This window comes from Paludibacillus litoralis, assembly GCF_037646705.1.
GTDB classification, from domain to species: Bacteria; Pseudomonadota; Alphaproteobacteria; order Rhodobacterales; family Rhodobacteraceae; genus Pikeienuella; species Pikeienuella litoralis.
In genome coordinates this window covers 1-114,713 of the sequence record NZ_JBBHER010000010.1, presented here as the reverse complement: position 1 = coordinate 114,713, position 114,713 = coordinate 1, and the positions used below count along the sequence as shown (strand labels likewise).

General features: G+C 66.8%; 101 protein-coding genes and 1 CRISPR repeat array (1 of these 102 running past the window's edge). Of the genes, 44 read left to right on the top strand and 57 right to left on the bottom strand.

The window, feature by feature from the left end; all coding sequences use genetic code 11:
* A protein-coding gene (locus tag WG921_RS16550) for an acyl-CoA synthetase (protein ID WP_340110369.1) crosses the window boundary here: on the top strand, positions 1-343 show its 3' portion. 1,532 nt of this gene lie to the left of the window's left edge; the window shows 343 of its 1,875 coding nt (coding positions 1,533-1,875); its start codon lies beyond the left edge, outside the window; it ends in the stop codon at positions 341-343.
* Positions 344-349: 6 nt separating this feature from the next.
* Here the strand turns inward: WG921_RS16550 and WG921_RS16545 are convergent, their stop codons facing one another.
* The 3 genes from WG921_RS16545 to WG921_RS16535 are packed head-to-tail and all read right to left on the bottom strand — an operon-like array spanning position 350 to position 2,644.
* The gene (locus tag WG921_RS16545) at positions 350-1,072 is read right to left on the bottom strand and encodes a lysophospholipid acyltransferase family protein (RefSeq protein ID WP_340110368.1); all 723 of its coding nucleotides are present in this window, start codon (positions 1,070-1,072) and stop codon (positions 350-352) included.
* Positions 1,073-1,076: 4 nt separating this feature from the next.
* A complete protein-coding gene (locus WG921_RS16540; RefSeq protein WP_340110367.1) occupies positions 1,077-1,976 on the bottom strand; it encodes a cell division protein FtsX in 900 nt (299 codons plus the stop codon).
* The gene (locus WG921_RS16535; RefSeq protein WP_340110366.1) at positions 1,973-2,644 is read right to left on the bottom strand and encodes a cell division ATP-binding protein FtsE; all 672 of its coding nucleotides are present in this window, start codon (positions 2,642-2,644) and stop codon (positions 1,973-1,975) included. Before WG921_RS16535 ends, WG921_RS16540 begins: the two co-directional genes overlap by 4 nt.
* Before the next feature lie 175 nt (positions 2,645-2,819).
* Here WG921_RS16535 and WG921_RS16530 point away from each other — a divergent pair, with 175 nt between their 5' ends.
* Together WG921_RS16530 and WG921_RS16525 are read left to right on the top strand one after the other, a co-directional pair.
* Positions 2,820-3,389, top strand: coding sequence for a zinc-ribbon domain-containing protein (locus WG921_RS16530; RefSeq protein ID WP_340110365.1), 570 nt, complete (start codon positions 2,820-2,822; stop codon positions 3,387-3,389).
* A 241-nt stretch (positions 3,390-3,630) separates the two neighbouring features.
* Positions 3,631-4,956: a DEAD/DEAH box helicase gene (locus tag WG921_RS16525; protein ID WP_340110364.1), complete on the top strand. Its 1,326-nt coding sequence runs from the start codon at positions 3,631-3,633 to the stop codon at positions 4,954-4,956.
* A gap of 25 nt (positions 4,957-4,981) precedes the next feature.
* Here the strand turns inward: WG921_RS16525 and WG921_RS16520 are convergent, their stop codons facing one another.
* Both WG921_RS16520 and WG921_RS16515 read right to left on the bottom strand, forming a co-directional pair.
* On the bottom strand, positions 4,982-5,893 hold the full coding sequence (locus WG921_RS16520; RefSeq protein ID WP_340110363.1) for a cation diffusion facilitator family transporter: 912 nt from the start codon (positions 5,891-5,893) through the stop codon (positions 4,982-4,984).
* A 31-nt stretch (positions 5,894-5,924) separates the two neighbouring features.
* Positions 5,925-7,076 carry an iron-containing alcohol dehydrogenase gene (locus WG921_RS16515; RefSeq protein WP_340110362.1) on the bottom strand — a complete coding sequence of 384 codons (1,152 nt, stop codon included), beginning with the start codon at positions 7,074-7,076 and terminating at the stop codon, positions 5,925-5,927.
* 228 nt (positions 7,077-7,304) lie between these two features.
* Here WG921_RS16515 and WG921_RS16510 point away from each other — a divergent pair, with 228 nt between their 5' ends.
* Positions 7,305-8,474, top strand: coding sequence for an acyl-CoA dehydrogenase (locus tag WG921_RS16510; RefSeq protein WP_340110390.1), 1,170 nt, complete (start codon positions 7,305-7,307; stop codon positions 8,472-8,474).
* A 154-nt stretch (positions 8,475-8,628) separates the two neighbouring features.
* Here WG921_RS16510 and WG921_RS16505 read toward each other — a convergent pair whose 3' ends face one another.
* The 9 genes from WG921_RS16505 to WG921_RS16465 all read right to left on the bottom strand — a co-directional run bounded on the left by WG921_RS16505 (position 8,629) and on the right by WG921_RS16465 (position 16,295).
* Positions 8,629-9,501, bottom strand: coding sequence for a DUF2189 domain-containing protein (locus WG921_RS16505; protein ID WP_340110361.1), 873 nt, complete (start codon positions 9,499-9,501; stop codon positions 8,629-8,631).
* Positions 9,495-9,719 (bottom strand): hypothetical protein, encoded by a 225-nt coding sequence (locus WG921_RS16500; RefSeq protein ID WP_340110360.1) that lies wholly within the window; start codon positions 9,717-9,719, stop codon positions 9,495-9,497. Before WG921_RS16500 ends, WG921_RS16505 begins: the two co-directional genes overlap by 7 nt.
* Positions 9,716-10,588, bottom strand: a complete 873-nt coding sequence (gene ccoP, locus WG921_RS16495; protein WP_340110359.1) for a cytochrome-c oxidase, cbb3-type subunit III — start codon at positions 10,586-10,588, stop codon at positions 9,716-9,718. The genes WG921_RS16500 and ccoP overlap by 4 nt, the downstream gene beginning before the upstream one ends.
* Positions 10,579-10,749 (bottom strand): cbb3-type cytochrome c oxidase subunit 3, encoded by a 171-nt coding sequence (locus WG921_RS16490; protein WP_340110358.1) that lies wholly within the window; start codon positions 10,747-10,749, stop codon positions 10,579-10,581. The genes ccoP and WG921_RS16490 overlap by 10 nt, the downstream gene beginning before the upstream one ends.
* Positions 10,750-10,752: 3 nt before the next feature.
* Positions 10,753-11,508 carry a cytochrome-c oxidase, cbb3-type subunit II gene (ccoO, locus tag WG921_RS16485; RefSeq protein WP_340110357.1) on the bottom strand — a complete coding sequence of 252 codons (756 nt, stop codon included), beginning with the start codon at positions 11,506-11,508 and terminating at the stop codon, positions 10,753-10,755.
* A gap of 4 nt (positions 11,509-11,512) precedes the next feature.
* Positions 11,513-13,174, bottom strand: coding sequence for a cytochrome-c oxidase, cbb3-type subunit I (gene ccoN, locus WG921_RS16480; RefSeq protein ID WP_340110356.1), 1,662 nt, complete (start codon positions 13,172-13,174; stop codon positions 11,513-11,515).
* Positions 13,171-13,389 carry a cbb3-type cytochrome oxidase assembly protein CcoS gene (ccoS, locus tag WG921_RS16475; RefSeq protein ID WP_340110355.1) on the bottom strand — a complete coding sequence of 73 codons (219 nt, stop codon included), beginning with the start codon at positions 13,387-13,389 and terminating at the stop codon, positions 13,171-13,173. The genes ccoN and ccoS overlap by 4 nt, the downstream gene beginning before the upstream one ends.
* Entirely contained in the window at positions 13,386-15,662 is a 2,277-nt protein-coding gene (locus tag WG921_RS16470; RefSeq protein WP_340110354.1) for a heavy metal translocating P-type ATPase, read from the bottom strand. Before WG921_RS16470 ends, ccoS begins: the two co-directional genes overlap by 4 nt.
* Before the next feature lie 183 nt (positions 15,663-15,845).
* The gene (locus tag WG921_RS16465; RefSeq protein ID WP_340110353.1) at positions 15,846-16,295 is read right to left on the bottom strand and encodes a group III truncated hemoglobin; all 450 of its coding nucleotides are present in this window, start codon (positions 16,293-16,295) and stop codon (positions 15,846-15,848) included.
* Between the two features lie 321 nt (positions 16,296-16,616).
* Between WG921_RS16465 and WG921_RS16460 the strand changes: the two genes are divergently transcribed.
* Entirely contained in the window at positions 16,617-16,811 is a 195-nt protein-coding gene (locus WG921_RS16460) for a hypothetical protein (RefSeq protein ID WP_340110352.1), read from the top strand.
* Positions 16,812-16,818: 7 nt separating this feature from the next.
* Here WG921_RS16460 and WG921_RS16455 read toward each other — a convergent pair whose 3' ends face one another.
* Both WG921_RS16455 and WG921_RS16450 read right to left on the bottom strand, forming a co-directional pair.
* Entirely contained in the window at positions 16,819-17,013 is a 195-nt protein-coding gene (locus tag WG921_RS16455) for a hypothetical protein (protein WP_340110351.1), read from the bottom strand.
* Between the two features lie 60 nt (positions 17,014-17,073).
* Entirely contained in the window at positions 17,074-18,612 is a 1,539-nt protein-coding gene (locus WG921_RS16450) for a hypothetical protein (RefSeq protein ID WP_340110350.1), read from the bottom strand.
* Positions 18,613-18,953: 341 nt separating this feature from the next.
* Between WG921_RS16450 and WG921_RS16445 the strand changes: the two genes are divergently transcribed.
* The 4 genes from WG921_RS16445 to WG921_RS16430 all read left to right on the top strand — a co-directional run bounded on the left by WG921_RS16445 (position 18,954) and on the right by WG921_RS16430 (position 22,641).
* The gene (locus WG921_RS16445) at positions 18,954-19,991 is read left to right on the top strand and encodes a TRAP transporter substrate-binding protein (RefSeq protein ID WP_340110349.1); all 1,038 of its coding nucleotides are present in this window, start codon (positions 18,954-18,956) and stop codon (positions 19,989-19,991) included.
* The gene (locus WG921_RS16440; protein ID WP_340110348.1) at positions 19,988-20,503 is read left to right on the top strand and encodes a TRAP transporter small permease subunit; all 516 of its coding nucleotides are present in this window, start codon (positions 19,988-19,990) and stop codon (positions 20,501-20,503) included. Before WG921_RS16445 ends, WG921_RS16440 begins: the two co-directional genes overlap by 4 nt.
* Positions 20,500-21,855 carry a TRAP transporter large permease gene (locus WG921_RS16435; protein ID WP_340110347.1) on the top strand — a complete coding sequence of 452 codons (1,356 nt, stop codon included), beginning with the start codon at positions 20,500-20,502 and terminating at the stop codon, positions 21,853-21,855. The genes WG921_RS16440 and WG921_RS16435 overlap by 4 nt, the downstream gene beginning before the upstream one ends.
* Positions 21,856-21,951: 96 nt before the next feature.
* Complete coding sequence (locus WG921_RS16430) at positions 21,952-22,641, top strand: retropepsin-like aspartic protease family protein (protein WP_340110346.1); 690 nt, start codon at positions 21,952-21,954, stop codon at positions 22,639-22,641.
* 12 nt (positions 22,642-22,653) lie between these two features.
* On the opposite strand, the gene WG921_RS16425 is transcribed toward WG921_RS16430, so the two are convergent.
* Positions 22,654-23,481, bottom strand: a complete 828-nt coding sequence (locus WG921_RS16425; RefSeq protein WP_340110345.1) for a sulfite exporter TauE/SafE family protein — start codon at positions 23,479-23,481, stop codon at positions 22,654-22,656.
* A gap of 10 nt (positions 23,482-23,491) precedes the next feature.
* Positions 23,492-24,478 (bottom strand): tRNA dihydrouridine(20/20a) synthase DusA, encoded by a 987-nt coding sequence (dusA, locus tag WG921_RS16420; RefSeq protein ID WP_340110389.1) that lies wholly within the window; start codon positions 24,476-24,478, stop codon positions 23,492-23,494.
* 261 nt (positions 24,479-24,739) lie between these two features.
* Here dusA and WG921_RS16415 point away from each other — a divergent pair, with 261 nt between their 5' ends.
* Positions 24,740-26,017, top strand: coding sequence for a tyrosine-type recombinase/integrase (locus tag WG921_RS16415; protein WP_340110344.1), 1,278 nt, complete (start codon positions 24,740-24,742; stop codon positions 26,015-26,017).
* 144 nt (positions 26,018-26,161) lie between these two features.
* Positions 26,162-26,407: a pyocin activator PrtN family protein gene (locus WG921_RS16410; protein WP_340110388.1), complete on the top strand. Its 246-nt coding sequence runs from the start codon at positions 26,162-26,164 to the stop codon at positions 26,405-26,407.
* A 559-nt stretch (positions 26,408-26,966) separates the two neighbouring features.
* On the opposite strand, the gene WG921_RS16405 is transcribed toward WG921_RS16410, so the two are convergent.
* From WG921_RS16405 to WG921_RS16390, 4 genes are all read right to left on the bottom strand, one after another.
* Positions 26,967-28,304 (bottom strand): hypothetical protein, encoded by a 1,338-nt coding sequence (locus tag WG921_RS16405; protein WP_340110343.1) that lies wholly within the window; start codon positions 28,302-28,304, stop codon positions 26,967-26,969.
* Positions 28,301-30,238: a site-specific integrase gene (locus WG921_RS16400; protein ID WP_340110342.1), complete on the bottom strand. Its 1,938-nt coding sequence runs from the start codon at positions 30,236-30,238 to the stop codon at positions 28,301-28,303. Before WG921_RS16400 ends, WG921_RS16405 begins: the two co-directional genes overlap by 4 nt.
* Before the next feature lie 538 nt (positions 30,239-30,776).
* Positions 30,777-31,007 (bottom strand): hypothetical protein, encoded by a 231-nt coding sequence (locus tag WG921_RS16395; RefSeq protein WP_340110341.1) that lies wholly within the window; start codon positions 31,005-31,007, stop codon positions 30,777-30,779.
* Positions 31,008-31,183: 176 nt separating this feature from the next.
* Positions 31,184-31,555: a helix-turn-helix domain-containing protein gene (locus WG921_RS16390; protein WP_340110340.1), complete on the bottom strand. Its 372-nt coding sequence runs from the start codon at positions 31,553-31,555 to the stop codon at positions 31,184-31,186.
* Between the two features lie 205 nt (positions 31,556-31,760).
* Between WG921_RS16390 and WG921_RS16385 the strand changes: the two genes are divergently transcribed.
* Positions 31,761-33,998, top strand: a complete 2,238-nt coding sequence (locus WG921_RS16385; RefSeq protein ID WP_340110339.1) for a hypothetical protein — start codon at positions 31,761-31,763, stop codon at positions 33,996-33,998.
* A gap of 76 nt (positions 33,999-34,074) precedes the next feature.
* Positions 34,075-34,704, top strand: coding sequence for a hypothetical protein (locus WG921_RS16380; protein WP_340110338.1), 630 nt, complete (start codon positions 34,075-34,077; stop codon positions 34,702-34,704).
* A gap of 484 nt (positions 34,705-35,188) precedes the next feature.
* Here the strand turns inward: WG921_RS16380 and WG921_RS16375 are convergent, their stop codons facing one another.
* Complete coding sequence (locus WG921_RS16375; RefSeq protein ID WP_340110337.1) at positions 35,189-35,626, bottom strand: hypothetical protein; 438 nt, start codon at positions 35,624-35,626, stop codon at positions 35,189-35,191.
* Positions 35,627-35,725: 99 nt separating this feature from the next.
* Positions 35,726-36,271 carry a hypothetical protein gene (locus tag WG921_RS16370; protein ID WP_340110336.1) on the bottom strand — a complete coding sequence of 182 codons (546 nt, stop codon included), beginning with the start codon at positions 36,269-36,271 and terminating at the stop codon, positions 35,726-35,728.
* Between the two features lie 899 nt (positions 36,272-37,170).
* Here WG921_RS16370 and WG921_RS16365 point away from each other — a divergent pair.
* The 9 genes from WG921_RS16365 (at position 37,171) to cas2e (ending at position 46,042) form a co-directional block, all read left to right on the top strand.
* On the top strand, positions 37,171-37,446 hold the full coding sequence (locus WG921_RS16365; RefSeq protein ID WP_340110335.1) for a hypothetical protein: 276 nt from the start codon (positions 37,171-37,173) through the stop codon (positions 37,444-37,446).
* A 129-nt stretch (positions 37,447-37,575) separates the two neighbouring features.
* Positions 37,576-40,083, top strand: a complete 2,508-nt coding sequence (gene cas3 / locus WG921_RS16360) for a CRISPR-associated helicase Cas3' (protein WP_340110334.1) — start codon at positions 37,576-37,578, stop codon at positions 40,081-40,083.
* A gap of 223 nt (positions 40,084-40,306) precedes the next feature.
* Positions 40,307-41,809, top strand: coding sequence for a type I-E CRISPR-associated protein Cse1/CasA (gene casA / locus WG921_RS16355; RefSeq protein WP_340110333.1), 1,503 nt, complete (start codon positions 40,307-40,309; stop codon positions 41,807-41,809).
* Positions 41,806-42,351, top strand: a complete 546-nt coding sequence (casB, locus tag WG921_RS16350; protein ID WP_340110332.1) for a type I-E CRISPR-associated protein Cse2/CasB — start codon at positions 41,806-41,808, stop codon at positions 42,349-42,351. The genes casA and casB overlap by 4 nt, the downstream gene beginning before the upstream one ends.
* Positions 42,348-43,430 (top strand): type I-E CRISPR-associated protein Cas7/Cse4/CasC, encoded by a 1,083-nt coding sequence (gene cas7e / locus WG921_RS16345; RefSeq protein WP_340110331.1) that lies wholly within the window; start codon positions 42,348-42,350, stop codon positions 43,428-43,430. The genes casB and cas7e overlap by 4 nt, the downstream gene beginning before the upstream one ends.
* Complete coding sequence (cas5e, locus tag WG921_RS16340) at positions 43,423-44,136, top strand: type I-E CRISPR-associated protein Cas5/CasD (protein ID WP_340110330.1); 714 nt, start codon at positions 43,423-43,425, stop codon at positions 44,134-44,136. Before cas7e ends, cas5e begins: the two co-directional genes overlap by 8 nt.
* A complete protein-coding gene (cas6e, locus tag WG921_RS16335; protein WP_340110329.1) occupies positions 44,133-44,816 on the top strand; it encodes a type I-E CRISPR-associated protein Cas6/Cse3/CasE in 684 nt (227 codons plus the stop codon). The genes cas5e and cas6e overlap by 4 nt, the downstream gene beginning before the upstream one ends.
* A 10-nt stretch (positions 44,817-44,826) precedes the next feature.
* Positions 44,827-45,762: a type I-E CRISPR-associated endonuclease Cas1e gene (gene cas1e / locus WG921_RS16330; RefSeq protein ID WP_340110328.1), complete on the top strand. Its 936-nt coding sequence runs from the start codon at positions 44,827-44,829 to the stop codon at positions 45,760-45,762.
* Entirely contained in the window at positions 45,743-46,042 is a 300-nt protein-coding gene (gene cas2e, locus WG921_RS16325; protein WP_340110327.1) for a type I-E CRISPR-associated endoribonuclease Cas2e, read from the top strand. Before cas1e ends, cas2e begins: the two co-directional genes overlap by 20 nt.
* An 81-nt stretch (positions 46,043-46,123) precedes the next feature.
* A CRISPR array of direct repeats spans positions 46,124-48,958; the repeat unit is 29 nt; unit sequence CTGTTCCCCGCACACGCGGGGATGAACCG.
* A 611-nt stretch (positions 48,959-49,569) separates the two neighbouring features.
* Here cas2e and WG921_RS16320 read toward each other — a convergent pair.
* The 12 genes from WG921_RS16320 to WG921_RS16265 all read right to left on the bottom strand — a co-directional run bounded on the left by WG921_RS16320 (position 49,570) and on the right by WG921_RS16265 (position 68,564).
* Positions 49,570-50,973, bottom strand: coding sequence for an amidase (locus tag WG921_RS16320; protein ID WP_340110326.1), 1,404 nt, complete (start codon positions 50,971-50,973; stop codon positions 49,570-49,572).
* 11 nt (positions 50,974-50,984) lie between these two features.
* Positions 50,985-51,164, bottom strand: coding sequence for a hypothetical protein (locus tag WG921_RS16315; protein WP_340110325.1), 180 nt, complete (start codon positions 51,162-51,164; stop codon positions 50,985-50,987).
* 16 nt (positions 51,165-51,180) lie between these two features.
* Complete coding sequence (locus tag WG921_RS16310; RefSeq protein WP_340110324.1) at positions 51,181-51,891, bottom strand: ABC transporter ATP-binding protein; 711 nt, start codon at positions 51,889-51,891, stop codon at positions 51,181-51,183.
* Positions 51,888-53,702 carry a branched-chain amino acid ABC transporter ATP-binding protein/permease gene (locus WG921_RS16305; RefSeq protein ID WP_340110323.1) on the bottom strand — a complete coding sequence of 605 codons (1,815 nt, stop codon included), beginning with the start codon at positions 53,700-53,702 and terminating at the stop codon, positions 51,888-51,890. The genes WG921_RS16310 and WG921_RS16305 overlap by 4 nt, the downstream gene beginning before the upstream one ends.
* A complete protein-coding gene (locus tag WG921_RS16300; protein ID WP_340110322.1) occupies positions 53,695-54,531 on the bottom strand; it encodes a branched-chain amino acid ABC transporter permease in 837 nt (278 codons plus the stop codon). The genes WG921_RS16305 and WG921_RS16300 overlap by 8 nt, the downstream gene beginning before the upstream one ends.
* Positions 54,532-54,607: 76 nt before the next feature.
* Complete coding sequence (locus WG921_RS16295; protein WP_340110321.1) at positions 54,608-55,768, bottom strand: substrate-binding protein; 1,161 nt, start codon at positions 55,766-55,768, stop codon at positions 54,608-54,610.
* Positions 55,769-57,080: 1,312 nt separating this feature from the next.
* Positions 57,081-62,789, bottom strand: a complete 5,709-nt coding sequence (locus WG921_RS16290) for a DUF3320 domain-containing protein (protein WP_340110320.1) — start codon at positions 62,787-62,789, stop codon at positions 57,081-57,083.
* Between the two features lie 732 nt (positions 62,790-63,521).
* Positions 63,522-64,709: a CaiB/BaiF CoA transferase family protein gene (locus WG921_RS16285; protein WP_340110319.1), complete on the bottom strand. Its 1,188-nt coding sequence runs from the start codon at positions 64,707-64,709 to the stop codon at positions 63,522-63,524.
* A gap of 16 nt (positions 64,710-64,725) precedes the next feature.
* Positions 64,726-66,003 (bottom strand): TRAP transporter large permease, encoded by a 1,278-nt coding sequence (locus tag WG921_RS16280; protein WP_340110318.1) that lies wholly within the window; start codon positions 66,001-66,003, stop codon positions 64,726-64,728.
* Positions 65,997-66,497 carry a TRAP transporter small permease gene (locus WG921_RS16275; protein WP_340110317.1) on the bottom strand — a complete coding sequence of 167 codons (501 nt, stop codon included), beginning with the start codon at positions 66,495-66,497 and terminating at the stop codon, positions 65,997-65,999. Before WG921_RS16275 ends, WG921_RS16280 begins: the two co-directional genes overlap by 7 nt.
* Positions 66,498-66,504: 7 nt before the next feature.
* Complete coding sequence (locus WG921_RS16270; protein ID WP_340110316.1) at positions 66,505-67,506, bottom strand: TRAP transporter substrate-binding protein; 1,002 nt, start codon at positions 67,504-67,506, stop codon at positions 66,505-66,507.
* 98 nt (positions 67,507-67,604) lie between these two features.
* A complete protein-coding gene (locus WG921_RS16265) occupies positions 67,605-68,564 on the bottom strand; it encodes an SMP-30/gluconolactonase/LRE family protein (protein ID WP_340110315.1) in 960 nt (319 codons plus the stop codon).
* A gap of 186 nt (positions 68,565-68,750) precedes the next feature.
* Here WG921_RS16265 and WG921_RS16260 point away from each other — a divergent pair, with 186 nt between their 5' ends.
* Both WG921_RS16260 and WG921_RS16255 read left to right on the top strand, forming a co-directional pair.
* Entirely contained in the window at positions 68,751-69,680 is a 930-nt protein-coding gene (locus WG921_RS16260; RefSeq protein WP_340110314.1) for a LysR family transcriptional regulator, read from the top strand.
* Positions 69,681-69,745: 65 nt separating this feature from the next.
* Positions 69,746-70,696 (top strand): hydroxymethylglutaryl-CoA lyase, encoded by a 951-nt coding sequence (locus WG921_RS16255; protein WP_340110313.1) that lies wholly within the window; start codon positions 69,746-69,748, stop codon positions 70,694-70,696.
* Between the two features lie 307 nt (positions 70,697-71,003).
* Here WG921_RS16255 and WG921_RS16250 read toward each other — a convergent pair whose 3' ends face one another.
* A complete protein-coding gene (locus tag WG921_RS16250) occupies positions 71,004-72,353 on the bottom strand; it encodes an amidase (RefSeq protein WP_340110312.1) in 1,350 nt (449 codons plus the stop codon).
* A 194-nt stretch (positions 72,354-72,547) separates the two neighbouring features.
* Between WG921_RS16250 and WG921_RS16245 the strand changes: the two genes are divergently transcribed.
* The 7 genes from WG921_RS16245 to WG921_RS16215 are packed head-to-tail and all read left to right on the top strand — an operon-like array spanning position 72,548 to position 78,790.
* Complete coding sequence (locus WG921_RS16245) at positions 72,548-73,333, top strand: LamB/YcsF family protein (RefSeq protein ID WP_340110311.1); 786 nt, start codon at positions 72,548-72,550, stop codon at positions 73,331-73,333.
* 4 nt (positions 73,334-73,337) lie between these two features.
* Positions 73,338-74,072: a 5-oxoprolinase subunit PxpB gene (gene pxpB / locus WG921_RS16240; RefSeq protein WP_340110310.1), complete on the top strand. Its 735-nt coding sequence runs from the start codon at positions 73,338-73,340 to the stop codon at positions 74,070-74,072.
* Positions 74,069-75,112, top strand: a complete 1,044-nt coding sequence (locus tag WG921_RS16235) for a 5-oxoprolinase subunit C family protein (protein ID WP_340110309.1) — start codon at positions 74,069-74,071, stop codon at positions 75,110-75,112. The genes pxpB and WG921_RS16235 overlap by 4 nt, the downstream gene beginning before the upstream one ends.
* A gap of 60 nt (positions 75,113-75,172) precedes the next feature.
* Positions 75,173-75,910, top strand: a complete 738-nt coding sequence (locus tag WG921_RS16230) for a hypothetical protein (protein WP_340110308.1) — start codon at positions 75,173-75,175, stop codon at positions 75,908-75,910.
* Positions 75,911-75,939: 29 nt separating this feature from the next.
* Positions 75,940-76,932, top strand: coding sequence for a TRAP transporter substrate-binding protein (locus WG921_RS16225; protein ID WP_340110307.1), 993 nt, complete (start codon positions 75,940-75,942; stop codon positions 76,930-76,932).
* Positions 76,933-76,955: 23 nt separating this feature from the next.
* A complete protein-coding gene (locus WG921_RS16220) occupies positions 76,956-77,489 on the top strand; it encodes a TRAP transporter small permease (RefSeq protein ID WP_340110306.1) in 534 nt (177 codons plus the stop codon).
* 2 nt (positions 77,490-77,491) lie between these two features.
* Positions 77,492-78,790 carry a TRAP transporter large permease gene (locus WG921_RS16215; protein WP_340110305.1) on the top strand — a complete coding sequence of 433 codons (1,299 nt, stop codon included), beginning with the start codon at positions 77,492-77,494 and terminating at the stop codon, positions 78,788-78,790.
* A 15-nt stretch (positions 78,791-78,805) separates the two neighbouring features.
* Here the strand turns inward: WG921_RS16215 and WG921_RS16210 are convergent, their stop codons facing one another.
* The 9 genes from WG921_RS16210 to WG921_RS16170 form a co-directional block, all read right to left on the bottom strand.
* A complete protein-coding gene (locus tag WG921_RS16210; protein WP_340110304.1) occupies positions 78,806-79,504 on the bottom strand; it encodes a DUF2848 domain-containing protein in 699 nt (232 codons plus the stop codon).
* Between the two features lie 51 nt (positions 79,505-79,555).
* Positions 79,556-80,473, bottom strand: coding sequence for a dihydrodipicolinate synthase family protein (locus WG921_RS16205; RefSeq protein ID WP_340110303.1), 918 nt, complete (start codon positions 80,471-80,473; stop codon positions 79,556-79,558).
* Positions 80,474-80,548: 75 nt separating this feature from the next.
* The gene (locus tag WG921_RS16200) at positions 80,549-81,835 is read right to left on the bottom strand and encodes a TRAP transporter large permease (RefSeq protein WP_340110302.1); all 1,287 of its coding nucleotides are present in this window, start codon (positions 81,833-81,835) and stop codon (positions 80,549-80,551) included.
* Positions 81,835-82,464 carry a TRAP transporter small permease subunit gene (locus WG921_RS16195; protein WP_340110301.1) on the bottom strand — a complete coding sequence of 210 codons (630 nt, stop codon included), beginning with the start codon at positions 82,462-82,464 and terminating at the stop codon, positions 81,835-81,837. Before WG921_RS16195 ends, WG921_RS16200 begins: the two co-directional genes overlap by 1 nt.
* A 36-nt stretch (positions 82,465-82,500) precedes the next feature.
* Entirely contained in the window at positions 82,501-83,556 is a 1,056-nt protein-coding gene (locus tag WG921_RS16190; RefSeq protein ID WP_340110300.1) for a TRAP transporter substrate-binding protein, read from the bottom strand.
* 39 nt (positions 83,557-83,595) lie between these two features.
* Entirely contained in the window at positions 83,596-84,402 is an 807-nt protein-coding gene (locus tag WG921_RS16185) for a putative hydro-lyase (protein WP_340110299.1), read from the bottom strand.
* A gap of 300 nt (positions 84,403-84,702) precedes the next feature.
* The gene (locus WG921_RS16180) at positions 84,703-85,980 is read right to left on the bottom strand and encodes a TRAP transporter large permease (RefSeq protein WP_340110298.1); all 1,278 of its coding nucleotides are present in this window, start codon (positions 85,978-85,980) and stop codon (positions 84,703-84,705) included.
* Positions 85,977-86,495 (bottom strand): TRAP transporter small permease, encoded by a 519-nt coding sequence (locus WG921_RS16175; protein WP_340110297.1) that lies wholly within the window; start codon positions 86,493-86,495, stop codon positions 85,977-85,979. The genes WG921_RS16180 and WG921_RS16175 overlap by 4 nt, the downstream gene beginning before the upstream one ends.
* Before the next feature lie 28 nt (positions 86,496-86,523).
* A complete protein-coding gene (locus WG921_RS16170; protein WP_340110296.1) occupies positions 86,524-87,528 on the bottom strand; it encodes a TRAP transporter substrate-binding protein in 1,005 nt (334 codons plus the stop codon).
* Positions 87,529-87,884: 356 nt separating this feature from the next.
* On the opposite strand from WG921_RS16170, the gene WG921_RS16165 reads away from it, so the two are divergent.
* From WG921_RS16165 to WG921_RS16145, 5 genes are read left to right on the top strand one after another with little or no spacing between them, the layout of a single operon-like run.
* Complete coding sequence (locus WG921_RS16165) at positions 87,885-89,804, top strand: TRAP transporter permease (RefSeq protein ID WP_340110295.1); 1,920 nt, start codon at positions 87,885-87,887, stop codon at positions 89,802-89,804.
* Positions 89,805-89,806: 2 nt separating this feature from the next.
* Complete coding sequence (locus WG921_RS16160) at positions 89,807-90,793, top strand: TAXI family TRAP transporter solute-binding subunit (protein ID WP_340110294.1); 987 nt, start codon at positions 89,807-89,809, stop codon at positions 90,791-90,793.
* A 34-nt stretch (positions 90,794-90,827) separates the two neighbouring features.
* Positions 90,828-91,934, top strand: coding sequence for a CoA transferase (locus WG921_RS16155; protein ID WP_340110293.1), 1,107 nt, complete (start codon positions 90,828-90,830; stop codon positions 91,932-91,934).
* Positions 91,931-93,094 carry a CaiB/BaiF CoA transferase family protein gene (locus WG921_RS16150; protein WP_340110292.1) on the top strand — a complete coding sequence of 388 codons (1,164 nt, stop codon included), beginning with the start codon at positions 91,931-91,933 and terminating at the stop codon, positions 93,092-93,094. Before WG921_RS16155 ends, WG921_RS16150 begins: the two co-directional genes overlap by 4 nt.
* A 24-nt stretch (positions 93,095-93,118) precedes the next feature.
* Complete coding sequence (locus tag WG921_RS16145) at positions 93,119-94,096, top strand: NADPH:quinone oxidoreductase family protein (protein ID WP_340110291.1); 978 nt, start codon at positions 93,119-93,121, stop codon at positions 94,094-94,096.
* A gap of 114 nt (positions 94,097-94,210) precedes the next feature.
* Here the strand turns inward: WG921_RS16145 and WG921_RS16140 are convergent, their stop codons facing one another.
* From WG921_RS16140 to WG921_RS16095, 10 genes are all read right to left on the bottom strand, one after another.
* The gene (locus tag WG921_RS16140; protein WP_340110387.1) at positions 94,211-95,401 is read right to left on the bottom strand and encodes an acyl-CoA dehydrogenase family protein; all 1,191 of its coding nucleotides are present in this window, start codon (positions 95,399-95,401) and stop codon (positions 94,211-94,213) included.
* Between the two features lie 56 nt (positions 95,402-95,457).
* The gene (locus WG921_RS16135) at positions 95,458-96,738 is read right to left on the bottom strand and encodes an acetyl-CoA hydrolase/transferase family protein (RefSeq protein ID WP_340110290.1); all 1,281 of its coding nucleotides are present in this window, start codon (positions 96,736-96,738) and stop codon (positions 95,458-95,460) included.
* Positions 96,735-97,406 carry a GntR family transcriptional regulator gene (locus WG921_RS16130; RefSeq protein WP_340110289.1) on the bottom strand — a complete coding sequence of 224 codons (672 nt, stop codon included), beginning with the start codon at positions 97,404-97,406 and terminating at the stop codon, positions 96,735-96,737. The genes WG921_RS16135 and WG921_RS16130 overlap by 4 nt, the downstream gene beginning before the upstream one ends.
* Before the next feature lie 144 nt (positions 97,407-97,550).
* Complete coding sequence (locus WG921_RS16125; protein WP_340110288.1) at positions 97,551-98,477, bottom strand: hydroxymethylglutaryl-CoA lyase; 927 nt, start codon at positions 98,475-98,477, stop codon at positions 97,551-97,553.
* A 1-nt stretch (position 98,478) separates the two neighbouring features.
* Positions 98,479-99,303: an enoyl-CoA hydratase/isomerase family protein gene (locus WG921_RS16120; protein WP_340110287.1), complete on the bottom strand. Its 825-nt coding sequence runs from the start codon at positions 99,301-99,303 to the stop codon at positions 98,479-98,481.
* Positions 99,304-99,689: 386 nt separating this feature from the next.
* Positions 99,690-100,832 carry a glycosyltransferase family 4 protein gene (locus tag WG921_RS16115; protein WP_340110286.1) on the bottom strand — a complete coding sequence of 381 codons (1,143 nt, stop codon included), beginning with the start codon at positions 100,830-100,832 and terminating at the stop codon, positions 99,690-99,692.
* Positions 100,833-100,835: 3 nt separating this feature from the next.
* Positions 100,836-102,347 carry a phosphomannomutase gene (locus tag WG921_RS16110; RefSeq protein WP_340110285.1) on the bottom strand — a complete coding sequence of 504 codons (1,512 nt, stop codon included), beginning with the start codon at positions 102,345-102,347 and terminating at the stop codon, positions 100,836-100,838.
* Between the two features lie 17 nt (positions 102,348-102,364).
* Positions 102,365-103,639, bottom strand: a complete 1,275-nt coding sequence (locus tag WG921_RS16105; protein ID WP_340110284.1) for a glycoside hydrolase family 130 protein — start codon at positions 103,637-103,639, stop codon at positions 102,365-102,367.
* Between the two features lies 1 nt (position 103,640).
* Positions 103,641-105,920 (bottom strand): glycosyltransferase family 4 protein, encoded by a 2,280-nt coding sequence (locus WG921_RS16100; RefSeq protein WP_340110283.1) that lies wholly within the window; start codon positions 105,918-105,920, stop codon positions 103,641-103,643.
* Entirely contained in the window at positions 105,917-106,759 is an 843-nt protein-coding gene (locus tag WG921_RS16095) for a class I mannose-6-phosphate isomerase (RefSeq protein ID WP_340110282.1), read from the bottom strand. Before WG921_RS16095 ends, WG921_RS16100 begins: the two co-directional genes overlap by 4 nt.
* A 319-nt stretch (positions 106,760-107,078) precedes the next feature.
* Between WG921_RS16095 and WG921_RS16090 the strand changes: the two genes are divergently transcribed.
* From WG921_RS16090 to WG921_RS16055, 8 genes are all read left to right on the top strand, one after another.
* Positions 107,079-107,648 carry an Hsp20/alpha crystallin family protein gene (locus WG921_RS16090; protein ID WP_340110281.1) on the top strand — a complete coding sequence of 190 codons (570 nt, stop codon included), beginning with the start codon at positions 107,079-107,081 and terminating at the stop codon, positions 107,646-107,648.
* A 21-nt stretch (positions 107,649-107,669) separates the two neighbouring features.
* A complete protein-coding gene (locus WG921_RS16085) occupies positions 107,670-108,020 on the top strand; it encodes an NADH dehydrogenase ubiquinone Fe-S protein 4 (protein WP_340110280.1) in 351 nt (116 codons plus the stop codon).
* A 273-nt stretch (positions 108,021-108,293) separates the two neighbouring features.
* Entirely contained in the window at positions 108,294-109,235 is a 942-nt protein-coding gene (locus WG921_RS16080) for an ABC transporter ATP-binding protein (RefSeq protein ID WP_340110279.1), read from the top strand.
* Positions 109,236-109,257: 22 nt separating this feature from the next.
* A complete protein-coding gene (locus tag WG921_RS16075) occupies positions 109,258-110,004 on the top strand; it encodes an ABC transporter permease (RefSeq protein ID WP_340110278.1) in 747 nt (248 codons plus the stop codon).
* Positions 110,001-111,893, top strand: a complete 1,893-nt coding sequence (locus tag WG921_RS16070) for a GldG family protein (protein WP_340110277.1) — start codon at positions 110,001-110,003, stop codon at positions 111,891-111,893. Before WG921_RS16075 ends, WG921_RS16070 begins: the two co-directional genes overlap by 4 nt.
* 22 nt (positions 111,894-111,915) lie before the next feature.
* Complete coding sequence (locus WG921_RS16065) at positions 111,916-112,917, top strand: DUF4340 domain-containing protein (protein WP_340110276.1); 1,002 nt, start codon at positions 111,916-111,918, stop codon at positions 112,915-112,917.
* A gap of 230 nt (positions 112,918-113,147) precedes the next feature.
* Positions 113,148-113,282 (top strand): hypothetical protein, encoded by a 135-nt coding sequence (locus WG921_RS16060; protein WP_340110275.1) that lies wholly within the window; start codon positions 113,148-113,150, stop codon positions 113,280-113,282.
* A 162-nt stretch (positions 113,283-113,444) separates the two neighbouring features.
* The gene (locus WG921_RS16055; RefSeq protein ID WP_340110274.1) at positions 113,445-113,582 is read left to right on the top strand and encodes a hypothetical protein; all 138 of its coding nucleotides are present in this window, start codon (positions 113,445-113,447) and stop codon (positions 113,580-113,582) included.
* A 93-nt stretch (positions 113,583-113,675) separates the two neighbouring features.
* Here the strand turns inward: WG921_RS16055 and WG921_RS16050 are convergent, their stop codons facing one another.
* A complete protein-coding gene (locus WG921_RS16050) occupies positions 113,676-114,599 on the bottom strand; it encodes a TonB family protein (RefSeq protein WP_340110273.1) in 924 nt (307 codons plus the stop codon).
* Positions 114,600-114,713: the final 114 nt, after the last annotated feature.

Sequence of the window (114,713 nt, the reverse complement as noted above, 5' to 3'; positions counted from 1 at the left end):
CGCCTATGTGGAGCTGGTCTCGGGCGCCGGCGTGACGAGCGAAGAGCTGGCGGCTTACGCGGCGGAGCATATCCCCGAGAGGGCCGCGATCCCGAAATATATCGAGGTGATGCTGGAACTGCCGAAGACCGCGGTCGGCAAGGTGTTCAAGCCCGATCTTCGGCGCGCCGCGATCAGGCGGGTCTACACCGCCGCGTTGGAGGAAGCCGGGGTGGGGGCGGAGATCATCGAGGTGATCGACAGCAAGGAGACCGGCCTGACGGCGATCGTCGTCGGCGGGGATGACGCGGCGGTCATCGAGGCGCTCGGCGGGTTTCCAAGGCCCTGGGCGCGCGCCGCCTGAGGCGGGTCAGGCGCCGGGCCGCGCCTCGGCCTCGGCGGCCAGGCGCTCGCTCGCCGGCTCGATCCGGTCGGCGAGCGCCTTCGTGAAGGCGCGCGCGCCCAGATCCGAAGGAAGCGGCTCCAGAAACTCGATCACGGCGACGCCCGGTTTGCGTATGATCCCGCCCCGCGGCCAGAAACACCCTGTATTCGTCGCGGCGGGCACGCAGGGCAGATTGTGGGTCCGGCAAATGAGATACGCGCCGGGCCTGTATGGCGCGGCCTCGCCAGGCGCGGTGCGGGTCCCCTGCGGAAAGATCACCAATTGCCCGCCGAGAGCGCGCCTGCGTCCGACCTCCCGCATCAATTCCTTGATCGAAGCGAACCCCCGGTTCCGGGTGATCGGGCTCGCGCCGATGCGAAGCGCGTAAAGCCCGACCACCGGCGCCCAGACCAGACTGCGCTTCATGACGAATTTCGCCGCCGGCAGATCGCGCAGAAGAATCAGGATGTCGAGAAAGCTCTGGTGTTTCGACGCGATCACCACATCGCCCTTGGGAACCGTTCCGCGGGTCTCCGCCGTCAACCCGCAGAAGACCCTGAGCCCCCAGAACGCGGGGCGAAGGAAGACCCGGACGCCCAGATACGCGCCCCGGCGCGACCAGACCGCCAGCGGGGTGAAAAGGAGCCCGATCAGAACCATGAGCCCGTAGAACCAGATGAAAAAGATCAGCGAGCGGAGAAGGCGCACCGTCTCAACTCCGATGTAGCACGAGATAAGTCGCCGCCCTCGTCGCGCCGAGGGCGGTCAGGCTGGCGATCAGCGCCGCGATGAGCGGCGCGAGGACGGCGAGCCGCCAGTCGACCCCGACGCCGCCGGCGACGAAGACGTCGATAGCCTCCACCCGGGGCATGTTCAGCGCGATCAACGCGGCGGCGAGCGCGCCGATTCCGGCGCCGAGCGCCGCGCGGACGGCGAAAGGCCGCTCGAACGCGCGGGCGATGAAGCGGTCCCCCGCGCCGATCAGCGTCAAGGTGCGGACCACGCCGGCGCCGGACCAGAGCGCCGCCGTCGCCGCGACCGCGACCATCGCGGCCAGCGCGGCGATGGAGACCAGAACGCCGATGGCCGCCGTCCGCCGCAGGCCGCGCGCCGCGATGACGAGCGGCGCCCGCCACTCGCGGTGATCGTCCCAGACCGCCCCTGGCGCGTCGAGCGCGAAGCGGCGGCGGATCTCGTCGATATCCGGCCCGGCGCCTTCGAGCGTCACGTCGATCAGGGCCGGAGTCGGCAGCGCCTCGATATCGGCGTCCGGTCCGAGCCAGGGCGCGAGAAGGGCGCGCGATTCGGCGTCCGAGAGCGCGTGCGCCGACGCGACCCCCGGCGCCGCGCGCAGGATCGCGAGCGCGGCCGCCACATCGTCCTTCATGCGGTCTTCGGGGGATGAGACCCGGACGGTGGCGACGGTTTCGAGCGCGGCGGTCCAGCGGCCGGCCACGCGGTCGGCGGCGAAGCCGGTCAGCGCGCCGGCCGTCGCGAGAAAGCCCATCGCCGCCGCGACCAGCGCGATCAGCCCGCCGATCACGCCGGCGCGCGGCGCGATGGAGGGCGCGCCGGACGACAACCGGGCGCCGGGCCGGGTCAAGGCCTTCATATCGGCGCTCCGGAGCGAAAGATGCGCCCGTCCTTGATCTTCAGGACATGCGCGCTGACGCCCTGCGCGGCGCGCATCAGGTTCAGGTCGTGCGTGGCGATCAGGACGGTTTTGCCCAGCCGGTTCAATTCGATGAAGAGGGACATGATCCGCTCCGCCGTGTCGGCGTCGACATTCCCGGTCGGCTCGTCGGCGATGATGAGTTCGGGCGAGGCGACGACGGCGCGGGCGATGGCGGCGCGCTGGCGTTCGCCCGAGGAAAGCTCCGCCGGGCGCGCGTCCAGCCGCCGCGAAAGCCCGACCCACGCGCCAAGCTCCCTCAATTCGGCCCGCGGCCGGGCGTCCCTCCCGGCGATCCTGAGCGGGAGGGCGATGTTCTCCAGCACCGTGATATGATCGATCAGGTCGCAATCCTGAAGCACGACGCCCATTCGCCGCCGGATCGCCGGCGCCTCGCGCCGCGGAATGGTGGCGGTGTCGCGCCCGAACACGCGGACTTCGCCCGCGCCGGGGCGGAGCGCGAGATAAATGAGCCGCAGCACGGTCGTCTTGCCGGCCCCGGATCGCCCGGTAAGGAAATGCATGGAGCCGGGTTCGAGCGTGAGCGTGACGTCGCGGAGCACATCATGGTCGCCATAGCTGAACCCCGCAGCCTTGAATTCGATCATCTGACGCGGCTTCCCTTGCGCTTCATCCGGCGCGACAATCGCAAAGCCGCCGCCGCGTGACAACGCCTCACGCGTTCCCGGCCCGTCCTTGGCGCAGGGCCCGGTCCGCGGTATAAGCCGCGTCATTGAAAGCGAGCCCCGCGCCCTGCGGAAATCTGAGAGGCCGGAGAAGCACATGCGTCTGATCTGCCCGACCTGCGCCATCGAATATGAAATCGACGCGGATGCGATCGGCGCCGGCGGCCGGAAGGTCCGTTGCGCGGATTGCGGGACGGAATGGTTCCAGCGGCCGCGCTCGGCCAGCCTCGCGGAGGCCGTGGCCGCGGTGGAGAAGGCGGCGCGCAACCGGCAGCGCCCTGACGGCGCCCGCGAGACGGTGATCGCGCCCGAGACGCCCGCCGCGCCGGAGCCGCCGGAAGCGCCAGCGATCGACGGCGAAGCGTCGGAGGAGACCTCGCCCGAAAGCGGGCCCGCCGCGGAGCCGCGCCGCGCCAATGAAGGCGCGCCGGATGACGCGTTCTTCGCGGCGCGAAGCGGGGGTGCGGAACCGCGTTCGGGCGCCGGCGCCGCGTTCCTCGCGGGCTTCATGACGGTGGCGCTGCTCGCGCTGATTCTGGCGGCGCTCTATGTCGAGCGGGATGAGATCGCGGGGCTCGCGCCGGCGCTGGAGCCGCATCTTGCGGCTTACGCCGATCTCGTCGATCGCGCGCGCGGCGCGCTGGCGGAATTGATCGGGCGGCTGTGAGCGGCGAGGCCCATGGGGCGGCGCGAAATTCGTCAGTGCTATTGACTTAACCCGACTGAGGGCGCATCTGCCGCCTACACGCCTGTTCCCGCGATGGCGCATCGTCCGGTTCCCGCACTCGCGGAGCCGAGACCGGTCGCGGAAGGGGCCTTCGAAATATAGCCTCTTCCGGCTGCGCCCGGAACAGGCCGCCCGCCGGACGATGACACGACGTCACGTCCGAGGCGGTAAGGGAATTTAAGTGACAGATCTGACTTTTAGGGAGCTTGGCTTCGCCGAGCCCATTCTTCGTGCTCTTGAATCGCGCGATTACGAAACGCCGACGCCGATCCAGGCGCAGGCGATCCCCGCGCTGATGGCCGGCCGCGACATGATCGGCATCGCCCAGACCGGCACCGGCAAGACGGCGGCGTTCTCTCTGCCGATCCTGCATGCGTTGTCGACGAAGGCGCCTCAGCGCGGCGCCCGCGGCCCGCGCGCGCTGATCCTGGCGCCGACGCGCGAACTCGCGATCCAGATCGGCGAGGAGATGCGAAGCTACGCGCAGCATCTCCGGCTGTTTCAGACGGTGATCTTCGGCGGCGTCGGCCACGGCAACCAGATCAAGGCGTTGAGCCGGGGCGTGGACATCGTCGTCGCGACGCCGGGGCGGCTTCTGGACCACATCGCGTCGCGTCATGTCTCTCTCGACGCGATCGAGCATCTCGTGCTCGACGAGGCGGACCGGATGCTGGACATGGGATTCGTTCACGACGTGCGCCGCATCGTCGGCGGCACGCCGAAAGCGCGCCAGACCCTGATGTTCTCCGCCACCATGGAGGGCGACGTCGCGAAGCTCGCCGCGGAGTTCCTGCGTGATCCGGCCCGCGTCGAGGTGACGCCGCAGGCGACGCCGGTGGAGCGGATCGGCCAGACCGTCCGCCATGTGGACGGCAAGGCGAAGACCTCGCTTCTTCTGGATCTTCTCTCGGATCGCGACCTGGAGAAGGTAATCCTCTTCACCCGCACGAAGCACCGCGCCAACAAGGTCGCGGAAGATCTCGAGCGAGCGGGCGTCGTCGCCGACGCGATCCATGGCGGCAAGAGCCAGAACGCCCGCCAGCGGGCGATCAAGCGCTTCGGATCCGGCTCGGTCCGGGTGCTGGTGGCGACGGATATCGCGGCGCGCGGCATCGACATCGGCGGCGTGACCCATATTCTGAACTACGACCTGCCGAATGAGCCGGAAAGCTACGTTCATCGGATCGGCCGCACCGCGCGGGCCGGGGCCGAAGGGCAGGCGATCAGCTTCTGCGACGCGTCCGAGCGCGGCTATCTCCGTTCGATCGAGCGGCTGATCGGCACGCACCTGGAAATGGTCGGAGACGGGCCGAAAGGCCCGGACGAGGCGCCGCCCTCGCGCGGCGGCGGCAATCGGAACCGGGGCGGCGGCGGCGGCCGGCCGCAGGGCCAGCAACCCCGTAAATCGCAGAGCGCGCCGCGCCAGCGCCGGGCCGAGAACGCGCCGGGCGGCAAGCCGCGCGGCAACCGCAACTGGCGGTCCGGGAAAGCGTCGGCCAAGGCCTGACCTTCCTGGACGGCGGGCGTCGACTTCAGCTGTGACCGAAGACTTGAGTCTCCGCGCAGGCGTCGTCGCCCGCCTCCATCTCCAGCGTGCTGTGGCCGATGCCGAATTCGCCGCGAAGGCGCGCCTTGATCGCGGTCCTGACCTCGGTCGCGCGCCCTGCGGCCTCATCGGTGAGAACGATGTGCGCTTCGAGCGCGGATTCGTGCTCGTCCATCTGCCAGAGGTGGATGTGGTGCGCGCTCCGGACGCCCTCCACGGCGCGGATGCGCGCGGCCACCTCGCTTGAATCCAGCTTCGGCGGGCTTCCGAGCATCAGGATGCGGATGACGGCGCCGATCTCCCTCGCGGCCTGCCACAGAATGTAGCCGGCGATCAGCAATGTCACGATCGGGTCGACCAGACGCCAATCGTAGAGCAGGATCAGCGCGCCCGCGACGATCACCGCGACGGAGCCGAGCGCATCCGCGACATTGTGCAGAAACGCCGCGCGTATGTTGATGCTGGTTTTTGACAAGCGGTAGGTGAGCAGCGCCGTGATGAGATCGACCGCGAGCGCCACCCCCGCGATGACGACGACGAGCCATCCGTCCACGCCCTGAGGGGTGATGAACCGCGTCATCGCCTCATAGACGAGGTAGACGCCGACGATGATCAGCGTGACATAATTGACCAGCGCCGCGATCGCCTCGGCCCGGCCGTAACCGAACGTCATGTCAGGGTCGGCGGGGCGGCGCGCGATCTTCCGCGCGCCGAAAGCGATGATGAGCGCGACCGCGTCGGAAAAATTGTGGAGCGCGTCGGCGATCAACGCGAGGCTGCCGGCGAGGACGCCGCCGATGACCTGCGCCGCCGTCAGGCCGAGATTGACCAGAATGGCGAAGGCGACGCGCCGGTCGCCGGCCTCCGGGTCGATATGGTGATGGCCGTGATGGCTCATGCGTCCTTTCTTGCCGGCGGCGCCGCGGGGCTCAAAGCGCCGCCGCGTAGATCTCCCGCGCCGCCTCGAGCGTCATCTCCCGCGGGTTGTTGACCAGAAGCCGGGTCTGCTTCATCGCGTCCTCCGCCATCATCGGCAGATGGTTGTGGCTGACGCCGACCTCCGAGAGCTTCGACTTCATGCCGAGCTCCGGCCCGAGGCGGGCGAAGGCGTCGGGCAGGCCGGCGGCCGGATCCGGGTCGTTCGCCAGCTCAGGAAAGATCAACGGCGCGATCTCCGCGTATAGGGGCGCCGCCGCCGGCATGTTGAACGCGAGGACATGCGGCAGAACCAGCGCGTTGGAAAGCCCGTGCGGCACATGAAAATGCCCGCCGATCGGATAGGCCAGCGCATGGACCGCCGCCACCGGCGCGTTGGCGAAAGCCATCCCCGCCAGCATGGAGCCGAGCAGCATCGCGCCCCGCGCGTCGCGGTCGCCGGGCTCGACGCATGCGCGGCGGATATTCGCGCCGAGAAGGCCGAGCGCCTGCCGCGCCAGCGCGTCGGACATGACGTTCTTCTTGTGCCGGGAGGTGTAGGCCTCGATCGCGTGGACCATGGCGTCTATGCCGGTGGCGGCGGTGACGTGGGCGGGCAATCCGACTGTTAATTCCGCGTCGAGGACCGCCCAGTCGGGGAAGAGCTGCGGCGCGACGACGCCCTTCTTTTCGGCCGATCCGGTGGTGACGATGGCGATCGGCGTGACCTCGGATCCGGTGCCGGCCGTCGTCGGCGAGACGATCAGCGGCAGGCGCGCGCCGGTGGCGAGGCCGATGCCGTACATCTCCGAGAGCGGCTGATCCGAATTGACCAGAAGCGCGATCAGTTTCGCGCAGTCGAGCGAGGAGCCGCCGCCGATGGCGACGACGCCGTCCACCTTTTCCGCCTTGGCGCGCGCGACCGCGTCGAGGATCAGCGCCTCGGGCGGGTCGGCGACGACCTCATCGAAGATCCAGACGTCGACGCCCGCCGATTTCAGCCCCTTCAGCGCCTCTTCGAGAAGGCCGGCGTCGCGGATCCCGCGATCCGTGATCAGCGCCACCTTGCCGCAGCCGAGCCCGGCGGCGAGTTCGCCGATCTTGCCGGTCGCGCCGACCTCGGAGATGATCGAGCGCGTGGTCTGAAAAGTGAATGAGTTCATCATGGCGTTCTCCCGCGTTTTTTGGGACACTAGGCCCGCCGCGCGGCGGCTTAAAGACCGGATCGCCCGATCCTGTAAATTTCATGATGGCGGCTTTCATTGCCGACGCGGTTCGGCTGCGGTAACTCTCTGCGAGCCCTGGGATATGAAAAAAGGCGTATGCACATGCTGAAATCCAGCGATACGGAAGAAATCGCGACCCCCGAGAGCGCCCGCGCGAAACCGCCGGCGATGGTGTGGGAGGATCCGTTTCTTCTTGAGGATCAACTCACCGAAGACGAGCGGATGATCCGCGATTCGGCGCGCGCCTATTGCCAGGATCGACTGATGAGCCGGGTGACGGAGGCGAACCGAAAGGAGATCTTTCACCGGGAAATCATGAATGAGATGGGGAAGTTGGGGCTTCTGGGCCCGACAATTCCCGAGGCCTATGGCGGACCCGGGGTCAATTACGTCGCCTATGGTCTGATCGCGCGGGAGGTGGAGCGGGTGGATTCGGGCTATCGGTCCGCGATGTCCGTGCAATCCTCGCTGGTGATGCATCCGATCTTCGCCTACGGGACCGAAAAGCAGCGGAAGAAGTACCTGCCGAAACTGGCCTCGGGCGAATGGGTCGGCTGTTTCGGGCTGACCGAGCCGGATTTCGGCTCCGACCCGGGCGGAATGCTGACGCGGGCGAAGGCGGTCGACGGCGGTTATCTGCTGTCGGGCGCGAAGAACTGGATCTCCAACAGCCCGATCGCGGACGTGTTCGTGGTCTGGGCGAAGTCGGACAAGCATGACGGCAAGATCAAGGGCTTCGTCCTCGAGAAGGGGATGAAGGGCCTCGTGGCGCCGAAGATCGAGGGGAAATTCTCACTTCGCGCATCGATCACCGGCATGATCCAGATGGATGAAGTCTTTGTTCCGGAAGAGAATATCCTGCCGAACGTGGCGGGCCTCGCGGGGCCGTTCGGGTGCCTCAACCGGGCGCGCTACGGGATCTCCTGGGGCGTGATGGGCGCGGCGGAGTTCTGCTGGCACGCGGCGCGGACCTATACGCTGGAGCGCAAGCAGTTCGGCAGGCCGCTGGCCGCGACGCAGCTGATCCAGAAGAAGCTGGCGGACATGCAGACCGAAATCGCGCTTGGCCTTCAGGGCTGCCTTCGTCTTGGCCGCCTCATGGATGACCACCGCGCGTCCGCGGAGCTTATCTCATTGATGAAGCGGAACAATTGCGGGAAGGCGCTGGATATCGCCCGGGTGTCGCGCGACATGCATGGCGGCAATGGCGTCTCGGATGAATATGGCGTGATCCGCCATGTGATGAACCTCGAAGCGGTCAACACCTATGAGGGCACGCATGACGTTCACGCGCTGATCCTCGGGCGCGCGCAGACCGGATTGCAGGCGTTCATGTAGGCGCCGGACGTGTAAATTTTTTCGGGCGCGGCGTTGTAAATCTTTACAACCCGGGCCCGGAGCCCGCCCCCTGAAACGACCGCGCCGGCCCCCCGAAAAGAGGGCCGGCGCGTTTTGCGTCCGGGCGGCGGGCGGGGCGCCCCGGGGGCGGGTCTCAGCCCGCGTCGGGGCGGGGGCCGACGACGTGGTAGGTGCGCTGCTCCTCCGTCGGCTTCAGGGCCTTGTAGGCGCGCCAGGTGGCGTGGCCGAGAACGGGGAAGACCACGATCAGGCCGATGAGCGCCGTCAGCACCGAGAAGATGAACAGCGCGAGCACGATCGCCCCCCAGGCGATCATGACCGGCAGGTTGTTCCAGACCATCGCGATGCTGAGCGCGAAGGCGCTGAGCGCGTCGGTCTTCTCTTCGAGCAGCATCGGCGCGGCGAAGACGCTGATCGCGAAGCCGAAGGCGGCGAAGAGCGCGCCGACCGCGCCGCCGACGATGAGCAGCGCCCATCCGGTCGAGGTGAGGAACAGCATCGGCGCGATCTCGTCGATCCCGGGAAAGGCGACGACCCCGAAAAAGAGCGAATAGACGATCACCGCCGCGCGCTGCCAGAGCAGAAAGAGGCCGAGCAGCATGACGCCCATGAAGAGCGCGGAGCGGCCGGCGCGCGGGCGCACGAAGATCATCGAGGCGAAGCTCACCGGCTCCCCGGCTTCGAGCCGGCGGCTCTTCTCGTAGAGGCCGCTGGCGACCAGCGGGCCGATGACGACGAACCCCGCGAGCGCGGGGAAGATGAAATAATCCAGCTCGAGATAGAAGAGGAGCCAGACCACGACCATCGAGACGATGTAGATGGCGAGCCCGTAGAGGATGCTCGGCGTGGGATGGGTGCGAAAATCCGACCAGCCCTCGCGGAGCCAGTCGAGCGCGGTCGCGGGCGGCAGGTTCCGCCCGAGATGCCGCTCGCGCGGGAGCGGAGGAACGACCGGGGGGATGACGTCGTCGCGCGGGTGGCCCGCGGGGCTTTTCTCGCTCAGCATGATGATTTCGCGGCGCGATAGGTCGCGGCGCCCTCAAGTGGTGATTTCAGATGGGGGACGCATTCGGGCGCCGACCCGAACGAGACGGCGACCAGATGCGCGTTCGCGCCGATGAAGATCAGCGCGACGGCGGCGGCGATGGCCAGCGCCACGCGGCGCTGGCGCGAAGAGAGGCGCCCGGTCTCGGGCGCGCCTCCGGGATGCGCGGGCGCGGTCATTTCGCGGCCTCCGCTCCGAGATCCTGGATGTAGACGGTGAGCATCTTGCGCTCGGCCTCGCTCAACCGGTCCTCCCATGCGGGCATCCAGCCGCGGCGGCCGCCGTAGATGGTGCGGAACAGCGTCTCCTTGTCGCCGCCATAGATCCAGAAATCGTCGGTGAGGTTGGGCGCGCCCATCTCGGTCAGGCCGGTTCCGTCGTCGCCATGGCAGCTGACGCAGTTGTCCGCGAAAAGCTGGGCGCCCGCCTCCTGCGTCTCGGGGTCGATCTCGGCGCCCGAGAGGGACTGGACATAGGCCGCGACGGTGCGGATCTCATCCCGGCTGAGCATGCCGTCGCGCCCGAAGGCGAGCATTTCGGAGATGCGGGTGTCGGGGTGGGAGGAATTGACGCCGACGCGCAGCGTCTCCAGGATCGTCTCTTCATCGCCGCCCCAGAGCCAGGCGCTGTCGATCAGGCTCGGGAAGCCGGGGCCGCCGGCGGCGCCGGCGCCGTGGCAGGCCGCGCAATTGTCGCCGAAAAGCGCCGGCGCGGTGTCGTTCAACGCCCGCATCAGGTCGGCGTCGGCGCGGATCTCGTCAGCCGAGCCGGCGGCGATGCGGCTCTCCCAGTCGGACCGGGCGACGACGGCGTTCTGGACCTGCTCTTCGAGCTCCTGGTGCTCGTCATAGCCGAGAAGCCCCTTGGTGTAGGTGGAGCCGAGCGGCCATGCGGGGAGCAGCACCCACACGCCGAGCGCGTAGAGATGGGTGACGAGGATGAAGAGCCAGATCACCCGCGGCACCTTGGTGTTCAGCTCGGTGATGCCGTTCCAGATGTGGCCGGTGGTCTGGTGCCCGGTGAGCGGGTCTCTGTGTTTCACCGACATGGGCCGTCCTCATCGTCAAGAATGCTTTTTGCGGCGCGATCGAATTTCGGGCCGAAGGACGGCCAGAAGGCGTAGACCGTGACGCCGATCGAGATCGCGATCAGGTAGAAGAGACCGAAGGATTTCGCGAAGGCGACGACCATGTCATGTGAAATCTCCATCACTCATTCCTCCTCTAACGGTTGGTTCTGGAAGGCGACATCGGTCAGCTTGCCGAGGATCTGGAGATAGGCGACGAGCGCGTCCATCTCCGTCACCCGGTCGGCCTGCCCGTCGAAGAGGCGGATGTTCGTCTCCTCGCCATAGCGCTCGGCGACGCCTTCGGCGTAATCGCTGTCGGGGCGGGCCTGCCCCTGGGCGTCGGACGCGGCGTTTTCGATCATCTCGTCGGTGTAGGGGGTGCCGAGATCGCGGAGCGTGGCGAGGCGGGCCGGCAGGCTCGCGGTCTCCAGCGGCGCGCGCAGCATCCATGAATAGCCGGGCATCACCGATTCCGGCACCACGTCGCGCGGGTTGACCAGATGCGCGACATGCCAGTCGTCGGAATATTTGTCGCCGAGGCGGGCGAGGTCCGGCCCGGTCCGCTTGGAGCCCCAGAGCATCGGATGGTCGTATTTGCTCTCCACCGCGAGGGAATAGGGACCGTAGCGCTCCACCTCGTCGCGGAGCGTGCGGATCATCTGACTGTGGCAGGCGTAGCAGCCCTCGCGGACGAAGATGTCGCGCCCGGCCTGTTCGAGCGGGGTGTAGACCCGCATGTTCGGCGCCGCCTCCACCGTGTCGTCGATGGTGAAGAGCGGCGCGATCTCCACGAAGCCGCCGATCGCGCCGGCGAGGATGATGCCCACGGTGAGGCGCATCGAGTGACGCTCCAGCCGGTAATGGGCGCCGAAGTATTTTTCGGAGAGCTTGCGAAACATGGGCTTACTCCGCAGGGGTGGCTGAGGGCGCGGCGCGGTCGGGCGCGACGGCGTCGGTGGGATGGTCGGCGGCGTGGTCCTCCAGCGGGACATGCCGGATGGTCATGACCACGTTGTAGAGCGCGAGGATCGCGCCGATCAGGAACAGGAACCCGCCGAAGGCCCGCGCGATGTAATAGGGGTGCATCGCGATCATCGAGTCGATGAAGGAATAGCGCAGCGTGCCGCTGTCGGTGTAGGTGCGCCACATCAGGCCCTGGATGACGCCCGAATTCCACATCGCGAAGATGTAGATGACGACCCCGGCGAGGGCGAGCCAGAAATGGACCTCGACCAGCCGCCAGGAATACATCGTCTTGCGCCGCCAGAGGATCGGGGTCATCGCGTAGATCGAGCCGAAGGTGATCAGCGCGACCCAGCCCATGGCCCCGGCGTGCACATGGCCGACGGTCCAGTCGGTGTAGTGCGACAGCGCGTTCACCGGGCGGATCGCCATGAACGAGCCCTCGAAGGTCGTCAGCCCGTAGAAGACCACGGCGACCATCATGAAGCGGAGGGTCGCGTCGTCGCGCACCTTGTGCCAGGCGCCGTTCAACGTCATCAGCGCGTTGCCGGCCGAGGCCCAGGACGGCACCAGCAGCATCACCGAGAAGCTCATGCCGAGGGCCTGCACCCAGTAGGGCAGGGCGGTGTAATGCAGGTGGTGCGAGCCCACCCAGATGTAGAAGAAGGTGATGCCCCAGAAGCTGAGGATCGACAGCCGGTAGGAGTAGATCGGCCGCTCCGCCCGCTTCGGCAGGAAGTAGTAGAGCATGCCGAGGAAGCCGGCGGTGAGGAAGAACGCGACCGCGTTATGGCCGTACCACCACTGGGTCATCGCATCCTGGACGCCGGTGAAGGCGGAGTAGCTCTTCGCCGCGCCGAACGAGACCGGCAGCGCCAGGTTGTTGAAGATGTGAAGGATCGCCATGACCAGGATGAAGGCGAGGTAGTACCAGTTCGCGACGTAGATATGCGGCTCGCTCCGGCGGGCGAGGGTGCGGATGTAGAGGATGAAATAGGTGACCCAGACGATGACCAGCCAGATGTCGGCGTACCATTCCGGCTCCGCGTACTCCCGCGATTGGGTGATCCCCATCAGATAGCCGCTGGCGGCGATGACGCAGAACAGGTTGAAGCCCAGCAGCACGAACCACGGGCTGAACTGGCCGGCGAGGCGGGCGCGGCTGGTGCGCTGCATGACGTGAAACGAGGTGGCGATCAGCGCGTTGCCGCCGAAGCCGAAGATCACGCCCGAGGTGTGGACCGGGCGGAGCCGGCCGAAGCTCGCCCAGGGGGCGTCGAAGGTCGCCTCCGGCCAGGCGAGCAGCGAGGCGACCCAGACGCCCATGCCCATCGCGATGACCGCCCAGACGAGCGAGAGGATGACCCCGACCCGGGTCGGATCGTCGTAATAGGAATCGAAGCGGTCCTCCGAGGGCTCGGGCGCGTCGATCGCCCGCAAGAGCGCGATCAGCAGGCCGCCGGAAAACAGCACGGTGATGACGCCATGGACGCCCATCGGGTCGTTCTGCGCGACGATCGCCATCAGCAGGCCGACGACGGCCATCACGCTGAGGATGACCATCGCCAGTCGGCGTTCGGCCAGGGTCAGCCTGGAAATCATGATGTGGTCTCCTTCGGGGGGACGGTGTTCGGTTCGGCGTGGGGGGCGCGGGGCGCGTGGGGGAGCGGCGCGTCTTCGTCGGAATCGATGAGGATCCGCTCCGCCGCGCCGGCGAGATCGTCGTATTGGCCGCTCTGGAGGCTCCAGATGAAGGCGATGAGCGCGACGGCGCCCATGCCGAGCGCGACGGGGATGAGAACGTAGAGAATGGTCATGCGCGCGCGCCCTCCAGCGGGGCGAGGCGGCGCGCTCCGGCGGCCCGGCGGAGGCGGACGGCGCGGTTCAGGCGCAGCGAATTGCCGACGACGACGATCGAGGAGGCCGACATCGCCAGCGCCGCGACCAGCGGCGTGACCTGGCCGGCCGCCGCGAGCGGAACCGCGATGCAGTTGTAGACGATGGCGATGCCGAAATTCTGCCGGACGACGCGGGCGGTGCGGGTCGCGATCCGGTGGGCGAGGGGGACGGCGTCCAGCCCGTCGCGCAGGAACACGTAATCGGCGGCGAGGCGCCCGGCGTCCGCGGCGGAGGCCGGCGCCATCGAGACATGCGCGGCGGCGAGCGCGGCGGCGTCGTTCAGCCCGTCGCCGACCATCAGCGTCCGGCGCCCGGCGTCCCGGAGCGCGCCGAGCCGGGCGATCTTCTCCGCCGGGGAGACGCCGCTCCGGCTTTCGACGTCGCCGAGGGCGGCGGCGACGCGGGCGACCTGCGCGGGGCTGTCGCCGGAGAGGATCTCGACGCCGAGCCCGGCGTCGCGGAGGGCGGCGACCGCGCGCGCGGCGCCGGGGCGGAGATCCTCGGCGAGGGAGAAGGCGATCACCGCGCCGCCCTCGGCCGCGAAGACCGGCCCGCCGGCGGCGATGGCGGCGGCGGCGGGGTTGATTTCAGCGGCCCAGTCGGCGCGCCCGAGCCGGACCCGGCGGCCGTCGACGCGGCCTTCGACGCCGCAGCCCGGAATTTCGCGGGTCTCGTCGAGGGGCGCGGGCTGCGCGCCGAGATGGGCGGCGACGGCGCCCGAGGCCGGATGGGTCGAGCGCAGGGCGAGCGCCATCGCGGCGGCGCGGGCCGGCGCGGGCGCCCCGGCGCCGCCCGAGGCGCGCGGCGTCCCGGTGGTGAGCGTGCCGGTCTTGTCGAAGACGGCGTGATCGACCTCGGCCAGCCGCTCCAGCGCGGAGCCGTCCTTCATCATGATCCCCTCGGCGAGGAGCCGGCTGGCGGCGACCACATGCGCGACCGGCGCCGCCAGCGCCAGCGCGCAGGGGCAGGTGATGATCAGGACCGAGATGGCGATGAAGATCGAGAGGCGGGCGTCGCCGGTCGCGGCGAACCAGCCGATGAACGCCGCGAGAGCGAGGGTGTGGACCAGCGGCGAATAGAGCCGCGCGGCGCGGTCGGCGATCCGGACATAGCGCCCGCGCCCGAGTTCGGCCGCGTCGAGCATGCGCATCATCTCGGCGAGGAAGGAGTCGTCGGCGGCGCGAAGCGCCTCCACGTCGAGCGCGCCGGTGAGGTTCAGCGCGCCGGCCTCCAGCTCGTCCCCGGGGCCGGCGGAAACCGGGATCGACTCGCCGGTGACGAGCGAGCGGTCGATGTCGGAGCCGCCGTCGAGCACGCGCACGTCGACCGGCATCCGCTCCCCCGGCGCGACGCGAAGGGTCATGCCGGGGCGGACCCGCTCCAGCGGCGTGTAGCTGAAGGCGCCGTCCGCGCCGAGAACCATCGCGCCCTTCGCGGCCAGCCGGGCGATGCCGGCGACGGCGGCGCGCGCGCGCTCGCGCATGCGCTGATCGAGATAGCGCCCGATCAGGAGGAAGAAGATCAGCGTCGTCGCGGCGTCGAAGAAGACGTCCCGGCCGCCCTGCGCGGTCTCGTGGATGCTGAGCGACAGCGAGAGGAGGATGGCGAGCGCGATCGGCACGTCCATGTTCATCCGCCCGCCGCGGAGCGAGGCGACGGCGGAGGTGAAGAACGGCCAGCCGGCGTAGGCGGCCACGGGAAGCGCGATGAGCGCCGAGACCAGATGGAAGGTCTCGCGCGTCGCGCCGTCGGCGCCGGCCCAGACGGCGATGGACATGAGCATGATGTTGGTCGCGCCGAACCCGGCGACCGCGATCCGCCGGAGCAGGGCGGAGGAGGCGCGGGTCTCGTTCTCCGCGCCGCTCTCGATCAGGCTGACCGGCGTGGCGGGATAGCCGAGCGCCGCCATCGCCTCGACCACCGGAGCGGCGTCGGTCTCGGGGCTCTCAAGCGTGACGCTGACGCGCCGAAGCGTGAGATTGACCCGCGCCGCGACGACGCCGCCGACCCGGGCGAGCCCCTGCTCGACGGCGGCGATGCATTTGCCGCAGCTGATGTTCGGGGCGGAGAGAAGCAGCAGGCCGCGCCCGTCGGAAAGGGAGCGGATCTCGGCGGCGAGGTCCGCGCTGACGCGCCGCCGGGCGGCTGACGCCGGCTGTCCGGAAGTCTCGATCGCCTTGCTGTCGCTCACCTTGCGTGGCCCTTTTCCACTCCGTCATGATTATCACCGGTCGAGCATATGCGGCCAGCGATAATGCGCGGCTTTGCGTTCAACCCGTCCACGAGGACGGCGGGCGCCTGATCCCCGTTCGGGGGGCGGAACCGTGGCTAGCCCATAAATCGCGCGGCCTCCAGCTTTTGAGCCCGCACTGCGTCACTTCGCGCCTGCAACACGGAGCGCGGCGCCGGGCGCCGTCCGGGCGCCGGGGCGGCCGAACATCGCCGTCTGGAGGCTCCGCGCGATCCGCTCCGCCTTGTCGCAGAAGAGGCGCGCCGCCTCGGGTTCGCACAGCTCTTCGACGGTCTCGCGGAAATAGCCGAGCCAGATCCGGAAATGCGCCGGCGCCACCCCGTCCAGCGCCCGATGCGCCGGCGCCGCCTGGCCGTGATAGCGCCCGGTGAGCCGCATGATGGACGACCAGAAGGCGCACATCTTCCGCAGATGCGGCCCCCAGTCCTCGCCGATCGCGCGCTCGAAGATCGGCCCGAGCGTCCGGTCCGCGCGCACCTTCGCGTAGAACCGGCGCACCACGCGCTCGATCATCGCCTCGTCGATCGAGGGGTGAAGCGGCTGGCGGCGAAAAGCGGCGGCGCGCGGGGACATCGGAGCGATTCCGTTTAAGAAGCATGTGTGATGCGTATTAGAATCCCCGCACCCCGATCGGCAACGAGCGGGATGTCGCATCCCCGCCGGGCGGCGGCGTCAGGGCGGCCCTCCCATCATTGGCTCTGAGCTATGCTGCCAGCAAGTTTTGGTCGACCCCTTCAAGTCTTGCGATTTGCTCTGACTTTCACCGCCCTTGATGCGCCACAAATATTATCAAGTGACTTGACGATATCACCTCACTTCTTCGCTATAAGTTGCGCGCGTCTTTTTCATGGTGGGCCCCTTGTTGCCTCAATATATTCCTCAGAGGAGGATGTTATGAACCGATACCTTTTGATCGCCGCGGCCGCCGTTCTTGGCCTCGGCGCTGGATGGATGATCTGGGCGCAGCCCCGCTACACATCGCACGAGCATTGTTTCGCGGAACTGACCCGGACTGTCTCCGGCGACGCGATCCACGTGCTCCGCGCGCAATACCGGTATTGCTCCACGCTGTTTCCCAACCCCAAATAAATTGCGGTCAGTTCGTCAACTCCTGGCGTTCTTCCGGTTCCTCTTCGACAAGTTGGAATATGGAGTCGGTGGGGATGTGAAATGACAAGAGCGAGAGCGTCAGAACCGCTGGCGGATGGACCGCATGCAGCAGCGCGCATGTCAGATTCGCCAGTTTCTCGTTGATCTCCAGTTCCTTGGCGTCCGCCGCCGCTCGAGCCATCACATCACTCCAGCTTGCGCTACCGACATCCCGTGCTTGATCACGTTCTCAGACAGGGCGTCAGGGCCGGGCGCGCCGTTTCATGACCGCGTCGATCACATCGATCAGATCGCCGGCCATGGCCCGGTCCGCGGGGGAGGCGCTGGTCGTCGCGGCGATGTCGAGGAGGGTCTCGCCGCGCATTTCCGCCAGGGTGGGCGGAACCGAGAGCCCGGCGCGGCGGCGGCGATGGTCGTAGAGCAGCGTGATCATCGTCTCGTAGCTCCGGGGCGGATCGCTGAGCAGCTTGTCGCCGAGTTCGGAGATCGGCGCGGCCATCGGATCGACCGCATAGCCGTCGGCCCGCAGCGCCTTCAGCAGCTCATGCGCGTAGATGCTGTAGCCGAGCCCGGTGGGGTGGTGCTGATCGAGGCCCGCGAGCCCGCCCTCCCGGAACGCCGGGCGCGGCCAGAGCATGTTGGTCGCATAGGCGAAATTCGAATAGACGCGCTCTTCATGCTCAAGCCTGGCGCCGGGCGCGCCGGCGGTCAGCCGCCGTTCGGGATGGTGCTTGCCGTCGAAGGCCTTCACCATCCGGTCGACGCGGAAGAAGCGGATCCGGTCGTCGCCGGCGGCGGCGAAGACGCCGGCCACCACCTCCATCATCCGCACGTTCAGCGCGGCGACGCAGGCGTCGATCTCGCGCATTTCGGCGGCGGTGTAGCGGCTGTAGGCGTCGGCCGCGCCGAGCCGGTTGTCGTAGATCGGAAAATAGCCGTCCGGGCGGAGCAGGGGGTCGGTCGGGATCTCGGGGTTGAGCGGCGGCATCATGTTGGGCGCCGTCGAGGGCGGCGCCAGGGTCGAGACGTAGAACCGCTCCGTCTCCGGGCCGAAAGCGGTGAAGAGCGCGGCGACCTCGGCCATCCGCTCGGCCCAGTCGGCGAGCCGGGAGAGGCCGGTCGCCGGCTCGGCGCGGAGGGTGATGTCGACGAGCCCGTGATTCGCGCCGAGGCTCAGGAGCAGGATGCGCGGCTTTCGCGCCGCGGCGAGGTCGATCGGGCGCATATGCTCCAGCTCGGGCCGGTCGTTGGGGTTGAAGAGAAAGAGCGCGTTCAGCGTCATGTGGATCTCGGAGAGCTCCGCCGGGATCGTCCGCAGGCTGTCGGTCGCGGCGATCATCGGGCGGAGCCGGGCCGCCCGCGCGCGCCAGTCGGCGATCGACGTCTCGATGACGTCCGGAATCTCGGCGCCGGCCAGCGCGAGATTGTCCCAGGCCGCATGCGGCGCGGCGACCACATGCTCCCCATCGGCCCAGCGGAGCGCGTTGTCGCGCGCGTCCTTCAGGCGCCGGCGGAGCTGGGTGACCAGATCGAAGATGCTGAGATCGCGGACCAGCGCCTCCAGGTCGAGAATCAGCGGCTCGGGATAGGCGGGAAAGCGGAATTCGTGCGAAGGGTCGAGCGCGCGGCTGACCAGCGCCGGCGGCGCGTCGGCGGCGAACGCGGCCGAGACGGTGCTCGAGCGCATGCCGTTATAGAGGCTGTCGCCCAGCCCGATGACCGGCGGGGTCATGAACGCGTCGGGAAAGGCGTAGCCGTGGAGCGGCTTTCTGATCTCCATCGCGACTCCCTTCGCATCCTCGCCGCCGGAGGCTAGTGGGATTTTCCGGCTCCCGCCAACCGGCGCCGCCGGCTTCGGCGCGCCGCGGCGCCCCCTCGCGGGCCATTTCGATTGATCGGCGCGCGCATCCGCGTTAGCAAATTCAGACCGATCGGAGGAGGATCGGACGGGGACGGGGAAAGTCCGGGGCGCGCGACGGAGGCGGGCGCCGGGCGGCGCGCCTCCGGATATGTGCTGACATGCGGGCCGGGACCGGCGCAAACCGGCCCCGAGCCGCCGCTCGCCGGATGACGAGCGGACGGCGAAGAAAACATGAAAAACGACACCGGGAGGATGCCGAGATGAAATCGATACTGACGACCGCGGCCGCGGCGGCGGCCTTCGCGCTTCTGGGCGCCGCCGGCGCGAGCGCCGAGGATTACACCTTCAAGCTGCATCACTTTCTCGGCGCCAAGGCGCCGGCGCAGACCGGGATGATCGAGCCCTGGGCGCGCCAGGTGGAGGAGAATTCGGGCGGCCGGGTCAAGATCGAGATCTATCCGGCGATGACGCTGGGCGGGCGCCCGCCCGAGCTGATCAACCAGGTGAGGGACGGCGTCGTCGACCTGGTCTGGACCGTGAACGGCTATACGCCGGGGCTTTTCCCGCGGACCGAGGTGGTCGAGCTGCCGCTGGTCTATGTGAACGACCCGGCGGCGACCAATCTCGCGCTCTACGACATGTTCGAGGACGATCTCCGGCAGGATTACGCCGGGGTCGAGGTGATGTTCCTCCATGTCCATGCGGGGCAGGCGATCCACATGCGGGACACCGCGGTTCATTCGCCGGCCGACCTCAAGGGCAAGAAATTGCGGATTCCGACCCGGACCGGGGCCTGGGCGATCGAGGCGCTGGGGGCGATTCCGGTGGCGATGCCGGTGCCGGAGCTGCCGCAGGCGCTGCAGAAGGGCGTGGTCGACGGCGCGCTCATCCCCTGGGAGATCATCGCGCCGCTGAAGATCCAGGAGCAGACCGACTATCAGATCGAAGGCTATGAGAAGGCCCGGTTCGGCAACACGACCTTCCAGCTCTCGATGAACGCCGACCGCTGGGCCGGCCTGCCGGACGACATCAAGAAGGCGTTCAAGGACGCCTCCGGCCCGGACTGGTGGGCGCATGTCGGCGAGATCTGGCGCGCGTCGGACGATTTCGGCATCGAGTTCGCGGTGAAGGCGGGGAATGAGCATATCACCCTCACCGAGGAGGAGACGGCGGCCTTCGACGCGGCGCTGGAGCCGGTGGTCGCGCGCTGGGTCGAAGAGGTCTCGGGCTCCGGCGTCGACGGCGCGGCGCTGGTGGCGAAGGCGCGGGAGCTGATCGCGAAGCATTCCACGAAGTGACGGATGAGGACAGGTTCGACCGCCGCGCCGGGATCGTCGGCGCGGCCGAGCGGCTGATTCATCTCTGGGCGCTGCTCGGGGGCGGGCTCTTGCTCGCGGTGGTGCTGATGAACGTGCTCTCCGTCATCGGCGGGGTGGTCTGGGTTCCGTTTCCGGGCGATTTCGAGCTGACGGAGGTGGGCGTCGCGGTGGCGGCCTTCACGTTCCTGCCCTATTGCCAGCTTACCGATTCCAACGTCACCGCGGATATCTTCACCGCGCGGGCCTCGCCCCGCTGGGTCGCCATCTTCAAGCTGGCGGCCTCGACGGCGGCGCTGCTGTTCGCGGCGCTGCTGCTCTGGCGGATGTATGAGGGCATGCTGAGCCAGCGCGAATACGGCTACATGACGGCGATCGTGCAGTTTCCGATCTGGGCCGCGTTCGTCCCGATCCTGATCTCGCTCGCGCTCCTGATGGCGGCGGCGCTGATCACGCTCGGGGAGGCCGGCCGGGCGGCGGGGGCGCGCCGGTGAGCGAGGCGCTCCTGCTCGGGTTCGGCGGGCTGGCGGTTCTGATCGCGCTGATCGCGATCCGGATGCCGATCGCCTATGCGATGATCCTGGTCGGCGGCGTCGGCGTCACGGCGCTGAACGGGCCGGCGCTGATGATGAGCCAGCTGAAGACGCTCGCCTACGGCCAGTTCGCGATCTACGATCTTTCCGTCGTGCCGATGTTCGTGCTGATGGGCGCGCTGGCCTCGAAGGCGGGGCTCAGCCAGGCGCTGTTTCGCGGCGCGAACGCCTGGCTCGGCTGGCTGCGGGGCGGAACCGCGATGGCGGCGATCGCGGCCTGCGCGGGGTTCGGCTCGGTCTGCGGCTCCTCGCTCGCGACCGCGTCCACCATGGGCCGCGTCGCGCTGCCGGAATTGCGGCGCTACAATTATTCCGGGGCGCTGGCGACCGGGTCGCTGGCGGCGGGCGGGGTGCTCGGCATCCTGATTCCGCCCTCGGTGGTGCTGATCATCTATGCGATCATCGTCGAGGCCAACATCGTGACGATGTTCGCGGCCGCGCTCATCCCGGGGCTGATGGCGGTCGTGCTTTTCCTGCTGACGATCGCGGTTTATGTCGCGATCCGGCCGGAGGCGGGGCCGAAAGGCGGCGCGGCGGACCGGGCGGAGTTCATCTCCGCGACCACCGGGATGATCCCGATTCTGGTGATTTTCGGCATCGTCATCGGCGGGCTCTACGCCGGGTTCTTCAACCCGACCCCGGCGGCGGCGGTCGGGGTGTTTCTGGTCTGGATCTATGGCGGCCTCCGCGGCGAGATCGGGTTTCGCGCGCTCTGCGGCGCGCTGAAGGAGACCGCGGGCACCACGGGCATGATCTATCTGATCCTGCTCGGCGCGGAGCTGATGAAGATCTTCATGTCGCGCATCGGGCTGCCGCAGGCGACGGCGGAATGGATCCTCAACGCGGACATGGCGCCGATGCTGGTGCTGATGATCCTGCTGCTCGCGCTGATCCTGCTCGGCTGCCTGATGGACAGCCTCTCGATGATCCTTCTGGTCATCCCGTTCTTCTGGCCGGTGCTGATGGAGATCAACGGCGGCGTCTATCAGGGGGCGGAGGGCGCGGGATTCGGGATGTCGACCGAGGATCTGAAGATCTGGTTCGGCGTTCTGGCGCTGATCGTGGTCGAACTCGGCCTGATCACGCCGCCGGTGGGCATGAACGTGTTCGTGATCTCGGCGATGGCGAAGGACACGCCGATGATCGAGACCTTCAAGGGGGTGACGCCGTTTTTCGGGGCGGAGCTGATCCGGGTCGGGATCCTCATCCTGTTCCCCGCGCTCACGCTCTGGCTGCCGCGGGCGCTGAGTTAGCGGCGGCGGCGGGAATGAGCGCGCGCGAGGGCTGGCGCTCAGGCCGCTTTCGGGGCCATGCTGGGGCGAAGTGGACCAAGCGGTGAAGGCGCGCTGATGCTGTTCTGGCCTGTCGTCGCGGCCGCGCTGGCCGCGGTCATCGTCATGCGACTGGATGCGGCCTTTCCCGGCGCGCTCCGCGAGGAGAACGCGGCCGGGAGCCTGATCTATCTGCTTCTCTTTCTGGCGTTGATTCTCTTTTTCGGTTTTCGGCGGCGGCGGCGAGTCCGGCTCGGGCGCGCCGCGCTGATGGCGGCGGGCTGGTTCGCGGCCTTCGCCGCGCTTCTGGTCGTCTATTCCTTCCGGGAGGAGGCGCGCGCCGTGGTCGACCGCGTTCGCGGCGAGATCAGCCCGACCGTCGCCATCCTGAACGCCGCGGGAGAGGCGGAGTTGCGCAAGACCCGCGACGGGCATTTCCGCGCCTCGGCGCGGGTGAACGGCGCCGCGGTCGACATGCTTGTCGACACCGGGGCGTCGATCGTGCTGCTTTCATACGAGGACGCCGCCGCGGTCGGCCTCGAGCCGGAGCGGCTCGCCTTCACGCAGCCGGTGACGACCGCGAACGGCCGCACCTTCGTCGCCCCGATCACGCTGGAGCATGTCTCCATCGGCCCGGTCGGCCTCTCGCGGGTCCGCGCGGCGGTGGCGGCGGAGGGCAAGGTCGGAACCTCGCTGCTCGGCATGAGCTTTCTCGGCCGGCTGGCGGAGACCAGCTTTCGCGGCGACCGGCTGATCCTCAGGAACTGACCGCCGGCGCCGTCAGCCGTAGACCGCCTTGCGGAGCATGTTCAGCGCCGTCGCCGCGAGGAAGAACGCGAACAGCAGGCGGAGCGGGCGCGGGTTCATCGAATGCGCCAGCTTCACGCCGTATGGCGCGCAAAGCACCGTCATCGGCACGATGATCGCGAAGGCGGGCATGCTGACATAGCCGAGCGTGAAGGGCGGCAGGTTCGGCGCGTCCCACCCGGAGGCGATGAAGCCGATGGTCGAGGGGATGGCGATGATCAGCCCGAACCCCGCCGCCGTCGCCACCGCGCGGTGCACCGCGAGATTGAAGAGCGTGAGCAGCGGCACGCCGAAGGTTCCGCCGCCGATCCCCATCAGCACCGAGAGAAACCCGACCGAGGTCGCGACTCCGGCCCGGGCCGCGCCGGTCGGCGGCGCGTCGGCCAGGCGCCACGCGCTCCGCCCGAACGCCATGTGGAGCGCGACGATGAACGCGACGCCGCCGAACACCACCATCAGCGACCCGCTTTTCAGCCGGTCCGCGACCAGAACCGCGAGCACCGCGCCGAGCGCGATCCAGGGCGCCCAGCCCCGCAGGAGCGGCCAGTCCACCGCCCCCTTCCGGTGATGGGCGAGCACCGAGCGCATCGAGGTCAGCACGATGGTCGCCAGCGAGGTGGCGACGCAGACATGCATCAGCGTCTCCGGCGGATAATCGAGCGCGATGAAGACGTAAAACAGCGACGGCACGATGACGATGCCGCCGCCGACTCCGAGAAGCCCGGCGAGGACGCCGGCGAAAACGCCGACGGCGAGCAGGAAGGCGAGCAGCAGCGCCATGTCCGCGAATGTCAGATCCATATCACCCTCATCAGGCCGCCGCTTCGGCGGGCTCCACGGCGCCGAGCGCCTCCTCGACCAGTTCCGGCCCCGCCCCCGGACGATGCGCCCCTTCGGAGAGGATCCGCCGCCAGCGCCGCGCGCCGGGGCGACCCTGAAACAACGACAGCATGTGCCGCGTGATCTGGTTGAGCCGCACTCCGGCGATAAGCTCCCGCTCGATATAAGGCAACATGCGTCGGACCGCGTCCTCGGCGGTGAGGCGCCGCGTCTCGCCGAAGATCCGCCGGTCGGCGTCGAGCAGGATCGCGGACGGGTCCTGATAGGCGGCGCGGCCGATCATCACTTCGTCGAAGCCCTCTTCGAGAAACGCCTCCGCCGCGTCGAGCGAGCCGACGCCGCCGTTGATCGCGAACGAGAGGTCGGGGCGCGCGCGCCGCATCTTCCGCACGACGGCGTAGTCCAGCGGCGGAATCTCGCGGTTCTCCTTCGGGCTCAGCCCGTCGAGCCAGGCCTTGCGCGCATGCACCGCGAAATGGCGCGCGCCGGCCGCGGAGACCCGGTCGAGAAAATCGGGGAGAACCTCCTCCGGGTTCTGCTCGTCGACCCCGATCCGGCATTTGACCGTGATCTCGGCGCGCCCCTCCGCGGCCTCGATCATCGCGCCGACGCAGGACGCGACCAGATCCGGCGCGCGCATCAGGCAGGCGCCGAAAGCGCCGGAGCGCACCCGGTCGGACGGGCAGCCGACATTGAGATTGATCTCCCGATAGCCGAACTCCAACGCCGCCCGCACCGCCGTCGCCAGCAAGGCCGGCTCCGAGCCGCCAAGCTGGAGCGCGACCGGCGCCTCCTCCGGCGAAAACCCCAGCAGCCGCTCCCGATCCCCATGCGCGACCGCCGCCGCCGTCACCATCTCGGTGTAAAGCACCGCGCGGCGCGACAGCACGCGATGGAAGAACCGGCAATGCCGGTCGGTCCAGTCCATCATCGGGGCCACGCTCAGGCGGGCCGCCATTTCAGTCTGCAATCTCAATATCTTAACCCATTGTTTCCGGGGTGATGCGTGTAGCGCGCCCCGGGTATTTCCTCAGGTTTTCCCCGGTTTCTCCGGGTTTCCGGATGGCTCGTGCTACCGGGTAGCACAGTCGGTTCTGAGAACATTTCCGCGCCGCGCGCGCGCCCCACCCCTCGAACTCCCGAAAAAATCACGCGGCGGATTTCTGTGTCCTGAAAAACGAACGCAGCTCCCCGATAGAACGGAATTACGAGGTATATAATGAACACTGAACATCAGAACCACCCTGCAAACGCCGAGCCGCATGCGCCTGCGCAGATCGATATAGCCGTTTCGCGCCAGCCATCGACATCATCCGCGGATCGCGAGGTTGAGATCTTCTCCTCCAAGCAAACGAAATCCAACCGGGGGGAGAAAAGCAGACGCGACGGGGAGCCGAACATTACGGAGCGGGTCGACCGAAACGGGGCCATTCGTTATCGGGTCCAGATCCGTGGCAAGATTGACGGCAAGCTCCACAGTCTTTGCCAGACCTTCAGGTCGATGAGGGTGGCCAAAAAGTGGCGGGACAAAAAATTCGCAGAGATTGAACTCTACGGATTTCCAACGCGACAGGTCACCGGCTCCACGGTTGGCGAGGTCATCGAGCGCCGGCTCGAGACGCATCGGCACCTGGGTCGCACCACAATAGCAAATCTGAAAAATCTCAGAGGCCGTGAAATCGGAAAGAAGCGGATCTCGGCGCTGACCATGCAGGATTTCTTTGACGTCGTAGACGAGTTGCTGAGTGAAGACATGCTCCCGCAAACCGCGACCGGCTATCTCACCATGCTTGTCGCCACTCTGAAATGGGGGGCCAGGCGCGGAGAACACCTGCCCGCCGGCATCGCCGAGAACGCCATGGCGATCATGTGGGAGGATGAAATCCTTGCGAAATCCGAAGCCCGCACGCGCCGCGTTTCTCCCGCGGAGCTCGGGAGCATCCTCGCGAAAATCGCCGAGAACCCGAGACAGAAGATTCCAGTGGCCACGATCATCGCCTTCGCGGTTTTCTCATCCCGCCGGTTGGGTGAGATTTGTCGTTTGCGATGGGATGACCTGCGGATCGACGGATCCAGGATTCTTGTTCGGCAGATGAAGCATCCCCGGAAGAAACGAACCAATGACGTCTGGTGCGCGCTGCCGCCCGAGGCGTTGCGCATCATCCTGTCAATGCCGCGGGTTTCGGAGTTCATCTTCCCCTTCAACCCTCGCTCGGTTGGCGCAGCCTTCCGGCGGCATCGGAATCGCGCGAATGTGGCCGATCTTCGTTTCCATGATCTCAGACACGAGGCCATCACGAGGCAGTTCGAGATGGAGAAAACGGCGCCGTTCGTCAGCAAGATCTCGGGCCATGCATCCGCCGCATGCCTGGAGCGATACGAGCATGTCGAAAAGGTCGGAGATCGCTTCGCGAGCTGGGTATGGCTGGAGGCGGTCATCGCCGGCGATCTGACGCTCGCTTCCAAACCGGCTTCCGCGATTGGACGATCGCGTTGATATGGTTGGACGGCCGACCGCTGGTCCGGCCGTCCAATCCGCCGCGGAAATAAATTTCGATGGGCGAGATATTTTCTTTTCCGCCGCTCACAGAACGAACCGATCTCCTTCAAAGCACCGGGAAGGATAGATCAAGTGACCACAATGCAAATGCTGACCGCCCATTTCGATGGCCTGCCCATCGCGCCTCTGGAGGCCATCACGCCTTTCTTCAAGATGAGGGTCGACACCCTGATACAGAAGATAGATGAAGGCGTCATTCGCCTCCCGTATTTCAGACTTGACGACAGCCAGAAGGCTCAGCGCCACGTCCATTTGACCGATCTGGCCGCGCTGATCGATCTCCGTCATGCGGAGGCTCAGGAAGAATTCAAGAAGCTCTGGCGTTGAAGAGCCGTGTTGCGCGGCTCTGAGGCGATGCTGACTCTGAATGTTCGAAAATCCGGAATATCTCTCCGAGCATGCTTTCACCGGATCGAAAGGCATGGATGCGGAATGAAAATGCAGATCGAACAACGGAACGATGAGGGCCTTGGTGTCTTTCGACGCCGAAAGTGGCGCGCTTGTAAACACCCCTCTTGCCGAAAAGGGCTCAGAACGGCCTTTCGGCTCCCTCCAAACGTACTTCCGCTTCACGCCGTCATATTCGCCATCCAGCCCGACCTCGGCTGACCGGACCGCAAGCCACCATTTGGGACGAGTTGAACGCTTGGGGCAAATCCATCGCAGGCTGGCGCCGCCAGATCATTTCATACGCCGTGCGAGTTGGCACGCTTGGCGATGGGCGCATGGACCAGGTCTATCGACTCTTCCTGTGGGACAGGGGGCTTGATAACGTAGGCGAGGAGGTTTCAGGCGTGCCCGGTTCGGTAACGGCCGCACTGCTGTCGCAGTCCCGGCGCGCCCCGGACCGGACGAAGCGAGGATCGGGTGTGATCGACGTCCGGCTCTATCCGGCCGCCGCGATCCGTCGCCGATCCATCCGCCATGCGCGTGCTGCGGCGTCGCCCTCGCTCAGCGCGGAATATTCCTTTCCGGCTTTGAGCGTGGCGTGACCGAGATGCGTCGAGATGATCCGCGCGGCGATCACGGGGTCGTGCCGACGCATGTAGTCGGCGGCGAGGGTCCGCAGGTCGTGCGAGGGCACGCCTATGGCCGCATTGACCCGCTCGCTCGGCCATTTGGATGGTCGGGCGGCGTCGGACAGGGTCAGCCAGTTTTTACCGATGACCTCGCCGTAGCGCAGATGGATCAACCGGTCCGGGCGTCCGCACAGGATGAGCTCGTCGAGGATCTCGCTGATCTCGGGCCAAAGCTCGCCGGCTTCCGTCGTCATGCCGGTCTTCCCCTGACGCCAGGCGAGACGCCAGACGCCGCCCGTCGCGCGCCAGAGGTCGTGGCCGAGGCGCCAGCCCGCCATGTCCCCGGCCCGGGCGGGCTTGTTCATGTCGATCGCAGAGACCGCCGCCGTCTGAAGCAACAGGACCTTGCGCGCGGAATGGTCGGGCAGGGACGCGGCTTCCGTGCGCATGTCGCCGATCCGCCGGGCGATGTGCTCGAAGCCCCCCTTCCTCATCAGGTCGGCGATCGGAGCGATCTTTCGCTTCTCGCCCATTCGGGCCTCATCCCGCAGCGCGTCGCACATGTAGCGCATCCCGGCGAGGTCCCCGGCGTCCGCGCCGGCGAAACGGCCGAGGGCGACGAGGGCGTCGAGATAGTTGGCGATCGTGATCGGCTTGATCTTCGTTCCACCCGCCCTGAACGCCTCGCTCAGACGCCACGCGGTGTAGAAGGTCAGGCGCTCATCGGCGGCGCCTCGCCTGACGATCTGCGCGCAGCGGGAGATCGAGTCGATATAGCGGGTCCTGGACGACTCCTTGATCCGGGCCTGGCGCAGAGCCGGATACATGGCGCGCCAGGAGCCCGGCCACGACGCGACGAGGGCGCATTCGGAGCGGGCGGGGCGCCCGCCCTTCGGCGCGCTGCGGGGGCGGCGCGCATACCATTCCGCCCGCACCTCGCGGGCGGCGGCCGTCGAGACATCGGGCGCGTAGCGTATGAGCGTCCGCAGCAGGGTCGCCAGCGTGCTCTCCGAGGCCGCCGCGGCCCGGAAGCTCCCGGCGCCCGGCGCCTCGGTCGGCTCATGGCGGTCCTTCACGACGGCGAAGAAACGACCCGTCACGGCGGCCGCGCCGGGTTCGAGGTCGGCGCGGCTTTCGATCATCGCGCGCCGGACGGCGGCCGGAGCCGCCGCGAGATGCTCCTCGATGGATTTCCTGCGGGTCATCTGGCGCGCCTCCTTTTCATTTGCTTGAAGAGATCGGGGTGATGGGCGAGCAGAGCCTGACGCACATGCGCCGCGGCCGCCTGGCCGCTGTCGCACCCGTAATGCCTCCGGACGGTCTCCTCGGTGTCGCGAAGGATCGTCGCCGCCCTGCCGAAATCGCCCGGATACAATGCGAGGATGAGCGTCGCGACGGCATGGCGGCATTGGTGAGGCGTCAGACCGAGCCCGAGATGGGCCTCGCCGAGCGCCCACATCTCCGCCATCGTCGCCGGCGAGACGCAGCCCGAGGGGAGCGTCATCTTGTCTTTCACCAGACGCGGCGTCGCCGTTCCCGGAAACAGATACGGGCTGTCCGGGATCCGCCTCAACTCGACAAAGCGCGGCCGCAAGACCTTTTGCCATGTCCAGAGGATCTCGGCGTCGTCGTCCAGGACGGTCACCATCACCGTTTCGTTGTTCTTCACCTCTCCCGGCCGGAATGTGATCTCGGCCTTCTTCCGATCCTTGATCCACTCCATGTTGCCCGGCGCTTCCGGGCCGCCTCTTTCCCGGACCCGAATGAGGTTCGAGGTCCGCACCGGTCGGGAGAGCTGGATCGCATACATCGCCGCCACCGCATGGAGCCTCAGCCCCCGGTCTTCGGCGTCCCGGTCTGAATCGGCGCGGGCGCGTGCGATATCCGCCATCGCCCGATCCGCCAGGATGTAGGGCGCGCGGACGAACCTGGCGGCGATATGCGGAGTGTCGCGCAGGATCTTGCAAGTGCGTTCGGCGTCGGCGGTCATCTGCTGCGGCGTCACGATGTGTTCCCAATAGCGGAGCTTGGTCAGGTCGATGAGCGCGACCAGATCGGGGCGATGCAGGCCATGAGATGCGAGCGTGCGCAACGCGGTCAGACGGCCATTGAGGGTCTGCGTCAGTTTCGGATCCTTCAGCGTCGCCGACCCTTCCGCGCGCTCGATCTGATCCGCGCAAGCGGCCTCGAGAGTCTCGTGCGTCATCAGGTCGGCGAGGGTCGTCGCGGCGGCGGAACCGCCCCGGTCATCGGCCGCGCGCCAGAGCCACGTCACCGCAGCCTGGTATCCCGCGCGGGCGCCGGCGGGATTGCCGATCTTTCTCCGTTGAGCCTTCGCCGATGCGTTGACCTCGGCCAGCACGGTCTCCGGATCCTCGCCCGCCTTGAGACGCGCGGTGACGTCCGCCGCCCGATCTTCGGGCTTCGCGAGCGTCTCGCGGAATATCGCCTCGGCGTCCTCGCGCAACGCCTCGGGGATCGACGACCACAGGATCCGACGCGCCCGATCGGGAGAGTCCGGCGTCTCGAGGCCGACCGGCGGCAGAAGATCCCGGAGCTCGGGAATCGCATTCTGCATCGCGATGAGCCTGTTGATCAGCGCGATCCCCTTGCGGATCGACTTTCGCTTGTCCGATGTCGCGTCGCTGAAGACGCGGTCGATCTCCTCCTGGCTCAGTTCCGACGGCGCCGTCCGGCATCTGGCGCGGAGGGAGAACAGCGCCTTGTGCTGTTGCATCGCGAAGAGCGCGCCGCGATTTGCGAAGCCTTCGTGTTTCCCGACCAGCGCGATCAGGCGGTCCCAGTCCTCGCGTCCGGTGCGCGGCGCCGTGAGACCGGTCGCCGCGTGGAATCGGGCCAGCAAAGCGCGGACGCGGGAATTGCCGCGCCGCCGGGCCTTCTCGAGATCCTTCGCGCTCGAGACCGCGCCATAGGAAGTTGGCGCGATCACCTTGTCGAAATGCGCCAGACCGGCCGGGATCAGGCCGATATCCTCGTCGATCATGCGCATCCGCGCCGGGATCTTCCTGAGCTCGCAGATCGCGTCATAGAGTTCGTCGCTCGCCTCGGCCCAGGCGAGAACCTCGCCCATCCAGTATTCGGTTTCCGGAGCCTTCCGGATCGGCGTCTGCATCGTCATGTCGATCTCCTTGTCGTGAGACGCCTGCGCGGCGCCTTCGGAGAGAAAGGCGCGGCGCAGACGTCTCGCGACGTCATCGTGGTTTCAGGACCTGGGAGATCGCGCCCGGCGGGGCGGTTCGCACATGCTGTCGCGGATTTATCGTCATTCGCATTGGCGCCCATCAACACAACGCCGATGTATGATTGGGCGCGTCCGTGCGAACGGCGCGGGGTCCGCGCCGGTGTCGTGAGAACCGATATCGCCGCTGTGCGAATGATCGGGGGCTCAGACACGCCAGTCGTCCCGCAGGTCGAGTCCGTGATGTGAGACGAGCCAGTCGCGGGCGTCGGCGGGATTGATCCGCACCGCGCCCCAGATGGCCCGGTCGGCGCGCCGCACCCGATCATGCGCTCGATTGTCCTCACGCCGCGCCACCACCCTGGCAGGGTGGTGTGGAGGAAATGGGTCTTTCAAAACAGGCGAAAAATCTGGGGAACAAAAAAGACGGCTCCGAAGAGCCGTCTGATCTGGTTTGGGCGTCTCGGACGCCGACACATTACGCCAGAACTCTGATTGCTGCGTTTTGGATCAGCTCACGCACCTCATCGAGTTGCGGCGAGATGAACGCCGCAGCATCCTGACCTGTCTCCACCCAAGTGGCGCTATCGATATGAGCAGGCAGGCCTGCAACCATGATCTCGGCCTCAACGCGGATGGCGCCGGCGAGGGTAAGGATCACCGCGTCAACGAAGCAGTCATCGATGAGGCTGAATTTTTGAAGGTTCATTGTGGAACTCCGAGTTGTAGCACCGTGGCTGGTGCGGGTTTGGGTTATGAGTGAACGCGCCACTCAGGACGGACGTGGAATTCTTTGACTTCACTCCAAAAGAAAAAGATGTTGGGACCTGTGGAAAATTTTCGGACCAGACCGGCGATATCCCCGCTGTGCGAATGATCGGCGGCTCAGACATGCCAGTCGTCCCGCAGGTCGAGTCCGTGATGTGAGACGAGCCAGTCGCGGGCGTCGGCGGGATTGATCCGCACCGTGCCCCAGATGTTCCTTGTCGGCAGGCCGCGCTCGATCATGCGCTCGACCGTCCTCACGCTGACGCGGAGTTTTGCGGCGACGCGCGATTTGGTCATCAGCGGCATCCGGTAGCGCTCGGCGCGCCGGCCTTTCGGCGCCGGTCCCTGCTCGCAGGACCAGACATCCTCCCAGTCGAGACGGTAATGTCGGTTGATGCGTTGCGCGCGGAGATCTCCGGCCCTGATCCGCGCCCGGATCGTTCCCGGCGTCAGGGCGTAGTGTTCGGCGGCGTCTTCGACAGTCAGCATGCTGGTCCCCCTCATGGTGATGAGGAGGAAATAGTCGCCAGGACCACGCCGCCAAAACCGGGGCGATGGTGGGGGCATCCTATAGATACGTCCTGATTGGGCGCCCCCACCATTGCCGCGCCGACCTCGCGGCGAACGGCGCGACAGATCGCGTTTTGGCGCGACCGCTCAGGGAACCATGTCCCTCCCAACAGAAGGACAGGACATGGATCAGACACACCGTTTCACCCCCCATTTCACGCTCCCGACCTGGCGCGCGCCGGACGATGCGCGCCGCGAGCTCGAGGCGCGCATGGAGGCGTTCATCGCCGCTGCGGCGACGGGGGGTGTCAATCCCGGTCAGGATTCACCGGTGCTGACCCTCAAGGTCAGCGCCGGCGTCGGCAAGACGAGCACGGCTTTGCGCCTGCTGGCCAGGCATGGCCGCGCCCTGCTCGCCAAAGGCCATGTCCTCTTCTATGTGCCGACGCTGGATCTCGCCGAGCGCGCCGCCGCCGATCTTCGAAAGCTCGACAGCAGCCTGCCGGTCGTCGTCATCCGCGGGCGGCGCGCAGAGATCCCCGGATCCGGGATCCCGATGTGCCAGCGCGCCGATCTGGTTAAGCAGATCGCGCATCTCGTCCCTTCGGTGACGGAGGCGCTCTGTCGCTGGGAGGAGCACGGCGAGCCGGTCAATGCGCCCTGCGCGGCGGGGTGCCCCTACCTCGAGCAAAAAGACGCGGTCGGCGCGAAGATCCACTTTCTCTCGCACAATTATCTCGAGGCGTTTCCACCGCTTGACCGGGCGACGGACACGGCGCTCCGCATCGTCGACGAGAAGGTCTGGCCGACGCTTGTCGCGACCACGGGCATTTCCATCGACGAAATCATGAGCGCGCCGCTGTGCGATTTTCGGCAGGATCTCTTCATCCTTCTGAGCAACGTGACGTCCGGAATCATCCACGCCCTTCGATCGGGAATGGACGTGCGTCAGCACCTTCGATCGCTCGGAGTGGGCTCGGACAAGCTCGAACAGTTGTGGAAGGGCGAGCGGGCGTCGCGGGAAACTCTCGATATCCGGCCCCGGCACAGTCGAGCCGAAATCGAGTCCACGCTCAGGACAATCAATCAAGGCGCCCTGTTCGCATCGCAGAAGCGCGAGGCGCTTTTCAAGCTGCTCGCGGAGGAGACCCCGCTCGGTCCGAACCGTTTGACGATCGAGGAGATCAGGGAGGAGTCCGGGATCAGGCAGATCATTCGGCTGCACCGGGTCACACAGATCCCGCGCGACGCGCCGGCGCTCCTGCTGGACGCGGATGCGGACGCCAGGATCGCCGAACGGCTCGCGCCCGGCACGAGCTTCACGCGCATCGAGGCGAAACCGAAAGCCGAAATCATCCAGGTCTCGGACCGCACGCTGTCCAACAGCTGGCTGCTTGATCCGAAGCGCGGAACCGAGCGGAGAGCCAAGGTCCGGCGGATCATCGAGCGCGAGGTCGCTCTGGCCGGGGTCGGCCGCACCCTCGTGGTGGCCACGAAAGCGGTGCTCGAGGGGCTCCACGGCGATTCCGGACCGCCCCCTGACGACGATGAGGGCGACGGATCGCGCCGGGAGCTTCTGGGCGCGACCGCGCGCTGGTTCGGGCCGCGGATGTTGGGCGTCAACGATTTCGAGCGCTATCGGACCATCGTCATCGTCGGCCGTCTGCAGCCGCCCGTCAAATATATGGAGAGATACGCCCGCTGCCTGTTCAGCGACGAAGAGGACCTGCTGCTCCGACACCAGGCCGGCCCGCTTCCCAAACAGGCGTCGATCCGGCTGATGGACGATGGCTCGTTCCCAGCCGCCAAGGTTCGCGCGCACCCGGACCCTCGCGTGCAGGCGGTTCTGCGACAGGCGCGCGAATGCGCCACCCTGCAGGCGATCGCCCGCCTTCGCCTGATTTCACCGGACCAGGCGAAGCGGGTCGTTCTGCTCTGCGACATGCCGCTGCTGGACTTGCCGATCACGCGGCTCCTCTCGCTGGATGCGCTGTATCACGACCTTCCGGACGAGCCGGACGTTCCGGCCTATCTGCGCATGGAGCGCGCCCTTCAGGCGACGATGGGGCGCCCGGTCCGCGGGACCCGCGTCTCCGCCGCCGGTCTCGCGATGGATCTGCCGCGCGATTTCTCGAGCGCCGCCGCCAAGGAGTTCCGGCGGGGCCGGACCTCGTCCGACATGCTGGCGCTGATCGAGCGGATCGGGTCGAAAAACCAGTGGCCGACGGCGCGCGTCGAACTGATCCGCCAGGGATGCGGCGGCCGGCCGGCGCCGGCGATCATCCTCGCCCCGGAGAGCGAAGCGCTGGCGCAGGCGGGGCGCCTGTGGCCCGGGCTCGCCGCCCGACTGATCCCGCAGAAAAATCATCCCGCCGGCAGGGAAAATGTTTTTCCCCCGCATCGGATCGAACCCACCTCCTGAATACCGCAGCTGGCGGTGGGTTTCCGAAACCTGGTTTCCGAAATCCTTTCCGAAACGATACCGAAAGACATGATCCATGATCGAGAAGAGCAAGGGCGGACGCCCGAGAAAATACACCGAGGCGCAGGTGCTGAAGGGCATCGCAAGCGTTGAGGCCCGCGGCGATATCGCGGACGGCGCGACGGTGAAGCAGGCGATGCGTGATGAACTCGGGGTCTCGCCCGGGATCGACGCCGGGATCCTCGATGCGGAGGTCCGGCGCATTTGTCAGGAGCGGGACGAAGCGAAGGCGAAAAGGCTCGCCGAGATGCTCCCGAGCGCGGCGAAGGCGGCGGCGGCCGGGATCGGCGATGAGGTGGCGCGCGCCATGACGGCGGCGCTCGCCATCCAGTTCGATGAGCTGAGCCGGGAGAGTCGAGCGCGTGAGGCGGAACTGGACGCTGATCTCCGCATGTTCCGCCAGCGCATTCAGGAGCTCGAGGCGGATCTGGCGTCGAAAGAGACATCCGCCGCGGAAATGGAGGAGGACATCGCCGAGATGAGCAAGCAAGAAGTGGCCAAGGATGCGCTGATCGCCGATCTGAACGCGCAGATTGACCAGCAGAGCCGCGACGACGACCTCGAGGCGAGGCTCATCACGTTCATGAAGCAGATGATCGCGAATGAGGCGATGAAGGAGATTGGCGAAAACGCAGATTCTGTATGATCATCTCAATGTAAGCGGGTGTGGAAAAGCGCCCCCCGCAACCAATATTAGCGAACAAGCCGCCGACGAAAGTCGAGCGGCTTTTTTATGGACATGTCCGCACATCGTGTTGGTTCTTCATTTCACTGAGTCATGTGATGTCGTCGAGCCTCTTGCGGGCATGAGGCATCAATTTCAGCGAAACCGATATCCTGCCGGGCCAAGCTGGTCCGCGCCGCATCGCGGTTTCTCTCGGCGATCAGGTCGATGGCTTTTTGAGCCTCATGAGTTTCTCTTTCGAGTTGGGACAAATGACGAACCAACCGCGATCAGGGCGCATGGGCCGAAAGCACAGATCAAGGAGCGCGCCGGGGCCATTGTGTCCCGGCGCATCTCGTTTTCATGAACGACGCCCGCGAAGGCGGACCCGTTTTTACCGTCGATGAGTTGCGCGACGCGGAATAGGCGTCATGGCCCGCATCACGGCGGGTTGCGCCGCCGCTTCCTATCGACCCGGTCTGATTTCGCGGATCCGGCCGATGTCGCGCTCGGCGATCAGCAGATCCAGGACGCGGCGCGACAGCGTCAGGGCGTCGGTCAGATGGCGCTGGATGCGTTCGACCTGGCCGGATGACGCCTCGGAGCCGATCCGCGCCAGGCGTTGGAGCATCTCGTCGGCCAACTCGATAAAATCGTCGTCGAGAACCTGCCGCGTCCGGACAAGCTCGGCCAGCGCGCGAAAGGCGGGATCGAGCGCCTCATCGGCGATAGGGTCCGCCTCGTAGATGCGCACCGCGGCGCGGGCGGCGGCGATGGCGTCGGCGGTTAAGATCGGCGCCCGGGCGAGCTCGTCCGGCTGGGTGTCGGCGGTGTAGACCACATGCCTGTGGGCGTTTGAGCTTGGAAAGCTGTTCGGGAGCAGGCGCATGATGTCGGTTGGCATTGGATTATCCTCATCGGGTTGGATCAGACGCAGCCGGGAGCGCCCGGGCCACATGAAGGCGGCCCGGGCGGGGTCCGGTCTGCGGAGTTTCGGAAAGGCTCAGGCGCTCTCGGCCGGCCGCGGCCGGCGGAGAGTGCGGCGCCGGGCCCAGACGGGGCGCGGCTCCGCCTTCTGGCGCCGGCTGCGCCGAGCCTTGCGACGCTCCGAGCGGCGCTCCGCCACGATATCGGCCTCGGCCTGGATCCGGGCGCGCACCGCGTGCATCCGCTCGACGGCGGCGCCGGAGAGACAGCCGATCACCGGCGCGCCGGCCCCGGCGCAGATGACGATATCGGGGTGATCGAGCGAGACCAACATGCGCCTCGCGCCGACAAAACGCGTCGGGCGGTGGAGACCGGCGGCGCGGGCGTCCACCCTGCCCAGCTGGACCTCATAGCCGCGGTTCGCGCGGGTCTTGGCGCTGGTGCCATAAGCCAGCAGGGCGTAGCGGGCGTCGCCCACTTTAACGATGTCGAGCACAAGGCAGGGCCGGATTTTCGGCGGTATCTCCGAGCCCCTGACCGGGAAGCGGAAGCTGATGATGTCCCCGTAAGTGAGGGTCTGGCGCCAGTCGGTGGCGGGTGTGAATTGGGTTGCGTCAAGCATGGAGTGCGGTCCTTCGCGCTGATGTGATCAAGGCGACGCGCACGATTCGGTGAGACCTCGAGCGATCCGTCGCAGCGAAAGGCGTGAACCCTCGCCCGCCGGTCCCTTCTCCCCTCCTTTTTCTCTTTCAGAGGCGATCCGCTTCGTGCGCGTCACAAGGACCGCGCACGGAACGGCTCGTCTCTTCTTTCTCCACGTTCTCGGAGCGGATCGCAGATCAACGTGGCCGCCTTGGCGCATCATCGGCTGCCTGATCCGCATCAAGCACCGCTTCATCCCCGCGCGCGCGGGGGACAGCGAGACGAAAGCCGCTGGAAAGCCAGCGACCACGATTCATCCCCGCCCCGCCCCGCGCGCGCGGGACAGGCTGATCCGCAGTCGCCGCCGCCGCGTGATTCATCCCGCGTGTGCGGGGAACAGCCGACGACGCGGAGCCCGTAATGCGCCAGCGCCAGTTCATCCCCGCGTGTGCTGGGAACAGTCCATCTCCCGCTTGATCTCCCGCGCGATCTCCGGTTCATGCTCGATCAGATGTTCCAAGATGGCCTCGATCGCCGTATCTGTCCGTACGTCCATTCGCGTCTCTCCATGGGTGGTTTCGCAACTCCATGGGATATCAGGATGGGCCGCCTCTGTCGGGGCATGCCCCGGCAGAGGCGCACAGCGCCCGCGCAAGCCGAATTTCCAGACGTTAGGTACGGTACCTCAAATCCGTGCGAAATGTCTGGAAGAAGACGCCAACGCAGCATCACGCTCGGGTTTTCTCGAAGGCGCGATCTGGGGAGTTGGTTGGTTCCATGGCGGTAAAACGTCGCTTACCCTTTTCCGAATTGCGCGCGACCTACAGGAATCTTGTGTGTGGGGGGGGACCATGTTGATGGAAATGGAAGCAGCATCCCATGACGATCAAAAGGGCTTATTGGACCAGCTTCAGGCTGGCCTCCGGGCAGATCGGGATGCGCAAGAACGATGGCTGGAAAACTCTTCTCAGCCCTTCGATTCAGTGGCGCTCGACCTCGCCGCCCGATCGGGGTCAATTTCAGATGACCGGGGTCCGCCGCCAGGGAATTTCCACCATATTCGAGACACAGTCGTCAGAACTATGGCGCCTTTTCGTGGCGGACGTTGATCAGCCGGAAGAACAGGTTGGCGCCGCCCGTGGGATCGGAAGATAGCCGATTTCATCGACGATTGATAATGCAGTCTGGATATTCGTGATCGCCCCCCTCAATGGTCGTCATCAGTGCAAACGAATATTTGCGTAAACGGAGCCATCCATACATAAAGGCGAAGTCGAGTGAGATATGCATTCAGATGATATCGCCGCCTGGCCCGGCAAGAGCTTTGCGTCCGATCGGGAACACCCTGCGCTCTGGCATATGCTCGACGTGGCGGCCTGCGCTTCGGCGCTCATGCGCCATCGGGGCTTTACTGGTCAGGCGGACCAGGACGGAGCCGTGATCTTGCTGATTGCCCTGCACGACCTGGGAAAGTTCAGCGACTCCTTTCGAAGCGCCCTGCGAGACGGCGCGATCCAGACATTCTATCACTGGCAACACAGTTACCGTCTGCTGGGCCTGCTCGACAACGCCTTGGCCAACAGGCTTGGCGGTTCGCCGGCGGTCCGAAAAATGCTCGCAGGAGCGGTGTCCGGGCATCATGGTGGTCCACCGCAAGGCCAGGATGCCCGGGCGGACCGTAAACAGGACCGTCTGATCGGGGAAGATGGGTTTGCGGCCGCACGCGAGGCGCTGAACGCTGTACTCTCGCTTCCAGTTATGGCGTCTCTCAAGGACATGACTGAAGCACAGGCGAGGCGCTTGTCGTGGCGTCTTTCTGGTTTGACCATCCAGTCCGACTGGATTGGGTCGAATCCGGAATGGTTTGGCCCGGCGCCGCCAGGCATCGCGATCGCCGATTACTGGCGGATGGCGCAAGACCGCGCCGATGTCGCCATCAGCGCCGCCGGACTTGAGCAGGCGCGCCCGAGACCGGATGCCGGCGAACGGATTCTACCGAAAGGATGGGCGCCGCGCCCCATGCAGGAGGTCGCCGCGACCGTTGATTTGCCGAGCGGACCGATGCTGGCGTTGGTTGAAGATGCGACCGGCGCCGGCAAGACTGAGGCGGCCTTGATCCTTGCGGCTCGGATGATGGCGTCAGGCAAAGCGGGCGGCTTGTTCTTCGCCCTGCCAACGATGGCGACCTCCAACGCGATGCTGCCACGGCTTGATGCGGCGATGGGCGGGTTGTTTGATGGACGTCCCGCTCTTGGATTGACGCATGGACGGGCGCGACAGAATGCGCGCTTCAGGGAAATCCGCGGGCGTCGCGGGCGGGGCGCGGAGGGCCAGGCCGCATGCGGCGATTGGCTTGCAGATGATCGTCGCCGTATCCTTCTGGCTGAGGTCGGGGTCGGCACCATTGACCAGGCGCTGATGGGTATCCTCCCGACCCGATTTTCAACTTTGCGACTTGAGGCGCTCTCGCGCCGCGTACTGATCGTCGACGAAGCCCATGGTTACGACCCCTATATGGAGGCCGAGCTGTCTCGCCTGCTGCAGTTCCAGGCGATGCTGGGCGGGTCCGCGATCGTAATGACCGCGACGCTGCCGCTCGGGATGCGCGACCGGCTTGCGATGGCCTTTCAGAAGGGGCTCGGGGTAGAGCCGCGGTCGATTGACGACCGGGCCTATCCCAGCTTCGGGATTGTCGCCGGAACAACCGTCTCCAGGCCTGTCGCCCCGGCGCCGGATACATGTCGGCGTTTGCCGGTCAAGCGGATTGGCGGCATGGACGAGGCGCTGGACGCCCTCTGTGCGGCGCAAGCGGAGGGCGCCGCGTGCATCTGGATCCGGAATGCCGTCGACGACGCTATAGACGCGGTCGAAGCGCTGCGAGAACGCGGAGTCGAGGCGGACCTGCTTCATGCGCGGTTCGCCGTCTGTGACCGTTTGCGCCACGAAGATCGGCAGGTAACCCGTTTCGGACGCGATGGGGCGGACAGAGCGGGGCGTATTCTGGTCGCCACGCAGGTTGCGGAGCAGTCTCTCGATCTGGATTTCGATTTCATGGTGTCCGATCTCGCTCCGATCGGCGCATTGATCCAGCGCGCGGGGCGTCTCTGGCGGCACATGGATATCCGGCCGGCCAAGACCCGCCCTGTCGCTGGGCCGGAGCTGCTGGTGCTGTCTCCGGATCCGGATCATGTTCATGGGCCTCGCTGGCTGCAAGACGCCCTCAAGGCCGGCGCATGGGTCTATCCGGCGGATGTGCAGTGGCGAACGGCCTTGGCCCTGTTTGGCGCTGGCGCGATCGAGGCTCCGGACGGGCTGCGCGATTTGATAGAGGCGGTGCATGGCGCGGCCGCGCCGGCGGCGCCGGAACCGCTCCAGAAACATGAGCAGGAGACGATCGGACAGACGATACGAGAGCGACAACAGGCGCGCATGTCGATGGTTGAAGCGGCCGAGCCCTTTGCGCAAAGTCAGCTTGCTCGCGTTTGGGATGATGAGCATTTCCCCACGCGCCTGGGGCGGCGCCAGATCACTTTGCGCCTTGCCCGGTCTGATGGCGACAACCTGCGCCCCTGGGGAGATGATTGGACAGAGTCCGAAGTTCAGGTGTCGAAGGCGAGATACGACAAGACGTGCGGCGTTGCTCAGGACGACCAGAGGATCGTCGCGGCAAAGCAGGCGTGGCCTCGCTGGATGCGCGACGCCATCGTAGTCGCTCCAGTCGAGGATGATGGACGAATCATCGAAGGCTTGCGTTATTGCGCGGAGCGCGGTTTGATTTTTTCAACGGATTAAGCAGGAATAGTTTCCTCCTTTTGGATAGACATAGCGTGATCTGAAGATGACATTTTCAGTGATTATTTTTCTTGTCGTTCCCCATCAATAATGTTTTATATCTATGTCGGGTGTAGGGAAGATGTGTGATCATCCGGATTGGAACGCATAATGTGGAAAGAATGAAGTCAAGGCTTTCCAAAGCTTTTCAGTATTTATCTTGATCGTTTCGTCGGAGCATAAGGTGCTCAATCTCATTACATGTGCTTGGATCCCCGTTCGCACAACCGGTGGGCCGCGGGTGATCCGGCCCGATCAAATTGCAGAGCCGGGGGTGCAGTTCCCGGACTGGCCGCGGGCCGATCTGAATCTCGCCTGTCTCGAATTTCTGATCGGCCTGATGTTTCTCGCAGCGCCGCCAGGGACAGATGAGGCATGGAGCGCGCGCCGCGACCCCGACCCGGAGCGGCTGCGCATGGCGATGGAGCCATTGGCGCCCGCGTTCGAACTTCTGGGGGCCGGGCCTCGTTTTTTGCAGGAGCCGATCTCTATCAATGAGGAGCCAAAAGCGCCCGATATGTTGTTGATCGACAGCGCAGGCGCCTCCACGATCAGGAAAAATGGCGATCTCATGGTGCGTGGGGACCGCTATCCTGTCATGTCTCCGCCAATGGCGGCGATGGCGCTCTTTGCTCTCCAAGCTTTCGCGCCATCCGGAGGCGCGGGGAACCGCACTTCAATGCGCGGCGGCGGCCCGATGGTGACCCTGGCGCGCCCGGATGCGGAAGGCGCGTCGCCACTCTGGTCCCTCGTCTGGGCGAACGTGCCGAATGGCAGGCCGATCCGCGATCTGTCGCAGCTGCCGTGGATGCGGTCCGCGCCAAGGACTTCCGAGAGCAACCAGATCGCGACTCCCATGGGGCCGGGCACGGCGCCGGAGCCTGAAACCTTCTTTGGTATGCCGCGCCGATTGTGGCTGGTGTCGGAGACAAGGGAGCGCGCGGCCGTGGTGACCGGCGTTCAGCAGCGCCCATGGGGCGCGAACTACGGCGGCGGCGGCTGGCTGCATCCCCTGACCCCCTACTACAAGACCAAGGAGGGCAAGCTGCCCCGTCACCCAAAGCCTGGACACTTTGGTTACCGCAACTGGCGCGGCGTCGTGCTGCAGGGGGCTGATGTCGACCGGGCCGCAACGCTCGAAACATTCTTCAGGCGTACGGAATGGGGCGGCGACAAGGCGATGCGGCTCATCGTGGGCGGATGGGCCATGAACAACATGAGCCCTGTGGATTTCCTCTGGTCCGAGCAGCCCACTTTCGTGCTCTCGCCCGAACAGGAGTTCCGCGCCGCGGACATGGTCGAGGCGGCGGAGCAGACCAGCTATGCTCTCGCAGCGGCTGTTCGAGACGGAAAAAATGAGGGTGTCGGTGCGGGCGCGGCCCTGCGGGCGCGCGAGGCGCTGTTCCATCTCACCCAGGGGGCTTTCGAAGAACAGATGGCCCGGCTTGCCGAGGACTCGGAATCCACTGGCGATCAGTGGCTGCACATACTTCGCAAAACGGCGCTGTCGCTGTTCGATGTGGAAGTGGGTGAGGGGCTGCCTGACCTTCAGCCAACCCAGCGAGAGAAAGCTGTGATCGCCCGCCGGCTGCTCCTCGCCACCATGGCGGGCAGGACGAAGACCGGAGCCAAGATCTATGAGTGTCTCGGCCTGCCTGTCCCATCCAAAAGGAGGGAGCCTGCATGACATCCCCTGACGCCAAGCGCCCCGGCCAGATCTGTCTTTCGTGGTGGTGCCGCCGCATTCGTCCGAGCGAGGACACGAGCGACGCCAAACGCAATCGCGCCGCCTTGCGCCGGGTCGCCACTCCGGTTGAAGTGGTTGCGGTCGAAGCGGTTCACGACCTGAATGCTCGGCTTGCCGAGACGGGTCATGACCTTCGGCCGCGCGCCGACCGTCTGATGCTGATCGCCGTTGCGCTGGCGCAACTGCGCAACCATCAACCAGGCCGGCGCGCGGCGCTCGTCTTTGGCGAGCAGGTGAATGACCGGAGGCGCCTTGGCGCCATCCGGTTCGAGGCGTTGATCCGCCAGACGGAGCCTCTCCAGCTCACTCGTCCCCTGGTTCGTGCGCTGGGGATTATCGACGGACGCGCCGACGTGGCCTCCCTGGCGGACGACCTGTTTTATTGGTCCGACCCCGTGCGCACCCGATGGTGCTTCGACTATTACGGCGCGCCAAGCGCCGCCCCCGACCAATCGCTCATCTCCTCGGAGGCCTCTGCATGACCCGCTTTCTTCAGCTTCATTTTCTGACCTCTTACCCGGTCTCAAATCCCAATCGTGACGATCAGGGCCGGCCCAAGAGCGCGATCTACGGCCAGGTTCCTCGCCTGCGGATCTCCAGCCAGGCGATCAAGCGAGCCGCTCGGATGTCAGACGCTATGCAGCGATCCCTGACCGGCCATCTTGGCGACCGCACCCAGCGGATCGGTGAGATCGTGCGCGACGCGCTCATCGCCGATGGCGCAGCGTCTGACGCGGCGACCAAGGCCGCCACCGCCGTCGCGAAGGTGTTCGGGAAGCTTGACGCCGAAGCCGAGAAGAAGGGATTCATCCGGATCCGGCAGCTTGCCTTCGTATCACCCGAAGAACGCGTCATGGCGATCGAGCTGGCGCGTAAGGATCTCGCCGGCGAGCCGATGCCAAAAGACAAGGACCTTAAGAAAGCGGTGCTGAGGACGGCGGATGGAGCGGTCGACATCGCAATGTTCGGGCGAATGCTGGCCGACGATCCGAGTTTCAATCGGGAAGCCGCCGTGCAGGTCAGCCACGCCCTCACCACCCACCGTGCGCTTGTCGAAGACGATTACTACACCGCCGTAGACGACTTGAAACGCCCTTCGGAGGATGCTGGCGCGGGTTTCGTAGGCGAGGCCGGGTTCGGCTCCGGAGTTTTTTATCTTTACGCCTGTATCGATCTCGCCCTGCTGGCCGAGAACCTTTCTGGAGATACCGCCCTCGCCGCCAAGGCCGCAGGCGCGCTTGTCGAGGCGCTGGCGACGGCGACGCCATCGGGCAAACGCGCCGCCTTCGCGCATCAGACCCGCGCGGAATACCTTCGCGCCGAGGCTGGAGCGCAGCAGCCTCGCAGCCTGGCAGGCGCCTTCCTGAAGCCGGTGGAGAGCCCCGACCTCATGGCGGGATCGATTTCCGCCCTTGAGAGCATGGCGGCGCGGCTTGATCACAGTTACGGCCCGACCTCGGATGAAGTCGAAACCATGAACGTGTCGTCCGGCGCAGGGTCGCTTGCCGAGGTGCGCGCCTTTGCCGAACGGCATGCTGGCTCCGTGCAAGCCGATGCCTGAATATCTCGTCTTCTCTCTTGTTGCGCCGATGGGATCCTTTGGCGATCTCGCTGGACACGAACGGCGCGGGTCACACGACTGGCCCGGCAGGGGCGCCATCCTTGGCTTGATGGGCGCGTCACTCGGCATCCGGCGCGATGATGCGGCAGGGCAGGCGGAGCTTGGTCGCTGGCGGACAGCCGTCGCCAAGCTTATGCCCAGTAGACCATTCCGTGATTTTCATACCGTTCAGACAGTGCCCTCCGCCATTGCAAAGCGCCCGGATTCGAGGCGCGCCGCAGTTGCGGCTGCCGGACAGAAAATCAATACGATCATCACACAGCGCGACTACCACATGGATTGCGTCTTCGGAGTCGCGGTCTGGGGTGGCGCCGATGCGCCCGCTGTTGAGGCCGCCCTCAGAAAGCCCTGCTTCGTCCCTTATCTGGGGCGCAAATCATGCCCACTTTCGGCGCCAATGGCCCCGAAAATTGTCGATGCTGGCGATCCGCTCGCGGCGCTCCGCTTTGTGACACTGCCCCCGTTCTGGCCGAAGGATGCGACAGGCGAGAATGCTCCCGACAGCGCCCGCCCATTGCTGATCGCCTCGGACGCGCCGTTTGGCGGCGGGCGGGTCGAAACCCGGTGGGATGCGCCTATTGACCGGAAAGCGTGGCACTTCGGGCCGCGGCAGGTTCATGTGGGCGCGGGGAGAGCCGAGGAATGACGCTCTACCTTTCTCGTCTGTCACTCGATCGCAATGCGCCAACGGCGGCTTTGGCCCAGCTCCTCGACCCCAATGACGCCAACCGCGCAGCCGATGCGCATCATCGTTTGATTTGGACTGTGTTCTCGGACGCATCCGACCGAGAACGCGACTTTCTCTGGCGCGCCGAGGGTGGTGGCCGCTTTCTGACCCTGTCTAAACGGCCGCCCTTGACGAACGACCTTTTTGCTCCGCCCGAAATCAAACCCTTCGAGCCTGATTTGCGGCGCGGTGACCGACTTCAGTTCACTCTGCGTGCGAACGCAACTCGAGATCGCGCCAGGGGACAAAGGGAAGGGTCAATGGAAAACCGGCGCGTGGATGTGGTGATGGACCTGCTTCATGAAATCCCGAAAGGTCGGAGGGCCGATCACCGTGACGCCAAGGCGATCGAAGCGGCGCAGGGATGGCTCTCGCGTCAGGCCGAAACCCGGGGTTTCCAACTCGTCGACCTGTATGTCGAGGGCTACACGACTCTGGATCTTGCGCGGCGCGGTAGGCGGGCCCGGCTGGGAATTCTCGACCTGTCCGGGCTGATCGAGATCACGGAGCCCGCCGCTTTCCTGCCAGCGCTTACGGCAGGGTTCGGACGCGCCAAGGCGTGGGGCTGTGGCCTTATGCTGATCCGACGCGCCGGATGACAACCGACCGATGACGATCCCGGGTCTGCCGCCGCCGAAGCCCATCCCGCTCAGGGAGCGTGCGAGCATGGTCTTCATCGAGCGGGCGCAGATCGACGTGCGTGACGGCGCTTTTGTCGCGATCGACGCGGAGGGCGCGCGAATCCATATCCCCGTAGGTGGAATCGCCTGCCTGATGCTCGAACCCGGCGCGCGGATCAGCCACGCGGCTGTGGCCCTTGCCGCCCAGGCGGGCACGCTCGTGACATGGGTCGGAGAGGGCGGGGTTCGGCTCTATTCAGCCGGACAGCCTGGGGGCGCACGCGCGGACAGGCTGCTTTGGCAAGCGAAACTGGCGCTTGATCCCGGCGCGCGCCTGCGCATCGTCAGAAAGATGTATGCGGTCAGGTTCGGCGAGACCCCGCCTGAACGCCGATCCATCGATCAGCTTCGGGGGATCGAGGGGCAACGCGTGAAGCGCGCATACGAACTTCTTGCTCAGCATCATGCGGTTCCGTGGAAGCGACGACGCTACGACCCAAAGGACTGGGCCAGCGCCGATGTGCCGAACCGATGTCTGTCCGCGGCGACCTCCTGCATGCATGGGCTGGCCGAGGCCGCCATCCTTGCAGCGGGATATGCGCCGGCCATCGGTTTCCTGCACACCGGTAAACCGCGCAGTTTTGTCTATGACATCGCCGATTTGTGGAAACTCGACACTGTCGTGCCGGAGGCCTTTCGCGTGGCGGGTCAGGCCGCGAAGGGTCGTCTCGACATGGCGCCCGAACGCGCCGTTCGGCTCGCTTGTCGCGACGCGTTCCGCAAGACAGACCTGCTCGGCAAGATCATTCCCGGCATCGAGACCATTCTTGAAGCCGGAGAGCTTCCACGTCCCGATCCACCTGCAGAAGCCCTCGGGCCGGCATTCGATGAAGGGACATCCGGCGATGATGGTCATCGTGGTTAACAACGCTCCGCCGCGACTGCGGGGGCGTCTCGCGGCCTGGCTTTTGGAGATCCGAGCCGGAGTCTATGTGGGACGCTATTCCGCGCGGACGCGGACCCGCATATGGGAGCAAGTGATGGGAGCCATCGGCGAAGGAGATGCTGTGATGTGCTGGCAGGCTCCGACTGACCAAGGGTACGCGTTTGAGACGGCGGGCCACAATCGCAAAATGCCTGTGGATTTTGATGGCATGAAACTGGTGAGTTTCGCGAGCCCGAAAGAGATTGATAAGATCGATTGACATCCAGTTCATGATGAAGCTTTTCTCGGTGCGTTCTTTGTCATCGTGAAAAGCGTTTGGCCGCAACAGGTAACAGCCAGTCTGTTCCCCGCACACGCGGGGATGAACCGCAATGCGCCAACCAATCAGTAACGCCGCCACGCTGTTCCCCGCACACGCGGGGATGAACCGGGCATCGCTGACGTTGACAACGGCAATGTCCCCTGTTCCCCGCACACGCGGGGATGAACCGAAAACGAAGAGGGCTGAACATGAGCGGCAAGCCTGTTCCCCGCACACGCGGGGATGAACCGCTCACGGCGGGCGGTGCTCGGGGCGACGCCGCCTGTTCCCCGCACACGCGGGGATGAACCGAAGGTCAGCCGATGCGCCTCGCGAGCGAGGAGCTGTTCCCCGCACACGCGGGGATGAACCGCTGCTCGTTCGAAGCGACGGAGCTGGCGGGCGCTGTTCCCCGCACACGCGGGGATGAACCGACAAATATAGGACACGGTCACGGCGCGAATATCTGTTCCCCGCACACGCGGGGATGAACCGGCATCAGGGCGCGGATGGCGTAGACGAGTCGACTGTTCCCCGCACACGCGGGGATGAACCGAGCAACGCGAATTGCTCGATTTAGAACATGCCCTGTTCCCCGCACACGCGGGGATGAACCGTGTCATATAACGCGCAGGGGGAGGTCATCGAGCTGTTCCCCGCACACGCGGGGATGAACCGCTGATCTCCGATATCAAGAATCGTGTCCTTGACTGTTCCCCGCACACGCGGGGATGAACCGGATGCGCTTTCCGCCTCTGCATCGCTTATGGACTGTTCCCCGCACACGCGGGGATGAACCGGCATGGCCGGCGGATAGCGTCGAGCGACGGGCCTGTTCCCCGCACACGCGGGGATGAACCGCTGATGCGTGTTTTCAACGAAAGCACGGAGAACTGTTCCCCGCACACGCGGGGATGAACCGTCGCACGACGCGAAAATAGCGCGGGCCGCCTCCTGTTCCCCGCACACGCGGGGATGAACCGTTGACGGTGAACAACACCCCGCCGCTTCCGCGCTGTTCCCCGCACACGCGGGGATGAACCGAAACCGGGTCGCAAACGGACCCGGTTTCCGCCCTGTTCCCCGCACACGCGGGGATGAACCGGCCAGCAGACACAGCCGGCGCTGAGCCGGTCGCTGTTCCCCGCACACGCGGGGATGAACCGGCTCATATGCTCTGTTCCTCGTGGACCGGGTTCTGTTCCCCGCACACGCGGGGATGAACCGACGGCGAAATTCACCAATATCTTTGGCGATATCTGTTCCCCGCACACGCGGGGATGAACCGGTGGCTCAAAACGTCCGCAGCGGGAGGGGGATCTGTTCCCCGCACACGCGGGGATGAACCGCCCCCGCGCCTCTGGCAGAGAAGCGACGGCGCCTGTTCCCCGCACACGCGGGGATGAACCGTCGGCGGGCTCGTCCATCACCACGGCGTCGAACTGTTCCCCGCACACGCGGGGATGAACCGGATCTTCAGGATGAGGCGATGGCACTGAAAAACTGTTCCCCGCACACGCGGGGATGAACCGGCGCTCGACCACTCCGACATCTCGACCACCACCTGTTCCCCGCACACGCGGGGATGAACCGGGTTTTGGTCAGCCGAGGCTGGCGGCTCAAACCTGTTCCCCGCACACGCGGGGATGAACCGCTCGTGGCGCTCCGCCCGATCCGGCCGGAGCTCTGTTCCCCGCACACGCGGGGATGAACCGTCCTGTAAACAGGGACTCCGGTGAAGCTTTACCTGTTCCCCGCACACGCGGGGATGAACCGATGTTGGTGAGCGACTTCGCGCCCCTTGAGGCCTGTTCCCCGCACACGCGGGGATGAACCGGCGGACAGGGGTGATTAACCCAACAATATCAACTGTTCCCCGCACACGCGGGGATGAACCGGCCCGGGCCGCCCGCCGCATGTGCCGACGGAACTGTTCCCCGCACACGCGGGGATGAACCGGGCCGCCCTGGGGGAGCGGCACTTCTGTGCGGCTGTTCCCCGCACACGCGGGGCTGAACCGAAGTCCCAAAACTCGCCACCCTCGACTTGAGACTGTTCCCCGCACACGCGGGGATGAACCGCTCTGGCGCTGGATCGTCCAGTGGCAATCGGTCTGTTCCCCGCACACGCGGGGATGAACCGCCGTTCCTCGATCTGGATGGGTTCTATCCCTGCTGTTCCCCGCACACGCGGGGATGAACCGCGGGCGCGAGCGCTCTCTGAGTCTGGTGTAAACTGTTCCCCGCACACGCGGGGATGAACCGCGATGCAGATTATCGCGCGCTATGTCCTGAGCCTGTTCCCCGCACACGCGGGGATGAACCATCCGCCGGGTAGACATAGGAGCCGGCGACGTTCTGTTCCCCGCACACGCGGGGATGAACCGGGCGTTTGTCGAGGAATATCTGGTCGACCTCACTGTTCCCCGCACACGCGGGGATGAACCGGCGCAGATGCAGCTCGTGATCGATGAGGTCGACTGTTCCCCGCACACGCGGGGATGAACCGTATCAGGCGGTGATGGGGTTGCCCGGAGGCGTCTGTTCCCCGCACACGCGGGGATGAACCGATCTGGTGACATTCCGATGACGGATCTCGATACTGTTCCCCGCACACGCGGGGATGAACCGTGATCGAGACCTCGTTGCTTGCGTCCACCGTGCTGTTCCCCGCACACGCGGGGATGAACCGATCGTCACGTCGCTGAAATCGACCTCATCGACCTGTTCCCCGCACACGCGGGGATGAACCGGACCGAGCGCGCCGACATGATCAGGTCGTTGCCTGTTCCCCGCACACGCGGGGATGAACCGATCGTTGGCGCCGGTTGTTGCCGACGAATCCTCTGTTCCCCGCACACGCGGGGATGAACCGGACCGGAAGGCTGACTGTTGAGAATGGCGCTGCAGTATGGACGTGATGGGTGAGCCGGTCGGGAAGCGCGCCGGTCAAGCGCGGGCGTTGATGATTGCATCCGTGCTACGCCTGAGCTACACGTCCGCTGCTTCCCTCGCAAGTATCTGATAACATACGAGTTATTCGATGTCTCCCAAGTCCATCATCGGGGCCACGCTCAGGCGGGCCGCTGCTTCGGTTCTGAATTTCAACGCCTTAGCCCATTGCTTTCGGAACGATGCGTGGAGCGCGCCCCGCCCCTCGGGCCCCCGGAAGGTCACGCGGGGACTTTTCGCGCCCTGAAAAACGAACGCGGGTCTCCGGCGGCGCGGAATTGGGACGCATATAATGAAGACTGGACATCAGAACCACCCCGCAAACGCCGAGCCGCGCGCGCCTGCGGAGCCCGGCGGCGCCGACTTGCGCCAGCCGGCGCCTTCTTTTGCGGGCCCGAGCCGCTCTCCTAAAGGGCTGCGCCCTTCAGGTCGCGCCGTTCACGTTCCGGCCCTCTTCCGCCCGGTGACGATACGCCCGCGAGGCGCGCCCGTCGAGGCTGGCGTGGGGGCCGGAGAGGGGCGCGCCCGGCCGGATCAGGCGCTGAACTGCGGCGGCCGCATCGCGCTCCATTCGTGCGCCCGCTCGTAAGCGCTCGCCAGATTGAGCACCGTATCCTCCGCGAAGGCCTTGCCTGCGATCTGAAGTCCGATCGGCAGCCCGTCCGTGTCGAAACCGCACGGAAGGGAGAGCGCCGGCAGGCCGACGAGGTTGAAGGGGTAGCAATAGCGCCACGAGGCCGACAAGACGCTTTCGGGCGCGCCTTCGACATCGACCGTCCAATGCCCGGATTTCCAGCCCACGATAGGCATGGTCGGCGTCACGATGGCGTCTACGTCCTCCAGAATGCGGGAAAAGTCGCGCATCATTATCGTGCGCACCTGCTCGGCGCGGATGTAATCGACGCTGGAGACCAGCCGGCCCATTTCGACGAGGTCGCGCACGTCTTCGCTGAAACCGGCGGTCAACCCGGCCCGCACGGATTGATCATGATAGGCCGACGACGAGGCGAGCTCGATGGCGAAGATCGCGCCGAGACCGTATTCCAGGATCGGCAGGTCGAACTCCCGCACCTCGACGCCCTGATTTCGGAAGAAGCCGATCGCGGCGTCAAAGCTCTCTCTGACGTCGGTCTGCAAGCGTTCGGTGAAGTGGTTGCGGATGACGCCGATCCGCCTCCCGGAGATGCTCTTGTCGAGGCCCAGCCGGTAGTCGCTTTCCGGCGCCTTCCGCGTGGCCGGGTCCGTCGGATCCAGCCCGGCGAGGACTGTCAGCAGGAGCGCCGCGTCGGAGACGGTCCGTGTGAGGGGGCCGGCGTGATCGAGCGACCATGAATGCGGAACGACGCCGCCGCGCCCCACCAGCCCGAACGTGGGCTTCAGGCCGACCGTGCCGCAGACGCTGGCCGGAATGCGGATCGATCCGCCGGTGTCCGACCCCATGGCGGCGGAACACAATCCGGCGGCGAGCGCCGCCCCCGATCCGCCGCTGGAGCCGCCCGGAACGTAGTCGGTATTCCAGGGGTTTCGTGTCGGAGGCGTGACGTTGCCCCATGCGAATTCATGCATGCGCACCTTGCCGGGGAAAATCGCGCCCGCGGCGCGCAGCTTCGCCACGGCGTGGCTGTCGACCTGCGCGAACTCGAGCTCGGGAACGTCGCTTCCCGCTTTCGTCGGCATGTCCGCGGTGAGGTAATTGTCCTTGAGGGCGATGCTCACGCCGGCGAGCGGCCCCACCTCCTCGCCTCTCGCGATCGCGGCGTCCACCGCCGAAGCCTCGTCAAGATAGGCGGGGTTGCGCGCGACGAAGCACTGGAGCGCGCCGTCATAGGCGTCGATGCGTTCGCTGTAGGCTTCGGCGATGTCGCGCGCGCGAACCGCGCCCGACCGGATCGCCGCCGCCTGTTCCAGACTGGATTTCCATACATGATCGTTGGTCACGGCCGCCTCTTTCATTGAAGCTTCTGCAATTGCACCGGATCGAACACGACAGCCGGATGGGTGTCTTTCAGCTCCAGCGCGCGCAACTTCTCGATCTCGGAAAGGATTGGGCGATAGCGCTCGATCAATTCCTGAAACCGTTCGTCGTCCAACGTCAGTCCGGACAGTCGCCTGAGAAGATCATAGTCCATTGGGTTCTTCCTTAACCTAGATCCGCATCAGTTCGAGCAGAGCGTCGCGCGTCTCGGCACCGGGGGTGATGTCGCGCGTCTCGACGATGCTGCCGATCTTGATGGAGGCGATACGGTCGCAAACGTCGGCGACAAAGCCAACATTCTGCTCGACAAGAAATATGGTGGCGCCTTCCTCCTCGCGAAGCCGTTTGAGCGCCTCGCCGACCCGGTCGACCATGGTGGGCTGCAAGCCCTCGCTTATTTCGTCGATCAGCACGAGCTTCGGCTTCGTGATCATGGCGCGCGACATCAGCAGCATTTTCTGCTCGCCGCCGCTGAGGGTGCCGGCGGTCTGACGCAGCCGCTGAGGGATCACGGGAAAGTAATGGGCGATCCGTTCGAGACCTTCCTTCAGGTAGCGGTCGCGCGGGAGGCTGAGGCGAAGGTTTTCCGCGACCGTCATGTCCTGGAAGATCGCGTTCTCCTGCTGGACATAGGAGACACCGCGGCGCGCCAGGACCTGCGGCGGCATGGAGTTCACCTTCTCGCCCGCGATATAGATCGCGCCGGCCTCCAGCTTGAGGAAGCCCATGATCGTCTTGAGGAGCGTCGACTTTCCCATGCCGTTCTTGCCGAGCACGCCGAAGATCATGCCTTGCTCGACCGTGAGGGAAATGTCCCTGATGACGATGGTGTCGTCGTAACCGCTGGCGCAGCCTTCGCATCGTAGCATCTCGGTCGTCATTGGACTTGTCCGGAATAAATGTTTTGGACGATCGGCGAGGCCGTGACCTCGTCCGCGTCGCCGTCGATGACAAGTTCCCCATGATGAAGGACGACGAGGCGAGAGCAGACCTGCTTCACGAAATCGAAGTCATGCTCGATCAGGAGGATCGCGATGCCATGGCGCTTCTGCAGGTCGCGAAGGATGCCGCCGATGACGTGACGGTCCTCCTTGGTGAGGCCCGCCGTCGGTTCATCGAGAATGAGCACGGTCGGCTCCATGGCGAGAACCATGGCCAATTCGAGAGCGCGCTTCATCCCGTGAGCAAGGTTCGCCACCGTCTCACCCAGATAATCCTGCAATCCTGTCGCGGTGAGCACTTCGTGCGCCACCTCGGGAAGATAGATGACCGGGGCCTTTTCCACGAGCGAAAGCCGCTCATGCCGATTGCGGGCCAGGCGGAGGCATTCGGTTACGGTCAGGGTCTCGTAGACGTTCGTGTTCTGGAAGCTGCGCCCGAGACCAAGCGAGACGATCTTGGCCGGCGAGGATTTTTCAATCGAGACGCCTTCGATCCTGATCGCGCCGGACGACCGCTCCATTCCGTCGCTGATGCAGCGCATCAGGGTGGTCTTGCCCGCCCCGTTGGGCCCCACGATGGCGACCAGCTCGCCGCTCGCGACGTCCAGGTCGATGCCCTCCAGCACCTTCAGCGCGCCGTAATTCTTGGTGACGCCCCTGAGTTCGAGAGCGGCCGGCGCGCCCGCCTGTCGCGTCGAAGGCCGAGGGCGCGACGGCTTGACGACGACGGCCGCCGGCTTTCCGCGCTCCGCCTTGCGCATCGTCGGAGAGACGCGCCGGAGGAGCTTCCACACGGCCCCGAGGATGCCTTCCGGCAGCAGGAGGATGACGGCGACGAAGATGATCCCGACGAAGAATTTCCAGACGAACGGCAGGAACCCGCTGAGATAGGCGCTGATCCATTCCAGGCCGACGGTCGCGAACACCGGCCCCAATACGCTGTTGCGCCCGCCGAGGGCCACGTTGATGACGAGTTCGGTGCCAAAGACGAAGCCCGCCTGCTGCGAACTCGCGATCACGCCGACGCAGGTGTAGATGTAGCCGGCGACCGCGCAGATCGCCGCCATCGCCATCATCAACAGGCCCTTTATCCAGCCGGTGCGGATGCCGAGATAGAGGGACCGCTGCTCGTTGTCGCGGATCGCGCGGAGGACGCTGCCGAAGTCGCTGCCGAGGAAGACGCCGATCACGGCCGTGGTCGCGACCAGAAGAAGCCCGGCGACCCAGTACCAGCCGATCTGCGACAGGTCCGGAACCGGAAAGCCGACCAGGCCGCTGCTCGATCCCGTGAAGCTCCCGCCGGAATAGATCAACTGGACCACGACGATCGGCAGCACGAGGGTGACGACGGCGACATAGAGCGAGGTCGCCCCGTACCAAAAGGAGAGCCAGCTGACGAACCCCGCGATCAGCGCGGCGACGATCATGCCGGCGACCAGAGCGCCGACGGCGATGCCGGCGCTGAAGCCGAGATGGGTGAAGGCGAGGCCCGCGGAATAGCAGCCGATGCCGAAGAATGCGCCCTGACTGAAGGTCAGCACCCCGGTGAAGCCCCAGAGGACGCCGACGGTGAGGGCGGGAACGGCGAACAGGAAGGCGCGCGTCAGCACGCTGTGCTCGTAGTCGCCGAGCGCGGCCGCGCCGAGCGCCAGAAGCAGGATCGCAACGCCCGCGCCTATCGAGGCCAGGCGATAGCGATTGGACCCGCGCGGCGGCGCGGCCGGCGCTTCCGCCGAGGAGTTGCTAGTCATAGGCGAAACCTTTCGGCGAAATCCTGAGCAGCAAGACCGCCATAACCGCGAGCGTCAGCCCGCCGAGAACCGGGCTGACGAATGTGCTGACGAGAACCTGGATCCCGCCCAGGAAGACGCATGCGATTGCGAGACTCACGTATGAGTTGCCGGAAACGAGAACCAGCATGAACGCGGCGACCAGCCACGGGACCCCCATGTTGGGATCGACGCTGGACAGCGGCGTGATGAACGCGCCGGCGAGGCACGCGAGGCCCGAGCCGAAGGCGAACGTCAGCAACCGCACGCGGGCGCTGCTGATGCCGAGGCTGCGCGAGAGCGGCTCATTGGCGATGACCGCGCGGGTTTGCAGGCCGACCCGGGTGCCGTTCATCAACAGCGCCATCGCCGCCGCAACCAGCACCGCGAACAGGATCAGCAGGAGCCGGTAGAGGGAATAGTTGGCGCCGAATATCTCGATCGCTCCCGAGATCGGCCGCGCCGCGAATTGAACCTCGCGGCCGAAGATCATGGTGATGAGCTGGCCGATCATGATGCCGAGCCCCCATGTCGCCAGGATCGCATCGAGCGGGCGATGGTAGAGATAGCGCAGGATCGTGACCTCGATGATCGCGCCGAGAACCCCGCCGGAGACAAACGCCAGCGGCAGGCTCAGCCACGGATTCCAGCCGAGCCATGTGGCGACGAGGGACGCATATGCGCCGACCGTCAGAAAGCTGGCGTGGCTGAAGTTGATGATCTTCATCACGCCAAAGATGATCAGCAGGCCCGACGCTATGATGAAAAGAATCGCCGCCGTCGTGACGATATCGAGAACGAGGTAGATCATCGTTCGGGTCCTGCGTCTTGGAAGGCGCAGGATCGATCCTGCGCCTCCTGAGATGGAAACACGTCGGCGTCAGCCATCAAAAGCCGGGGCACTGTTCGCCAGGATCGACATTTTCGAACCGGCGAACGACATCCACCGAGCCGTCGGCCTTGACCTTGCCAAGCAGCATGTCCAATGGCGCATGACGCTGCTTGCTGAGCTGAACCCTCCCGCGCGGGCCGTCGAAGGAGACCTCGGCGAGCGCCTCGATGATCTTGTCGGTGTCGTCGAGGGAGCCCGCCTTCTCCACGGCCGCCTTGTAGAGATAGACCGCGTCATACTGGGGGACGGACATGTCGTTGGGCAGGTAGAGCTTGTCGCCGAACTTCTTCTCCATGCGCGCCCGGAAGTCCGTGTTGGCCGGGGTGTCGAGGGTGCTCAGGTAAGATGCGGAGAAGTAGATTCCCTCCGCATCCTCGCCCATGCTTTGCGCGGTCAGCTCGTCAACGCTGAGATTCCCGACCAGCGCCTTTATCCCTGCGGCCTTGAACTGGCGCTGCAACGTCACGTTCGGCGCGCCCCCGGCGGTCGCCATGATGACGGCGTCCGGGTTGTTGCGGTTCATGGCGCTGATGATCGCGGTCCAGTCGGTGGCGTCGATCGGCTGGTACTCCTCGACGACGACCTCGCCGCCATGGGATTCGATGTAATCGCGCGTGAACTCGAGCATGCCGCGCCCGAAGGCGTAGTCGCTGCCCACCAGGAAAAAGGTGGATGCGTTCTCGTTCTTCATGAAATGGTCGATGATCGGGCCGACCATCTGATCGACGACAGGGCCATTGGCGTAGAGATACTGATTGCAGGAATGCCCTTCGTAGAGCGACGTGTAGATGTAGGGGGTCTTGGATTTCTCGACGATCGGCAGGGCGGCGTTGCGCGCGGCGCTGGTTTCCATCGAGATGATGACATTGGCGTTGCGGCTGGAGATCAGATCGTCAAACGCGCGCTGGGCGCCCGAGGCGCTGCTCTCGTCATCGGCGACCTCGAGCCTGACCTGCCTGCCGAGGATCCCGCCGCTGGCGTTGATCTCCTCCACGGCGAGCTCCGTGGACTGCACGACGGCGGGCGCGACGGTGCTGTTCGCGCCGCTCAAGCCGGTCGGCACGCCGATCACGACGACATCTTCCGCGTAGGCCGCACCCGAAAGGGCGAGTGAGGCGACGCCGGCGACAGCGAAGTATTTCAGGACGTCTTTCATGTGTTCCTCCCTAGAACAGTGAATTCTGGTGTTTGACCGCAGTCGGATCACCCGGTCGGCGACCGGGGCATGGGCGATTTCCTTTCGCGTCCTCCTGGAAACTGGCCCTGGCGGCGTTGGCGCCAGGGCGGCGGGGCGCATCGGCGGGACCGAGCCGCAGGCCCGCAGCCGACAAGGCGGCCGGTATGGAGAGATCGCCGGCGCCGCCGGGATGACCGATGCGGAGCGCCTCGCACGGGCGCTTGCTCGGCCCTGCTCCAAAAATGCGGAAGGCGGCCGGCGTCTTCTGTGCGGAAAAGATCCGAAGCGCGCCCTTCGGATGTGAGCGCCGCCGGCAAGGATGGGGAATGGCGCTCAGGCGCCCGATGAAAGATGTCGAGATGAGCGGCGCGCGCCGCCCGGATCGCGTGTGCGCCGTCTTCCCGCGGGATGCTCTGGAGCTCCTCCGGGATCACGCCGCCGCGCTGGTCGAAGTCGACCATCACCGGCTCCGGCCCCAACGCGGCGCCATGTCTTTCCACGGCGCGGCGACGCGACCGGTCTTGAACAACAGCGCCCCGCCGCCGGGAGGCGGCAGGTTGAAAAGCGCGCCCCTCCAAGCCCCGGCGCCTGAAACCGGACGGGCGAACGCCGGGCGCCGCGTCCCGAAGGCCGCCGTGAGCGTTCTCAGGATTCGCTGGCCGAGTGTCTGGAGCTCGGGCCTCCGACGGTCGATGACCGGCGCGGGCGCAAGCCCGGAAATCTGAAGATCACGCCGATCTGCGAGTCGCACCCTGCTTCTGGGCATCGCTCTTCCACCCTCTCAAGACAGCTGATATTTTGAATTCAAAATTCAACATTGTCAACAATCTTGTCAACTCATTCAGGGCGAGAGCCTGATCGGTACTGTCGGACCAAATGCGCTTGAGCATGGGGGCGGGCTCGTAGCCGTCTCCGGGTGGGCGCCCAGCCGGCGCCGCTTTTTCAAGGCGCGCCCCGCCATCATCCGCCGCGCGGTGATGATGCATGTTCGCGCCCCGTAATCGATGAAAAATGTGGGGATGTCCTTCACAAGGGTGGGATCGACATGAGCGATGAGACGATCTGATTCTGGCCGATTCTGGCGGAGCCGCTTCACGGAACAGCCGCCGATCATGGCGGGGAGCTTGTCGGACGATGCGATGGTCCACATGGACCCTGGCTCAGCGCGCCCCCGCACGGGCGTTCACCCACGCCGCCTGCTCTCGATCGCTCCCTGGCCCCGGCGCCCACGCTTCGCCGGTCGGGCCGCCCCGTAGAATCGCCACGTCTTCAGAATCGCCACGTCTTCGGGTCATTCACCCGGGCTGTTGAGAAGACGCCACTGGTCGCACTGGAGGATATACGCCCGCGCGCTTTGGCTCAGCCGAGATATTCCCAAAACGTCCCTGGCCCTCTGCATCTCGGCCTCGTCTCTGACGGAGTTCGGGCCGAGCGCATCGAGGGCGCTTGCGATTTCGGTTCGCGATATGTCGAGGATCGACCGGGTTCCCAGCCCACGGAAGGCGACCCTGTTCCGATAGCCTTGCTTCGGCCAAATAAAGACCTGGTGGAATTCCTCGCGCCGCTCGACCACATCCAGGGCGCGCTCCACCTGCGAGAGGATGCGCTGACCCGTCCTTTGCCAGCCATGACGATGCGCCACTTCACGGGCGAGCCGCTGGAGGGGCAGGGGGCCCTGCTGCGAGGCGATATCCGTTGCGAGGTCGCGCAATATCGGCAGATAGGCCGTTTCGTAGAATCTGGCCGGGTTCAGAACCATCTCTCCGGAGTGGGGCGCTCCTTCCGGCGCTTTGGCGAACAGCGGCTTGTCCGTTGACGGCTCGGAAGCCCCTTCTCCCGCGCGCTCTGAAGATGCGATCTGAAGCGGCGGCGGCTCATTTGAAGGGGCCGTGGGCGCGGGAGGCGCGTCCTGCGCATCCGCCGTGATGGGGGCCGCAAGCGCGCGGAGGCTTTCAGGCTCCGCGGCCTCCTCCCGCTTCGCGGTCTTTTTCCGCTCCGCGGCCCGCGCGGCCTCTTCGGCGCGCCGCGCCCGGTCGGCGGCCAGCAGGCGCTCGAGCTCCGTGTGCAAACGCAGCGTCGCCGATTTGGGATCACGGAACCATTCGGTCGACCAGATCCTCAGGATGGTCCAGCCGAGGCCCTCCAGAACCGCCTGCCGGACCTTGTCCCGGTCGCGGGCCGTGGCGGAGCTGTGATAGGCCGCGCCGTCGCATTCGATCCCGGCGAGATAGGAGCCGCCGCGATCGGGATTGACGATCCCGAGATCCACGCGGTAGCCGGAGACGCCGATCTGGGTGCGCACCTCCCATCCCTTGGCGCCGAAGGCGCGGGCGACCGCCTCTTCGAAGGGGCTCTCCGCCGGGCCGAGCGAGCCTTCGTCGCGCGCGGGCAGGGCGGCGGCGCCTCGCTCCGCATAGTCGAGAAACGTCTTGAGGTCCTTGACGCCTTGCGCATGTGTTCGCGCCAGGTCGATCTGGTCATGGGTGATCGAGGCGAAGACATGCATCTCTCGCCGCGCTCGGGTTATGGCGACATTCAACCGCTTCTCTCCGCCATCCGAGTTCAACGCGCCGAAGTTCATCGTGAGCTTGCCTGCGGGATCCGGGCCGAAGGTGATCGAGAACAGCATCACGTCCCGCTCATCGCCCTGAATATTTTCGAGGTTCTTCACGATGACGGGCTCCTCTCGCTCGTCGGCGAAGAACCATTCAAGCTCGGGCGCGCTCCTGCGGATATCGTCGAGCAGGTCCTGAATCAGGGCCTGCTGTTGCTGGTTGAAGGTGATCACGCCGAGCGTGTGGCGGTCGGCTTCCGGCAGGTCAAGCCACGCGCTCAACCGGCGCCGCACCATCCCGGCGATCGCTCTGGCCTCCTCGACATTGCGCCTGCCGCTCCCGCGGGCGTAGACGCCATCGACCTTGTGGAACCGAAGCGCGCCCGATCCGGTGCTCGGCGACGGGAAGGTGACCAGCCCGCCACCGTAGTAGTGATGGTTGGAGAACGCGATGAGCGCTTCGTCGCGGCTGCGATAATGCCAGTCGAGCCGCCGTGTCGGGATGCCCGCCGTGGCGACCTCGTCGAGGATCGAAGGCATGTCCCTGTTCAGGAAATCGAGAGCGTCGCCCTCATCTCCGCCATCGTCGCTACGGCCGAAGAAGTTGGTGGGCGGGAGCTGTTTGGGATCGCCGACGATGATGGATTGCCGGGCCCGCGCGATCGCGCCGATGGCGTCCCATGTGGTGATCTGGGACGCCTCGTCAAAGATGACGACGTCGAACGTCGCCTGCCCGGGCGGCAGATATTGCGCGACCGAAAGCGGTGACATGAGCACGCAGGGCGCGAGCTTCAGCAGGGTCTCCGGCATGTGCTCAAGCAGACCCCGTATCGGCATGGACGGGCGCTGCAGGCCGAGTTGATGCCGCAGAATCCCGAGCTCCGAGTTTCGTGGAACGCCATCCTTGGCCGGAAGCCCATGATGAATGCGGCGCATGATTTCGGCCGGGACCTGCCGCGCGGCCTCGTCGTCGAGGGCGCGAAAGGTCCTGATCAGGTCCTCATGCTCCCAATGGAGAAACCGGCGCAGGACATCCGAGGCGTCGAGCGCGAGAGGGAGCCACCAGCGCGCGTAGGCGCTGCGGAAGGCCGCGACGGCGTCCGTTATCGGCTCGCCCGCCTTCAGGGCGTCGGCGAGCGGCGCCAGGCCTGCGGCGTCCGCTTTCGTCCTCGTCTCCAGCCATCGCATCCAGTTGGCGAGACGCCTGCGCTCTGCGAGGATCGTGTCAAGCCAGCGCATGATCCGGCTCAGGCTCGCGTCCTCGGGGATGAGGCCGCCGGCGTCGATAAAGGCGCTCCGGCTTGCGGCGAAGGCCGCATGCGCCTCAAGCCACCTCTGCAGCTCCGCCCGCAAGGGATCGGCCGGCCCCGCGACGAGTTCCGCAGCCACGGCCCCGAAAGCCACATGATCCTCGGCGAACGCTTGCGCCTGCGCCAGGCCCGCGCGCAATTCTATCGCCTGATCCACGAGGCGCCGAAGCCCGTGCGGCGCGCGATCTTCGCCCGCCAACTCCGCCAATGGATTTCTGGCCAGCGCGTCAAGGCGCTTGCGCATGTCGCGCAGCGAGGCGAGGTCGCCTTCGGGAGCGGCGACGCCGGATGTCGCGTAGGTCTGTAGAAGTTTCTGAAGCTTTCGTCGCTCCAGTCTTGAGAAGGGCCAGATGCGTGTCGCGCTCTCGCGCAGCCGCGCGTCCATCTCGTCCAGCGGCATTCTCGGAATGTCATCCTCGCGATAGCGCGCGCTTGTCCCGCGCGCCGCCTCGGCCAGGCCCGACAGATCCGCCTCGAAGGCCGCGACCGCGTCGCGCAGCGCGCCCGCAGCAAGGTCGGGCGCGGCGGTCAGGTTGTCGGCTCCGGCTGCGCCGCGCGCGGCGAACAGGGTCAGAAGGCGCGCCCTTTCGTCGGAAAGCGACGTGTCCGGCTTCAGCGCCAATCGCCGGCCGAGCCCGGATGCGACGGTGAGCAGGCTGTCGATCCGCGTTCGAAGGGACTTCGCGGCTTCGAGAAAGCCGCCCTCCCACGCATATGACCAGTCGGTTTCGCCGACCAGCGCGATCGGCGGGCCGTCCGAGGCCACGGTCCACGCTCGGCCCAGGTCTTCGGCCAGCCGCTCCATATGCGCGAAGCTTTCCGCATCATGCGCATCCTCGCCCTTGTCGGCGAAAGACAGCGTCACGCCCTCCGGCCCCCGGGTCGCCCAGCCAATCGCCGTGAAGACGGAAAACCCCCGCCTTCCCTTGGCGTGCACCGCCGCCACATACGCGTTCAGCTGATCGCGCGTGAGCTTCAGCCTCTCGTTTATGTCGATCCAGGTCGCGGCTTCGGCGCCTGAGGCGCGATCCCATCCGCGGCCCAGCTGGGCGAGAACGCGCTTCCGATCGGTCTTGTTGGAGTGCAGTTCCAGCACTGCGTCGCCAAGCCCCTGCGCCTGCAGGCGGCGTTGCACCACGTCGAGCGCCGCCGCCTTCTCGGCGACGAACAGCACGGTCTTTCCATGCGCGAGACATTGCGCGACGATGTTCGCGATGGTCTGGCTCTTGCCTGTGCCGGGCGGCCCGATCAGAACGAAATCGCGCCCTTCCATCGCCGCGACGACGGCCGCGAGCTGCGAGCTGTCCGCCGGCAGCGGCGTCAGCAGATCCTTCGGCGCGACGGCGCTGTCCATCTTTTCCGGCGGGAGCGGCGCGTCGCGGCCGCTGTCGAACGTCTCCGTCGGTTTGTCGACGAGATGCGCGACAAGCCGGTTTTTTCGCAGATCGTCCGTCCGGTCCACGAGGTCTTTCCACATCAGGTACTTCGCGAAAGAGAAGGTCGAGATCGCCAGATCCTCGGTCACCTCGAACCCGGCGACATGGTGGACGCGCGCACGGACGGTCTCGAGGACCATGGGAACATCGATCCCGCTGTCATCCCTCGGCAGTTCAGCTTCAAGCTGGGGAATCCGAATGTCGAAATCGCGCTTCAGGAATTCGAGCAGGGTCGCGTTGAACCGGACGTCGTTTTCGTGATGCTCGATCTGAAATGGCGAGCGGGCGGATCTCCGTGTGAGCTGAATCGGGATCAGGATCAGCGGCGCGCGATAGATGCGGCGGTCCCCCTCCCGCTTCCATCGCAGGAAGCCGGCGGCGAGGAAGAGTGTATTGGTCCCGCCTTCCTGCAAGTCGCTCTTCGCCTTGCGGTGCAGGGACAGCAGGCGCGCCTCCATGTCCTTGCCGGTCAGCGGAACCGTGACCTGCCCGCGCGCATAGGCGTCGCGCACCGTTTCCGCGAGGATGCGCCGGCGCTCCAGGTCGCTGACCTGCCGGTCGCCGATCGGGTCTTCGTCCTTCAGGGGAAACGTCTTGAACGATTTCCCGTTGGCGAGCGCGTCTTCCAGCGTTCCGGCGTCGGGAACCATGCAGGCCACGCTCTGCTTTGTCTCTCTGAAGTTGAGAAGCCGATTGCGCAAGGAAAGGTCGAGCAACTTGCTCTGCCAGCGCTCGATGCGGCCCTGCGGCGTCTCTGGCGACGCGTCGACGGTCTCGGACGGCGACAGGCCGAGATCGATCGGATCGGGCAGGGCCGCCGCAACCGCCTCGGTCTGGTCGGGCGCAGCCTCTTCAGACGGGATATGGCTGGCCAATGGTCGGATCTTCGCCGCGCGCGCCCGCCTGATGTCGACGGCCGCCTGAAAGTCGTCCTCATGGTCCTCGGAAAGCCGGACGCGCCCCGCGTCGATCGCTTCTGCGAACCCGATGGTGGGCCGCTTGCACAGAAAGGTCGTTTCGGCCGGCAGGAACTCCCGCGTCTGGCTGGCCTTCCTCACCGCGACGACATCAGGCTCCGTGACGCGCCCAAAATCCGAGGCGGTGATCCACACCCCCGCCCAGGCGTGCCCTTTGGCGAACAGCACCACCGGGTTCAGACCAGCCTGCTCCCAAGCCGCTGCGAGCAGCAACGAGGTGTCGAGGCAGGTCGCCAGCCCCTCGTTTCGTATTCGGGTGGGGAAGCGCACTTTTTGCCCTTCGCGCTCGAAAGAGGCCGGAGGCTGGGCGTAGGTCAGGCCAAGCGCGGTCACGGCCGACCAGACGGCCCCCGCGATCATGTAGGCGCGTTGCGGGTCTCCGGATTGATACCCTTCAAGCGCGTCGTCGCGCCCGGCCTTGGCGAGCAGGCGGGACGCGTCTTTCAGGATCGCGGCGATGGCGGCCTCGTTGGGCGAGACATAGGCCGCGAGCAGCCGGTCCATGTCGGCGAGCCCGCCCCATTGATCCCGCGCGAGGAATTCGAGGCGGCGGCGCTCCTCGAGCAGCAGGTCGCCGTCGCTCTCGACGGTCAGGGTCAGCTCGCCGATCTCGGTCTCGTCGAGCCCCGCGAGCCCCTCAAGATCGAGGTCCATCGCAAGGTCCGACAGATCGGCCTCGTCATGCGGGCCAAGGCGGTCGACGATCCAGGACTTGGGTCTCATAAGCGGCGGTTTCGTCTCCGCGCGCACGACGAGACGCTCGATGGCGTTTTCGGCGTTATTCCTTATCGAAAGCGTTCGAATTAACGGAATCGCGTTCTGCGCAGAGGCGAAATTGACTCGCGAAACGGCGTCAACGGCCAAAACAGGGCCGCCATGTTCTTCTGCTGGATAGTCCATTTATGCGCCAGTGTATGAAGGAGTAAATCATGAATTCTGAGGATGTGATCTGAATGATATATTCGGCGCGCAAGCCCTTGCGGTCAATGGGGGCGGTCAGTCCGCATGGAATAGGAAGGCGCTCATATCCTCTCATCGGAGAGTAAACAGGAGTTCTGCGCCATATGGATTAATCGTCGGAATCCTGCTCTTCGGATGGGCCATTGGTCCGAAAAGTCGTCATATCTTGTCGAGTCAGACGAATATGCGCGCCGGGGCGTTCGCGTTCTGCGAATGGGGCGACGAGAGTAGGGGGAGTGAGGTCGAGGGTCGGGGCGGCGGCCGGTGCGGAACAGCGGTCTTCGCCGGCGGCGCGTCAGGCTTCTGGAAGGGGCCGGGGCGTGACCATCTGGCCTTGGAGAGCGAAAGACCCGGGCCTGAGCGCCGGGCGCGGCCCAGATGAAGCCAGCCGCCGAGGCCGCGCGGCGACTGGAGCGGAATCCGGGTCGGGTCCCGGAGGGCGATGACGGCGGGCGGCGCGCGGCCCGCCGCAGAGAGGCGGGCCGTCCGGTCGGCTCAAACCACCTTCATGTTTCGCAGTTCGGAGATCTCGTCGGCGCTATAGCCCAGGCTTGCCAGCACGTCCGACGTGTCCGCGCCCAATTCCGGCGCCGGCAACCGGAGTTCGCATTGCGCCTCCGTCAACTTCATCGGAAATCCGATCATTTCGACGGGGCCATGGCCGGGATGCTCCACCTTGAGAACCATCTCCCGCGCGCGGATCTGCGGGTCCTCGAACGCTTCCGGATAGGTCATGACCAGACCGCATGGGACGCCGGCCGCATTCAAGCGTTCCACCCATTCCGCGCGGGGCCGCTGAGATATCCTTTCGTTGATCAGCGCGTTCACCCTGTCGCGATTTTTCATTCTCATCTCGTTCGTGGCGAAGTCAGGCGCGTCCATCGCCTCATTCAGGTCCAACGCGTCGATCAGACGTTTGTAGATCTGGTCGTTGCTGGGCGCGATCGCGACGGCGCCGTCCGAGGCGTGAAAGAGACCATAGGGCGCGACGACAGGGTGATCGTTGCCGCATCGATCCATCTGCTCGCCGGTCGCGAAATAGGCCGCCCCGAAATAGCTCGCGAAGCTCAGGATGGAATCGACGAGCGCGACATCGATCTGCTCCGGCTTTCCGGTGCGCTCCCGCCGGACGAGGGCCGACGAAATGGCGAGCGCGCCATAGAGCCCGGCGACGAGGTCCGAAATCGGCAACCCGGCCCGGAGCGGCTCCCGGTCCGGAAATCCGGTGGAGCTCATGAAGCCGCTCATCGCCTGGGCGATGAAGTCGAAGGAGGGGCGGTCGCGGTAAGGGCCGGTTTTTCCATAACCCGAAATCGAGCAGACGATGATGTCGGACTTGATCTTCTTCAACGCCTCGAAACCGAGCCCCATATCCTCGAGCACCGTCGGGCGGTAGTTCTCCACCAGAACGTCCGCCGTCGCTATGAGCCGCCGCAGCGCGGCCATGCCCTGATCCGTGCGCAGGTTGAGGGTGATGGACTGCTTGTTGCGGTTGAATCCGGCGAAATAGTAGCTGAGCCCGTCCCGCATGCCGCCCTGTCCGCGGATCGGGTCGCCCTGACCGGGCGTTTCGACCTTGATGACTTCGGCGCCGAGATCGCCGAGCAACTGCGTGCTGAACGGGCCCGCAAGAATCCGGGTCAGATCCACAACCCGCATCCCGCTCAACGGTCCTTTGGACATCGAGAACTCCTTATCTTCAGACATAGTTTGGCAGCCAGAGAACAACCGCGGGGAAGAACGTCACCAGCAGCAACACCGCGAGCGACCAGAGCAGAAACGGGAAGATCGCCCTGATCACCCGCGTGATCGGGATCGAGCCGATTCCGGCCACGACGAACAGCAAGAGCCCGATGGGCGGCGTCAGCATGCCGATCATCAGGTTGAGCACCATGACGAGCCCCAGATGCACCGGATCGACGCCGAGCGCGGCCCCGGCGGGCAGCAGCGACGGCACGAAGATCACCAGCGCCGGCAGCGGCTCCAGAAAGCAACCGATCAGCAACAGGACGACATTGATGAGCAAAAGCCCGATCAGGGGATCGGCGGTCAGCGTCAGAATGCCGGCCGCGATGGCGTCATTGATTTTGGCCTCCGCCAGCAGCCAGCCGAACGGCCCCGCCGCCGCCAGCAGGAACAGAACCGCCGCCGCGGAGCGCGATGCGAGATAGAAGACCCGCATCAGTTCACGCCAGCCTATCGACCGGTAGACGAAGATCGAAACCAGCAGCGCGTAGAGCGCCGCCACGGCGGACGCCTCGATATCGGTGACGAGACCAAAGCGCATGCCGAGGATAATGATCAGGGGCATTCCGAGAGCGAAGATCGAATACTGCGTGGTGGCGAGCACCACGCGCCAGGTTTGCCGCGGACGCGAAGGATAGTTGTTCCGGCGCGCGATCAGATAGCAGATCGCCATATAGCCGCCCGCGAGCAACAGGCCCGGCACGATCCCGGCCATGAAGAGCTTGAGAACGGAGACATTGGCGATCACCGCGTAGATGATCATCGGGATCGACGGCGGAATGATCGGGCCGAGCATCGCGCCGGCGGCGACAACCGCGCCAGCGTATCCGTCGGGGTAGCCTTCCTTCTTCATCGCCGGCACCAGGAGGCCCCCGGTCGCGGCGGCGTCGGCCACGGCCGAGCCCGAAACGCCGGCCATGATCAGGTTCGAGATGATCGACACCTGGCTTAGCGACCCCCGGACATGGCCGATCATCGACAGCGCCCATTCGACGAGCCGTTTCGTCAGCCCGCCATGGTTCATGATCTCCGCCGCCAGCACGAAGAGCGGAATGGTCACTAGCGTCGATTCATTGACGGAATTGGTCGCGGTCAGCGCCACCATGATCAGATCGACGGGGTTGCCCGGATGCAGGACCATGCCGACCGCGGCCGCGCCGATCATCGACAGGCCGACATCGAACCCCGCCAGAACGGCGAAGAGAAACAGCACGAAGACAAGGGTCAGCATTCGCTGTCTCTCCAATGAACGACGGTATGCGTCAGCCGGAGAGCGATGACGAGAATGCCGTACGCCGTCCCCACCGCGATGGCCAGGAAGGTGAGGGCGGAGGAAAAGGGCGTGCCCATGATGACCTGTCCGGCTCCGACCTCCACCAGGCGCCAGACCTTCCATTGAATGACGCAAAAGAGGCCGATGGCGACAAGATCGCCAGCGATGTTTCTCACCCTCAGGCCACGCGGCGAGAGCACCCCGTCGATCAGATCCACGCGGATATTGGTGCGCGCGCGGAGCGCCAGCATGAAGCCGAGAAAGGTCAGCCAGACGAGCGCGAGCTGCGCGATCTGATCATGCGCGTTGAACGAGGTGTCGTATATGTACCTGTCGCTGGCCGAGCCGATCGTGAAGATCAGGATGGTCGCCATCAGGAGGATCGTGGCGCCGCGAACGAGCCAGGCGAGGCCTGACTCGACGCGCTTCAAGGCGAGGTGGAGCCGGATCATCGCAGGGCTATTCGGCCTGCATCGCCCTGATTTTCTCGACCAGCCCCTCCGGCCAGATCTTGCCCTCAAACTCCTTGTAGACATCCGCGAGAGCGGCGCGGAACGCCTCCCGGTCAGGCACCGTATAGGTGACGCCGGCCTCCTGGAGCAGCTTCAGCCCGTTCGCGTCCAGCTCATTGGTGGCGTCGGTCGACACCTGCCCGGCCTCTTTCGCGGCCTCGAGGAAGATCGCCTGATCCTCCGGGCTCAGGCGGCCCCAGACCTGATCGGAGATGAACCAGCCGGTGACGCCGTAAACGTGATCCGTCGCCGACCAGTATTTCGCGACCTCGTGGAATTTCGGCGGGATCGCCAGCTCGAAGCCGTTGTCCTGACCGTCCACGATGCCGCGGCTCAGCGCATTGTAGATTTCGGTCATGCCGAGCGGCGTGATCTGGGTGCCGAGCGTCTCGAAGGTGTGCTCATAGACGTCGATGCCCGCGACGCGCATCTTCATGCCCTTCAGATCTTCGGGCGTCACGATCGGGCCCTTGGTGGTCTGGATCGCGCGAGGGGAGCGGTCGCCGTAGGCGGCGAAGATGCGCACGCCGGTATTCGCCGCGATCTCCTGGTAGATGTCCTGAAAGAGGTCGGAGTTGAGAACCTTGGCCGCATCCGCCTTCGAATTGAAGAGATAGGGAACGATGGCGACCTTGATTGAATCGGCGCCCTTCAGGAAGGAGGCGACGGTGACGTCGAAATAGGCCATGTCGATGGTGCCGAGCTGCATGCCGGTCAACAATTGCTGCATGCCGCCGATCTGCCCGTCGGTGTAGACCGAAATCTCGATCCGCCCTTCGGTCTTCTCCTCGACGATCTCCGAGAAGGCGCGCATCGCCTGGCCCCAGGGGCTCGATGCGGTGGCGAAGGTGCCCATCCGCAAGGTCATGTCCGCCGCCGCCGACGGCTGCGAGAGCGCCGCGACGGTCAGCGCGCCAGCGCCGAACAGCGTTGAAAGCATTTTGTTCATCGTGAGTTTCTCCCGTTTCTTTTCATTTCTTGTCAGACGAGTCCGCCGCGCCGCCCGCGTTCATGCGGCCGGTGCGGGAGCTTCGACGCCAGCGCCGGTCAAAATTCCCAGTGGACCGGCTTCGCCCCTCTGAACGATGAGCGAAAATGGATGATCTCGTTCAGGAACAGCGTCCCGAGATAGATCGTCTGGAGATCCTCGCCGCCGAAGGCGAGACTGGCGAGATTGCCGAGGCGGCGCTTGCCGCCGCTGTCGATCAGCGGCCGGGCGCAGGCGCCGGCGTCGAACTGCGCCGCGACATCCGCCAGCACCTCCGGATCGGCGTCCTCGATGAAGGTCGTCTGCGTTCCATCCGGCGCGGTGCGGATCAACCGATTGCTCGCCACGCTGACGATCCAGACGCCGCCCGCGTCATCGAAGGCCAATCCATCGGGAAATGTCGCCGGGCCGTAGGCGGCGACCAGCTCCTTCGCGCCCAGCGCGCCGTCGGCGAGGATCGGAAAGCGGCTCGTCCGGCGCCCCATGGTCTCGTTGACGTAAAGCCATTCGCCGGTGGGATCGACGATCGCCTCGTTGGTGAAGCCGAGGCCCTCCGCGACGATCCGCGCGCCGTCGCCGTCGATCAGAACGATGAATCCGTCGGCGTGGCCCTTGAACATCGATCGCTCGCGCGGGTTCAGCCATGTGCTGACGGTCACCCAGATCCGGCCGCGGCGATCGAGCCCCACGAAATTCGTCGGCGGCAGCGGTTCGCCGTCTATTTCAAGAAGCCGCGGGGTCAGCGTCCCGTCCTGCGCCAGATGATAGACGCCGCCGGTCGGCCCGAGATTCGCGATCAGAAAGCTTCTGTCGTCCAGCAGCGCGATACCGTTGGGCAGGAACCCCTCCGGCGCGTTGCGGGCCTTCACCAGGACTTCCCGGCCGTCCGGGTTGACGATGCTGACGCCGCCCCTGCTGTCCGAGACGAAAAGATCGCCCGAACGCGTCGCCAGCACGCATTCGGGGCGTGACAGGGAGCGTCCGAGAAAACTCAGGGCGTCCAACGCGACGGCGGTCATTGATGTCTCCTCCCGGCAGGCCTCTGTTGGTTCAGCGAGAGTCGACGCGCCGAGGCCATTTCAAGCTGCGACCTGTTCTCTCGCCAGAGAGGTTTGCTATCAGCAGCCCATTCGATATGAGAAGCCTTGTTTCGGAACACTGGCGTTCTTGATTGGCGATGCCAGGGGAGCGAGAGGTGCCTCAAGATGCGGTTCGATCTGACCACGCTCCGGATTTTTATCGCCGTCTACAACCTCGAAAGCCTGACCAAGGCGGCGGACCAGGAGCATATCGCGCCATCCGCGGTAAGCAAGCGTATTAACGATCTCGAGGCGGAGCTGGGCGTCCAGCTCTTCTACCGGCACCCGCGCGGCGTCAGCGCGACGCCGGCGGGGGAGGCGATGGTGGTTCACACGCGGCGGATCTTCGACATCCTGAACGACATGACCGCCGATCTCAGCCTCTACACGGACGGCCGGAGCGGGCAGGTCCGCATCAGCGCCCACAGCTCGGCGGTGCATCAATATCTCCCCGCCGATATCGTCAGCTTCAATCGCGCCTATCCCGATGTGCGCGTCGTTCTCAGCGAAGAGACCAGCGTCGAGGTTCTCCAGTCGCTCCTTGACGGCGTATCGGACATTGGGGTGATCGCCGCCCATGTGCCGTTGCCGGACTGCGTTTCAGCGTTCAGGTATCGCGTCGATCAGCTTGTGGCGCTGCTGCCGCCCGAAGACCCTCTCGCCGCCCGCGACTCGATCGACTTTTTCGAGCTGCGCGACCATTCGATGATCGGTCTCGAACTTGGCAGTTCGCTTCAGGCCCTTCTGATGGAGGCCGCCCAATCGCTCGGGTTCCAGCTCAAGAACAGCATCAAGGTGGTGACTTTCGGCTCCGCGGTCAGCATGGCCGCGGCGGGGCTGGGCGTCACGATCGTGCCGGTGAACGTCGCCAGATCGTTCAAATCCGCCGAACGCCTGGTCGGCGTTCCGCTGCGCGACGCCTGGGCCCGGCGGGAACTGGCGGTTTGCGCGCGGACGGGGCAAAAAACCACCGCATGCGTTCGCCTGATGCTCGAACATCTGTCGCGGAGCGCCGAGGCGTATCCAAACGCGAACCCTGCCGTTCCGAACGAATAATGGTTCCGCGCCTGCGACTGGCTTACTCCCCAGCCTGGAGACAAGGCTGAAAGGGAGCGAGCGCCATGCCGGAAGTAGAGATCGTCGAAGTTGGTCCGCGTGACGGATTGCAGAACATCGCGACCTTCGTCCCGACCGCAACCAAGGTCGAGTTCATCCGGCGGCTCATCGACGCCGGCTTCAAGAGGATGGAGCTCGGCTCCTTCGTCAGCCCGAGCGCGATCCCGCAGATGCGCGACATGGAGGAGGTCATCGCGGCTCTGGGCCCCTTGCCCGACGATGTTCGGGGCATGGTGCTGACCCCCAATCTGAAAGGGTTTCAGCGCGCCGTCGCGGCCGGCCTCGAAAATCCGATCTTCGTCCTCTCGATGTCGGAATCGCACAATCAGAGCAATGTGCGCCGCTCCGTCGACGCTTCGATCAAGGATCTGGCGACGACGCTCGAGACGATGGACCCGGATCGAAAGCTGAATGTGAGGGTGGGCCTCGCCACGTGCTTTCACTGCCCGTTCGAAGGCGTGATGGAGGAATCGGTCATTCTCAAGACGATCGAGCGCATCGTGTCCCTGCGCAGCGGCATGGACTATACGATCAGCGACACGACCGGCATGGCGACGCCCGCGCATGTCCGGAGCCTCGCCGAGAAATGCATCGCGGCGTTCGGCGACGACGCGAGCTTCGGATTTCATGGCCATGACACGGCGGGGTTCGGCGTCGCCAACATCCTCGCGGCGCGCGAGGCCGGCGTCACCTCCTTCGACACGGCGGCGGCGGGCCTCGGTGGCTGCCCGTTCGCGCCGGGCGCGACCGGCAACATTCCAAGCGAGGATATCGTCTATCTCTTCGAGCGTCTCGGCGTCTCGACCGGCATCGACCTTGAAAAGCTTCTCGCCGCCGGCGTGATGATCACCGACGCTTCCGGCGCGAAGGTCGCGAGCCATACGCAGGCGATCCCGCGCGCGCGGCTCTTCGCGGACCTGAACGGAACGCCGCCGCGCGACGCGCTGGCGAGCTGATGCGCCGCGCCCGGCGCGCCCGGGCCGATCGCCGCGTCGAGGTCGCGCGCCGCGCGCGCCTTCGGGAACGGGGCGCCCGCGTTCAGCCGCTCGAGCCGCACGCGCCGCGCGCCATCCAGGTTCGGTCTCGATCGAAATCCGAACCCGCATCGTCGGCCTTCCGCTCTGGAGGCCGCCAATCCAATCCGCACCGGGAATGACGCCCGAACGCCCTTCCCCTCCTCCAGCGCGGCGGAGGGGGAGGGCTTGGCGGCGTGTGGCCGCGGGAAGATGCGCGCGAAGAAGGCGTCTGGCCGCCTCCCTCCGCTCATTGCGCGCGCAGATGCGCCTCCACCGCGCGGCTGATCGCCAGCAGACGCCGCTCGCTATGGGGCGCGCCAAGAAGCTGCAGGCCGACGGGCAGGCCCGCGCCCGGCAGCGGGATCGTCACGCCCGCGAGATCGAGGTAGTTCGCCGGCTGCGTGTTCTGGGTCATGCCCAGCGTCAGGCGCATCGCCTCTTCGGCGTCCTCGAGCGCCGCGATCGCCGGCGCCGGGATCGCCGCGGTCGGGCAGACCCAGGCGTCGAGCCCCGCGGCGAGGTCATGCGCCGACGCCTTCAACTCCGCCCGTCGCCATTCGAGCCGCAGGAGGTCGGCGGCGCGGGCTTCGGCGCCCACATCCGCGCGCCGCGCCACGAGCGGGTCCATCCGGTCGCGGCCTTCGCGCACACGGTCCGCGCCCAGCGCCGCGACGAGGCAGGCGGAGAGCGAGAGCGGAAAATAGGCTTCGCGCGCCGTCGGTTCGGGGATCTCGACCTCGGTCAGGCTGCACCCGGCGCGCGCCAGCCGCTCGAGCGCGGCTTCGGTTCTCGCTTCGACGTCGGGGTCGAGCCCGCGGAAGAAATACGCGCCGGGCCGCGCCAGGCGCAGCCCGGCGAGAGGCGCCGGGTCCGCCGGAACCGTGTCGGCGAGCGCCGCGTGGATGATCGCGGCGTCCTCGGCGTCGCGGGTGAGAAGCCCCAGCGTGTCGAGATGCGGGGCCAGCGGAAAGACGCCCTTCGTCGGCCAGAGGCCGTGCGTGGTCTTGAGGCCGAAGACGCCGCAGAGCGCCGCCGGGATGCGCACCGACCCGCCGGTGTCCGAGCCGATGGCGAAGCCGCAGAGCCCGGCCGCCATCGCGACGGCGGAGCCCGAGCTCGACCCGCCGGGCGCGCGCGGCGTCGTCATGTCCGCCGGGTTGCGCGGCGTTCCGCGCGGCTGGCTGGCGCCGGTGACGCCAAAGGCGAATTCGACGGTGCGGGTCTTGCCGAGGATCACGCAGCCGAGCCGCCTCAGCTTGCGCACGAACGGCCCTTCCTCCCCGATGATGTCGGAGACGTCGAGGAGCGACCCGGCGGTGGTCGGCATCCCGTCGACCGCGAGAAGATCCTTGACCGCCACGGGCGCGCCCATCAGCGGGCCGAGGTCGGTCCCGCTCGCGAGAAGCGCGTCGAGCGCCCGGGCCTGCGCCAGCGCGCTGTCCGCCGCGACGTGCTGATAGGCGCCGAGGGCGCCGTCGAGCGCCTCGATTCGGTCGAGATAGGCGCGCGTCGTCTCCTCGGCGGTGGTCTCGCCGGCGCGAAGCCGCCGGGCGTACGCGGCAAGGCCTCCGGCGAGCGGATCGGCTGGTGATGTCATGGCTCGGACTCCCGTGGTCGCGTCTTCTGGCGTTTGTCTTGTGACATGGCCGCCGCGCGGTCGTCCAGAGGCGCCGGCGAAACGCGCGGGGGCGCCCGCCGGCGCCGACGCCTTTTCATCATGTTGTGAAAGTTGTACTTTTTGACGGTCTGCGAAAATCCGCCGGGCCACCCCGGAAATGCTGGAGATTGACGATGCGCAAAGTGGATCTGAACGCCGATACGGGTGAAAGCTGGGGCGCGTGGAAGATGGGCCATGACGCCGAGTTGTTCGAGGTGATCACTTCGGCCAACGTGGCCTGCGGCTTTCACGGCGGCGATCCGCTGGTGATGCATGAGACATTGAGTCTCGCGCGAAGCAAGGGCGTCGGCGTCGGCGCGCATCCGGGCTACATGGACCTCTGGGGGTTCGGCCGCCGCAGATTCGAAGGCGACGACCCGGCCGAGATCGAGAAGCTGCTCATCTATCAGATCGGCGCGCTGCAGGGCATGGCGCGGGCGGTCGGCGTTCCGGTGACGCATTTCAAGGCGCATGGCGCGCTGGCCAATCTCACCGCGATCGACGCCGCCATGGCCGACGCCTCGGCGCGGGCGGTTCTGGCCACCGATCCGGGCATGATCTTCGTCGCGCTGCCGGGGACCGAGCAGGAGCGCGCCGCCATGCGGGCCGGCCTTCGCGTCGCGCGCGAGGCCTATGCCGACCGCGCCTACACTGCGGACGGGACGCTGGCCTCGCGCAAGACGCCCGGCGCGGTTCTCGACGACCCGGAGGCGGCGGCGCGCCGCGCGGTGCGGATGGCGACCGAGGGCAGAGTGACGACGATCGACGGCGAGGAGATCGCGCTCGAATTCGACACGATCTGCGTGCATGGCGACAATCTCCACGCGGTGGAGATGGCGCGCGCCGTGCGCGGCGCGTTGACCGACGCCGGCGTCGAGATCCGGCCGATGGCCGAGACGGCGGACCAGGGCGCGGGCTGAGAGCATGGCGAAGGAAATCCGCTATCTCCCGTCAGGCGACTGCGCGCTGACCGTCGAGTTCGGCGACCGTGTCGACCGGGCGCTCAGCGCGCGGGCCATGGCGCTGCGGCGCGCGCTGGAGCGCGGCGCGCGCGAGGGCGTGATCGAGGGCGTGATCGAGACGGTGCCGACCTTCCGCTCGCTCATGGTGCATTATGACCCGCTGATCATTTCCGGCGCCCGCCTGCGCGCCGAGATCGAGGCGCTGGAGATCGACGATTCCGAAGATGAGGCGGCGAGCCGCACGGTGACCTTGCCCGTCGTCTATGGCGGGGAGCACGGGCCGGATCTCGAGGATGTGGCGAAAGCCGGCGGCGTCACGCCGGCGGAGGCGGTGAAGCTCCACAGCGAGATCACGCATTATGTCTACATGATGGGCTTCGCTCCCGGGCACCCCTATCTCGGCGACCTGCCGAGGGAGCTTACGCTGCCGCGCCGCGAGACGCCGCGCACGCGCATCCCCGCCGGGACGGTGGCGATCGCGGTCGGGCAGACGGTGATCTACCCTTTCGAGAGCCCCGGCGGCTGGAGCGCCATCGGCCGGACCCCGGCGGTGCTTTTCGACATCCGCACCGACCCGCCCTCGCTCCTGCGCGCCGGCGATCATGTCCGGTTTCGCCCGATCGAGGCGAAAGAGTACGACGATCTGGCCGCCCGCCCGCCCGCCGAGCGGGTGGAGATCGACGGGGACGGCGCATGAGCGCGGCGCTGCTCGTCGCGGCTCCGGGGCCGGTGACGACATTGCAGGATCTCGGCCGGCCCGGACACCAGGCCGCCGGCATCCCGGTGTCGGGCGCGCTCGATCCGGACTCGCTCAGGCTCGCCAACGCGCTGGTCGGCAACGCTGAAGGCGAGGCGGCGCTGGAGATGCGCCTCGCCGGCCCGACGCTGACGGTCGGCGCGGACCATGTGCGGGTCGCGCTCTGCGGCGCGTCCTCGCCGCTCGAGATCATCGCGCCGGAGCGGGGCGAAATCGCCCCTTGGCGGTCCGTGCGGCTGGAGCGCGGAACCGTCTTCCGCGTTCCCGCGCTCCGCGACAGCGTCACGGCCTATCTCGCGGTCGAGGGCGGGTTCGACGCGCCCGAGATTCTCGGCAGCCGCTCGACATGTCTGCGCGCGGGGTTCGGCGGATTCGGCGGCCGCACCCTCGCGGAGGGCGACAGGCTCGCGCTCAATCTCGACACGGTCGCAGCCCGGGCGGAGATACGGGTCGCGCGGCCCCCCTCGCTGGCGCCGCCCGAGCGGATCCGCGTCGTGCTCGGGCCGCAGGACGACCATTTCAGCGCGGCCGGGATCGCGGCGCTGCTGAATTCGGAGTTCGTGGTGACCAGGGACGCGGATCGGATGGGGCTGCGGCTGAGCGGTCCGCGACTGGAGCACGAGCGGGGCTACAACATCGTGTCGGACGGAATCGCGACCGGCTCGATTCAGGTGCCCGGGGACGGCCAGCCGATCGTGCTTCTGGCCGATCATCAGACGACGGGCGGCTACCCCAAGATCGCCACGGCGATCTCCGCCGACCTGCCGGCGCTGGGCCGGCTCGCGCCCGGCGCGACCGTTCGCTTCGCGGCGGTCTCCGTCGAGGAGGCGGAGGCGGAGCGCGCGGCGCGCGAGCGCGAAATCCGCACGCTCTTGCGAAGCCTCGAGCCGATCCTGATCGACCCGATGACGCTTTCGAGCGCCGCTCTCCTGTCGGTGAATCTCGTGAGCGGGGTCGTGGACGCGCCGCGCGCCGAATAGGTTTGCGCGGCCGGCCCCGGCATTGACACATGAGCGACCATGCGCCACGAATTGTGGAGGATGGCGGACGCGCCGCGCGCGCCGGTCCGCCGCGCGCGATTAGTCGCAGACAGGAGCCTAGAAGCGCCCATGCCCCTTTCCGGCCAAGCCATGCTGATCAACTTCATGAATATCAGCGCAGAGCATGAAGAAGATTTCAACCGATGGTACGACAAGGAGCATCTCGCCGAGCGCGTGGCGATACCCGGCTTCCTCGAAGCGCGCCGCTATGTGGCTGAGGACGCGGCGGCGCGCTATCTCGGCATCTACACCACCGAGACGATCGAGACGCTGGGCAGCCCCGAATACCATCACCGGCTTGCCAACCAGACGGCGTGGTCGCTGAGAAACATCGATCGTTTCCGGGATGCGACCCGCGCCTGCGCCCGCGTGGTCGAGAGCCGGGGGGTCGGCCGCGGCGCCGCGCTCGGGCTCATCCGCCTCCGCCCCGCGGCGGGGAAGGAGCCGTCCGCCGCGGCGCTCAAGGCGCGGATCGACGCGGCCCTCGACCTCGACGGCGTGCTGTCGATCCACGTGCTGGCGAACGACCCGGCGCTTTCGAAGCCGTTGAAGGAGGACCCCGCGGCCGCGGCGGGCGCGAGCGACTGGTATGTCCTGATCGACGCGACCGGACAGGAGGCGCTCGGCCCGGCCGAGAAGGCGCTGGACCTCGCGAAGACCGCTGAGGGGCTGCGGCTGGTGTCGTCGGGGCGCTACCGCCTGCTCTGGGACCTCGCGCGGGCCGAACTCGCAGACTGAAAATCGAGACAACGCACAGGGAGATTGAAATGGACCTCAAGAGAAGGACGATCGTGGCTCTGCTCGCCGGCGCGATGACCTCGGCGGGCGCGGTTGGCGCGGCGTTGGCCGAGACGACGTGGAACCTGCCGGCGCGCTCGAACGCGCAGAACTACATGACGAAAAACATCATGGAGTTCGTCGAGGGGGTCGCCGAGAATTCCAACGGCGAGATAAAGATCGAAGTTCACACCGAAGATTCGCTGGTCCGTCAGCCTGACGTGCTCAGGGCGGTGCAGACGCGGCAGGTCGAGCTCGGCGAATATCTGATGTCGATGCAGTCGAACCTGAGCCCGATCTTCGCGGTCGATGCGATCCCGTTTCTCGCCGTGGGCTATGAGGCCAACCGCAAGCTCGCGAAGGCCGCGCGCCCGGCCATCGAGAAGGAGCTGGCGACGCGCGGGGTGAAGCTTCTTTTCATCCAGTCATGGCCGCGCCAGGGCATCTACGCCGACAAGGAGATCAACAGCCTCTCCGATTTCGACGGCGTGACGATGCGGGCCTACAACCCCAGCACCGCCAGGCTGGCGGAGCTGATGGGCGCGACGCCGGTGACCATTCAGCAGGCCGAGGTGCCGCAGGCCTTCGCGACCGGCGTGGTTCAGGCGATGATCACGTCGCCGACCACCGGCGTCGACACCCAGGCCTGGGACTTCGTGAGCCATTTCTACGATGTCGAGGCCTTCATCACCTGGAACGTCATCGTGATGAACCAGAGCGTCTTTGACGGCTTGTCGGAAGACGAGAAGAAAGCGGTGGAGGACGCCGCCGTGGCCGCCGAAGACCGGGCCTGGAAAAATGCGCCGGCCGTGACCGAAGAACAGATCGGGACGCTGGCCGAACACGGCATCACCGTGAAGAAGCCGAACGCGGAACTGCTCGCCGGCCTGAAGGAGATCGGCGCGACAATGCTCGACGAATGGCTCGAGAGCGCCGGCGACGAGGGCAAGGAGGTCATCGAGCGTTACAGATCGATGGAGTAGGCGCGATCGGCGGCGGCTTCCCTGTGAAGATACTCGACTGGATCTTCCATGTCGCCGGCGTCCTGTCGGCGGTCCTGCTCGCCGCGATCGCCGCGCTCACCTTCGTCCAGATCGTGGGCCGGATGCTTGGCTACCTCGTCTCGACGGGGACGGAGTTCGCCGGCTTCTGCATGGCGGCCTCCATCTTCCTCGCGCTCGCCTGGACGCTGCGTTCGGGCGGTCATATCCGGGTCGGGCTCGTCCTGCAGGCGTTGCCGCCCGGCCGCCGGCGGCTCGCCGAGATATGGTGTCTCGCGGCCGCCGCCTTCGCCGTCGGGCTTTTCGCCTATTCGGCGACGATGATGACGTGGGATTCATATCGGTTCGGCGACGTTTCCGTCGGCCTCGTGCCGGTGCCGCTCTGGATTCCGCAGACGGCGATGGCGGCCGGAAGCGTCCTCATCGAGGTCGCGCTCATCGAGCAACTCGTGCTTGTCCTCCGCGGGCGTGAGCCGACGTATCGCGCGTTCGAGGACACCGCAAGCCGCGCGGCGCGCGGCGAAGAACCGGGCGGGTAGCCATGGATCCGATCACCTTCAGCCCAATCCTCGGGCTTTTGCTGCTGGCGTTTCTCGGCAGCGGAATCTGGGTGGCGATCTCGCTCCTCCTCATCAGCATCATCGGGATGTGGGCGATCACGACCGCGCCGATCACGCTCGTGATGCCGCAGACATTCTGGAGCGCGCTCAGCGGCTGGACCCTGACGGCGCTGCCGCTCTTCGTCTGGATGGGCGAGATCCTCTTTCGCTCCCGTCTCTCGGACGATCTCTTCAAGGGGCTCTCGCCGTGGGTGACGCGGCTGCCGGGGCGGCTGCTGCATGTCAACGTTCTCGGCTGCGCCGTCTTCGCCGCGGTCAGCGGCTCCTCGGCGGCGACGGCGGCGACGGTCGGCCGGATGTCGCTGCCCGAACTCAAGGCGCGCGGCTATGACGAGCGGATGGCCCTCGGCTCGCTCGCCGCGTCGGGCACGCTGGGCCTGCTGATTCCGCCCTCGATCATGATGATCGTCTATGGCGTCTCGGCGAACGTCTCGATCGGCCGGCTCTTCATCGCCGGCGTCTTTCCGGGGCTCATGCTCGTCGCGCTCCTGATGGGCTATATCGGCGTCTGGGCGCTCCTTCATCCCGGAAGGATGCCGGACCGGGTCGAGAGGATGCCCTGGCGCGAGAAGCTCTACCGGCTGCGGCTCCTTCTGCCCGTCGTCTTTCTGATCGTCGCGGTGATCGGCTCGATCTACGCCGGCTACGCGACGCCGACCGAGGCGGCGTCGCTGGGCGTGGCGGGATCGCTGCTCATCGCCTTCGCCTCCGGCGGCATGAACTGGACGGCGTTCAAGGAGAGCCTCTACGGCGCGACCCGCACCTCGTGCATGATCGGGTTCATCATCGGCTCGGCCGCCTTCCTGACCAGCGTGATGGGCTATAGCGGCATCCCGCGGGCGCTGGCGAACCTGATCAACAGTTACGGACTCACCGCCTATCCGCTGCTCGCGGCGCTGACCCTGTTCTTCCTGCTGCTCGGGTGCTTTCTGGATGGGATCTCGATCATCGTTCTGACGATCTCGATCGTCTTGCCGATGACGCAGGCCGCGGGGATCGACCCGCTCTGGTTCGGCGTCTACATGGTTCTCGTGGTCGAGATCGCTCAGATCACGCCGCCGGTGGGGTTCAATCTCTTCGTCGTCCAGTTGTTGACCGGGCGCAATATCCTCTACGTCGCCAAGGCGACCGCGCCCTTCTTCGTGATGATGCTGATCGGGGTCGCGCTCCTCATCGCGTTCCCCGGCATCGCAACCTGGCTGCCGGCGAAGATGATGTAGGAGCGCGCCCCCGCTTCAGGCGACGATCGGGAGCGGCAGGGTCTCGTAGGCGTGGTCGATCGCGCGCCCCAGAACCGGGTCTTTCAGCTCCATGCGAAAGAAGCGCGCCGGCCGCACGCCGCCCAGCGCCGGCACGGTGCCGCACATCATTGCGGCGCCCGCCTCCAGCCGCCCGGCCGCCTTCGCCGCCGGCGAGTTGGCCAGAAGTTCCGGAAGCCGGCGAATCTCCGCCAGCGTTCCCTCCTGATAAAGCGTCCATTCGTCATCGGGGCTGTTCCGGATCCACGCGCGCAGCTCCAGCGCGTCGAGATGGTCCTGAACCTCGTCGTAAGGCCAGACGGCCCGGGCGATCGGTTTGTGGCAAATCTGCTTGGAGAGCGCGATGGAATGCGCCTCGAGCTCGCGGTCCGTGTGGTCCGAGCCGAGCCCCAGCCAGAGGCGATCCCCGTCGTCGATCAGCACCGGCTCGACTTCGCCCGACGTGCCTTCGCCAACAACCTCGATCGCCGCCGCGTCGGTCAGCATGGCCGCGGCCACCCGATAGAAGATCGGCGTCTCGGAGGGCGGCGCGATGCCGAGCTCGGCCAGTTCGGCGACATGATGATCCACGGCGGCCTGATCGCGGCCGGTCCAGCCCGCCACGATCGCCCGCCCGATCACGACGTCCCTCGCATCGCCGCCCTCCGGGTCCAGTCGCAATGATGTCGTCGGCATGACGCCTCTCCTTCGGTCTCTCGCGTTGAATGGAATGCGCTTCTGCCGCCGCTACGCGGCCTCGCGCCGTCCGGGCATCTGGAAATCCGCTTGGTCGATCACGCGCGAAAGCTCCGCGAGCGCGGCTTCGTCGAGCCGCATCAGCGGCGGGCGCACGCGCCCCCAGTCCGGATCGTCGGTGCGCAGCCCGATCACCGCCTTGAGCGCGGGAATCATCGGGAACTTCGCAATCTCCCGCCGGAACGCGGTGATCGCCTCCTGCCGCGCATCGGCGTCCGGCGCCCGCCAGTTGACGAAGACGTCGTGAATCGCCGCCGGATTTATGTTCGCCGTGGCGCTGATGCAGCCCGCCCCGCCGGCGCGCAGCGTCGGCAGCAGGAACTCTTCCGAGCCGGCGAAGACGTCGAAATTATCGAACCGCTCGATCATCGCGGCGGTATTGCTCCAATCGCCCGAGCTGTCCTTCACGCCGGCGATGGTTCCCGGATATGCCGACAGCAGACGTTCGATCAGATCGAGCGAGATCGGAACCTGGCTCACCGGCGGGATGTGGTAGAGATAGATGCGCAAGCGGTCGTCGCCGATGCGCTGGATGATCTCGGAGTAGAACGCGAACAAGCCGTCGTCGGTGACGCCCTTGTAGTAGAAGGGCGGCAGCATCAGAACGCCCGCGCACCCGGCCTCGACCGCGGCCCGGGTCAACTCCACCGCATCGGGCAGGGCGGAGGCGCCGGTCCCCGGCATCATTCGACCAGGGTCGAGCTCCTGCGCGGCGGCTTCCAGAAGGGCGCGCCGCTCGGCCAGCGAGAGCGAGTTCGCCTCAGAATTGGTGCCGAAAATCGCCAGTCCGCAATCCTGCGACAGAAGCCAGCGGCAATGCGCGAGCCAGCGCGCCCGATCCGGCCTGAGGTCGGCGTCGAACGGCGTGACAACGGGGGAGAGAACCCCACCGGTGATCTTTTTCGTCATATCCCATTCTCCATCGAATTCGAGTTTGCTCGCCGGTGTCATAGCTCGCTTGTCCGGCCGGTTGAAAGGGCGAAGTCAGCCCTCGGCGAGACTGGGCAGGAAGAGGGCGAGCTCCGGGAAGAGCAGCAGCGCCACGATCATCAGCAGCATCGCCACGACGAACGGAATGACGCCGACGATCACCTCGTTCAACGAGCCCCGCCCGCGCACCCCTTGCACGACATAAAGATTGAGGCCGATCGGCGGCGTGATCAGCGCCATCTCGATCAGCACGATCAGCAGGATCCCGAACCAGACAAGATCGAACCCGAGTCCCGCGACGATGGGGATGACGATGGGGATGGTCACGATCATCAGCGAGAGCGTTTCGACGAAAAAGCCGAGGACGATGTAGAACGCGATCAGCAGCATCAGCGTCTGCATCGCCCCGAGCTCGAGCTCCGTGATCACCGTCAGCAGCCGGTCCGTCAGCCCGACCGAGGCCAGCACGAAGTTGAGGAAGTTCGCGGCGATGAGGATCAGCATGATCATCACCGTCGTGCGCATCGTTCCTTCGAGCGTCTCGAAGATCATTTTCCAGGACATGCCCCCGGCGGCCCAGGCCATGATCAGCGCGACGATCACGCCCACGGCCGCAGCCTCGGTCGGGGTGGTCCAACCGGCGTAGATCGACCCGATTATGAAGGCGAAGAGCAGCAGGATCGGGCCGAGATGGCGCAATTTCGACACCCGTTCGGCCATGCTGGCCGAGCGGCGCCCGCCGCCCCATTCCGGCTTGACGGCGCAAAGGATGGCGATAATCAGCATGAAGAGCAGCGCCATGAGCACGCCCGGGACGATGCCGGCGAGAAAGAGCTCCGGGATCGAGGTCCGCGCGAGAAACCCGTAGACGATCAGGTTGATCGAAGGCGGGATGAGGATGCCGAGCGTGCCGCCCGCCGCGATCGAGCCGGCGAAGAAGCGCTCGTCATAACCGAGCCTGCGCGCCTGCGGCATCGCGATCGTCGCCACGGTGGCCGCGGTCGCGACCGAGGAGCCGGAGGTCGCCGAAAAGAACGTCGCCGTGCCGATATTGGCGTGCATCAACCCGCCCGGCATCCACGAGAGCCACGCGTCGAGCGCATCGTAGACCTTGGTGGCGATCCCCGAGCGCTGCAATATCTCGCCGATCATGATGAAAAGCGGAATCGCGACGAGGATGAAGCTCGTCGAGGTGGTCCAGAGCTGGCTGCCGAGCGCGTTGATCAGCGGCGCCGGCGAATAGCCCCAGTCGAGCGTCACGCCGAGGATGAAGAGCGCGGCCGCGACCGGCACGCTGAGCGCCAGAAGCCCCAGAAGGACGATGATCGTAACGCCCAGCATCAGCTTTCGTCCTTTTGCAGGTTCGCGCGGCCCTCAGCGATGGCGCTTTCGGTCTCCTGCGCCGCCGTCGGCGCGCCGCCGTGCAGCGTCGCGACCGCGTAGGAGCGCTCGATGAACAGCGCCGCCAGCACCCTGAAGAAGATGAGCGCGATCAGCAGGGTGAAGAAGACGAACCCCGCGAGCCAGAGCGCCTGCGGTATCCAGATCGGCGTGGCGAGCGCGGTGATCGAGGTCGTCCCCCGCCCCCAGCTCCGCTCCAGGAGGCCCCAGATCCCCCAGCACGCCGCCGCGGCGAACCAGCCCATCGCCAGCAGCGCAATCAGGTCGCACGCGGCGCGCACCGGCGGCGGCAGGTGCTCGGTCACGATGGCGATGCGGATATGGGTCTTGGTCAGCATCGCGCAGGAAAACGCCCAACTGGTCGAGATGGCGAGCGCATAATAGGAAAGCTCCCCCGCGCCCCAGGTGGAGATGCCGAACACCCGCCGCAGGACGACATCCGCCCCGATCATGAAGGCCGATATCAGCATCAGCGCGCCGCCCATGAGCAGGGCGACGCGCGCGGTCTTGTCCGCCAGCGAAAGGGCGATATCGAGGCTCTTCGGCAGGCCTGTCAGCCGATGCGCCACGCGTGGCTCCCTTTCGCAGCCGCGAACCGCGGTTCGCTATTTCGCGTCGACATTGATGTCCAGCACTTCGCCCACGGTCGAATTCCACTTCTCGATGCAGGCCCCGCCGCAGCGTTCGGCCCAGAGCGGCAGCACGTCATCCTGCAGCGTCTTGAGCGCGGCTTTCAGGTCGGCGTCGGTGATCTCGACCAGGGTCAGGTCGGCCGGCTCGCCATAGGCGCAATCGCCGCCGGTGTTGCAGGCGATGCCGACGGCGGTGGAGTTGTTGGCGTCCGTCCAGACGCTCTCCTCGAACGTGGCGAATTCATCCATGAGGAAGGTCTGGGTCGGCTCGTCGAGCCCTTCCCAGACGTCGTTCCGCATGACGATGCCGACCGGATCCCAGCCGCCCGCCGGCAGCGGGTAGAAATGAGTCGCCGCCTCCGGCCACCCGGCGAGATACCCGGACAAGGACCCGGTGATGCCGCAATCGATCACGCCGCGCTCCAGCGCGATGGTGACCTCGTTGAAGGAGACGTCGACGCCGGTGCCGCCGAGCGCCTCGATGAAGTCGATCGTCATCCGGCCCGAGCCGCGAATGCGCTTGCCGTCGAAATCCTTCAGCCCCTCGATGGGCGTGTTGCAGAAAACCACCTGCGAGGTGAACGGCACCACCGCCAGCAGCTTGCTGTCATAGGTTTCGTCGAAAACCGCGGCGATCTGCGGCCGATAGGCGTCGGCGATCTTGCGCGCGAGAACCGGGTCGGCGATGCCGGAGAGGTCGACCCCCTCGAGCCGCGGATCGACCCCGGCGACATAGTCCATCACCGTGGCGCCGACATCGTAGACGCCCTGCTGGACCAGTTCGTACACGGCGTTCCCGGCGAGGCCGAGTTCGTCGAACGCCTTGAGATTCGCGGTGATGCGCCCGTTCGACGCCTCAGGCAGCGTCTTGGTCCAGAACGGAACCTCGTGGTCGGGATAGAGGCTCGACGTGCTCCAGCTTCCGACGACGCTGAACTCGTGCTCCATAATGTCCTGCGCGCCGGCCGGCGCGGCGGCGAGCACCGCGAACGCGGCCAGAACGGTCAGGCTGGCGTGTTGATTCGACATATTCTTTCTCCCTCTCATTTTTGGTTGGCCGCGCACGGATCAGATCGCCGCAAGCGACGCGTTGACGAGATCGGTGATCAGCATGTGGCCCGGCTTGTGCGTAATGCAGATTTCGGGGCGGGCGCGCTCGATCGCGACCTGAGGCGTGACGCCGCAAGCCCAGAAAACCGGGATTTCGCCCTCGCGCATTTCGGGCGGATCGCCCCAGTCCGGCGTCATCAGGTCGCGAATTCCGATCTGGCCCGGATCGGCGAGATGCACCGGCGCGCCGTGGACGGCCGGAAATCTGCTGGTGATCTGAACCGCGCGGATCGCGTCGGCCGGCTTCATCGGCCGCATCGAGACGACCAGTTCGCCGCCGAAGGGCCCAGCCGGACGGGTTTCGATATTCGTGCGATACATCGGAACCACGCGGCCAAGCTCGACATGGCGCAGGCCGATTCCGGCCGCCATCAGCGGCTCCTCGAACGAATACGAGCAGCCGAGAACGAAGCTGACCAGATCATCGCGCCAGAAGCTCCCGATTTCGGTGACTTCTTCCGCGAGGCGCCCGTCCCGATAGACATAGTAGCGCGGGACGTCGGTGCGGATATCGATATCGCCCAGCATGGGCAGGGCGGGGTTGCCGGCTTCGGACACGCCGAGCAGCGGGCAGGGTTTGGGATTCGCCTGACAGAAGGTGAAAAAATCGAGGGCGTAAGCCTTCGGCAGAATCACCAGATTCCCCTGCACCCGGCCGTTCGCCATGTTCGCCGTGCCGCCCGTGTGATCGCCGCTCGCGATCCGGGCTCTCGCCTGGTCGGGCGTGAGGCGGTCGGAATCCGTACTCCGGTCCATGTCCAGCATGCGTTCCTCGTCAGCTTCAGGAGTCCACCTTCGTTCGGAGGTCATACACCATAAATCGCGCGGGCTTGTCGAGTCACTCGATATATCAGTCTGACTCGTTCAGGCGCCCTCGCGGCGCTCCTGCGCGCGCCATGAGAACCCCGCCGCGCATGGGCCGCGCAAGGCGCTCTGTGTCTGGTCTGTCCCGGCGATGGCGGCTTTCTCCCCGGACGCCTCCGTCCCGTTCTGTGGCTTCGAGCGTCGAGAAACTGGCGCTCGACGTCGCCATCGGGGAAGGGCGGCGTCCATTCCACATCCCCCTCAACAGAGGCCGGGCAGCCACAGGGCGATGCAGGGGAATGCGGCGATCAGCAGCATCACGGCGACGATCAGCCCGATGAACGGCACACAGCCGATGACCACGTCGCGAACCTCGGCGCTCGGCACCGCGCCCTTCAGCACATAGATGTTCAACCCTACGGGCGGCGTGATGGTCGCCACCTCCATGTTCATGGTCATCAGGATGGCGAACCAGACCGGGCTGACCCCCATGCTCAGCAGCGCGGGATAAAAGATCGGCAGGGTGATCAGCATGATGGAGGGCACGTCGAGGAACTGCCCCATCACGAAGAGGATCGCGCTGAAAAGGACGATCACGCCCCAGACCGGGATGTCCAGGCTCAGCACGGCGTCGCTGGTGTCCTGCGGAATGTGAAGCATGTTGACCGCCGATCCGAACAGGCTGGCCAGCGCGACGATCAGCAGGATCATGCAGGACGAGAGCAGCGTGTTCTCGAGCGCGTCGACCAGCACGGGCCATGTGAGCGACCGGTAGACGAACGCCGACAGCGCCAGCGCCAGAAGCGCGCCGAATCCGGCGGATTCGGTGACGGTCAGCGCCCCCGAATAGATGCCCCCGAGCACCAGCACGATCAGCAGCACGCCCCAGATCGCCCGGCGGCTTTCGGCGATACGCTCGCTCCAGCCGGCCTTCGCGTCCAGCGTTTCCTTCTGCCAGAGGCGCGAATAGACCACGCAGTAGCAGCACATCAGGAACGCCAGCAGGATACCGGGCGCCACGCCCGCCATGAACAGGGTCGCGATCGATTCGGTCGTCACCATGCCGAAGATGATCATGGTGATGCTCGGCGGGATCAGGATGCCCAATGTGCCGGCGGCCGCGAGCGTGCCGTAGGCGAAACGCGGGTTGTAGCCGCGGGCGATCATCTCGGGCACGGTGACGGAGGCCATGGCGGCGACGGTTCCGATGCTGGTGCCGCTGACCGCGGCGAAGACGGCGGCCGTCAGGACGGTCGCCACCCCCATGCCCCCGGGAAGGTGGCGGGTCCAGACATGGACGGCGCGGTAGATGTCGCTGGCGACGCCCGAGCTGACCAGGAGCGATCCCATCAGGAGGTAGAGGGGAATCGCGGCCCAGGCGTGGTTGTCGAGAACGCCGTAGAGCGTCTGCCCGACGAGCGCGATCGGCAGGCCGAACGAGAGGAGCGCGGCCACTCCCGTCAGGCCCAGCGCGAAGGCGATCGGGAGACCGATCAGGATCAGGGCCCCGAGGAGGGCCAGCAGGGCGAGCACCGTCATGCGCGGTCCCGCCCGCTCCGCCGGACCCCGGACATGAACGCCGCGGCCGCCTTCGCCGTGTCGGCGAGCGTCTGAAGCATCAGCAGCAGAAAACCGGCGAACAGCATGAACTGCACCGGCCAGAGGGGGAACTCGATATCGGTGTTCGACTTCATTCCCCACGCCATCGACAGGGTCCACATGCCCCAGGTCGAGTAGAGGACGACGCCGAACAGGAATGCGGAGAGCCCACCCGAAACCACCTCGAGAAGGTGGCGCGCCGGCGGGGGCAGCCTGTCGGCGAGCGCGCCCGTTCGGACATGCCGCCTCCGCAGCAGCGTGTAGCCGACGCCAAGCGCCACCAGGCCGATGACCGAGTAGCGGGTGAATTCCTCGGCGAAGGTCGCCGTGATCCCCAGCGCCCGGGTCGTGAATGAGGCGAGAACCAGCAGGAGCAGCGCGATCAGCATGCAGCGCGCCGCCGCCGCGGCGGCGCGCTGCAGCCATTCATTGGCGGTCAGGAGGGCGCGGAACATTCCGGCCGGTCCGCTGCGCCCGCGCCGGTCAGTCAGCGCCCAGCTCGGTGCGGACGCGGACGATGATGTCGAAGATCTCCTTTCCGCGCTCGCCCGCATCCTCGGCCAGCTTCGCGTTGACGCCCGAGAAGGCGTCGCGCCACGGCTGGAGATCGTCGTGATCGACGAAGACCACCTTCATGTGCTGGGGCAGGAACTCGTCGGCCGCCTTCTCCTCTTCGAGCATCAGGTCCCAAGACGTGTCGGAGAGCTTTTGTCCGGCCGCCTCGACGGCCGCCTGCTCCTCGGGCGTCAGGCCCTCCCAGACGCCCTTGTTGATCGTCAGGAAGAAGACCATCAAGTCGTCGCGGATGATGGCGCCGTGCTCGAAAATTTCGTAGAGCTTGCGGCTGACGAACGAGCTGGGCCCCGTCTGGCCGACGTCGACCGTGCCCCGCTGATACGCCATGAACTGCTCGGAGCCGGGGATCGCCTCCGGCTTGGCGCCGACCGCCTGCGCCTTGAGGATCTGCGTCTTGTCGACCGCGCGGATCGATAGGCCCTTCATGTCCGCCGGGGTCTCGATCGGCCGCGCATTCGTGCCGTACATCGAGAAATACCCGTACGGGTGCACCGCGACCACCTTCATGCCGAGACGCCCGAACCTGTCGTCCAGCACCTGCTTCAGGTCCTGCTCGTAAAGCCGTCTGGCGACCTCGGGGCTGTCGACCATGAACGGCCCGTCCAGCAATGCGAGGTCGGGATAGATCGGGGCCACGTAGGGGGTGACCATATCGCCCATATCGACGGCGCCGCTGCCGACCGCCATCGGCAGGTCGGGCCCCTTGAACAGCTGTCCGGCTGGATGGATTTGAACTTTGAGCGAGCCGTCGGTGGCGTCCTCGACCTCGCTCTTGAACGTCTCGAGCGCCTTCACCGAGTGATGGCTCGGCGGCATCTGCGTGCTGAGCCGCAGGGTCGTGTCGGCCATGGTCTGGCTGGCGAACAGCGCCAGCAGGGCGCCGCTGGCCAGAAGCGTCTTCCGAATGGGCATTCCAGATTCCTTCCGTCCCCACACCGGGAATCCCGGCTTCTTTGTGTGATTGTAGGGCAATCTTACAACATGACGCAGGCGAAAGTCGAGGAGGGATAATCAGATATGTGCTGAACCGATGTCGCCGCCGGGCCTTGGGCGCATGTAAAATCAAGGGGTTGCGACCATAAGGATCATGATCGCGAGGGCGGCGGGCTCGCGGACTGCAAACGCATTTTTGTCGTGCAATGACATTGACGGATTGACCGACAATATAGAAACTACCTTCAAAATCGAACCGCGCCGGCGCTCGCCGCACGGCAGCGCAACAAAACCGGCCGGGCTTCACCAGAGCACCGGCGGAGGGGAGGCGACGAATGGAAGCACGAGCGGTGCCGGATACGCTGCTTCAGCGATTTCTATCGCTCGCCGGCGTCCTGTTCACGGCGTACATGGTCTACGCGGCGCTGTTCGGGCCGTACAAGACCGAGATCGTTCATCTGGCGATCCTTCTGGCTGTTCTTCTGCCGATCTTCTTTCTCGATCAGTCTGCGGGCCGCTCCGCGTCCAGGCGCGCATTCGACGCCGGATGGGCGGCGCTCGCGGCGGCCAGCGGCGCCTATGTGATCTTCAGCTTCGAGCGCCTGCTGGCGCTCTGGGGCGCTCCCTTCATGACGCCGACGGATTTCGCCGTCGGCGTCGTCCTCGTTCTGGTGGTTCTCGAGGCGGCGCGGCGCACCAGCTTCGCCTTTTTCCTGCTGGCGGCCGTCAGCATCGCCTATATCCTCTGGGGCAGCTATCTGCCGGGCATGCTGCAGCACTCCGGCATGGACGTATCGCGCTTCATCTACCTGACCGCGTTCACGGCCGAGGGCATCTTCGGCGAGGGGTTGCGCGTCGCCGCGGCCTATCTGTTTATCTTCATCCTGCTCAGCTCGGCCTTGCAGTCGACCAAGACCGGCAGCTTCCTGATGGATGTCTGCAATGCGCGCTTCGGGCACATGACGGGCGGCCCGGCGAAAAGCGCGGTCGCCGCCAGCGCCGGGCTCGGCACGATGACGGGCAGCGCGATCGGAAATGTCGTCACGACCGGGGCGTTCACCATCCCGATGATGATCCGGTCTGGCTTCAAGCGCCGGGTCGCCGCGGCTATCGAAGCGGTCGCCTCCGAGGGCGCGCAGATGCTGCCGCCGGTGATGGGCGCAGGCGCCTTCATCATGGTCGAGTTCACCGGCATCCCCTACGCCACGATCATGCTGGCGGCGCTGCTGCCGGGCATCCTCTATTTCGTGTCCCTGTTCATGGTGGTGCATATCGAGGCGCTGCGCCATGGGCTGACCGGCCTGCCGCGCGAGGAGTTGCCGAGCGCGCGCCAGGCGGTGAAGGACGGCTGGCACTTGCTGGTCGCGCCGATGGCGCTGCTCTACCTGCTGATCGTCGAGGGATATACGCCGAACTACGCCGGCACGGTCTGCCTGTTCCTGGCGCTGGGCGTCGCCATGCTGCGGGCGAGCACGCGGCTGTCCCCGCGCGCGATCCTGCGCACCATCGATGGCGGCGTCCGGCAGGCGGCCGCGGTCACCGCGCTGATCGCGGGCATCGGCTTCATCCAGCAGGCGGTGCTGACGACCGGGCTGGGCCCCCGCTTCACCGAGATTGTCATGGCGGTCAGCGACGGCTCGACGCTGGCGACCCTGGGCCTGGCCGTGGTGATCGCCACCATCCTGGGCATGGGGATGCCGACGCCGATCGCCTATATCCTGCTGGCGGTCTTCATCGCGCCGGCGATCGAGATGACTGGCGTGTCCGAACTCGCGACGCACCTGTTCCTGTTCTATTTCGCCATCAAGTCCGGCTCCACGCCGCCGGTCGCCATGGTGGCCGTGGTCGCGGCCTCGATCGCCAAGGCGAACTGGTGGTGGACGGGGATGACGGCGTTTTTCTATTCGCTGCCGGGATTCATCGTCGCCTTCATGTTTGTCTACTCGCCGGCGTTGCTGATGCAGGCGCCGGCGATCGATATCCTGCTGACCTGCCTCAGCGCATTGCTCGGTGTGCTCGCGCTTTCCGGCGGGTTGCAGGGCTGGTGGCTGGCCTGGGTGTCCTGGCCCGAGCGCGCGGTCCTGATCGGCTCGGCCTTCGCCCTGGTTCACGGCGGCTGGGTGACGGACCTCGTCGGCTTCGCGGGCATCCTCGGGGTCTCCGCCATACGCTGGCGGGGCCGCAGACGCCCAAATCACGCGGTAGTGCAGGCCGCCCAACAAGAACCCGCTGCACGCTTCAATGGAGGAACCTGAACATGTTGAACTTTTTTGGTGACGCTCATCGCTCCGGCATGGCCGTGGCGCTTACGGCCGGCCTGGCCCTGGCGGCCGGCGGCGCGGCGGCGCAGGAGAACTGGGCGCTGGGCACGTCGAGCAGCGGCTCCGGTCCCTATGTCGACGGCACGATCATCGCCAAAACGATGAACGAAGGCCAGGACGTGGTCGATGTTTCCGCCCAGACGACCGGCGGCTACAACGAGAATATCGCGCTTGTGGCGAACGGCCAGATGGAGATGGGCATGGGGGTCGCCTCGGACCTTCACGACGCCTATTTCGGAACCGGAAAATACGCCGACTATCCGGACCCGGATTCGCTGAAGAAGCTGCGCGCCCTGTCCAGCGTCGGGCTCGTGGTCTGCCACTATGTCAGCCGCGCCGACGCCGGCATCGAGACGTTTGAAGACCTGAAGGGCAAGACCTTCAACCTGAACGCGCCGTCGACCTTCACGCGGGGGCTGAACGAAAACTTCGTCGAGGCGCTGGGGATGAAGCTGTCCGACTTCGATGTCGGCAGCGTGTCGACGGGTCAGTTCTTCGGCGCCATGCAGGACCGGACGGTGGATGCGGGCGGGCACTGCTTCCCGATCGGGCTGGGCGCCATGCAGCAGCTGGCCAACAGCGTCGATGTAACCATTCTGAACGTCCCGCAGGAGGCGTTCGACCGGCTCAACGAGATGTATGACAACCTGTTGGTCGAAATCATCATCCCGGCCGGCACCTATCCGGGGCAGGACGAAGACGCGAAGACCTTCGCCCTGAACACCATGATTTTCACGAATGAGGACACGTCGGAAGAGGGCGTCTACAGCATCATGAAGGGGTTCTGGGAGAACACCGACGGGCTCGTCGAGCAGAGCCAGGGCTTCGCCGGGCTGACCCCGGATCTGGCGATCAAGGGCAACCGCGTGCCGCTGCACCCGGGCGCCGAGCGATACTTTCGCGAGATCGGCCAAATTCAGTGACGCGACGGATCGCGAGAAAGGATCGACTAACCGCATGACTGCTTTCGTTTCTGCCACCGTGCTCGAAATAAACCGGGCGGAAAGCCCGATTCATCTGCGGCTCGCCGCATCGCTGGCGGCGAAGATCGCGGCCGACCTGGGTGCGCGCGTGATCAAGGTCGAGCCGCTTGGCGGAGACCCGGTGAGGAAAACGCCTCCCCATCTCGACCCATCGGTCCCGGAGGGCAGCGCGCTTTTCGAGTTCCTCAACACCGGGAAGGAGTCGGTCATCCTGGACGTCGACAGCACATCGGGGGCGGCGGCGCTGGCCGCCCTCGAAGAGCGCGCCGACGCGGTGATCCGCGAGCACGCGCCGGCGCCCGACGCGAAGCCAGGCTCGCGGGTGGACGTCCACATCACCGGGCTCGGTCGGGCCGTCGGCGGCGGCGGCGCCGAGCAGCCCGCCAGCGAGCTGACCATCCTGGCGATGAGCGGGTTGCTGGACATGATCGGCGACCCGGCCCGGGCGCCGCTGCGCCTCGGGGGCCATCAGGCGGCCTATGCCGGGGGACTGTCCGCCTTCACCGGAATGATGGCGGGCCTGACCGGGCTGCGCCGGACGGGCCGCGGCGAGATCGTGACTGTTTCGCTGCTGGATTCGATGCTGTGGATCAACTGGAAATCGCCGGCGGGCGCCATGTTCCTCGGCCGGCCGCCGCGGCGCGAAGGGGCGCAGGCCGAGTGGCAGACGATCCCCTGCGCCGACGGGCGCGTCGCGCTGGTTTATTTCGAACGCGACTGGCCGCAGATCTGCGAACTGGCGCGTCAACCCCTGCTGGCCAAACCTCCCTTCGCGGCCGCCGCCGAGCGCCGGCGGAACAGGGCGGCGGCCGTGGCCCTGCTGGCCGAGGCCTTCGCGGGCCGCACGCGGCAGGACATCTTTGCCGAGGCCAAGCGGCGCCGCATCCCGCTGGGGCCGGTGCTCTCGCCGCTCGAACTGCTGGAGGATCCGCAATACCTTGCGCGCGATTTCATCGCGACGGTGCGCCATCCGCGCCTGGGAGATCTGTCTATGCCGCATGTGCCGGTCACGTGGAACGGCAGGCGCTTCGGGCCGCGCCCTGCGCCTGCGGAGGGAACGCTCTCCGAGGTGCGCGCATGACAAGCTATCTTCCCGCCGCGGGCATCCGGGTGCTCGATCTCGGCATCATCACGGCCGGGGCCAGCACCTCCGCCATCCTCGCCGACCTGGGGGCTGACGTGATCAAGGTGGAGTCGGCCTCGTATATGGACCCGTTCCGCGTCTGGGACATCAAGGCCGGAGAGGGCCGATGGTGGGACGTGTCGCCGCTCTACCGGTTCACCAACCGCAACAAGCGCTGCGTCAGCCTGGATCTGAAGCACGAGGAAGGGCGGGCTCTGCTGCTGGCCCTCGCCCGCGAGGCCGACCTGGTCGTCGAGAACTTCCGCCGCGGCGTGCTGGACCGGCTGGGCGTCGGCCCGGCTGCGCTGCTCGAAGCCAATCCGCGGCTGGTCGTCGCCTCGGTGTCCAGCCAGGGCGAGGACGGGCCGGATCGCGACGCCGTGTCGTTCGGGTCGACCCTGGACGCGACCTCCGGCCTGGCCTGGTTGACGGCTTACGAGGACGGGCCGCCGACGCTCAGCGGCCGGGACGTGAATTTTCCCGACCAGGTCGTCTCGGTATTCGCCGCCGGCGCCATCCTGGCCGCGCTCGGACATGTCGGCGAGACCGGGCGGGGCGGCCATCTGGATCTGCCGCAGCGCGAACTCGCCACATTCCTGGTCGGCGAAGAGATCGTCCGCGCCGCCCGCGCCGGCGGCGATCGCCGGCCGCGGGGCAACGAGGGCGACGAGATATACTGGCAGGACTGCGTGCGTGCGGCCGATGGCGTCTGGATCGCCGTCAGCGTCATGGACGCCGATTCCGCGGCCTCGCTGGACCTGCCGCGCGAGCCCCGCGCTTTCGGCGAGGCTCTGGCCGGCTGGGCGGCGGAGCGGGACGGCGAGGCCGTGATCGGCCATATGCGCGCGCGCGGCGTCGCGGCGGCCGTGGTCAGCGACTCGGAATCGCTGGGCGCGATGCCGCTCGAGGCCTTTGGCTCGGCGCTGGCGCGGAGCCCCGACGGCGGCGTCGCCAAGGGCTTTCCCTTCCAGCTGACGGGGACGCCGCTGACCGTGCGCGCGCCCGCGCCCGCGCTGGGCGAGCACACGCGCGAGGTGCTGGCCGAATTGCTTCACCTGTCGGACGAGGAGATCGACCGGCTCGAGCGCGAGGGCGTCACATCCGACAGGCCCGCCTGAGTGAACCAGAACCCGGAGATATTGATGAAAGCTTTGATCTGCCGCGCCTTCGGCGCCCCCGACGTCCTGCGCCTGGAAGAGTGCGAGCCGCGCCATCCGGGCCCCGGCGAGGCGCGCATCGCCATCGCCGCCGCCGGGGTCAACTTCCCGGACTCGCTGATGGTCGCGGGCAAGTACCAGGTGAAGCCGCCCTTCCCCTTCATCCCCGGGCTGGAAGGCGCCGGCACGGTGATCGAGGTCGGCGAGGGCGTCACGCACCTGACGCCAGGGACGCGCGTGATGTTCATGGCCCGGCGGGGCGGCGCCTTCGCGACCGAGATCACGATGGACGCGCGCACCGTCGCGCCGATCCCCGACCGGATGGACGCCGTCACAGCCGCCTGCTTCCCGATCGTCTACGGCACCGCTCATTTCGCGCTGACCCACCGGGGGAAGGTGCGACCGGGCGAAACGGTGCTCGTCACCGGTGCGGCCGGAGGCGTCGGGATCGCCGCCGTCGAGGTCGCCAAGGCGCTGGGCGCTCGGGTGATCGCCGCGGCGGGCGACGCCGACCGGCTGGAGGTCGCGCGCCAGCACGGCGCCGACGAGGCGATCAATTACCGCAGCGAGGATCTGCGCGAACGCGTCAAGGAATTGACCGGCGGCGCGGGCGTCGACGTCGTCTTCGACCCTGTCGGCGGCGATGTGTTCGACGCCTGCACCAGGGTGCTCGGCTGGGAGGGCAGGCTGCTGGTTATCGGCTTCGCCAGCGGACGCATTCCCTCGGCGCCGGCCAACATGGTGCTGGTCAAGAACTACTCGGTGGTCGGCGTCGTCTTCGGCGCGCATACCGAGAGGTTCCCGGACGACACGCGCGCGCGACTGACCGAGCTGACGAGCTGGGTGTCGGACGGCCGGCTGAAGCCGCATGTCTCGCGGACCTACCCGCTCGCCGAAGGGCCCATGGCGATTGCAGATCTCGCCGCGCGGCGGGCGGTCGGCAAGGTGGCCGTCGTCACCTGACCGGCGGGCCGCATCGCCGCCCGCCTTCCGCATCGTCCGGCCCATGGCCGGACGATCCCGTTTCGGCGCTTCGAAGAGAGAGAGAACGGGGGCGCATGGCCCCCGCGCCCCCGTTCAGTACGAGCGGGGCATCCCCAGCACGTGCTGGCCGACATAGGCCAGGATCAGGTTGGTCGAGACCGGGGCGATCTGCATGAGCCGCGTCTCGCGCCATTTGCGCTCGATCTCGTATTCGCGCGCGTATGAGAAGCCGCCATGCGTCTGCATCGCCGCCTCGCCGGCATGCCAGGACGCCTCCGACGCCAGCATCTTCGCCATGTTTGCGGCCGGGCCGCAATCATGTCCGGCATCGAACAGCGCCGCGGCCTTGCGCGTCATCATCTCGGCGGCCTCGATCTCGCAATGGGCGCGGGCGATGGGGAACTGGATGCCCTGATTCTGGCCGATCGGACGCCCGAAAACGACGCGCTCGCTGGCGTAGTCCGAAGCCTTGCGGATGAACCACTTGCCATCGCCCAGCGACTCGCTGGCCACCAGGATCCGTTCGGCGTTCATGCCGTCGAGGATGTAGCGGAAGCCCTTGCCTTCTTCGCCGATCAGGTTCTCGGCCGGCACCCGCAGATCCTCGATGAAAATCTCGGTGGTGTTGTGATTGATCATCGCGTCAATCGGGTTGATCTTCAGGCCGTTCCCCTTGGCCTCGCGCATGTCGACCAGGAAGACCGAGAGCCCGTCGGTCTTGCGCTTGACCTGGTCCAGCGGCGTCGTGCGCGCCAGCAGCAGCATCATATCCGAGAACAGCGCCCGCGAGGTCCAGACCTTCTGCCCGTTGACGACATAGTGGTCGCCGTCGCGCACTGCGCGGGTGCGGAGGCTGGTCGTGTCGGTGCCCGAGGTTGGCTCGGTGACGCCGAACGCCTGCAGACGCAGCTCGCCCGAGGCGATCTTCGGCAGGTATGCGCGCTTTTGCGCCTCACTGCCGTGGCGCAGCAGCGTGCCCATGATGTACATCTGCGCGTGGCAGGCGCCGGCGTTGCAGCCCGAGGCGTGAATTTCCTCGAGGATGACCGAGGCGGCGCGGATCGGCAGGCCTGAGCCGCCGTACTCTTCGGGAATCAGCGCGCCGAGGAAGCCCGCCTCGGTCAACGCGGCGACGAATTCGTGCGGATAGCCGACATCGGCCTCCAGTTGTCTCCAGTACGAGCCGGGAAAGCCCTCGCAGATCTTGCGGACGGCGTCCCGGATATCGGCGTAGTCTTCACCCAGTTCGAGCAGGACGGCGTCGGCCCCCGCCTGGTTGATCATGTTCATGCGTTCCCTTCCTTGACTGCTTTCTGATGATTGCGCTTCGCCGCGGCGGCTCAAACCAGCCGGTCGAGCGCCAGCGTCAGCTCCGCCCTGAAATCGGGATGGGCGATGGCGATCAGCGATCGCGCCCGCTCTTCGATCGTGCGCCCGCGAAGCTCGGCGGCGCCGTATTCGGTCACGACGGTGTCGATATCGGCGCGGGAGGTCGTGACGACGCCGGACTCCAGCTTGGCCACGATGCGCGACCGCCTGCCGCCCGCCGCGGTCGAGGGCAGCGCGACGATGGACCGGCCGCCGGGCGACGCTGCGCCGGCCCTGACGAAATCGGCGTGACCGCCGATCAGCCCGATATGGTTGGAGCCGATGACCTCGGCGTTCGTCTGCCCCGTCAGGTCCACCTCGACGGCCGAGTTGATGCTGATCAGGGCCTCCAGATCCGCGAGAACCGCCGCCGAATGCGTGTAGTCGGCGCCGCGCACCCGCAGGTTCGGATTGCGGTCGGCCCAGCGATAGACCCGCTGCGTCCCCAGCAGCGAGCCGGTGACCACCAGGCCCTCGTCGCGCTCCTTGCGCCGGCCGGTGACGACGCCCGCCTCGACGAGGTCGACTATGGCGTCGCCGATCACGCCGGTGTGGACGCCGAGGTCGCGCTTGTCCCTCAGTCCTCGCAGCACCGCGTCGGCGATCGCGCCGAGGCCGATCTGGATGGTCGCGCCGTCCGGCACCATGGCCGCGACACGCCTGGCGATCTCCCGTTCGAGATCTCCGATCCGCGCTGGCGGCTGCTCGAGCAGCGGGCGCGAGGTGTGGAGGAATGCGTCCACCCGTTCCTCGGGCACGTCCGTGTCGCCGAAGGTGCGCGGCATCCGGTCGTTCACCTCGGCGATGATGCGCGGCGCCGTCGCGGCGACGGTCGCCAGGTAGTCGCCCATGACGCCCAGATTGTACGCGCCGCCCTCGACCGGCGAGAGCTGGAGAAGCGCCACGTCGAACGCCAGCCGGCCCGACCGGATCAGCCGCGGCACCTCCGAATAGTGCGACAGGAGAACCGCCAGCCGCCCGGCCCGGAAAAAGCGCCCCGTGCTGCCCGCGCCGCCGAGCGCCGTCAAACGCAGCACGGCGCTCGACTCGGCTGCGATCGACTCCGCGAGCCCCAGGCCGACGAAGGTTCGCTCCGGCGCGATCTCCGCCGCCTCGGACGAGAGCATCTCGACCAGCGGTATCGGCTCGCCGGCGGAATGGCCGACGGCGATCCGGCCGCGATGCGGAACAGCGTCGGCCAGCCTCCGCGGGGCGTCTGCGCCAGGGGCCGGCGCGGCGGCGCCCCCGGTCATCCCGCGTCCCTCCCGGACAGCACTTCGATCGCGATGCGGCCGGCGTTGCGGACATGCACCGCCGCAGCCTCGGTCGCGGCTGTCTCGTCGCGCGCCCTGATCTTCTCGTAAAGATCCCGAATCTCGCCCAGGCTGCTGGCCGGACGGTCGGGCGAGGACATCGACGTCGCGCGAAGGATGGTGATCCGGTTGTAGAGCTGCGTCAGCAATTGGCGGACGATGTTGTTCCCGCAATTGTCGGCGATGATCGCGTAGAACGCGCCTGCGGCCTCGACGACCTCGATGACGGACCCGTCCTCGCTTTCCCGCTCAAGGTTGACGAGAGCCCGCCCGAGTTGCTCCAGCAGGGCCGCGCTGGCCGTTCGCGTGAAGTCGCGCACGGCGATGCGTTCGAGGAACTCGCGGATTTCGTAGAGCTGGCGCGCCTCGTCCGCGGTGATCACCGCCACGAAGGGGCCGCGGTAGCGCTGATTGACGATGATCCCTTCCGCCTCGAGCTGGCGCAGCGCCTCGCGGATCGAGGCGCGGCCGGCCCCGAGAAGTTCGCAGAGCTCGCGTTCTATCAGCCTGTCGCCGGGCTTGAAGCGGCCGACGAGGATGGCTTTGCGGATGTTGCGTTCGATCTGCGACCGCAGCGACGCCGTTTCGCGTTCGACATGTAAATCCATGGTCCGACGTTACCGCCTTTCAGATTGCCTGACAATCGGGCAATGAGTCGACGCCAGCGACTGTCCGGCGCTCCGCCAGCGGGCGTCGTATGCGACTGGCGGGCGACTCAAAGCTGTCATGAAGCGAACGCCCCCGCCGCGCCTTCAGGCGGCGAAGGTCTTCGGCAACCCCGCCGCGGCGACCATCCCGAAGAACCGCTCGCCGGGCAGCCAGCCCTCAACCTCGGCGCGGAGCGCGATCAGCGCCTCGATGTCTATGCCGGTTTCGAACCCCAGCGATTCAAGGAGAAAGCAGCAATCTTCGGAGTTGATGTTCCCCGTCGCCCCCGGGGCGAACGGGCAGCCGCCGAGGCCCGCCAGCGCGGCGTCGAACCGGCGGACGCCGGCTTCGAGCGCCGCATAGACGTTGCTGACGCCCAGACCGCGCGTGTCGTGGAAATGCGCCGCCAGCGGCGTCGGGCCGACGGCTTGCGCGACCGCGCGGAAGATGCGCTTGACCTGCGCCGGATCGCCGTAGCCGACCGTGTCGGCCAGCGTGATCTCCTCGGCTCCGGCCTCGGCGAGCGCCGTGGCGATTTCGACCACCCGCGCCTCGGGCACCGCGCCTTGGATGGTGCAGCCGAACGAGGTGGCGATTCCGGCGCCGATGCGGACCGCGCCCTTCAGCCCGCGGGCGTCGCGCTCCTCCACGATGCGACGGAAGTCCGCGAGCGATTCGTCGGTCGTCCGCCGGACATTCGCCTGGTTGTGCGCCTCGCTGGCCGACAGCACGTAATTGACCTGGTGGACGCCGCTCTCGAAGGCGCGTTGGGCGCCCTTGAGATTGGGCGCCAGCGCGGAGACGAACAGGCCGGGCGCGGCCAGCGCCCCGGCCGCGATCTCGGACGCATCGGCGAACTGCGGCGCCACCCTGGCCGGAACGAAGGAGGTGACCTCCATCTCGGCCACTCCCGCCGCTCGCGCGGCGCGGCACCAGTCCAGCTTGCGTTCGGTCGGCAGAATTGTCTTGACCATCTGCAGCCCGTCGCGCAGCCCGACCTCGCGCAGGGCCGCCTTTTCTCTTTTCGTCATCCTAGCGTCCCCTGAAATCCGGCCGGCGCTTCTCGTTATAGGCCCGCACGCCCTCGCGCCGGTCCTCGGTCGGGACCATGCGGTTATAGGCTTCGATCTCGAAGGCGAGCCCGTCCCAAATCGACATCTGCGCGCCGCGGTCGATCGATTGCTTGGCTTGGCGGACCGAAATCGGCGCGTTCCGCGCGATCGCCTCGGCCGTGTCGAGCGCGGAGGCCATCAATTCACTCTGCGGCAGAACGCGATTGACGAGCCCCCAGGCTTCGGCCTGCTCCGCCGAGAACGGGCGGCCCGTCAGGATCGCCTCCTTGGCCCTGCGCGCGCCCATCGCGCGCGTCAGGTTCTGCGTGCCGCCGGCGCCGGGCATGATGCCCAGGGTGACCTCGGTCAGCGCGAAACGGGCGTTCCCGGCGGCGTAGACGAAGTCGCAGGCGGCGGCGATCTCGCACCCGCCGCCGTACGCCGCGCCGTTGACCGCCGCGACCACCGGGATCGGGCATCCGATTATGGCGCGCACCATTTTCTCGAAGATCGCGTGCTGCGTCTGCCAGGTCTCGTCCGACATCCCATTGCGTTCCTTGAGGTCGCCGCCGGCCGAGAACGCCTTCTCGCCGCGCCCTGTAAGCACGATGCAGCGCACCTCCTGCTGCACGATCTGGAAGGTCTCGAACAGGTGCAGCAAATCCAGGCCCATCTGCGTGTTCATCGCGTTCGCCGCCTTCGGCCGGTCCAGCGTAACAACCAGGACATGCCTGGAGGGCCGCTCCAGAGCCAGCGTCTCGTAGCTGTGGCGCATGACCGGCGCGCCCAAGTTCTCGGCAATCATTGTTTCCCCTGCTTTCGTGACGCGCTGCGCCGTCCGGAGTGCTAAGCCCGCGAGTAATCTGGACTCGTAGGATTGCCGGATCGTCCGACAATTTATTTTTAGTGGCACTGGGAATCCGGGGTCAAGCCCCCGCGCTCCTTCATGTCAATCAGCATCCAATCCCGGGGCTGACTCAAATTCCGTGGGGGCGTCGATCATTCCGCCGCCATTGGGCGCGTTTTGAGCAGGTGGGGGGCGGCGCAACCGTAAATCCGGCTCTTGATGAGCTTGAGCCGGTTGATTTCGCCTTCGAGCTGATTTCTGGGCCAAGGCTCGATGTTGGCGAGCGCCGCTCCGCCTGGCTCGGGCGGCGAACAGGGTGGGTTTGATGAGCCCCGAACTTTCGTTCAGCGCCGCGCCGGGTCGCGCTCGATCATTGCGACGCCGCCGTTCGCACCGCCGGCCGGCGCGCCGCGAGCGGAGCGCGGAGAAGAGAGCTCCAGGCGCCGCCGGGCGTTCGCCAGGCGCGCCGATAGGGTCCGCTCGGCCAGAACCGACTCGTAGAGCGCGAGATAATCCGCGGCCATGCGCGCGGCCGTGAAGCGCCTGGCGACATGGGCGCGGGGGGCGGCGCGGCGGATGGCTCCGATCCGGCCCACGGCGCGGATGGCGTCGTCGGGGCCGTCAACCAGAAATCCCGTCCGACCGTCGACGATCAGCTCGGGCATGGAGCCGCGCCGGCGGGCGACAACGGGCGTGCCGCAGGCCATGGCTTCGACCACCGACAGCCCGAAGGGCTCGTCGAACCCGATCAGGTGCAGAAGGGCTTTGGCCCCGCCCAGAGCTCTGGCGCGCTCGGCGCCGCCGACGGGGCCATGCCAGATCACCCGGTCGTCGGACAGGGCGGGGCGCACATATGCGTCGAAATAGGCCTGATCCTGAATGACGCCATAGATGTGCAGGCGGTGGCCTGTGGCGTGGGCGACCTCGATGGCCTCTTTCGCGCCCTTGTCGGGGTGGATGCGGCCGAAGAACAGCAGGTCATCGCCGCCCGCCGGGTCAAAGGGGAAATCATCGAGCCGTATGCCGTGATGGATCGTCGCCGCATAGCGCAGGTCGGGGTGGCGGTCGGCCTCGCTGATGGCGACGAAACGCACTCGGTCCTCGAAAGGCTTGAACATCGGCAGGATGCGTTCCGAGGAAAAGCCGTGAATCGTCGTCACCACCGGCGTTTCGACCAGCGGCGCGAAGGCGTGGGCCGGGAAGTCCGCCTGATTGTGGATGATGTCGAACCGGTCCGCCTGCGAAAACACATGCGACAGGTGCCGGTATTCCCAGACCTTGGCGTCGACGCCGGGATCCTCGCTGTAGGGGGCGGGCGCGACGGCGTCGAGGCGGGCCGATGTCTGGCTGTCGGCGGTGGCGAACAGCGTCACGTCGAGGCCCATCGCCACCAGCTCCTCGGTCAGCAGGTGGGTCAGCAGCTCCCACGGGCCGTAGTGGCGGGGGGGCGTGCGCCAGGCGATGGGCGCGAGCATGGCGATACGCATCGCTCAGGCCGCCTGCTCTTGGTCGGCGCGGACGGCCAGCCGATCCCGGACAAGGGTGAGCGTTTCGGCGTTCAGCCTGCGCGCCTCGCCTTCGGTCTCGGCCTCGGTATAGCAGCGCAGCTCCGGGGCGTTGCCCGAGGGGCGCAGATGGATGATCGCCCCGCTCTCGAAGGTCATCCGCAAGCCGTCGGTCTTGTCGGTCTCGGACAGTTTCCCGGCGATGGGGCCGAAGGCGTCGTCGATGCGCGCCCTTTCGCGGGCGGGATCGGGCGGGCTGAGCCAGTCGAGGATGGCGCGGCTCCGCGCGGTCGGGAACGCGCGGAGCCGGTCTGAGAAGGTCACGCGCGCGGGCAGATCGGCGCAGATCTCGGCCAGGGGTTTGCGGCGCGCGGCGACAAGGGCGCAGAGGATGGGCAGGACGGCGTCGCGCGTCGGCAGCGGCGCAAGGCTCCGGCCATTGCGGGTGACGGGGCCGCCCAGAAGGAAGCCGCCATTCGCCTCGTATCCGCAAACCGCGGCGCCCTCGGCTGCGGCCTCGTTCATCGCCTCGATCACATAGGGAGAGCCGATCCGCGTGCGCCGGACGCCGGCGAACCACCCGCTTCTTTCAAGCGCGGTGTTGCTGCTTACCGGGGTGACGACGCAGTCGGCGCCAAGCTCATGCGCGCAGATCAGGCCAAGGATGTCTCCGCGCAGCCAGCGCCCTGACTGATCCGCCACAAGCGGGCGGTCGGAATCTCCGTCGGTCGAGACGATGGCGTCGAAGGCGTGCTCGCGCGCCCAGTCCCGCGCAAGGGCGATATCTTCGGGGCGCAGCGCCTCGGTGTCGACGGGAACGAAGCTGTCGGAGCGGCCCAGCGGCGTCACCTCGGCGCCGAGGTCCCGCAACAGCCGCGCCAGCAGGTCGCGCCCCACGGCGGAATGCTGATAGACGCCCAGTTTCAGGCCCGACAGCGCGCCATCCCCGAAAAACTCCCGATACCGCGACAGGTAGGGCGCGCTGATGTCGGTCGCGTCAGGCAGGGGCGCGGGGGCGCGGAGGGCGCCCCCGGCGTCAAAGAGGGACGCGGGCAGGTCGAGCGCCTGACGCGCGATGCCGGCCTCGTCGGGCTTGAGCGCCTCGCCCCGCGCGCGGTGGAACTTGACGCCGTTGCGATCGGCGGGGATGTGGCTGCCGGTGACCATCAGCGACGGGATGCGTCGGCCAAAGGCGTAGCAGGCCAGCGCGGGCGTCGGCGCATGGCCGCAAAAGAGCGGCTGGCCGCCCTCGTGGCGGATCGCCTCGGCGCAGGCGCGCAGGAGGCGCGGCGTCGAGGGGCGCAGATCGCCGGCCAGCGCCACCGCGCCGCCTTCGACGAATTCGCCGATCTCGCGCAGATAGCGCAGGAACCCCTGCGTGTATCCAAAGGCCACGCGGTCGGTCAGCGCCGAGACGAGGCCGCGCGCGCCGCTGGTGCCAAAGCCCACGCCGCTTTCCGCCATCAGGTCACGGGTGGTGAAGGAGGTGTCGGTCATGGATGAGCTCCTGTCTGTCACACGAGAGTTTCCAGAAAATGGTCGAGGCGGACCATGGCGAAGCCGACGATGCAGTCGGCGACGCCGAACGGCATGAACATGTAATCCCCGTGGCGCAGGGCGCCGCAGGTGTAGACGACATTGGGCACGTAGCCTTCACGCCCCACGTCCGAAGGCGAAAGCAGCGGCGTGCGCGAGCGGGCGAGAACCCGCGCGGGGTTGTCCTTGTCGAGCAGCATGGCGCCGATGCAATATTTGCGCATCGCCCCCACGCCATGGGTGAGCAGCAACCAGCCTTCGTCCAGCTCCACCGGCGGGGCGCAATTGCCGATCTGCACCAGCTCCCATGTGTGCATGGGGCCGGCGATCTTTTCGCCCTCGCTCCAGCAGGACAGATCGTCGGAACGGATGAAATACAGGTTCTCGGCGTCCTGCCGCACGATCATGGCGTAGTCTCCGCCGATCCGGCGCGGGAACAGCGCCATCCCCTTGTCGCGGGCGGCGCAGCCGGAGATGGGGCGCAGCTCGAAACTCCGGAAATCGCGGGTGACCAGCAGTTCCGAGGCGATCTCGCGCCCGCTCCACGCGGTATAGGTGCCGCAGTAGCAGCTGTCGTCGCCGTCGTCGAACTTGACGAGGCGCAGGTCTTCGAGCCCGCCGCGGTGCGCCTGCGTCACCGGAAAGAGGACCGTTTCCTCGATCGGTCCTCCATCTTGGCGTCGCAGCCGGAGATGGCCGTCGGCCCCGATCTCGGGCGAGGCCGCCACCGCGAGCCTGGATTCAGGGTGCAGCCGCATGGCGCCGTCCGCCGACAAGACGCCCTGGCGGAAGGTGATCGAGGAAATATGCCCTTCGCCAACCGCCCGAAGCGACATCAGAAAGCGGATTTCATCGGGGCCGAGCCCCGATTGATCGGGATGGAGCACGACGCTGGGGTTCATCAGCGCCGCGGCCTGGAAGGAATACTCGTGGCAGAAATAGGCCCCGATCAGCGCTCGTTCGGCGTTGCGCGCGGGGGTGGGCAGGTCGAGGTCGCGGGCGATGGCCTCGTAGCGGTTCTCGAAATACTGGCGCACCTCGCGGTGGCGGTTCTCGAAATCCGCGAGCAGCGTCTCCAGCTCGTTCTCGATGGTCTCGTCGTCGAGGCCGCGCAGGGTCTCGACGATGCGGCGGGCCCGGCCATCGACCGCCGGGTCGATGGACCGGGTTTCGGGCGGAACCGGGAAATGCTGCACGACGACGCGCGCGGCGTTGCCGTGAATCCGCTCAGGCAGCAGACAGACGGGAACCATATCACCTCCGCACCATCGTGATCAGTTCCGGGTGTCTCCTGTTCTGTCTTCGCAACCGCCGCATCGCCATGACCGCGAACTGAACCGCGAGGATCGACTCCGCCCCCTGGTTGAGGTTTACCCGGTCCACCTGCAGCCCGTCGAAACAGCCGCCGTTCGGGGTCGTCATCCTGAGCCCGAGGTCGTTGCGGCCCAGATACCAGTCGAACGCCGTCTCCGCCCGGATCGTCCATACGGGAGCGTCTGTCGCCCCGAAGGCGGCCTCGCAGGCGTCGATCATCGCCCAGGCCTCGAGCGGTTGCTGGTCGAAGGGCCGGGGCCGTTCATAGCGGCGGCCGAAGCTCTCGGTGCCGACCGGGCGGAAGACGCCGCCGGCGCCGGTCTGGACGCCGGCCAGCCAATCGAGCGCGGCGATCCCGTCTTGCGTCATGGCGTCGTGGCCAAGCAGCCGCCCGGCCACGATCAGAGCTTCGGGCAGGCGGGCGTTGTCATAGGCGAGGGTCGGCTCGAACCAGATCCATCCTTCGTGGCGTTCGCGGATCAGAAGGTCATGCAGGTCGGCGGCGAAGCGTTCGACCAGCGCGCGCGCCGCGCGATGGCCCGGATAGACGGACAGCCAGTTCGCCAGCCCGAGAACGGCGAAGGCCCGCGCGCGGGGGAAGGTCAGCTCGCCGCTCGCCGGGATGACACGTTCCGCCAGCCCCGTGGCCCAGAGCTTCAGCCTGTGGTCGTCGGCGCCGGCGATCACCCGGCCCAGCGCCCAAAGCCCCCGGCCATGGCTGTCCTGCGAGCCCTGCTTTTCGAGCCAGCGCCGCTGGTAGTCCATGAAGTTGCGGAATACGGCGCGATCCTCGTCCCAGGCGTCTTCGACGAAGGCGGCGCAGGTGTCGATGATGCGGCTGGCGCGTTCGGGTTCGACCCCTTCGGATTTCAGATCGACCGCCAGCATCAGCGCGCGGGCGTTGTCGTCGAGGCAATAGCCGTGCCGCCGGTCCGGGATGGAGGACCGGCTGTGCTGCAGCATCCCGCAACCGTCGACCATCCGGTCGACCGCGGTCAGCGTCGAGATCTGCGGCGCGCTCTTGCCCGGCCGCAGAGTGCGGATGGCCTGCGCGGGGCGGTGAACGGCGCGGGCCTCGCCCAGCAGCGAGAGGTAGTCGCGCGCGACCTCGGGCCAGATCATGCGCCGCCCCGCGTCATAGGCGCGCGCCCGCAGGCTGTCGCGCCGCACCTGGTCGCGCAGCAGGTCGCCGATGCTTCGGACAAGCGCGTCGGGATCGGCGAAGGGAACCAGCACGCCGGTGTCGTCGGCCAGCAACTCCTGAGCGTGCCAATAGGGGGTCGAGACCACCGCCTTGCCCAGCCCCACCGCGTAGGACAGCGTGCCGGACGTGATCTGCGCCTCGTGCAGATAGGGGGTGACATAGATGTCCGCCGCCGAAAGCCACGCCTGCAGCGTGGGCGTGTCGACATATTCGTTGACGAAGCGCAGATGGTCCGACACCCCGAGCGACCGGGCCTGCGCGGCCAGCCTTTCGCGGTAGGCCTCGCCTTCCGAGGCGACAAGATGGGGGTGCGTCGCCCCGAGGATGACATAGGTCAGATCCGGGTGATCGCGCACCAGATCGGGCAGGGCGGCGATCATGTGCTTGATCCCCTTGTTCGGGGACAAGAGGCCGAAGGTCAGGATGATCTTGCGCCCTTCAAGCCCGAAATGATGCTTCTGGAACGCCGGATCGAGGAACGGCAGATCGGGGATGCCATGCGGGATCACCGCGATCCTGGACTCGGGGATGTCCCAGCGCTCGGTCAGGATGGCGCGGCCCTTTTCGGCCATCACCACCAGACGGTCGGATTGCGCGGCCAGCCTCTCCATGACCCGGCGCTGATCGGGCTGCGGTTCGGTCAGGACCGTGTGCAGCGTGGTGACGATGGGCGATCTGAGCCGTTCGGTGAGGTTCAGCAGGTATTCGCCCGATGGGCCGCCGAAGATGCCGAACTCGTGCTGGATCAGCACGGCGTCGGGATTCATCGCGTTGATGTGCTCGGCGGCGGCCCGATAGTTTTCGGGGTCGTCCTGGGCGATCTCGTAGTTCACCTCGGCCGGGTAGCCGTATTCCTGCCCCGGCTCGGTCATCGCGAAGGTTCGGATCTCCAGCGCCGGATCGGCCTGCGTCAGCGCCGCGGAGAGATCCGCCGTGAAGGTCGCGATGCCGCATTTGCGGGGCGGATAGTTCCCGATGAGCGCGATATGTCGGACGGGCGGGGTGACATGCGTCATTGGCGGGCCCTCCACAGCGCATCGCCCTCCATTCGGGGCTCTCGCGGTTCGGCGACGATCAGAACCGTCGGTTCGGCGGCGTGGATGGGAAGAGACCCGGCGAACTCCCAGCACTGGTGGGGTTCATAGCGGCGGCCGCCGAAGGCGCCGCCGCCTTGCGCCACCGCGACGCCGGCGCGCGGCGCCGCCAGCGTGACATGCTGATCGGGGGCGAGCGTTTCGAGCGCGACCCGGAACGGAGCCGAGGCGCCCGGCTCCGGCGTGAGGGGGCGCGGGTCGAGGATGGCCTCTCGCAGCCCCTGTTCGAGGTGCAGCTCGCGCGGGCGGCCGTAATCGTAGAGGCGCCAGGTGACGTCGCTCGGCTCCTGGACCTCGATCACCGTCAGGCCCGGGCCGAGGGCGTGGATGGCGCCCGCCTCGACAAAGAACGTGTCGCCGACGGCGGGCTCGATCCGCCGCAGCATCTGGGGAAGGGCGCCATCCTCGGCGGCGCGGCGGATTTCCTCGCGGGTCGCCGGGTGTTTCAGGCCCAGGTGGAGATAGGCGCCGGGCCTCGCGTCGGCGACGTACCACCATTCGTGCTTGCGGCCGGGGCCGCGCCGGGGGTGAACCTGGATGGAGAGCGGCTCGCTGGTCTGGAGCCATTTGATGACAAGGCCCGCTTGGGCCGCGTCAAAGACGACTTCGCCCAAGGGCTGGGCGTCGTCATGCGCTGGAATGCCGTCTCGGCGCCCCCAGGGCTTGGCCCGGTAGTCTGGCGTCAACGGCTCGGCGTGGATGAGGGGTTTGGGAGGGAGTGTTTCGTTGCGTGTCCTGTCGTGTCGAAACTCTATCTGCATCGGCTCAGTTCCTCGAACGGATGAATGCGGATCAAGATTTTCAAGAGGGTGAGATCGGCCGGAAAATCCGGCGATCCGAATTCTAGATGTGAGAAGCCGAACAAATTTCAAGAGGGTGGGCGCGTTGGGCGTTGGCCACGCGCAACATGCTGATATGGCGCGCTTTATCTGCCTCGCATCGAGGCGCCCCGCCCCCTCTTGACGAGAGGAGTTCGCTTTTTAAATCAACTTTGGCGGGCCGCCTGATCAGGGGCCCGCGGCTGGATGCGCCAGCGACGCCATACGCTTGTAACCATGTTGCTTGATGGAGGATGTGGGTATGAGAACGAGCTATGATATCTCCCTGTACGCGCCCGACGACTGGCGGCGCTTTTCCGACCTCTCTGCGCCCTGGTGTCGGCGGGTCGCGGCGGATGATCCTTTCCGGGCCTTTTGGGAGAGGTTGAACCGCCTGTTCGACGATCTGCTGCCGCCTTCGCCGTCTGGCGGGGGCGCGGGCTGGAGCGGTGTGATCCGGCCCGCGATGGAGATCGCCGAGAGCGACGAGGCGATCGTCGTCAAGGCCAGCCTGCCGGGGCTGGAGGAACGGGATATCGGGGTTCAACTGGATGACGGCGGGCTCACGATCCGGGCGGAACGCTCCCAGATGTCGGTGGATCATGGGCGCCGTTTCGCGATGGGCGTTCACGGGCGCTTTGAGCGGCGCATTCCCTTGCCGGCGGGCGTCGACCCCGATTTCGCCACGGCCGAGTTCCGCGACGGGGAGCTGACCGTCATCCTGCCCAGGGCGCCGGCGGCGCGCCTCAGAGAGAAGGGCGACGCGCTGAAGCAGCGGCTCCGGTCGTGGTGGTCGCGGCTTCGGGGCAAGGATGCGTCGCGCCGGTCCTGACCGCATGCGGGGAAGGATGAAATGGAACCGGTTCGCGGCGGACGCATTCCGGACAGTCGCCCCTTCGCCTCGCCGCAGGACGCCGCCCCTGACCCCGTCTCCCTCCCGCCGCCGGGGAGCGTGGCGCGGATATGGAGACCGGCGAGGTCCGCCATGACCTCGGCGCGGGCGCGCGAAAATGTCTGGAAGCTGAAGATCGAGCGCGCGAGCGCGCCGTGGATCGAGCCGCTGATGGGCTGGACCGCGGGCGACGATGCGGCCCACCAGATCGAGATCGAGTTCCCGAGCCTCGACGCGGCGATCCGGCACGCCAGGCGGCTGGGCCTCGCCTATGAAGCGCGGCTTCCGCCGCGTGGAGAAAGGGCCGTGTAGCGCATCGTCACGGAGGCGGCGGCCGCTGGCCTCCGTGGCGGCGGGAGAGGCGAGAATCGGAGGCTTGAAATGCCGGTTTCGGCTCCCAAATCCACCCGTGCCGCGGCTCGCGCTCGGCGCGGCGCCAGCGGCGACCGTCCGGTGGAGGCGGCCAGCATTCGTTCGGCGGCACATGCCGGGGGGTCTCGGTCGGACGGTCTTTCATTCAACCGCCGGTCGCGCGGCGCCGCAGGCGCGGCGCGTCGGCCTCAGATGGAGTGAAAGACAAAGACCATGACGCTCGTCTCAGCGAAAGAAGTCCGAAAGAGCTTCGGAGAGATGGTCGCGGTTGACGGCATATCCCTGGACGTCGCACGAGGGGAGGTCGTCGGGTTTCTCGGTCCGAACGGGGCGGGGAAATCCACCACGATGAAGATGATCACCGGGTTCCTCGAACCCGATGCGGGCCGCGCGACGATCTGCGGCCATGATGTCTGGGCCGACCCGGTCGAAGCCAAGGCGCGGTTGGGCTATCTGCCGGAGGGCGCGCCCGCCTATGGCGACATGCCGGTGGCCGACTTCCTGACCTTCTGCGGAAAGATGCGCGGCCTGCGCGGGGCGCGCTTGCGGAACCGGCTGGCCGAGATGGTCGAACGGGTCCGGCTGGCCGAGGTCTGGTCGCGCCCGATCGAGGCGCTGTCAAAAGGGTATCGCCGCCGCGTCGGAATCGCGCAGGCGCTGATCCACGACCCGGATGTGCTGATCCTCGATGAGCCGACGGATGGGCTCGACCCCAATCAGAAACACGAGATGCGCGAGTTGATCCGCGCGATCGCCCCCAACAAGTCGATCATCGTTTCGACCCATATTCTGGAAGAGGTCGAGGCGATCTGTTCGCGCGCGGTGATCATCGCCAAGGGCCGTATCGTCGCCGACGCCACCCCGCACGACATGCTGGAGCGCGCCGCCGAGGGGCGTGCGATCCGCATCACCATCGGCGCGCCCGAACCGGAGGTGGTCGAGCGGGTCAAGCCGCATGCGGAGGGCGCCGAGCTCGAGGTGATGGAGCGTATCAACGGCTCGACCCGTATCCTGCTGCGCTATGGCGACCAGCCCGCCGACGCCGCCGATCTGGCGCAGCGCCTGAAATCGGCCGAACTGCCGGTCGAGGAGGTCGGCGTCTGGCGTCCACGGCTTGAGGACGTCTTCCGCAACGTGACATCCCGGATGAACTGACAATCCAACAGGACCAAGACCCATGAACTCTTCGCTTTCCACGGTGGGCGTCGTGTTCGACCGCGAGTTTCGCGCCTATTTCGCGACACCGCTCGCCGCCATCTTCCTGGTCGTCTTCCTTGCGCTCAGCGGGGCGATGACCTTTTTCATCTCCAACTTCTTCGACCGCAACAGCGCCGACATGACGGCCTTTTTCACCTGGCTGCCCTGGCTGTTCCTTGTCCTTCTGCCCGCCATCGGCATGCGGCTCTGGGCCGAGGAGCGCCGCCAGGGCACCATAGAGCTGCTGATGACCATGCCGGTCAGGCCCGGCGCCATCGTCGTCGGCAAGTTTCTGGCCGGCTGGGCCTTCACCGCTGTCGCGCTGCTCTGCGCCACGCCGCTGTGGATCACGGTCAACTGGCTCGGCTCGCCCGACAATGGCGTGATCGCGGCCGGGTATCTGGGGGCGCTGCTGATGGCGGGCGCCTTCCTCGCCATCGCCGCCTGCGTCTCGGCTCTGACCAAGAACCAGGTGATCGCCTTCATCGGCGCCGCCATCGTGACGTTCCTGCTGGTGACGGCGGGCGTCGACGTGGTGCTGGGCGCGCTGCGCGGCTGGGCGCCGTTCTGGCTGACCGAGGGGGTGGCGGCGCTGTCCGTGCTCAACCACTTCCAGCGGATCACGCAGGGGCTGATCGAGGCGCCGACGCTGGTGTTCTTCGTCTCGCTCATCGTGATCGCGCTGATCGTCAATACATCGCTTGTTGATCTGAAGAAGGCTCAATGACCATGGAACGGTTCAAGGCTTTGACCGACTGGGTCGGGCGGCTGCCGCGCCGTCGGCTCATCGGCGTGTCCATCGCGCTGGCCGCGGTGCTTTTCGTTTCGCTGAACGTCTTCGCGTCGCGCGCCCTTGACGCCTGGCGCGCGGATGTGACCGAGGCGCGGGTCTGGACGCTCTCGGACGGCTCGCGCGCGCTTCTCTCCGGGCTCGATGAGCCGCTGCACATGCGTCTTTTCCTGTCCGGCGGGCTGACCGAGGCGGCGCCCCAGCTCGCCGCCTACGCGAACCGGGTGCGCGGCACGCTGGAGACCTACGCCGATCTGGCGGACGGAAAGATCACGCTTGAGGTGATCGACCCGGCGCCGTTCTCGGACGCCGAGGATCGCGCCGTCGGCTTCGGCATAGATCGCATCGCGCTGGCGGGCGCGGCCGAGCCGATGTTCTTCGGGCTCGCCGTCACCAACTCGACCGATGGCCGCGCGACGATCCCGGTTTTCTCGCCCGACCGTGAGGCGTGGCTGGAATACGATCTGACCCGCCTTGTGGCCGAGCTGGGCCAGCCGGTGAAACCCAAGGTCGCGCTGCTTGACGGGCTCGGCCTCGCCGGAAACCCGATGATGGGCCAGCCGGAGCAGCAGAGCCTCGCCATGCTGCGCGAGCTCTATGATGTCGAGGTGTTGAGCGGCGACGTGAACGAATTCCCCGAAGGCGCGCGGGTGGTCGCCGTGGTGCATCCGCAAGGTCTGTCCGACGCGACGCTCTATGCGCTTGACCAATGGGTGATGGGCGGCGGAGCGCTGATGGCCTTCGTCGATCCCCATGCGGAGACGCAGCGCGGCCCGCAGGGGGCGCCGGCGGCCAACCCGACGTCGGATCTCGCGCCGCTCTTCGAGGCGTGGGGCGTGCGCTATGATCCGGCGCAGGCCATCGCCGACCCGCAACATGCGCTGACCACGGTGCGCAGGATCAACAACCGCGACGCCGAGGTCGGAAACCCGGCGTGGCTGCGGATCGGTCCGGACGCGATGGAACGCGAAACGCCGGCTCTCGCGCGCCTTTCGGCGCTGATCCTGACCAGCGCGGGCAGTTTCTCGGCTGACGAGGACGTGGAGCTTACCCCGCTCGTCACCGCCTCGGCCGACGCCCGGCTCGCCGATGCGGGAATGGCCGGCGATCTCTTTGGCGACCCGCGCCGCCTGCTTGACGAAGGCGCGCGGCCCGAGAGCGCGCCGGTTCCGATCGCGCGCCTGAGCGGCGCGCTGACCAGCGCCTTCCCGGATGGCGCGCCCGAAGGGTCTGAATGGGCGGCCGACCATATCGCTCAGGTGGACGGAGCCAACGTGCTGCTGGTGGCCGACGCCGACATGCTGATGGACCGAAACTGGATCCAGAGGCGGCGCATTCTGGGCGCGGACATCCCGCAGGCCTTCGCCAACAACGGCGACTTCTTCCTGAACGCCGCCGAACAGATGGCGGGCGGGGCCGCGCTCGCCGATCTGCGGGGCCGGGCGATCGACTGGCGGCCATTGGAGAGGATCGATGAGATGACCCGCGCCGCCGAGGCCGAGTATCGCGCCACCGAGCAGGCGTTGCTGGACCGCATCTCCGAGGCTGAAACCGCGCTGCGCGATCTCGCCCCGGCGGAGGGCGAGGGGGGAGCGCTGTTCAGCGCCGAGGCGGTCGCGGAGGCCGAGAAGCTGCGCGCGGACCTGCTGGCGGCGAGGGCGGAGTTGCGGCAGGTCCAGTATGATCTGCGCAGCGATGTCGAAACCCTGAAATCCCGGGTGACGACGATCAATGTCGGCGTCGTCCCGGTGCTGGCCGCGCTCGCCGCCCTGGCCTTCGCGCTGCGCAAGCCGAGGCGCAAGCCGCCCGTCCGGGCGACCGCCTGAGCGATACGACAGGAGAGCAGAGATGACACGCAAATCCTTTCTTGTTCTTTTCGGTGTGACGGCGCTCTCGGTTCTGGCCGCCGTCGTCGTGACGCTCCTTGACCGGGGCGCCCCGGCGATGGCTCTGGCCGGGCAAAGATTGCTGCCCGGCCTTGACGCCGCGTCGTCCGACATCGCCCGGCTGGTGGTGCGCGACGGCGGCGTCCAGACCGTCGTCGAGCGGCGGGACGGCGTCTATGTCGACGCGGCATCCGGCTATCCGGTGGAGACCGAGGTGTTGCAGGAGCTCGTCGGCGCCTTGACCCTGGCCGAGATCGCCGAGGCCAAGACGGCCGACCCGGCCCGCTACGCCGATCTGGGCCTTGCGCCCCCCGACGCCGAGAAGGGCGCGGGCCGTGAGATCGTGCTGGAGGACGGCGACGGGGAGGCGATCGCCCATGTGATCGTCGGCGACCGGGATTATACGCTGGGCGGCCTCGCCGGCGGCCAGTTCGCGCGCCGCGGCGGTGAAGACGAAACCTGGCTGGTCCGCGCCCGGATCGATCCGCCCAGCCGCCGGGCGGGCTGGTTCGATACGCGGCTGTTCGAGGCGGAGGAAAGCGAGATCCTGCGCGCCAGCCTTTCGCCCGGCGAGGGCGAGGCCATCGAGTTCGCTCGGGAGGACGGCGCCTTCGTCCTCAAGGCCGAGCTCCCCGAGGGGCGGGCGGCGCGCGGCGGCCAGGTCGACCGTATCCCGCGTTTCTTTACCGCGCTCGATTTCGACGACGTGCGCGAGACCGGCGATGCGGAAGAGACGGGGGCGAAGATTTCGGCGGAAACGGCGGACGGAGTGAAGATCACGCTCGCCGCTCTGGCCGGGCCTGACGACGATCGCGCCTGGGTCAGGATCGCGGTGGCGGGCTCGGGCGAGGCGGCCGACACGCTCCGCGCGCGCGTGGAGGGGTTCGAGTTCGCGCTGTCCTCCTATGATGCGCAATTGTTCGGCTGGACCCTCGACGACCTGACCGAGACCGTGGAAAGCTGAGCCCGCCCGCGTCTCGCCCCCAAGGTCCGGGTTGGCGGTCGGGGGCTGTCGGACGGCCCCCGACCGGCCCCGGCGCGGGCGCGATTGCGGCCCCTTGTTTCGCGCAAGGGCCGGGTCCCGCGCCTCCGGGCGCGCTCTTCCTCTCCAGCAAGGAGGACCGCCTTCCGACATCGCGGCGGCGGGCGGCGTGTCCTGTGCTGAAACCCAAAAGAGCGGAAAAGAGCGCAGCGATGACCGAGAACGGCGCGATGCACGCCCTGTTCGACCGCTGGGAGAAGGTGTGGCGCGAGGGCGCTTCGATCTCGCGCGCGGATGCGTCGGAGAGCATTGCATCCGGCATGACGAGGCCGGCGCGCGAACCGTGACGCGGGACGCGCGCGCCGCCGAGATCGCCAGGACGAGGCAGGATCGTCCGGACATTCGCGGCGCCGTTTACGGCCATTCCGTCCAGAAGGATCGCGCCTGGCTCCGCCTCGCGTTCAAGTGGACCGACGTCGCCGCCGGAGAGCTCCCGGAGCCGGGCGGGAATGCAGCCCTGTGGCGCCGAGGACGACAAGCTGGTCGAGACATGGCTGTCGATGCCGCCGATGGGCGCCGCATGGCCGGACCCGGTCGCCCAGGCGCGCCGGACGGACCCGCTCCCCCGGCTGCGTAAGGCTGCTTGAACGCGCCGGGCCGCCTCCGGCTGCGCCGGGCGTGACGCCGGCGCGCATGAACGGGTCGGGCGGCAGGGCGGCGATGAGCGGCCCGCCGCCGGCTCAGCGCCGAAAATTGATCTGCAGCACGAACTGGAATCTGCCGCCCCGAAGCGCGGCGGGCGCCGGATCATAAGGCGCCGCCGCCTTCACCGCCGTGATCGCCGCCTCGTCGAGCCCTTTGGAGCCCGAGCTTCGGGCGATGCGCGCGCTCGCCAGCATGCCGTTTCTCTCAACCGTCATCGCCACAAGCGCCGCGCCCGAACGGCGGACATGGCGCGGATAGCGCTTCTTTCTCTCGATCTCCCGGCGGATCGCGCCGCCCCAAATCTCCGAGAGCCGCGCCGCCGTTTCGCCATCGCCGGCGAGTTCCGCGGCGGTTTCGGCCCCAGCTTCCGCCCCGCCGCCGGAGCCCGCCGCGCGCTCGCGCGGCTGCGCGTCCGCTCCGCGCGAGCGCCGCTGCTCGTGAATGGCGGGGGGCGCGGGGTCCAGCATGGCGGTCTTCACGGGCTGGCGCGGCCGCTTCGGTCTGGCGCGGGGCGCCGGCGACGATGGCGGCGGCTCGCGGTGCAGATCAGCATCATCGTCCCCTGCCCGCGCCGGGGCGTCGGCCGCGCGCAGAGGCTCCGGCTCATCGGCCTTGTCCGCGCTGGCGGACATATCCGGCGCTTCCGGTCGTTCCGGCGCAGCCATGACCCCCGGCGCGGAGATGGCTTTTGGCGGCGCCTCCGGGCGCGTCGCGGGCGATGGGGACGCCGCCGCCAGCCGGGGCGGCCGGGCGCCGCTGGGAGGCGCCATTGCGGGAGCGCGCTCCCACGCCTCGATCAGCGCGTCGGTCGCCGCATTCGCGCCAGCGAGCGTCAGGCTGGCCTCTCCGCCTTCGCCCGCCGCCGCGCGCGATCCTTCGCCTCGCCAGGCCCAGAAGGCGGCGGCGTGGAGCATGGCCGCGAGGCCGAGAAAGAGCGCGGCTTCGGCCAGCCCTTTCATCGCGGCGCCGTCACGATCTCGACCGGACCGACATCCGCCGCCGCGAGACGCCCGAGAAGCGCCGCGAGCCGCGCCGCGTCGAGGCGCCGGTCCGCGCGGATCCGGAGCGGGCCG

Coding starts and splice junctions, on each gene's coding strand:
- WG921_RS16540 (WP_340110367.1), bottom strand. CDS start 1,976: ATGAAGGCCTTGACCCGGCCCGGCGCCCGGTTGTCGTCCGGCGCGCCC.
- WG921_RS16535 (WP_340110366.1), bottom strand. CDS start 2,644: ATGATCGAATTCAAGGCTGCGGGGTTCAGCTATGGCGACCATGATGTG.
- WG921_RS16530 (WP_340110365.1), top strand. CDS start 2,820: ATGCGTCTGATCTGCCCGACCTGCGCCATCGAATATGAAATCGACGCG.
- WG921_RS16520 (WP_340110363.1), bottom strand. CDS start 5,893: ATGAGCCATCACGGCCATCACCATATCGACCCGGAGGCCGGCGACCGG.
- WG921_RS16515 (WP_340110362.1), bottom strand. CDS start 7,076: ATGATGAACTCATTCACTTTTCAGACCACGCGCTCGATCATCTCCGAG.
- WG921_RS16510 (WP_340110390.1), top strand. CDS start 7,305: ATGGTGTGGGAGGATCCGTTTCTTCTTGAGGATCAACTCACCGAAGAC.
- WG921_RS16505 (WP_340110361.1), bottom strand. CDS start 9,501: ATGCTGAGCGAGAAAAGCCCCGCGGGCCACCCGCGCGACGACGTCATC.
- WG921_RS16500 (WP_340110360.1), bottom strand. CDS start 9,719: ATGACCGCGCCCGCGCATCCCGGAGGCGCGCCCGAGACCGGGCGCCTC.
- ccoP (WP_340110359.1), bottom strand. CDS start 10,588: ATGTCGGTGAAACACAGAGACCCGCTCACCGGGCACCAGACCACCGGC.
- WG921_RS16490 (WP_340110358.1), bottom strand. CDS start 10,749: ATGGAGATTTCACATGACATGGTCGTCGCCTTCGCGAAATCCTTCGGT.
- ccoO (WP_340110357.1), bottom strand. CDS start 11,508: ATGTTTCGCAAGCTCTCCGAAAAATACTTCGGCGCCCATTACCGGCTG.
- ccoN (WP_340110356.1), bottom strand. CDS start 13,174: ATGATTTCCAGGCTGACCCTGGCCGAACGCCGACTGGCGATGGTCATC.
- ccoS (WP_340110355.1), bottom strand. CDS start 13,389: ATGACCATTCTCTACGTTCTCATCCCCGTCGCGCTCGGCATGGGCGCC.
- WG921_RS16465 (WP_340110353.1), bottom strand. CDS start 16,295: ATGTCCCCGCGCGCCGCCGCTTTTCGCCGCCAGCCGCTTCACCCCTCG.
- WG921_RS16460 (WP_340110352.1), top strand. CDS start 16,617: ATGAACCGATACCTTTTGATCGCCGCGGCCGCCGTTCTTGGCCTCGGC.
- WG921_RS16455 (WP_340110351.1), bottom strand. CDS start 17,013: ATGGCTCGAGCGGCGGCGGACGCCAAGGAACTGGAGATCAACGAGAAA.
- WG921_RS16450 (WP_340110350.1), bottom strand. CDS start 18,612: ATGGAGATCAGAAAGCCGCTCCACGGCTACGCCTTTCCCGACGCGTTC.
- WG921_RS16445 (WP_340110349.1), top strand. CDS start 18,954: ATGAAATCGATACTGACGACCGCGGCCGCGGCGGCGGCCTTCGCGCTT.
- WG921_RS16430 (WP_340110346.1), top strand. CDS start 21,952: ATGCTGTTCTGGCCTGTCGTCGCGGCCGCGCTGGCCGCGGTCATCGTC.
- WG921_RS16425 (WP_340110345.1), bottom strand. CDS start 23,481: ATGGATCTGACATTCGCGGACATGGCGCTGCTGCTCGCCTTCCTGCTC.
- dusA (WP_340110389.1), bottom strand. CDS start 24,478: ATGGCGGCCCGCCTGAGCGTGGCCCCGATGATGGACTGGACCGACCGG.
- WG921_RS16415 (WP_340110344.1), top strand. CDS start 24,740: ATGAACACTGAACATCAGAACCACCCTGCAAACGCCGAGCCGCATGCG.
- WG921_RS16410 (WP_340110388.1), top strand. CDS start 26,162: ATGCAAATGCTGACCGCCCATTTCGATGGCCTGCCCATCGCGCCTCTG.
- WG921_RS16405 (WP_340110343.1), bottom strand. CDS start 28,304: ATGACCCGCAGGAAATCCATCGAGGAGCATCTCGCGGCGGCTCCGGCC.
- WG921_RS16400 (WP_340110342.1), bottom strand. CDS start 30,238: ATGACGATGCAGACGCCGATCCGGAAGGCTCCGGAAACCGAATACTGG.
- WG921_RS16395 (WP_340110341.1), bottom strand. CDS start 31,007: ATGAACCTTCAAAAATTCAGCCTCATCGATGACTGCTTCGTTGACGCG.
- WG921_RS16390 (WP_340110340.1), bottom strand. CDS start 31,555: ATGCTGACTGTCGAAGACGCCGCCGAACACTACGCCCTGACGCCGGGA.
- WG921_RS16385 (WP_340110339.1), top strand. CDS start 31,761: ATGGATCAGACACACCGTTTCACCCCCCATTTCACGCTCCCGACCTGG.
- WG921_RS16380 (WP_340110338.1), top strand. CDS start 34,075: ATGATCGAGAAGAGCAAGGGCGGACGCCCGAGAAAATACACCGAGGCG.
- WG921_RS16375 (WP_340110337.1), bottom strand. CDS start 35,626: ATGCCAACCGACATCATGCGCCTGCTCCCGAACAGCTTTCCAAGCTCA.
- WG921_RS16370 (WP_340110336.1), bottom strand. CDS start 36,271: ATGCTTGACGCAACCCAATTCACACCCGCCACCGACTGGCGCCAGACC.
- WG921_RS16365 (WP_340110335.1), top strand. CDS start 37,171: ATGACGATCAAAAGGGCTTATTGGACCAGCTTCAGGCTGGCCTCCGGG.
- cas3 (WP_340110334.1), top strand. CDS start 37,576: ATGCATTCAGATGATATCGCCGCCTGGCCCGGCAAGAGCTTTGCGTCC.
- casB (WP_340110332.1), top strand. CDS start 41,806: ATGACATCCCCTGACGCCAAGCGCCCCGGCCAGATCTGTCTTTCGTGG.
- cas7e (WP_340110331.1), top strand. CDS start 42,348: ATGACCCGCTTTCTTCAGCTTCATTTTCTGACCTCTTACCCGGTCTCA.
- cas5e (WP_340110330.1), top strand. CDS start 43,423: ATGCCTGAATATCTCGTCTTCTCTCTTGTTGCGCCGATGGGATCCTTT.
- cas6e (WP_340110329.1), top strand. CDS start 44,133: ATGACGCTCTACCTTTCTCGTCTGTCACTCGATCGCAATGCGCCAACG.
- cas1e (WP_340110328.1), top strand. CDS start 44,827: ATGACGATCCCGGGTCTGCCGCCGCCGAAGCCCATCCCGCTCAGGGAG.
- cas2e (WP_340110327.1), top strand. CDS start 45,743: ATGATGGTCATCGTGGTTAACAACGCTCCGCCGCGACTGCGGGGGCGT.
- WG921_RS16315 (WP_340110325.1), bottom strand. CDS start 51,164: ATGGACTATGATCTTCTCAGGCGACTGTCCGGACTGACGTTGGACGAC.
- WG921_RS16310 (WP_340110324.1), bottom strand. CDS start 51,891: ATGACGACCGAGATGCTACGATGCGAAGGCTGCGCCAGCGGTTACGAC.
- WG921_RS16305 (WP_340110323.1), bottom strand. CDS start 53,702: ATGACTAGCAACTCCTCGGCGGAAGCGCCGGCCGCGCCGCCGCGCGGG.
- WG921_RS16300 (WP_340110322.1), bottom strand. CDS start 54,531: ATGATCTACCTCGTTCTCGATATCGTCACGACGGCGGCGATTCTTTTC.
- WG921_RS16295 (WP_340110321.1), bottom strand. CDS start 55,768: ATGAAAGACGTCCTGAAATACTTCGCTGTCGCCGGCGTCGCCTCACTC.
- WG921_RS16290 (WP_340110320.1), bottom strand. CDS start 62,789: ATGAGACCCAAGTCCTGGATCGTCGACCGCCTTGGCCCGCATGACGAG.
- WG921_RS16285 (WP_340110319.1), bottom strand. CDS start 64,709: ATGTCCAAAGGACCGTTGAGCGGGATGCGGGTTGTGGATCTGACCCGG.
- WG921_RS16280 (WP_340110318.1), bottom strand. CDS start 66,003: ATGCTGACCCTTGTCTTCGTGCTGTTTCTCTTCGCCGTTCTGGCGGGG.
- WG921_RS16275 (WP_340110317.1), bottom strand. CDS start 66,497: ATGATCCGGCTCCACCTCGCCTTGAAGCGCGTCGAGTCAGGCCTCGCC.
- WG921_RS16270 (WP_340110316.1), bottom strand. CDS start 67,506: ATGAACAAAATGCTTTCAACGCTGTTCGGCGCTGGCGCGCTGACCGTC.
- WG921_RS16265 (WP_340110315.1), bottom strand. CDS start 68,564: ATGACCGCCGTCGCGTTGGACGCCCTGAGTTTTCTCGGACGCTCCCTG.
- WG921_RS16260 (WP_340110314.1), top strand. CDS start 68,751: ATGCGGTTCGATCTGACCACGCTCCGGATTTTTATCGCCGTCTACAAC.
- WG921_RS16255 (WP_340110313.1), top strand. CDS start 69,746: ATGCCGGAAGTAGAGATCGTCGAAGTTGGTCCGCGTGACGGATTGCAG.
- WG921_RS16250 (WP_340110312.1), bottom strand. CDS start 72,353: ATGACATCACCAGCCGATCCGCTCGCCGGAGGCCTTGCCGCGTACGCC.
- WG921_RS16245 (WP_340110311.1), top strand. CDS start 72,548: ATGCGCAAAGTGGATCTGAACGCCGATACGGGTGAAAGCTGGGGCGCG.
- pxpB (WP_340110310.1), top strand. CDS start 73,338: ATGGCGAAGGAAATCCGCTATCTCCCGTCAGGCGACTGCGCGCTGACC.
- WG921_RS16235 (WP_340110309.1), top strand. CDS start 74,069: ATGAGCGCGGCGCTGCTCGTCGCGGCTCCGGGGCCGGTGACGACATTG.
- WG921_RS16230 (WP_340110308.1), top strand. CDS start 75,173: ATGGCGGACGCGCCGCGCGCGCCGGTCCGCCGCGCGCGATTAGTCGCA.
- WG921_RS16225 (WP_340110307.1), top strand. CDS start 75,940: ATGGACCTCAAGAGAAGGACGATCGTGGCTCTGCTCGCCGGCGCGATG.
- WG921_RS16215 (WP_340110305.1), top strand. CDS start 77,492: ATGGATCCGATCACCTTCAGCCCAATCCTCGGGCTTTTGCTGCTGGCG.
- WG921_RS16210 (WP_340110304.1), bottom strand. CDS start 79,504: ATGCCGACGACATCATTGCGACTGGACCCGGAGGGCGGCGATGCGAGG.
- WG921_RS16205 (WP_340110303.1), bottom strand. CDS start 80,473: ATGACGAAAAAGATCACCGGTGGGGTTCTCTCCCCCGTTGTCACGCCG.
- WG921_RS16200 (WP_340110302.1), bottom strand. CDS start 81,835: ATGCTGGGCGTTACGATCATCGTCCTTCTGGGGCTTCTGGCGCTCAGC.
- WG921_RS16190 (WP_340110300.1), bottom strand. CDS start 83,556: ATGTCGAATCAACACGCCAGCCTGACCGTTCTGGCCGCGTTCGCGGTG.
- WG921_RS16185 (WP_340110299.1), bottom strand. CDS start 84,402: ATGCTGGACATGGACCGGAGTACGGATTCCGACCGCCTCACGCCCGAC.
- WG921_RS16180 (WP_340110298.1), bottom strand. CDS start 85,980: ATGACGGTGCTCGCCCTGCTGGCCCTCCTCGGGGCCCTGATCCTGATC.
- WG921_RS16175 (WP_340110297.1), bottom strand. CDS start 86,495: ATGTTCCGCGCCCTCCTGACCGCCAATGAATGGCTGCAGCGCGCCGCC.
- WG921_RS16170 (WP_340110296.1), bottom strand. CDS start 87,528: ATGCCCATTCGGAAGACGCTTCTGGCCAGCGGCGCCCTGCTGGCGCTG.
- WG921_RS16165 (WP_340110295.1), top strand. CDS start 87,885: ATGGAAGCACGAGCGGTGCCGGATACGCTGCTTCAGCGATTTCTATCG.
- WG921_RS16160 (WP_340110294.1), top strand. CDS start 89,807: ATGTTGAACTTTTTTGGTGACGCTCATCGCTCCGGCATGGCCGTGGCG.
- WG921_RS16155 (WP_340110293.1), top strand. CDS start 90,828: ATGACTGCTTTCGTTTCTGCCACCGTGCTCGAAATAAACCGGGCGGAA.
- WG921_RS16150 (WP_340110292.1), top strand. CDS start 91,931: ATGACAAGCTATCTTCCCGCCGCGGGCATCCGGGTGCTCGATCTCGGC.
- WG921_RS16145 (WP_340110291.1), top strand. CDS start 93,119: ATGAAAGCTTTGATCTGCCGCGCCTTCGGCGCCCCCGACGTCCTGCGC.
- WG921_RS16140 (WP_340110387.1), bottom strand. CDS start 95,401: ATGATCAACCAGGCGGGGGCCGACGCCGTCCTGCTCGAACTGGGTGAA.
- WG921_RS16135 (WP_340110290.1), bottom strand. CDS start 96,738: ATGACCGGGGGCGCCGCCGCGCCGGCCCCTGGCGCAGACGCCCCGCGG.
- WG921_RS16130 (WP_340110289.1), bottom strand. CDS start 97,406: ATGGATTTACATGTCGAACGCGAAACGGCGTCGCTGCGGTCGCAGATC.
- WG921_RS16125 (WP_340110288.1), bottom strand. CDS start 98,477: ATGACGAAAAGAGAAAAGGCGGCCCTGCGCGAGGTCGGGCTGCGCGAC.
- WG921_RS16120 (WP_340110287.1), bottom strand. CDS start 99,303: ATGATTGCCGAGAACTTGGGCGCGCCGGTCATGCGCCACAGCTACGAG.
- WG921_RS16115 (WP_340110286.1), bottom strand. CDS start 100,832: ATGCGTATCGCCATGCTCGCGCCCATCGCCTGGCGCACGCCCCCCCGC.
- WG921_RS16110 (WP_340110285.1), bottom strand. CDS start 102,347: ATGACCGACACCTCCTTCACCACCCGTGACCTGATGGCGGAAAGCGGC.
- WG921_RS16105 (WP_340110284.1), bottom strand. CDS start 103,639: ATGGTTCCCGTCTGTCTGCTGCCTGAGCGGATTCACGGCAACGCCGCG.
- WG921_RS16100 (WP_340110283.1), bottom strand. CDS start 105,920: ATGACGCATGTCACCCCGCCCGTCCGACATATCGCGCTCATCGGGAAC.
- WG921_RS16095 (WP_340110282.1), bottom strand. CDS start 106,759: ATGCAGATAGAGTTTCGACACGACAGGACACGCAACGAAACACTCCCT.
- WG921_RS16090 (WP_340110281.1), top strand. CDS start 107,079: ATGAGAACGAGCTATGATATCTCCCTGTACGCGCCCGACGACTGGCGG.
- WG921_RS16085 (WP_340110280.1), top strand. CDS start 107,670: ATGGAACCGGTTCGCGGCGGACGCATTCCGGACAGTCGCCCCTTCGCC.
- WG921_RS16080 (WP_340110279.1), top strand. CDS start 108,294: ATGACGCTCGTCTCAGCGAAAGAAGTCCGAAAGAGCTTCGGAGAGATG.
- WG921_RS16075 (WP_340110278.1), top strand. CDS start 109,258: ATGAACTCTTCGCTTTCCACGGTGGGCGTCGTGTTCGACCGCGAGTTT.
- WG921_RS16070 (WP_340110277.1), top strand. CDS start 110,001: ATGACCATGGAACGGTTCAAGGCTTTGACCGACTGGGTCGGGCGGCTG.
- WG921_RS16065 (WP_340110276.1), top strand. CDS start 111,916: ATGACACGCAAATCCTTTCTTGTTCTTTTCGGTGTGACGGCGCTCTCG.
- WG921_RS16060 (WP_340110275.1), top strand. CDS start 113,148: ATGACCGAGAACGGCGCGATGCACGCCCTGTTCGACCGCTGGGAGAAG.
- WG921_RS16055 (WP_340110274.1), top strand. CDS start 113,445: ATGCAGCCCTGTGGCGCCGAGGACGACAAGCTGGTCGAGACATGGCTG.
- WG921_RS16050 (WP_340110273.1), bottom strand. CDS start 114,599: ATGAAAGGGCTGGCCGAAGCCGCGCTCTTTCTCGGCCTCGCGGCCATG.